The organism is Microbacterium sp. Root322 (assembly GCF_001425645.1).
Classification (GTDB): domain Bacteria; phylum Actinomycetota; class Actinomycetes; order Actinomycetales; family Microbacteriaceae; genus Microbacterium; species Microbacterium maritypicum.
In genome coordinates, this window is record NZ_LMCS01000002.1 from 786018 (window position 1) to 897688 (window position 111671).

Genomic DNA, 111671 nt, shown 5'->3' on the forward strand with positions numbered 1-111671 from the left:
GCCCCTGGCAGCGACTGGCCGCGTTTCCAGGAGCACTGAGACACCCGACGCCCCGGCCGCACCGGGCGGCGGGGGCGGGCGGCGTCAGGCCTCCGGCTCGCCGGAGAGGATGCCGCGCAGCCAATCGCGCGCCTCGACGAACACGTCGTCCGAGTAGCGGTCCGGGTACTGCACGATCTGCCGGTCCGCGCGCGGATACGAGCCGAGGAAGACGACACGCGGGCTGAAGCGGCGGATGCCGAGCAGCGCGTCGGCCATGCGTTCGTGCTCGATGTGGCCGTCGGCGTCGATCACGAACCGATAGCGGCCGAGTTCGTCACCGATGGGCCGCGACTCGATGAGCGACAGGTTGATGCCGCGGGTGGAGAACTGCTCGAGCATCTCGAGGAGCGAACCCGGGTGGTCGTGCGGGAGCTCGACGATCAGGGAGGTCTTGTCGGCGCCGGTCGGCTCGGGCGAGCGGGTCGTGCGGGTGACCAGGACGAAGCGGGTCACGGCCTGCGCGTTGTCGCCGATGCCCTCTGCCAGGACGTCGACGTCGTAGTGATTCACGATGCCGGGGGCGGCGATCGCGGCTTGCGCTGCCAGCGTGCCGTCGAGGACGCCGATCGCGGACGCGACGTTGCTCGATGCGGGCACGTGCGAGTGCGACGGCAGGTTCGCGCCGAGCCAGCCATGGCACTGGGCGTAGGCCACCGGATGCGCCGCGATCACCTCGACCTGATCGAGGGTCGTCCCCCGAGGGGCCACCAGCACGAAGTTCACCCGCACCAGGTACTCGCCGATGATGCGGAGCCCTGGGAGCGTCGCGAGAGCATCCTGCGTGGTGGAGACACCGCCCTCGATCGAGTTCTCGATCGCGATCATCGCGGCGTCGCTGCGGCCCTCGAGCACGTCGGCGAGAGCCTCACCCACGTTGTGCACGGGGCGCCAGTCCTGGCCGCGGGCCTCGGCCACCTGGTCGAGCGCCGCCTCCGTGAAGGTTCCGGCAGGGCCGAGATAGCTGTAGGTGCGGCGTTCAGTCACGGGTTTCACCTTAGCCCTCGGCGGGCCGACCGCTCTTCCTGGTGACTTCTCGGATGCGATCGGGCCGATCAGGGGGCAGACTGAGGGGATGACCAGCCGTGCCGGCCTCCCTGCGGAGGAAAGTGACCTGATCGACGTCGATGAACTGATCGCCGCCTACTACGACCGCACACCGAACCCCGAGGTCGCGGCCGAACGGGTCGTCTTCGGCACCAGCGGCCATCGCGGATCCTCGCTGTCGAACAGCTTCAACGAGAACCACATCCTCGCCACGACGCAGGCGATCGTGGACTACCGCGATGCGCAGGGCATCACCGGTCCGCTCTTCCTCGGCCGCGACACCCACGCGCTGTCGCTTCCCGCCGAGCGCAGTGCGATCGAGGTGCTGCTCGCGAACGGCATCGACGTGCGCGTCGACTCCCGCGACTCGTGGGTGCCCACGCCGGCGCTCAGCCACGCGATCCTCACGTACAACCGCGGCAAGGCGGCCGACGACCCCAGCCGCGCAGACGGGATCGTCGTCACCCCCTCGCACAACCCCCCGCGCGACGGCGGCTTCAAGTACAACCCGCCGCACGGCGGACCCGCCGACACCGACGCCACGGGCTGGATCGCCGACCGCGCGAACGCCCTCATCGCCGCCAGCCTCGAGGGTGTGAAGCTGGAGCGCTTCGCCGACATCGACTGGGATTCCCTCACCGGCTACGACTTCCGCGACGCCTACGTGCGCGACCTGCCGTCGATCATCGACATCGACGCCATCCGCTCTGCCGGTGTCAGCATCGGCGCCGACCCGCTCGGTGGAGCCTCCGTCGAGTACTGGGCGCTGATCGCGGAGATGCACGACCTCGACCTCACGGTCGTGAACCCCGAGGTCGACCCGACCTGGCGCTTCATGACCCTGGACTGGGACGAGAAGATCCGGATGGATCCGTCGTCGCCTTCCGCGATGGCCTCGCTGGTGGCGAAGAAGGGCTCCTACGACGTCCTCACCGGCAACGACGCCGACGCCGACCGGCACGGCATCGTGACCCCTGACGCGGGGCTGATGAACCCGAACCACTATCTCGCCGTCGCCATCGACTACCTCTTCTCGCACCGCGAGGGCTGGCCGCGCGACGCCGCGATCGGCAAGACGCTGGTGTCGTCGATGATCATCGACCGCGTGGCCGAATCGCTCGGCCGGCGCCTGCTGGAGGTGCCGGTCGGATTCAAGTGGTTCGTTCCCGGACTCCTCGACGGGTCGGTCGCGTTCGGCGGCGAGGAGTCGGCCGGCGCCTCGTTCCTCCGCAAGGACGGCTCGGTCTGGTCGACCGACAAGGACGGCATCCTGCTGTGCCTGCTGGCCGCCGAGATCATCGCCGTCACCGGCAAGACCCCGTCGGAGCGGTATCGCGAGCTGGAGACCGCTTTCGGCGCCTCGGCCTATCAGCGCGTCGACGCTCCGGCCACGCCGGAGCAGAAGGCCACCCTCGGCAAGCTCGCCCCCGAAGCCGTGACGGCAACCACGCTCGCCGGTGAGGACATCACCGCGAAGCTCTCGCATGCGCCCGGCAACGGCGCGGCGATCGGCGGGCTCAAGGTGCAGACCGAGCACGCCTGGTTCGCCGCCCGCCCGTCGGGTACCGAAGACGTCTACAAGCTCTACGCCGAGAGCCTGCGCGGCCCCGACCACCTCGCCGAGGTGCAGGCGGAGGCACGTGCCGTGGTGTCGGCCGCGCTGGGCGGCTGACCCCTCCCGCGCAGCGAGCGACGACCCCGGCCGCGCGTGGCCGGGGTCTCCGGCAGGAGCGGGATCAGACCACGGTGCGCGCCAAGGCGGCTCCCGCTTCGCGCAGCCAGCGCCCCGGTTCGGCGAGCGCCGCCTCCGATGAGCCGGCGAGCGCGGTGAGGGAGGCGCACGCGGCGAACGGTGCGGTGTCGGCGTCGTCGGTGATGCGCCCGGCGGCGAGCATCGCACGGGCACCCGCCGCTGCGGCGAGCCCGGCGAGGAACGAGGGCGCCTTGCCGTCGCCCGACTGTCCGTCGTACGACCCCTCCCCCGTGATGACGACATCGGCGTCGGCGATCGCGCCGGCGAGGTCGATGAGCGCGGCCACCTCTGCGGCGCCGGGAGCGAGCACGCCACCCCACGCCGCGAACGCAGCTCCCGTGCCTCCTGCCGCTCCGTGGCCCTGACCGGCAGGGTCGATGCGCAACAGGTCGGCGAGGCGACGCAGGCCGTCGTCGACGAGAGCGATGTCATCGGCCGCGCGCAACCCCTTCTGGGGGCCGAACACCGCGGCAGCACCGCGCGGACCGGTGAGCGGATTGGTGACGTCGGTGAGAACGCGCACCTCGGGGGCCGCGCGCAAGGCGCTCAGATCGACGGCGGCGATGTCGTCGAGACCGCGCGCGCCCCGTGCGACAGGTGCACCCGCGGCGTCGAGGAAGCGGGCGCCGAGCGCGGTGAGCATCCCCGCGCCTCCATCGGTGGACGCACTGGAGCCGATGCCGACGACGAGTCGCGAGACACCGTGGTCGAGGGCGGCGGCCAGGGCTTGCCCGAGTCCGGTGGTGTCGGCGTCCCACGGGCACAGCTCGTGCAGCAGCTCGATGCCGGAGGTCGAACCCAGATCGACCACGGCCGTGCCCGCCGGGGCGTTCTCCGTCGGGGGCAGCAGCAGCCAGCAGGTGTCGACCCTCTGCCCCGCCGGACCGTCGACCGTGAGCGGCATCCGCACGGCGCCGGGCACGGCCGCTTCGAACGCGGCCATGGTGCCCTCTCCGCCGTCCGCCATCGGCCGATGCACGAACTCGGCGGTCGGATCGACCGATGCCCAGCCGTCGGCGAGGGCGGCCGCGGCATCGACTGCCGTGATGGTGCCCTTGAAGCTGTCGGGGGCCAGCACGACCCTGGTCACCGCACGCTCTCCGCGGTGCTGGCACGCTCGAGGAGATCGGTCGGGATGACGGCGGCGCCCTCTGCCTCCGGCATACCCTCGATCGCATCGACCAGCGCAGAGACCGCGCGCTGCGCGAGCGCGGTGAAGTCCTGACGGATCGTGGTCAGCGGTGGCCGGTAGTTCGCGGCCTCCGGCACATCGTCGAAGCCGATCACGCTGACATCCTCCGGGACCCGGCGACCCGACTCGGAGACAGCCCGCAGAAGGCCGAGCGCCATCTGGTCGTTGGCGCAGAAGACGGCAGTGGCCGAGGCCAGTTCTCGACCAGCCGCGTACCCGGAGTCGGCGCTCCAGTCGCCGCGGACGACGGCGGGCGGATGGATGCCGGCAGCGGTGAGGGTCTCGCGCCACCCTCGCTCGCGCTCGACGGCGGCGAAGGAGTCGGCAGGACCGGCGAGGTGGTGCACGGTGGTGTGCCCGAGGCCGAGGAGTCGACGCGTGGCGGCGGCGGCCCCGCCCGCGTGGTCGCTGTGCACCGAGGTGAACCCGGCGCCGGTCGGTGCGTCGACGACCACGAGCCGCAGTCCCGTGGGGCGCTGAGCGGCGGAGACCAGGGCCGATGCCTCGTTCAGCACGATCGCGCCGTCGACCTCCTGCTCCGCGAGTCGATCGAAGGCCTCGGCGACCCCGTGAGCGGCGGTCACGAGGGTGAGCGCGTAGCCGCGTTCGGCCGCCGCTTCGGCCGTCGCCTGCAACATCCGCGAGTTACCGACGGTCGCCAGGGTGGTGACCACGAGTCCGATCGTCTGCGAGCGGCCGGTGCGCAGGGCTCGGGCTGCGCGGTGCGGACGATAGCCGAGTGCGGTCATCGCCTGCTCAACGCGAGCGCGGGTGTCGGGGTCGACGCGCGAGCTGCCATTGACGACGCGCGAGACGGTCTGCCCCGAGACGCCCGCGCGGGCGGCGACCATGGCCATCGACACGCGACCGGACGCCGGACGCCTCCGGCGGGAGACAGATTCCTCGACACGGTCGCGTCCGCTCTCGCCCACCCGCATCCTCCGTCTCGACACTCCGGCAGACCGCTGGTGCGCGACTCCGGCATGTTGACGTTATCACGGCTCTGTGCGTACCATGTTTACGTGAACACGCCCGAACTTCCTGAGTTGCGCACCGACACCCTCGGCGCCGGCGTCGTCCGACGCGCCACCACCCTCGCCGATGGCCGCGACCTCATCTACTACGACGACCCCGGCACCGCGCTCGGACCCGATCGAGCCATCGACGCCCGTGTTCTCGACCCCCGCCCTGACACCGCGACGATGCGCCTCGACGTGCTCACCGGCGACTGGATCACCGTCGCCGCGAACCGGCAGAACCGCGTGATGATGCCCGGCGCCGACGCCGACCCGCTCGCGCCGCAGACTCCGGGCAATCCGTCGGAAGTGCCCTCGCGCTACGACGTCGCGGTGTTCGAGAACCGCTCGCCCGCGTTCGGGCCCGCCCTCGCGGAAGCAGTGGGCACCGCACCCGTGGCATCCAACGCGCCCCGCGGACTGGACGATCTCGCAGCCCTCGGCCTCGGCCGCACACGCACCTCGGTCGGACGTTGCGAGGTCGTCTGCTTCAGCCCCGAGCACGCGGGATCCTTCGGCACGCAGTCCGTCACCCGCGCCCGCACCGTCATCGAGGCCTGGGCCGACCGCACGGCGGCGCTGTCGACGCTGCCCGGCATCGAGCAGATCTTCCCGTTCGAGAACCGTGGTGAGGCGATCGGCGTCACCCTGCCCCACCCGCACGGTCAGATCTACGCGTACCCGTACGTCACTCCGCGCACGACCCGCGTGCTGGAGTCGATCGATCGCACGGCCCCCGACCTGTTCCAGCACATCCTCGAGTCCGAGCAGGCGTCCGAGCGCGTGGTGTTCCGCGGCGAGCACTGGACCGCCTTCGTGCCGTTCGCCGCGCGCTGGCCGCTCGAGGTGCACCTGATGCCGCACCGCCACGTGCCCGACCTCGCCGAGACCACGCAGGCGGAGCGCGACGAGCTCGCCCCGCTGTACCTGCGGCTGCTGCGCGGTGTCGACGCGCTCTACGACTCCCCGACCCCCTACATCGCGGCCTGGCACCAGGCGCCCGTGCACGTCGGTCGCGACACCGTGCGCCTGCACCTGCAGCTGACGAGCCCCCGCCGCGCCGCCGACAAGCTGAAGTTCCTCGCCGGCTCCGAGGCCGCGATGTGGGCGTGGGCAGCCGAGGTGCCGCCCGAGGTCGGAGCCGCGCGACTTCGCGAGGCGATCGAACGCGCCTCGCACGACCAGACCGACCCCGGAGCATCCGCATGACCGCCGCCCACGACGCCCGCACCCTCTTCACCCGGCTCACCGGCCGCGAACCCGATGGGCTCTGGTCGGCACCGGGACGCGTGAACCTCATCGGCGAGCACACCGACTACAACGACGGGTTCGTCCTGCCGTTCGCCATCCCGCAGCGCACGGTCGCCGCGGTCGGCCGGCGCGACGACGACCGCGGTCGCGTCCTGGTCGGCTCCACCTTCGCGGACGAGCCGGTCGAGGTCGCCCTCGACGAACTCGACCGCCTGTTCCCCACCGCACCCGGCTCGCATCCGGCCGTCCCGGAATGGGCCGCCTATCCGCTCGGGGTCGCCTGGGCATTGCGTCAGGCCGCGGTGGAGGCCGGCCCGTTCAGCGGACTCGACATCGCGATCGCCTCCGACGTGCCGGTGGGAGCGGGGCTCTCGTCGTCCGCCGCGATCGAAGGGGCAACGGCTTCCGCTCTGAACGAGCTGTGGGGCACCGGGCTCGACGGCACGACCCTCGCCCGCATCGGACGACGTGCCGAGAACGAGGCCGTCGGCGCTCCCACCGGGATCATGGACCAGATGGCGTCGATGCTCGGCCGCCCCGACACTGCGATCTTCCTCGACTGCCGGTCGCTGGAGACCCAGCTCGTACCTCTCGCCGTCGCCGAAGCCGGACTCGCCATCCTCGTGATCGACACACGGGTCAAGCACGCGCACTCCACGGGCGGCTACCGCGAACGCCGGGCCTCGTGCGAGCTCGGTGCGTCGATCATGGGGGTGTCCGCGCTGCGCGACGTGTCGATCGACGACCTGCCGCGCGCCCAGGAGCTGATGGACGACGTCACCTTCCGGCGCGTACGCCACATCGTCACCGAGAACCAGCGCGTGCTCGACACGGTGCGGGTGCTGCGCGAGCAGGGTGTGCGCGCGATCGGCGATCTCCTGCTCGCCTCGCACGCCTCGATGCGCGACGACTTCGAGATCTCGACCCCCGAACTCGACACCGCGGTCGACACCGCGCTGGCGGCCGGCGCCCTGGGCGCACGGATGACGGGCGGCGGATTCGGCGGAGCCGCGATCGCACTGATCGAGCAGGATGCCGTCGAGGCGGTCGCGGATGCCGTGAACGCGGCCTTCGCGGCCTCCCGATTCGCGGCCCCCCTGCTGTTCACGGTGACCCCGTCTGCCGGGCCCCGCCGCGACGCCTGACAGAATGACCCATCGAGCCGCGACGACGTCGTGGCGGGAGAGGAGACGCAATGTCCTGGATCGTCACCGGCGGCGCCGGATACATCGGCGCCCACGTGGTGCGCGCCCTCGCCGACGCGGGGCTCACCCCGGTCGTGCTGGATGACCTGTCCAGCGGCGTCGCATCGTTCGTGCCCGAGGGGGTGGCGTTCGTACAGGGCAGCATCCTGGACCGCGAACTCGTCGAGAAGACGCTGCGCGATCACGACGCCGCAGGAGTGATCCACGTCGCCGGATTCAAGTACGCCGGCGTCTCGGTGCAGCGCCCCCTGCACACCTATGCGCAGAACGTCGAGGGCACGCGCGTGGTCCTGGAGGCCATGGAGGCCGCTGGCGTCTCGAACATCGTCTTCTCGTCGTCCGCCGCGGTGTTCGGGACCCCCGACGTCGCGCTCGTCGTCGAGGACACCCCCAAGAAGCCGGCGAGCCCCTACGGCGAATCGAAGCTGATCGGCGAGTGGCTGCTACGCGACCAGGGCATCGCCACGGCCGACTCCGAGCGGCCGCTGCGTCACACGTCGCTGCGGTACTTCAATGTGGTGGGCTCCGCCGACCCGACGGTCTACGACGTCAGCCCGCACAACCTCTTCCCGATCGTGTTCGAGGCGCTGCTCGCGGGCACGACCCCCAAGATCTTCGGCGACGACTATGCCACCGAAGACGGGACGAACGTGCGCGACTACGTGCACGTCGGCGACATCGCGACGGCCCACGTCGCCGCAGCCCAGCGCCTCTCCGACGGACGTCCGATCGAAGCCGCCTACAACCTCGGCTCCGGCGATGGACTCAGCGTGAAGCAGATCATGGACGCCGTCGCCCGCGTCACCGGCATCGACTTCACCCCCGAGATCGGACCGCGGCGGCCGGGCGACCCCGACCGCATCGTGGCGACGGGCGAACTCGCAGCGCGCGACCTCGACTGGACCATGCGGTACTCGGTCGACGAGATGGTGCGCACGGGGTGGGAGGCGCGCCAGGCTGCTCGTCCGTAGCGGTCAGAGGTCGCGGGACCTGATCGGATAGAGCCAGAAGCAGAACCAGGCGAGCGCGGTGAACCCGAGCGGGATCACCGCGAGCATCAGCCGGATGCCGCCGTCGACGCTCTCGGGCTGCGCGTCGCCGAGACCGGCGTCGAAGCCGGATGCCGTCAGCACCACCGCGGCGACGATCGCCTGCAGCACGACCGAGCCGCGCACCACGAAGCCGTTCACTCCGAAGTAGGCGCCTTCCCGACGATGACCTGTGCGCGCGGCATCCTCGTCGATGATCTGCGCGAGCACGACCTCGAGCAGCTGCAGCAGGCCGCCGACGCCCACGCCGACCGCCACACCGACCAGAACCGCACCGGGCACGTCTGCCGCCACGAGGTAGCCGAGCATGGCCGCGCCGAACACCGCGACGCTCCACAGCAGCGCGGTGCGAGGAGAGGTGCGGCGAACGACCGCGCTCCACAACACGATCGAGGGGATCGCGGTGACGAAGATCACCCCGAGCAGCAGGCTGCCCTCTCCCTCCGGTGCACGCAGGGAGTACCTGACGTAGAAGGGGACCGCCGCCAGGATCACGGCGATCGAGGTCTGCACGAACAGCGACCCGAGCACGTAGGGGACGAACGCGCGGTTGCGGAAGGTGTACCTCAGCTGGTCGCCCCAGCGCATGGCCTCCGATGCCGCCTCCGGAACCCGCCGCTCGATCATCCCCCCGAAGAACGACCACACGAGCAGCACCAGGCAGACGGCGCCGAGCACCAGGGCCATGCCCGGCCAGCCGAGCGCGCTGTACAGCGCCGGCGCACCGGCTGTTCCGAGGACCATGCCGAGGATCGCGAAGATCTGACGTGGCACGTTGCCGCGGGCGCGCTCCTCGGTGGTGCGGAAGATCTCGGGGAACAGGGCGGAGATGTTCAGCACCACGACCACGAAGGCCACGTCGTATACGGCGACGACGACGAGGAACCAGATGATGAGGCCGCTCACGGGGAGCTCTGGCGGCATCCACACCAGCGCGAACGCGACGACGAGCGGCACGATGCCCACGCCGATCCAGGGGATGCGCCGGCCCCACGGTGTGCGCAGCCGGTCGGAGACCGTGCCCACGACGGGGTTCAGCACCGCGTTCAGGATGCCGTGGGCGATCATCGCGACCGCCACCCACCCGGCGGGGACGGCGAGGTGAGAGACGTAGAAGTAGACGACGAAGGCCGAGAACGTCTGCGCCATGAGCTGCGTCGGGAAGCCGGAGGCTCCGAACGCGATCGTCTGCGCTCTGGTCGGCGCCGCGTCCAGACGTCGGTCGCGCACCCGCTCGCTCAGCGACGTCACCGGGCGTCTCCCCTTTGCAGGTCGCGCAGGTCGCGCCAGCCGATGCGCACGAGCGCCTCGTCCTCGATCGCCTGCAGCACGGCCGGATCGCCCAGCAGTCGCAGCTCGTAGCCGCGCTTCGCCGCACTGAAGTCGACAGCCGCGCGGAGCTCGTCGTCGTCGACCATCGGATGCAGGTAGATCTCGGTGACTCCGGCCGGCACCGCTCGCAGCAGCGCGATGAAGCCGTCGCGCATCTGCTCGTACGTCTCCTCATCCGGTGTGCCCTCGCGCAGGAGCTCGAACGGGTGCGACCACAGCCGATCGATGATCTCGACGCCGGCTGCATCGGCGGCTGCCGCCGCAGCGTCGAGCTGGGCCTGCAGCGCGGAATCCTCGCCGACCCCGTCCATGCTGCGCGGCAGCCGGAACGGGAGACCGTGTCGTGCGGCGAGCTCGAACACCGGGCGGAGGAAGCCTCGGCCGGTCACGAGCCCGTAGACCGAACCCATGTGATTGTCGAGGTGCGTCACGTCGACGCCGGCGTCGAGCGCGGTCTGCAACTGGGCGGCGAGTTCGGCGGCGACATCGTCATCGGTGGCGTTCTGCTCGACGGACAGGACGTCGGTCGGGAAGAAGCCCGCGGCGTCGACGAGGCTCGTAGCGGTACCTGTCAGCGGGCGCCACCGGTAGCGGGCCCATTCGCTGGTGAGAACGAGGTGCACGCCGACGTCGAGGTCGGTGCGGGAGGCCGCGAAAGCGAGTGCTGCCGGGGACCACGAGCACGGGACCATCACGGTCGTCGAGTCGATGCGTCCGGCTGTGAGCAGGTCGATGATGGCGGTGTTGGCCGCATGGCACATGCCGAAATCATCCGCATTGAGGATGATCGCCCGCGCACCGGGCGCGAGACCGAGTCGATCGGCGAGGTCGGAAGGTGCGGTCATCGAGGATCCTGTCGGGTGATTCGAGCGGCGGTGCTCGGAATGGTGGTGTGCAACGGGTGGTGTTCATCGGCCACCCGGGGAGGCGGGCGTGAGGATGCGGGCGAAGAGTTCGCCTCGGAGCGCAACGGCCGCTTCGTTGACGGCGCCGACCAGCGGAGCCTCCGGACCGAAGGAGGAGACGAGGAACCGCAGGGGGAGCTGCGCCTCGTACTCGCCGGCGATCCGCACGATCGCGGCGACGAGTGCCGGATGAGCTGCTTCGCCGCTGAGGATGAAGGCTTCCGGATCGAGCACCAGCCCCACGCTGCCGGCCACGAGAACGATGCGTCGAGCGATCTCGGACACGATCCGTACCGCCGCAGCGTCTCCGCGGACGGCCGCCTCCAGATGATCGGCGAAAGATGCCCCGGGATCGCGGCCGGCGCCGAGGGCCAGGTCGCCCACGACCGCGTCGCCCACGAGGGGCGCACCGATCGGGATGGGCGTCTGCGGCAGGTACATGACTTCGCCGGCGACGCCGGAGAAGCCGCGGTGCAGCGCGCCGTCGATCACGATGCCGGCCCCGAGCCCGTCGTCGAGGAGCAGCAGCGCGAAGCTGGCGAGGACCGCTCCTTCTCCAGCGGTGAGCTCGGCGAGGGCTGCGAGATTCACATCGTTCTCGATGCGCACAGGACAGTCGAGGGCGGTCGACAGCGCCGCACGGAATGCGCCGCCGTCGGGGCCGAGGTCGTCGCGGATGCCGCCGTCGGCCGTGACGATGCCGGGCACTCCGACAACCGCCAGGTGAACGGCGCCCTTCGCCGCTTTCACCGTGCGGCGACACCGCTCGACGAGGGAGACGATGTGGGTCACGCGATCTTCGGCCTCGGTGAACGGGGCGTGCTCCTCCGCCCGCACGGTTCCGCCGGCGTCGACGAGCACGACGTGGGCGGCATGGTGATCGACGTGCACGGCGACGGCGAATCCGAGGCGCGGATGCAGGGCGACCCGTCCGGCGGCGGGGCCTCTCGTGTCCCGGTCGAGGCCTGCCGACGCGACGGCTCCGGCGTTCTCGAGCATCCGCAGCACCTGCGTGACCGCGGTGCGTGACAGACCAGTGGCGGACATCAGCTCCGAACGGGTCTGCGGCCCGCTGCGAGCGAGCGCCTCCAGGATCGCGCGGCCGTTGAGCGTGCGCAGCAGGCCCTGCGGTCCCGCGAGTGGTCTGGACATCTGTTCCCTGGGTTGCCTGTCTGGTTTTCGTGTACCGCGCCAGGTGTCGTTCCGACGCGATGCCGACACGGAGCCGGGCGCAACGCCCGCCAGCATGCCACATCGTGTCGCACTAGTCGACACGTCGCGCCGAGCCTGCATGTCTCGGTTCACGTCCTGAGCAGTGCCGAGCGGCGGGCAGCCGGCCTGTTGCGAGCCTTGCTCACCGGCTGGGGCACGCGCCATCGTCGGGTGGGATCCCACCACGCGGGGCCGCGGACGTGAGGGGTGCCGTGTCGCATGCGGATCTCCCATCCGGAGGCGTCGAGGGTACGGTGATGGTGCCAGCAGAGGGCGACGCCGTTATCGGTGTGGGTGGGCCCGCCGCGCGAGTGCTCCTGGACATGGTGGATCTCGCACCACGTCGCGGGGACGTGGCAGCCGGGAATCAGGCATTCGTGGTCACGGAGAGTGATCGCCCGGCGTTGATGGGCGCTGAAGATCCGGTCGGAGGTGTCGATTCCGATGATGCGCCCTGCCGGGTCGAACAGCACCCGCTGCACTCCACCCGCGCAGGCGGTGTGTGCGGCGGTACGCACGGATACGGGGACGTCGATACCGTCGACGTGCGCCCACCCGCGCCCGGCGATGTAGTCGTCGGCGGTGACGGTCACGACCAGAGTCGGTGCGGCGCCACCGAGACGGGGCATCTCATCGTGCCGCGCAGCGATCCCCAGCACCGCGGCGAGGGTGTCGTGCTGCTTCTGTGCGCGGGACCGGGTGTCGACCATCCGGGCGGGATCGTCGGAGGGAAGGGCATCGTCGGAAGGAAGGACATCGTCGCCTGTTCCCCCCACCGCCCCGGTGGAGGCGGCCTCGTCATGGTCGACCAGGACGGACGGCTGGAAGACGACGACCCCGGGCGCGGATGGCCCGTCGACTCTCGGGTTCAGATAGGCGTCGAAGATGCGCTGCAGCTGTCCCGCGACCTCGGGCAGCAGCCCGCCCCGGATCGGGATCACCCCGTCTTTCGCCCGGCCCAGGATGATCCCCCGGGCGCGCATCGCGATGTCGTCTGCCGGCTCCGCGCCGTCGGGGTCGAGGTACTGCACGATCACCTGCGCCAGGATCCGGAGGTCTTCCGGCGTCGCCGGTGGTGCCTCTTCGCCGTCGACAGCCGCATCCGCGTCGGCGCGGCGGCCGTCGTCCGCCCCCTGGGCAGCGACCGCGCATCCGCGGGCATACGCCGCAAGCTCCGCATCTGCGAGCAGCCGGTCAGCTGTACCGACCCGGACCGCAGCGTGTTCCACCGGTCCTGTCGCTGCCAGCAGCCCGGCCACCCCCACCGCCCCGTCGAGCATCGCCGCCCGCATCGCCGGCCACCGCGCCGGCAAGCGAACCCCCGACGACAGCTCCACCTCGCGACGCACGGCCTTCGCCGCCTTCACCACTCGACCAGCGCCAGCGGCATCCGTCCGCAGCACCCTCTGCAGCAGCTCGCCCATCGTCCGACACCCGAATCGACCGCAGAATGCCACCTCACCCGACCCGGCCGGGCGCGCATCGACAGACGCGACCGTCTCCACGACCAGCGCCTCCACGCGCCGCTGCACCTCCCCCGCCACACGCAAGAGCTGCATCTTCGCGTCATCCGGCAACCCCGCCACCACGTCGGAACGCAGCAGCGCGTCCAGATCAGCGGCCGTCTGACCGAGCATCTCCACCGGGGTTGTCATACGCGCAAGTCAACGCGGAGCCACCGACATTCGCTACCGAATAAAGCCAGTTCAGAGCGGTATTCCGGAACACACACGAGGCCCGCGACTCCTCCACAACCGAGGCGAATTCCCGCCTTTCCACACGTGCAGCAGATCGTGCCCCACGGCTCGCCCGGACCCCGGGCTCCCGGCGCAGAATCGGTGCATCGTCCTCCGCAACGCACAGGCACCGAGGTCGATCGAAGCCCGAGCACCCCTCCGCGACGTGTGATCTCGATCCATGCGCTCTCGATTTGACGCTCTCGACTTCGCGAATTAGATTACAGATCGGTAACGGTGGCATCCGGGGGGATCGCCCGCCGCGCACACCTGCCTCCCGGAAGGACCCCGTCACGAACTCCCTGCCACCCGAGCGCGATCACGACGCCTCGGAAGCCCCCGCACAAGTCCCTGACTCGACGCGACCGCTCTTGCGGCGCGACCTGAGGCGCTCCGCCACCGCAGATTCACGGAGTTCCCGCCGGGCGAATGCAGCTCCTGCTGCTTCTGCGCCCGAAGCAGCCACTCCGGGTGATGCCTCCTCCGCCCGCGACACCCCTTCCGCGGCTGACCCCACCCCGGGAGCGGAGGCAGCCCCGGCAACCGCAACCGAAGCGGCCCCCGCACGCGAGGTAGCCCCCACACCCGAGGCAACCCCCACACCCGAGGCAACCCCCACACCCGAGGCAACCCCCACACCCGAGGCAACCCCCACACCCGAGGCAGCACCCACGCGCGAGGCAGCACTGCCCACCCCCGCCCCCGAGGCGGCCCTCACCCCCGAGGCAGCCCCCACCTCCTCCGCAGCGCCCACCTCCTCCTCCGACGCCCCTCCGGCCACCCCACAGGCACCCCGCTCCTGGGATCCTCGTCTGCGCCCGCGACACCTGGCTGCGCCGACGGCGCCGACTTCTCGAGCTCTGGTGCGCCGGGAGAAGCGCCGGTGGGCGAGGGCTAAGGCACTTGGTGCCACACTGGCGATCGGCGTGCTGATCTCCGGCGCGGCTCTTCCCGCACTCAACCCCGTCGGCGGCCAGGCCGCCAACGCCAGCGCCAGCGTCTCCACCGCAGCCGAAGGAACCGCGCAGTCGTACACAGCGAAGGCGGGAATCCGGGCCCAGATCGATCCCCGGGGGAACTTCTCCGCGACGACGCCCGAGGAGATCAAGGAGACCCGCTCCCGCGCCGCTGCCGCCGCCGTCGCCGCCGGCATGCCTCTCTCCAGCGCGATGGACATCCCCCTCGCCGGACGCATCGTGATGCCGATGGCCGACGGGACCTACTCGTTCACCGATGGCTTCGGCGCCTCGCGGCCGGGCCGATCCCACCTCGGCCAGGACTTCGCCGCCCCCATCGGCACCCCCATCAACGCAGCGATGAAGGGCTGCGTCTCGCGGTCCACCGAGAGCTACCAGGGTTACGGCGTCACGATCCAGATCGAGAGCATCGTCGACGGGCAGGCCGTGAGCACCGTCTACTCGCACATGACCTACGGCAGTCGCGCGGTCGAGGTCGGAGACTGCGTCGAGGAGGGCCAGTACATCGGCGACGTCGGCTCGACAGGGTACGTGTTCGGTTCGTGCCTGCACTTCGAGGTCCACATCAACACGGTGGCGGTCGACCCGCTTCCGTGGCTCAAGAAGAACGTGAGCTGACCGGCACCGCACGACCCCACGCCGCCTCTGCGATCACCGTAGGGTGGCGGGATGAGTGCACTGGTGATCCGCGATGCACGCGCCGAAGACGCCGAAGACATCGCCGGCGTGCACGTGCGTTCGTGGCAGGCCGCCTATCGAGGACTCATCGACCAGTCCGTACTCGACGGTCTCTCCGTCGATGAGAGAGCCGCGGGCTGGCGGCGCATACTCGCCGAGCCGCTGCCGACGAGCCTGGGAACCCTCGTCGCCGTGCGCGACAACCGCCTCATCGGCTGGGCGTCACTCGGCTCGGGCCGCGACCCCGACGGCCTCGCCGACGGAGAGGTGTACGGCATCTACGCCGACCCTTCCGCCTGGTCCACCGGCGCGGGTCATGCCCTGCTCGTGGCCGCCGAGCAGCGGATCACCGAGGCCGGTCACGACCGCGCCTACCTGTGGGTGCTCGACGGCAACGAGCGCGCCGACGCCTTCTACGCCCGCCACGGCTGGCTCGAAGACGGCGCGATCAAGATCGAGGAGCGTCCTCAGCTCACCCTGCGCGAGCACCGCCGCGTGAAGACACTCCCCGCGTGAAGACACTCCCCACGTGAAGACGCTCCCCGCGTGAAGATCCTGAGCACCTGAGGGCACGCCGCCAGCCGCCGCCTCAGTCGAGTGCGCTCATCACGTGCTTGATGCGGGTGTAGTCGTCGAAACCGTACTGCGACAGATCCTTGCCGTAGCCGGAGTGCTTGAATCCGCCGTGCGGCATGTCCGACACGAACGGGATGTGGGTGTTGATCCACACGCAGCCGAAATCGAGATCACGCGAGAAGCGCATCGCCCTGGCATGATCGGTCGTCCACACCGACGCGGCGAGCGCGTAGGGCACGTCGTTGGCCATCTCCAGGGCCTCGGCGTCCTCGGAGAACGCCTGCACCGTGAGCACCGGTCCGAAGATCTCTCCCTGCACGACCTCGTCGTCCTGTCGCACGCCCGACACGATCGTGGGCTCCCAGAAGTAGCCGCGGTCGCCCTGGCGGCGTCCGCCGGTCTCGATCGTCGCGTGCGCGGGCAGGCGATCGATGAAGCCCTGCACCTGCGCGAGCTGTGCCGCACTGCTCAGCGGGCCGTACAGCACCCCCTCCTCGCGCGGGCCGCCGGTGCGGGCGTGGGTCTTCGCCCTGGCGACCAGCGCGGCGATCAGCTCATCGTGCCGCGAGGCGTGCACCAGCACCCGGGTGGCAGCGGTGCAGTCCTGTCCGCCGTTGAAGAACGCGCCGGTGATGATGCCCTCGACGGCCTTGTCGATCGACGCATCGGCGAACACGATCGCCGGAGCCTTGCCGCCGAGCTCGAGGTGCACGCGCTTGACGTCGTCGGCCGCCGAACGCGCGACCGCCATGCCCGCACGCACCGAACCGGTGATCGCGACCATCTGCGGCGTGGGGTGCTCCACGAGCGCGACACCCGTGTCCCTGTCTCCGAGCACGACGTTGAGCGTGCCGGCCGGCGTGTGCAGCGCGACGATCTCGGCGAGCAGCAGGGTGGTGAGCGGCGTCGACTCCGCGGGCTTCAGCACGACCGTGTTGCCGGCGGCGAGTGCGGGAGCGATCTTCCACACCGCCATGTTCAGCGGGTAGTTCCACGGCGTGACCTGGCCGATCACGCCGACGGGTTCGCGCCGCACGAAGGAGGTGTGACCGGCGAGGTACTCCCCCGCGGCCCTGCCCTCGAGGCTTCGCGCCGCACCCGCGAAGAAGCGCAGCTGATCGACGGACTGCATGATCTCGTCCGCGACGAGGCTGGCCCGCGGCTTGCCGGTGTCCTGCGACTCGAGGTCGGCGAACTCCTCCGCTCGCGCCTCCATCTCGTCGGCGATGCGGAACAGCGCCAGCTGCCGTTCGCCGGGCGTGGTGTCGCGCCAGATCGGGAAGGCGGCGGATGCGGCTGCGTAGGCGGCATCCACGTCGCTGCCGTCCGATACCGGGAGCTCCCCGTAGGTCTCTTCGGTGACAGGATCGACGAGCGGCATGCGGTCGGCGCCGCTCGCGGGCACGTAGCGGCCGCCGATGAAGTTCTGCAGCGGCGCGGAGTTCTTCAGGAGGTGACTGGACATGGGGTCATCGTATCGACATCCATACGGAATCTGAAGATCTGATCAGACGAAACAACTGAATCGGTTGCAGAATGCAGAACCGGCTGACAATATCGACACATGAGCACGAAGCCGTCCCAGCCTGCCCTTGATGACATCTCGAAGCGCATCGTCGAACTGCTGCAGGAAGACGGCCGCCGCCCCTACGCCGAGATCGCGCGCGAGGTCGGGCTGAGCGAAGCAGCGGCTCGCCAGCGCGTGCAGCGGATGACCGAGGCCGGCATCATCCAGATCGTCGCCGTCACCGACCCCATGCAGCTCGGCTTCCACCGCATGTCGATGATCGGCATCCGCGTCTCGGGCGACCCTCGCGAGATCGCCGAGGAGCTCACCACGATCCCCGAGCTGGCGTATGTGGTCGTCACGCTCGGCACCTTCGACATCCTCGTCGAGGCCGTGTGCGAGAACGACGAGCACCTGATCGATCTCATCGCGACCCGCATCCGCACCATCCCGGGCATCACCCACACCGAGAGCATGCTCTACGCAGGCCTCTACAAAGACCTCTACAACTGGGGCACGCGCTGAGGCGCGCCCCGCACACAACGGAGAGAACAATGGGCACCACCGTCTTCGAACGCCAGCCGCCGTCGCCGTCCGTCATCGACGCCTCGCTCCGCGACACCGACCTGCGGGTGTTCTGGCTCGACGACGTGGATCGGCCGACGCACCCCCGCCTCAACGGCACGGTCCGCGCCGACCTCGCGATCGTCGGCGGCGGGTACGCCGGCCTGTGGACGGCGGTGCGCGCGAAGGAGCGCGACCCCGAGCGTCGTGTCGTGCTGCTCGAGGCCTCGCGCATCGCGTGGGCCGCGTCCGGACGCAACGGCGGCTTCTGCGAGTCGAGCCTCACCCACGGCCACGAGAACGGTGTGAATCGCTGGCCGGAGGAGATCGACCGGCTCGAAGAGCTGGGCCACGCGAACCTCGACGGCATCGGCGAGACGATCCAGCGCTACGGCATGGATGCGGAGTTCGAGCGCACGGGGCAGCTGGCCGTCGCCGTCGAGCCGCACCAGGTCGAGTGGTTCCGCGATGAGCCGGGCTTCCTCGACCGAGAAGCCGTGCAGGCCGAGGTGCACTCCGACACCTTCCTGGCCGGAGACTGGGACCGCGACGGCTGCGCGATGGTGCACCCCGCCAAGCTCGGCGTGGAGCTGGCCCGCGTCGCCGCCGACCTGGGGGTGGAGATCTACGAGCACAGCCTGGTGCGCGGGATCGAGGGCGACGGATCGGGACCGATCACCCTGGTCACCCCGAACGGCCGGGTGGTCGCCGATGCCGTGGCCCTCGGCACGAACGTCTTCCCCTCGCTCCTCAAGCGCAACCGCCTGATGACCGTGCCCGTGTACGACTACGTGCTGATGACCGAGCCGCTCACCACCGCGCAGCTGGCATCGATCGGCTGGTCGAACCGGCAGGGACTCGCCGACAGCGCGAACCAGTTCCACTACTACCGGCTCACGGGCGACAACCGCATCCTGTTCGGCGGCTACGACGCGGTCTACCACTTCGGCGGCAAGGTGCGGCCGGAGTACGAGGACCGCATCGAGAGCCACCGCCGGCTCGCCTCGCACTTCTTCACCACCTTCCCGCAGCTGGAGGGTCTGCGCTTCACCCACCGCTGGGCCGGGGCGATCGACTCGTCGAGCCGCTTCTGCGCCTTCTTCGGCACCGCCCGCAAGGGCCGCGTCGCCTACGCGACCGGATTCACCGGGCTCGGCGTCGGCGCCGCGCGCTTCGCGGCCGACGTCATGCTCGACAAGCTTGCCGGCGAGGAGACCGAGCGCACCCAGTTGCGGATGGTGCGCGAGAAGCCCATCCCCTTCCCTCCCGAACCCGCCGCCTCGATCGGAGTCAACCTCGTGCGCGCAGCCATGAACCAGGCCGACCACAACGAGGGCAGGCGCAACCTGTTCCTCAAGACGCTCGACGCCGTGGGCATGGGGTTCGACTCGTGAACGGTCTCGCCGCAGGGGCGGGAGTGGATGCGGCGGCTCTGCCCCTCGATCACGGACCTCTCCCCGCGGACGATGTGCTCGCCGGGTCGCCGACGGCCGCCGTGCACGAGCTGGCGGCGCTCGGCGGGACCGAGATCGGCATCTGGGAGATGACACCGGGTACCGCGACCGACATCGAGGCCGACGAGGTGTTCGTCGTGCTGTCCGGCCGCGCCACGATCGCGTTCGCCTCATCCGGCCTCCCCGACCTCGAGGTCGGCCCCGGCTCGGTGGTGCGCCTCGCCGAGGGCATGCGCACGACTTGGACCGTCACCGAGACGCTCCGCAAGATCTACGTGGCCTGACGCCGCCGCCCCGCGCTCGAATCGCGCGAATGGCCCCATCCCGAGAGGAGACGGGGCCGTTCGCGCGATTCGAACAGCCCTCAGGTGATCGGAACCGGCACCGAGTCGATCAGCAGTCGCGTGTACTCGTGCTGCGGGTCGCCCAGCAGCTGCTCGGTCGGACCGGCCTCGACGATCTCGCCTCGACGCATCACGATCGTCTCGGCGCACACCTTGCGCACGACCGCGAGGTCGTGGCTGATGAACAGCAGGGTGAGACCCTGCTCCCGACGGATCCCGGCGACGAGGTCGAGCACCTGCGCCTGCACCGAGACGTCGAGCGCACTGGTCGCCTCGTCCATCACGAGCAGCTCCGGCTCCACGGCGAGTGCGCGGGCGATCGCGACGCGCTGACGCTGACCGCCCGACAGCGTGCGGGGTCGGGCGGCGAGATGCTCCTCTCCCAACCCGACTGCTGTGATCAGCTCGAGCGCCCTGGCAGCGGCATCGGCCCCGGTCCGCCCGGTGTGCAGCTTCAGCACGTCTTCGATCGCTCTCCCCGCAGGGATCCGCGGGTCCAGCGACAGATACGGATCCTGGAACACCATCTGCACGCTCTTCGCGCGCTCGAGACGCTCCGCACGCGACCGCGGGATGCCCGACATCGAGCGTCCGCCGATGCGGATCTCCCCGGCGTCAGGCTCCTCGAGCCCGACGATCATCCGCGCGAGCGTCGACTTGCCCGACCCCGACTCGCCCACCACGGCCAGCGATCCGCCACGGGCGATCACGAGATCGGCATCGGCGACGGCCGCGACCGGATCCTTCCCTCGGCGCCGATACGTCTTGCCGACTCCGGCCACCACGAGCTGCGGTTCGGAACCGGATGCCGCGGTCGGCGGCGTGATCGACCCCGAGATGCGCGGAGTCGCGGCGACTAGACGACGCGTGTATTCGGCGGCAGGCGCCGTGAGCACCTCTCGCGCCGTGCCCTCCTCGACGATCGCGCCGTCTTTCATCACCACGAGGCGATCACACAGGGAGCCGGCGAGGTTCAGGTCGTGCGTGATGAACAGCATCCCCATCCCGCTCTGCGCGCACAGGTCCCGCAGCACCTGCACGATCTCGGCCTGGGTCGTGACGTCGAGCGCGGTGGTCGGCTCGTCGCACACCAGCAGGCTCGGCGACGCGCTCAACGCTCCGGCGATCATGACGCGCTGCAGCATGCCGCCTGACAGCTCGTACGGATGCTGCGACAGATGGTCGGCGGGCGCCGGCAGACGCACGGCCGTGAGCAGCTCGACGGCCCGTGCGTGCGCGGCATCCTTCGACCACCCCTCGCACAGTCGCAGCGCCTCCGAGACGTGGTCGCCGATCGTGCGCATGGGGTTGATGCCGGCCCGCGGATCCTGGAACACCATCGCCGCCTCGTGTCGACGGATCTCCTGCCGACCGGCCGCACCCGCGAGCGGGGACCGCCCGTTCACCTCAACGGTGCCGCCCGTGATCGCCCGGTCGGGCAGCAGCCCGAGCACCGAACGCGCCGTGAGCGATTTGCCGGAGCCGGACTCGCCGACCAGCCCGACGGTCTCGCCCGGCGCGACCTGCAGCGAGATGCCGTGCAGGAGACGGGTGCCGTTCGGGAGGTCGAGCGTGAGGTCCTGGATGTCGAGAAGAGTGCTCATGCGGGGATCCCTCCGCCGATCCGATCGGAGAGTTCCTCACCGATGATGTTCACGCACACGACGACGATCACGACGGCGACGGCGGGTGCGATCGCCGGCAGGAACTGCCCTGCCGCCACCCCCGACTGCGCCTCGTTGATCATCGCGCCCCAGTCGGCGGTCGGCGCCTGCACGCCGAGGCCGAGGAACGACAGCCCCGCGAGCTCGGCGAGCACGTAGCCGAAGTTCAGAGTGGACTGGGCTCCGACGATCGGCGTGACATTCGGCAGCACGCGGCGCAGGGCGATCCACGATCCTCCGAAGCCCTGCACCCGATAGGCCGAGACATACGGACGGGTGCGCTCCGCGGCGACCAGCGAGCGGGTGAGCCGAGCGACGAAGGGGGCGTAGGCGATGCTCATCGCGATGATCGGTGCGACCAGCCCCTTGCCGAACAGGGCGACCGCCATGATCGCGATCAGCAGCGAGGGGAATGCGAACAGCACGTCGAAGACCCGGCTGAGTGCGGCGTCGATCCACCCACCCCGCCATCCGGCCCAGAGCCCCAAGAGGATGCCGATGACCGTGGAGAAGACGACCACGAGGAGCGGGCCGATGAGCGCCGTGCGCCCGCCGTAGATCAACCGGCTGAGCAGGTCGCGCCCGAGCGAGTCGGTGCCGAGCCAGTGCGCGGCCGAGGGCGGAGCAAGGAAGGCGGTGAAGTCCACCGCATCAGGGTCGCAGGGTGCGATTAAGGGCGCGAAGACCGCGGCCAGCACGACAGCCCCGAGCACGACGACGCTGGCGAGGTACAGGAATCGCGGACGCTTCCGGCGGGGCGCACGCAGCACCCGCATCGCGAGAGTGGGGGTCGAGGAGGTCATCGGGCACCAGCTCCGGCAGCGGATCGCGGGTCGATCCAGGGTTCGAGGATGTCGACGATGGCGTTCATCACGACGAACGCGATCACGACGAGGAGGACGATGGCCTGCACGACCGGGAAGTCGAGCCGGTCGACGGACTGCACGAGAAGCGAGCCGATGCCTGACAGCCCGAACGCGGCCTCGACGATCGAGCTCGCCACGATGAGCCCTGCCACGAGCACGCCGCTCACGGTCAGGATCGGACCCAGGGCGTTGCGCAGCACATGCCGGCGCACGACCACCGGGCGTCGTACGCCGCGGCTCGTCGACACCTCGACATGCTCGCGGCCCAGTTGATCGACCATGGCCGAGCGGGTCACCTTGCCGACCAGGACGATGAACACCAGCGCGAGCGCAATCGAGGGCAACGTCAGGTGATAGACCATGTCGAAGAAGCCCTCGCCGGCCCCGAATGAGGGGAACCAGCCCAGCTGCACCGAGAACAGCGCGATGAGGACGATCGCTCCGACGAACGACGGGATCGCGCCGAGCACCGTGAGTCCGATCAGCACGAACCGGTCGAGGGCCTTCCCTCGGTTCAGCGCGGCGACGGCACCGAGCACGACGCCGGCCACGAGCACGATCGCCCCCGACATCGTCACGAGCATCAGCGTCACGGGAAGCCGGTCGCCGATCACCTCCGTGACGTCCTGCCGATACTGCAGCGAACGGCCGAGGTCGCCGTGCAGCAGGCCGAGGACCCACCGGAAGTACTGCTCCCACGGTGGGAGGTCGAGCCCGTACTGGGCGGTGACCTGCGCCACCGCCTCCGGGCTGGGCTTGCGCCCGCGGAGCAGGAAGCTCACGGGATCTCCCGGCACCAGGAAGCGCGAGAAGAAGACGAGCAGCGACGCCAGGAACAGCGTCAGCAGCAGGCCGCCGAGCTTTCCGGCGACGCGACGTGCGGCTGTCATCGGGTGGTCTCCTCCGGGGTCGAGGTTCCGGCGATGCCGGGGGTGACGGGTGCGGCGGCCGCTACGGGGCGGCCGCCGCAGCCGCTCAGCGGGCGCCGATCGTGGCGGCCCAGGGGTAGTACATGAAAGCGATCGATGGCTGCACGCCCGTGATGCGCTCGCCCATGAAGAGCGAGATCGGCGCCTGGTACAGCGGCAGCCACGGCAGCTCCTCGTTGGCGATCTGCTGCGCCTTCGCGGTCAGCTCGCCGCGCGCCGCCGGGTCGTCGATCGTGACGGCCTCCTGCAGGATCGCGTCGAACTCGGGGTTCGACCAGCCGCCGTAGTTGCTGAAGTCGCCGGTGCGCAGCACCGAGTACATCTCGAGCGCATCCGGGCTGGAGAGGTACCAGCTCGTGTAGAACAGGTCGACGCCTTCGCGGGCGCTCGGGTCGGAGAAGAGCGCGGTGTAGGCGTTCGGGGTGACGGTCTCGACCTTCACCTTCAGACCGATCGACTGCGCCGCGGCGACGGTCGCCTGCGAGATGACGGCGAAGTCGTTGCTGATGGGCGCGGTGACGTAGGTGAGCTCCGCGCCCTCGGCACCGGCCTCGGCGATGAGCTTCTTCGCCTCCTCCACGTTCTGGTCGTAGGAGGCGATGTCGTCGAACGCCGCCGTGCGAGCCGCATCCGAGGCGTCCTGCCAGACCGACTCGGTGGTCATCACATCGGTCGTCGCGCCCACCCCGCGATACGCGGCCTGGAGGATCCCGTCGCGGTCCATCGCGAGCAGCAGCGCCTTGCGCACGCGGACGTCGCCGAGCGGGCCCTCGAGGTTGCTCACGACGACGTTGCCGACCGCCGTGTTCATGCCGAACAGCACGTCACCCTTGCCCGCGGACTGCAGGGTGGGCACGGCCTCCATCGGCACCATCCACGACCCGTCGACGCTGCCCGACTTCAGGGCGTTGATCCGCGCGGTCGGGTCGGTCATGAAGACGAGCTTCACCTCGCCCGAGCGGGCCTTGAGATCGGCGTCCCAGTAGTCGTCGTAGCGGGTCATCGTGATCGACTCCCCCGAGTCCCACGAGGTCAGCTGGAACGGGCCGGTGCAGTTCACGCCACCGGTCGAGTTGCCGTAGTCGGCGCCCTTCTCGGCGAGCGTCGCCGCCGACTCGATGACGCCGGCCGACCCGCCCATGCCGAGGTTGAACTGCGAGTCGGGCCCGGTCATCGTGACCGTCACCTGACGGTCGCCGGTCTGCTCGATGGACTTCACGTTCTGATAGACCGAGAACCAGAACGAACCCTCGGCGGGATCCAGGTGTCGGCTCATCGACGCGACCACATCGGCGGCAGTGAGCGGCGTTCCGTCGTGGAAAGTGACGCCCTCGCGGATCGTGTAGACCCAGGTGTCGGGCGTCGGGTGCTCGAACGACTCGGCAAGTCCCGGGCTGAGCGAGTAGTCGGGGTTCAACCGCAGCAGCGATTCGCAGACGTTCGCGAGCACGGAGTTGTCGGCGTAATCGAAGGCGTACGCGTAGTCGAGAGAGTACGGCTCGGCGTAGCTCGCGAAGGTGAACGAGTCGATGTCGCCGCTGGGTGCGGCCGTGGTCTCGGTCAGCTTCCAGTCGATCGGTTCGTCGGACCCGGCGTCGGTCGAGCCGGCGGGGCCGCAGCCGGCGAGCGCGGTGATGGCGAGCAGGCCGGCGAGAGCTGCCGCGCTGCCACGGACGAGGGGGCGGGAGAGGAGCGTGCGGTTCATCAGGACTCCTTGCGGTGGGTGTCGGGTACAGCAGGGTCGGATGCGGAGGCGTCGTACACGAGGCGCCCTTCGATCCATGTCGACGCGACCCGTGCCGTGTGGAGCTCGGCGGACGGGATGCCGAACGGGTTCGGCTCGATCACGACGAGGTTGGCGAGGTAGCCCTCCTGGATGCTGCCGGTGTCGTCGTCGCGCCGGTTCACGTATGCGGTGCCTGAGGTGTACGCGGCGAATGCGGTTTCGAGGTCGAGTCGCTGCTGCTCACCACCGAGGGGCGGTTGCGCGGAACCCGGGTAGGTGCGGTTCACCGCGACGTGGATGGCGGCGAGGGGATCGGCCGTGGAGACCGGCCAGTCGCTGCCCGCTGCCAGGCGCACGTTCTCGCGCACGAAGTCGCCGAACGGATACTGCCGGTCGACCTGTCCATCCTGCAGGAACGGCAGCGTGAGCTCGTCGAGCTGATCCTCGTGCGTGGCCCACAGCGCCTGGATGTTGGCGACGGCGTCGAGCGGCGCGAAGCGCGCGACGTCATCCGCTGCGACGATCTGCAGGTGCGCGAGGTGGTGCCGGCCATCGGTGTCGCCGTTGGCGTCGCGAGCGATCTGCAGGGCGTCGAGCGCCTCACGCACGGCGCGGTCTCCGAGCGCATGCATGTGCACCTGCTGACCGGCTTCGTCGAGCGCCGTCACGTATTCGCGCAGCTTCTCCGGCTCGATGAAGCTGAGGCCGTGGTTGCAGGTGTCGTGCCCCGTCTCGTCACGGTACGGCGTGAGCATCGCGGCGGTCTGATTCTCGGCCACGCCGTCGACCATGATCTTGGTGGTCCCGAGATCGATTCGACGATCGGGGTACTCGGCGGCGGCGCGGGCACGGCGGTCCGCCATCCGCGCGACCTGGTCGATCCCCCCGTCGCGCGCCCACCACTGCGCACCGACGACGTGCACCAGCAGGCGCCCTTCGGCTGCGGCGCGCTCGTAGGCGGGGAGCGGGTCGGCGATGCCGCCGGAGTTCGCTGCGACCATCGCGTCCTGCCATCCCGTGACGCCGAGGGCGATGAGCTCATCCTGTGCACGCAGGAGTCCCTGATACGCGAGGTCGTCGGAGGTGGCGGGGCGCACGGTGGCGAACAGCTCGCCCGCTCCCTCGTGGAAGGTCCCTGCCGGGAAGCCGTCGGCCTCCCGCACGATCCGGCCGTCTTCCGGGTCGGGCGTCTCGGCCGTGAGCCCGGCCCGCTCGATCGCCGCGGTGCTCGCCCAGGTGCTGTGGTGGTCGCGGCTCTGCAGCAGCACAGGCCGACCGCCCGCCGCCTCGTCGAGCAGGCCGCGGGGCGGGTTGCCACCGGGGAAGTGATCCATCCCCCACCCACCGCCGAGGATCCACTCCTCGTCGGGGTTCGCCTCGGCGTAGGCGCGGATGAGGGATGCCGTCTGCTCGGCGTTCTCGGCCTCGGTGAGGTTGCACTGCAGCAGTTCGATGCCGCCGCCAACGGGGTGGATGTGCGCATCCTGGAAACCAGGGCTGAGCAGCGCGCCCGCGAGGTCGACCCAGGTCGCATCCCCCGCCGCACGCGCCGAAGCATCTGCGTCGGGGAGGACGGCGGCGATCCGCCTGCCGCGGACGATCACGGCGTGACCGGTCAGCGGGGTGCCGGTGCCGGTGAAGACCGCACCGCCATGGAAGACGAACTCGGATGACATCGTTCTGCCTCTCTGCAGCATCGAAGGGGGAACTGCGATCACGCTAGCTCCCGACAACACCGGTGTCAACAGTGTTGACCACACTCGGGACTCGACCTAGATTGAAGACGTCGCGTCACGCTCGGAATCCGATCGGACTGCGATGATGGACGAGACGGAAGGAGGCGGCGATGAGCGCGGTCACGAAGAAGGACCAGCCGCCCAAGCGCGCCCGACTGGATCGAGACCTCATCGTCGAGGCCGGCCTCGAACTCTCCGGCGCACCTGGCGTCACGACGATCTCGGTACGCGACCTCGGCTCCAGGCTCGGTGCCGACCCCACCGCGATCTACCGCCACTTCCAGAGCAAAGACGCCCTGATGGGTGCGCTCCTGGATGAGCTCAACGGCCGCGCAGCGGCATCAGTGCAGACGCCGCTGGAGCGGTGGGACGAGCGCCTGCGCGAACTGTCGCTTGCGACACTCGACCTGTTCACCCGGCACCCGGCGATCGGCGCAGAGGCGATGACGCTCACGACACACGGACCCGGCGAACTCGCCGCCATCGAGCTGATGCTCGACGCGTTCCAGCGCTGCGGACTCGACGGCGAGGAACTGGTGCGGCACTACGCCCTGCTGGCCGCGCACGTGCTCTCGCTCGCCGCCGGCATCGCTCGGGCACGGGCCGAGAACACGAGCGATGACGATGGCGATTCCTGGCTCGACACTCCGCTGCTCGCCGACCCGCGCAGGTTCCCGCTCATCGCGCAGCACTCCCTGCTGCTCTCGGAGCTGCAGGACCGGGACCTCTTCCTGAGCGGGGTCGACCTCATCATCGACTCCGCCAGACGCACCGCCGCCGCCTGAACACGCTGACCTCTTGCGCTCCACATAGTTTTGTGACAAAACTATGTTCACCGCTCACGGCGAGCGGAGAGCAGGAGAGATCGATGAGGATCATCATCGTCGGCGCAGGCATCGGCGGACTCGCCACCGCGATCAGCCTGCACGAGGCGGGGTTGCGCGACGTGACCGTGTTCGAACGCAGCAGCACCATCCGCGGGCTCGGCGTCGGCATCAACCTCCTCCCCCACGCGATGCGCGAGCTCACCGAACTCGGTGTCGCCGACTCGATCGCCGCCGAGGGCGTCACTCCCACGACACTCAGCTACTTCACCCGCCGCGGCGAGGAGATCTGGAGCGAGCCGCGCGGACTCGCCGCCGGCTACCACTGGCCGCAGCTCTCCGTGCACCGGGGCCGTCTCCAGCTCGCCCTGCGCCACCTCGCCGAGGCCCGTCTGGCCGAGCCGATCCGCCTCGGCCACCGCCTGATCGCCGCGGCATCGAACGCCGACGGCACCGAGACCGCGCGCTTCGCGACCGACGACGGCGAGGTCGAAGAGACCGCAGACGTGATCATCGGCGCCGATGGCATCCACTCCGCACTGCGAGCCCTGAGCTACCCCGACGAGGGCGCACCGCCCTGGAGCGGTCTCACGCTGTGGCGCGGCATCACCCGCATTCCCGCGTTCCTCGACGGCCGCACCATGATCATGGCCGGCGACGGCGAGCAGAAGTTCGTCGCCTACCCCCTGAGCGAGAAGGATGCCGCGGGCGACATGCTCGTGAACTTCATCGCCGAGCGCCGCGTCGGCGGCACCGGCGATGCGGACTGGAACCGCGCCGTCGACCCGGCGCCGATCGCCGAGCTGTTCCGCGAGTGGAGCTTCGACTGGCTCGACATCCCCGCTGCGATCGCGCGTGCCGAAGAGATCCTCGAGTATCCGATGGTCGACCGCGATCCCCTCCCGCAGTGGACCCACGGGCGCACCACCCTGCTCGGCGACGCCGCGCACGCGATGTACCCGAACGGGTCGAACGGCGGCTCACAGGCGATCCTCGACGCTCGCACGCTGGCGTTCCACCTTGCCGCCTCCGACGACTCCGCCGCCGGCATCGAGGAGGCGCTCGCCCGCTATGAAGACGCTCGTCGCCCCGCGATGACCGCGCTGCTAGCCGGCACCAGGGCCACCGGGCCCGAGCGGGTGATGCAGCTCGCCCGCGAGCGCGCACCCCAGGGCTTCGACGACATCGAGCAGGTGATCTCCCTCGCCGAGCGTCGACAGATCGCGACCGACTACAAGGTCGCGGCCGGATTCCTGCCCGAGCTGCTCAACGACCGGCCGTCGCTCACCCCGCCCTCTGCTGGCTCGTCGACTCCGACGCAGGCGCGCCGATGACCGGGCTGGACGCCGCCAGACTCGCCGCCGTCATCTCTCCGCTGCGTCGCGCACTGCTGGCCGCGACGCGCGCGGAAGCCGGTCTCCCCGAGCTCTCGGAAGCGCAGATCGATGTCCTCCGCACCCTTCCGACGGGTGCGAGCCGAGGTCCGGCGGAGATCGCCGCGCAGCTGCGCCTGAGCCGACCGACGGTGAGCAACCTGCTCAGCTCGATGGAAGCGGATGGCCTGATCGAGCGTGGCCCCGATCCTTCCGACGGACGTCGAGTCGTGGTGCGCGCCTCCGACCGGGCGCTGGACCTGTTCGACCGCTTCGATGCCGTGAACTCCGCCCTCGTCGCACGGGTGGGCCGCGAACTCGACGACGCGGATCGCGCTGCGCTCGACGCCGCACTCCCCGCACTCGAACGCCTCTGCGCCGCGCTCACCGGGCCGGATGCCACCACTTCGTCGAACCGTCAGGACACCCCGTGAACACCCTGCATGACCTGCTGCCCGCCCCGACGCTCGAGGCCGCCTTCGACGTCTCCGTCGACCTCGGGGTGCTGGAGGACCACGGCGCCACCAGTGCCGGGCACCGCCGCGTGGTCCCGATCCTCGGCGGCCGAATCACCGGCACCGTCGAGGCCGAGATCCTTCCCGGCGGCGCCGACTGGCAGCTCGTCCGCCCCGACGGCACGATCGAGATCGACGGCCGCTACTCGGCGCGCACCGCATCGGGCGCGCTCCTGCTGCTGCATGCGAAAGGCCTGCGCACGGGATCGCCCGAGGTGCTCGAAAGGCTGGGCCGTGGCGAGGACGTCGATCCCCGCTCCTACTGCTTCCGCACGACAGTGCAGGTGGAGACCGCTGCACCTGCACTGTCGGATCTCCAGCGCAGCCTCTTCATCGCGGTCGCGCAGCGCCAGGCCCACGCGGTGCACTACCGCGCCCATCGCGTGGGCTGACGCCGGATGCGAAGAACGCCGGGAGCCCCTGAGAGCTCCCGGCGTTCTCGATATCGTGCCGGGACCTCAGCCCGCGGCATCCACCTTCCGCAGGAACCGGATCCGACGCTCCTGATCGCGCCGCAGCCACGGCAGGAACGCCCACCACAGCAGTACCGCCACCGGCCGGGTGGTGTCCCCGACCGCCACGGCCGTGGTCACGGCGACGTTCTCAGCAGCGGCCGCACCGAGGCGTAAGCGTCGGCGACGTCGCGCGTCGGCACGTCGTAGACCCGGGCGACGCCCTTCGCCCCCTGATGGCGCGGCCACCCGGGATCGCCTCCGGTGATGAAGGCGACAGCGGCGCCGTGCACCTCGTCGGCCAGCTCCTGGGGCGGATGCGGTCCGGCGAGCGGCTCCATGGCCGGACCGTCGAGGCAGTCGAAGAAGAACGGCACATCGAGGCAGTGCTCGGCGAAGCCGAAGTGGCCCGACGGCCAGGAGAACCGGTACAGCCAGGTGGGGACATCGCCACGGTCGGCGACGATCTTCAGCAGCGCCGAGCGGAACATCCGGTCCGTCAACAGCCGACCGGCCACCCTGGCGTTGCCGAGCCCGGTGATGTCGGAGTTGGCGGCGAGGTACTCCCGTCGCACGCTCTTCGGCAGCCCGAGCCTGTTCAGCAGGAGCGACCTCGGCACCCAGCGCAGCTTCTTCTCGGAACCTGCGAACACCATCGTGAACTCGTCGTCGGTCGCACCGAGCACGAGCGGCTTGTCGGCCCCGACCCCCGCGGCGAGGGACTCCCGTGTGAGTCGTGCCAGCAGGTCGCCGTCGACGGCGGGCCCGAGCGGCAGGCCGTCTTCAACGACGCTGCCGAGCGAAGCCGGTCCGAGCGCGGTCGCCTTCTTCTGCAGCTCGAGGATGCGCTCCTCGCTCAGGGACGAGAAGCCCGCGACGGTCGGCTCGACGCCCGCCGCTGCGGCGAGTCCACGCCCGAATGCCTCGGCGCGGGCGGGGGCCACGTCGGCGAGCGCACCGGAGATCGCGTACACGCCGTGGAACAGGTGCTGCGCCTTCTCCATCCCGAGCAGGGTCAGCACAGCGCCTCCACCGGCGGACTGTCCGGCGATCGTCACCCGCGACGGATCCCCGCCGAAGTCCGCGATGTTCTGCTGCACCCATTCGAGGGCGAGCAGCCAGTCGCGCACACCGCGATTGGACGGTGCGTCCTCGATCCAGCCGAAGCCGTCGAAGCCCAGGCGGTACGACAGCGACACCGTCACGACACCGTCGCGATTGAAGTTGCGTCCGTCGTACCAGGAACTCGCCGGTGAGCCCGCGAAGTACCCGCCGCCGTGGATCCACACCAGCACCGGGAGACCGGTCCCCTGCTCGGCACGGGTCGGGTCCGGGGTGAAGACGTTCACGTTGAGCGTGGAGTCGCCCTCGATGCTCGGCTCGGGGATGAGCGTCACACCGGGGTCCCCGCGCTGTGCGGTGGCGGCGAACTCGAGCGCGTCGCGCACGCCCTCCCACGGCGCCTTCGGCACAGGCGCCTGGAAGCGCAGCTCTCCGATCGGTGCCTCGGCGAACGGGATGCCGAGGAAGCCGGCCGAGCGCGGATTGCCGCGCCCTCCCGTGGTCGCACGCCAGCGGCCGCGCACCCGTCCTGCGCTCGTGCTCACCTCGACATAGTCGGCGGTCGTCTCGAAGTCGGTATCGGTCATGACAGCATTCTCCCGGTCGTTCCTGGTCATCAGCGCACTCCCCTGATCGGCGCGGTCGCGACCGCGGCGAGGATCACGAACACGATCGCGAAGACGAAGAGCATCGCGTAGCCGCCGAGGGACGTGATGATGACTCCGCCGATCGCGGGGCTCAGCGCCTGCGGCACGTTGGTCGCGACGTTGAGGATTCCGAGGTCCTTGCCCGCCGAGGCTCCTTCGTCCGGCAGCACCTCGGTCATGAGCGCGGCATCCACCGACATGTACAGACCGAAGCCGATGCCGTTGATGACGCTCATCAGGATCATGCCGGTCATGTTCGGCTGCAGCAGCGGCATGGCGAATCCCGCGACCATGACGACGGATGCGGCGTAGATGAACACCTTGCGACGACCGACCCTGTCGCTCCACCAGCCGGAGAGGGCGATCGCGATCAGAGTCGGGACGAAGGCGACGAGGGTGAGGGTGACGACCGCGCCCTGGGCGTCCGCGAGCGGGAGGCCGATGTAGTCCGTGAGCATGTACAGCTGGTAGGCGCTGACGACGAAGTAGCCGAGGATGAGCAGGAACCGCGCGGCGAACGCCCAGGCGAAGTCGGGGTGACGGCGCGGATCGATCCAGAAGCCGGCGAAGAACGCACCCCAGCGGAACGCGTCGACCGCGGCCTGCTTCGACGACCAGTCGCGGTTCACGAGCGCGAACAGCAGCGCCGCCACGATCACGGCGCCGCCGAACACCGCATAGCCGATGCCGATCTGCGCGGCGAAGGCGCCGGCGAGCATGATGCCGACCGTCATGCCGACCTGTGTGCCGAGTCCGATCATCGCGCTCGCCCCACCGCGTTTCGCGCGGGGGAACCTATCGGCAGTGATGGCGGTGAGAGGTGCCTGGAAGAAGTTCAGCGCGACCTGGATGATCACCCAGAACACCGTGATCCAGAGGATGTCGGTGAGCGAACCCATGCCGAACAGGAAGATGCCGCCGATGATCGCACCGAGCACCATCCACGGCACGCGGCGGCCGAAACGCGAGCGTGTACGGTCGCTCAGCGCCCCGACGATCGGCTGGGCGAACAGCGTGAATACGAAGGAGATCGTGGTGACGACGGCGAGGTTCGCGACCTTGTTCGCCTCGTCGATCATCAGCACCTGGCTCGGCAGGAGGATCGCGATGAGCCCGCCGTACGTCGCGAAGAGGGTGAGCGAGGCGATCAACAGGCTGGGCAGCAGGCGCCGATTCGCGGGCGGACTCGCCGCCGGTTCCCCCGCTTGAGGCGGAGCCGAGCGGATCGTGCCGGTGGGGGCGAGTTCGGCGGCGGGGTCGAGCGGTGACACGGACATGTCGGCTCCTCATCGAGCGGAATGTTGAGCGAAATCAGGTTAATACCAAATGCTATTCGGTATTCATCCGACATGCTGGCAGATCGCAGGTCATCCCCGCAAGCCATTCACGAACGTTGTTTGGTTTTTGTGATCTCGTCGCGCCGGTTACCCTGGAGCCATGGCAACACGAGGGGCGTATGCGAAGGGCGTCGCCAAGCGCGAGAAGATCCTCGAAGCCGCTCTCGCCGTCGTCGCCGAGCACGGATACCGCAAGGCCTCTGTGCGGGAGATCGCGGATGCCGCCGGCCTCAGCCCCGCGGGGCTGTTGCACTACTTCGGCAGCAAGGAAGAGCTCTTCGTCGCGATCCTCCGCGCCAGAGACGACCGCGACGAGCAGGAGTACGCGGGCGAAGACGCCTCCAGCGCCTTCCTCGCGGTCATGCGCCACAACACCTCCGTCCCCGGACTCGTGCAGCTCTACGCGCAGCTGGCCGCCGAGGCGGGAGACCCCTCGCACCCCGCTCACGCCTACTTCCGCGAGCGCACCGAGCGGGTCGAGGCCCTCACCCGCGCCCAGGTCGCCGAGGATCAGAAGGCCGGCCGGATGCGCGACGACCTCGACCCCGCCTGGGTGGTGCGCACTCTGCACGCCCTGGCCGATGGGCTCCAGGCCGCGTGGATGCTCGATCCGTCCCTCGACATGGCCGCCGAGATCGAGCAGTTCCTCGTGCTGCTGCGTCCGTCCTGACGACCCGCGTCAGTCGAGCGTCGTCGCCTCGGCGTGCGGCATCCGCGCCCTCATGATCCGCACCGCCTCGGGGTTGTCGTCCACGAGCACGGCGTCCCGGCCCAGCGCCGAGGCCACCGCTCCCGTCGTGCCGCTCCCGGCGAACAGATCGAGCACACGGTCTCCGGGACGACTCGATGCCGTCACGATGCGGCGGAGGATCCCCTCCGGCTTCTGCGTGGGATAGCCGGTCTTCTCCCGCCCCGTCGTCGGCACGATCGTGTGCCACCACACGTCGGTGGGCAGCTTGCCGCGCGCGGCCTTCTCAGGGGTGACCAGTCCCGGCGCCATGTAGGGCTCGCGGTCGACCTCGTCGGAGTTGAAGACGTACTCGCGCGGATTCTTGACGTAGACCAGGATCGTGTCGTGCTTGGTGGGCCAGCGACTGCGCGACTTGGCGCCGTAGTCGTACGCCCAGATCAGCTCGTTGAGGAAGCAGTCCCGCCCGAACACCGCGTCGAGCATGACCTTCGCGTAGTGCGCCTCCCGATAGTCGAGGTGCAGATAGAGGGTGCCGTCGTCGGCGAGCAGCCGCCACGCCTCCTCGAGCCGGGGCATGAGGAAGGCGCCGTAGTCGTCGAAGCGGTCGTCATAGGCGCGCAGCATCCCGCGCACCCGCTCGTACGCGTGGCCGTGGAATCCGTGCCGCACCTCGGTCTCGGGCTCGGTCATCCCCTGTGCAGAAGTCCTCGGATCCGAGCCGGCCGCCCCCGCGCGGTCGCCGGGTTCCGAAGTCGGGTCGACGCCCGGCACGGACTCTCGAGGAGCTGTGGACGTCCGCCGCGCGGTGACCACCTGCCGCTCCTGCGTGCGACCGGTGTTGAAGGGCGGGTCGAGGTACACGAGCGTGAACGATCCGGAGGGCAGGGTCGCGGCCACGGCGAGGTTGTCGCCCTCGACGATCGTGACCGCACCGCGCACGACGGGATCGGGCACGACGGGATCAGGCACGACCGGCTCGGGCACGACTGGATCGATCGCGGGCGCCGCGTGCGGCGCGGCGTCCGGCGGGTCCGCCGCGGCGGAGAGGTCGGGATCCGGCGCCGTCACGGCACCCGATGCAGCCACGCCTCGGTGGCGAACTTCGACTCGACGAGGGCTTCGGCATCGGCGTACTCGTCGGCCGAGATCGATCCGGTCTCGGCGTCGGTCAGCGAGCGGAACGTGTCCTTGAAACGCTCGATGATCTCGGCGCGCTCGAGCCCGGTCTGACTGCGCAGCGGATCGACGCGCTTCGCGGCGGAGGTCGTGCCCTTGTCGCTGAGCTTCTCGCGACCGATGCGGAGGACCTCGGTCATCACCTGTCCGTCGATGTCGTACGACAGGGTCGCGTGGTGCAGCACTCCCCCGTTGGCGAGGCGCTTCTGGGCAGCACCGCCGATCTTGCCGGTCGGACTCGCGATGTCGTTGAGCGGCTGGTACACCGCGTCGATGCCGAGCGAGCGCAGCGCCTGCAGCACCCAGTCGTCGAGGAACGCGTAGGAGTCGGCGAAGGTCATGCCGGCGACGAGCGATGCGGGCACGTACAGCGAGTACGTGATGATCTGTCCGGCCGCCATCAGCATCGCCCCTCCGCCGGAGATGCGGCGGACGACGTCGAACCCGTGCGTCGCCGCACCCTCGGGGTCGACCTCGTTGCGGTACGACTGGAAGGATCCGATCACGACGGCCGACTCGTTCCACTCCCAGATGCGCAGGGTGGGTCGACGGCGGCCCTCGCCCACCCGAGAGGTGAGAACCTCGTCGAGGGCGAGGTTCATGCGCGGCGAGACGGCCTCATCGTGCACGATCTCCCAGTCGAAGTCACGCCAGCCCGGAGCGGTCACGAGCGCACGGCGCACCGCGGTGCCAACAGCCTCCGGGCTGAAGCCGAGCAGCTGGGCGCCGTCGGGAAGAGCGCCGCGGACGGCGTTCGCGATCACCGTCGCGTCCGACTCGACCGGCAGTCCGTTCACGGCGGCGTTGATGTCGTCCAGCGCCGAGTCGGGCTCGAGAAAGAAGTCGCCGGCGAGGCGGAAGCGGGCGATCCGATCGTCCTCGATCTCGAGGTCGACGACGACGAGCTTTCCACCTGGGACCTTGTATTCACCGTGCACGGTTCCAGCTTAAGGCGCGTAGCCCCGGTTCCGGCGGGTCAGCCTCCGAGCACCACCACACGCTCCCCGGCGCGGATGGGCGTCGAGTACCGGTTGCCGACGGGCGGGAGCGGGCACACGAACTGGTCCGAGAACGCGCACGGGGGCAGGTAGGCGCGGTTGAAGTCGATCACGGCCGTGCCGTCGGCGGCGGGTTCGTCGACCGGGAGGAACCGGAAGCGGTACGTCTCGAGCCCGTTCGTGCCGTCGGCGAAGACCGCGCCCAGCGCTCCCTGAGCGCTCCGGGTCACGGTCAGCGTCTGCGGGGCCCCTGCCAGCTCGAACCGCAGTCGACCGGCGACGGGCGTCTCCCGCGCATCCCCGTCGACCGACGTGATCACGATCTGCTCGCCGGGCGTCTCCTCGAACACGGCCGGCAGCCGCCAGCGCTCGTCGGGGGCGTAGGCGTCGATCGCCGTGAACCACTCGCGCTGCGGACGGGCCGGATTCAGCACCCGCAGGGCGAGCGCGCCGTGGCGCTCGAACACGCGCAGCTCGCGGCGTCCGAGGCGGATGCTCTCGCCTCCGCGCAGCACGACGGTGGATCCCGCCTGACCGAGCTCGCTGCCGCGGATGCCCCCGTCACCGGTGAGCGCCCAGAGCCCGGGGATGCCGTCGACGGCCGCCGCCTCGGTGATGAGCCAGTTCGTCGACTCCAATGCCGACGGACCGTACTCCGAGCCCGCGTAGCGCTCGCGTGACGCGTGCCAGTCCTGCCAGTCCTTCACGAAGCTCATCGGAGCGGTCCCTCCCGTGCGAGGGCACCGCAGAACGGGGCACTCCTCGCTCATGCGCGGAATATTGCCCCGAATCTACGGGGGCTCCGCGCCGGTCGAGGCAGCAGCGTCACACGCCTTCACCGCGCGTAACGCCGCGTCACACCGGCCTCATCCGGGAACACCTCACGCCCGCACCCACGGTCCCCGCCGAGACCCACCGTCACAAGCGGTCGCCACCGTGGGTATGGGCGAGGAGCATGGGTCTCGGCGATGAAGCCGCGAATCTCAGCGCGCGGGGATGTGCGTGTCGAGCCAGGCGAGCACGTCGGCACGCACCTCTTCCTGCTGCAGCTCCGCGAAGATCTCGTGACGCGCATCCGGGTACACGAGCGTCGTGACGTCGGTGAGGCCGGAACGGTTGCGGTACTCGTCGGCGAGCTTGTGCACGCTGCGGGGTCCGCCCACCGGGTCGTCCCGACCCACGAGCAGCAGCATCGGGATGTCGTATCCGAGGTCCTTGGCCGGGCGGCCGTAGAGCTTCGCGGCCTCGATCGGGCCGAAGAGCTTGAGCAGCGGCACGTCGGTGGTCAGCGGATCCTCGTCGAACGCGGCCCACACGGCAGGATCGCGGCTGAGCCACTCGAGACCCGTGGCCCCCTCGCCTGCCCAGCGCGCGTTGAGCGGCGCGGCGTTCAGCGAACCGGGCATCCGCAGTGCAGATCCGGAGAGGATCACGGCGTCCCAGGCTTCCGGGTGATCGTTGACGAGCATCTGCGCGAGGAACGAGCCCCAGGAATGCCCGAGCAGCACGAGCGGGAGATCGGGGTTCTCCTCGCGGATGATGCCGGTCAGCTGCCAGACCGCCTCTTCGGCCGCGCGCAGTCCGCCCTTGCCCAGGCGTCCGAGCTTCTCGGGTCCGCCGTGCTGACGGATGCCGGTGCGTCCGTGCCCGCGGTGGTCGTCGGCGTAGACGTGGAAGCCGGCGCCGGTGAGCGCGGCGATCAGCGCTCCATATCTCCCGGCATGCTCGCCGACGCCGTGCAGCAGCTGCACCACTCCCCGGGGCGTCCCGTGCGCAGGATGGACGTCATAGACGATGTCGACGCCATAGGCGTCGGTGAACTCGCGGGTATCCATCACGGTGCGAGCCTACTCACCCTGCGAGGGGGCGGCTACCGCGCGAGGGCGTCCCGGATCGCGAAGGCGATGTCGCGGTCGGTGACCTCGTAGCCGCCGACCCCGTCGGAGGCCGACCCCATGCGCACGCCCCCGTCCTCGGTCACAGCGCGCTTCGCGGAGAAGTGGATGGCGTCGACGCCCGCCGCCGCCAGCACCGGAGCACTGGTCACGTCGACGCCGCTGCCGGCCATGATCTCGATCTCGCCCTCGGCGGCGGCGACCAGAGCGCGCAGCGTCTCGATGCCGTCGATCGCGGCGGATGCCCCGCCCGAGGTGAGCACGCGGCGAAGGCCGAGCTCGCGGGCGCTCTGCAGCGTCGCGACAGGATCGGCTGTCACGTCGATGGCGCGGTGCAGGGTGACAGGCGCGCCCCCGGCGGCGTCGCGCAGACGGGCCATCGCGAAGAGGTCGAGGCGCCCGTCCGCGTCGAGGGCTCCGATGACGACACCTGCGGCACCGGCGGCGACCGCGCGGCGGACGTCGCGTTCGGAGACGACGAGCTCGTCCTCGGTGTAGTGGAAACCGCCCGCGCGGGGCCGGATCAGCACGTGCACCTCGGGGCCGTCGGCACCTGCCGCCTCGACGGCGAGCTCGAGGGTCGCGGGAGACGGGGTCAGCCCGCCGAGGGCGAGGGCCGTGGCGAGCTCGACGCGGTCGGCGCCGACTTCTGCGGCGATCCGCACTCCAGCGGGGTCCTGCACGGCGATTTCGAGAGCGAGCGTTCGGGTCACCCCTCCATTGTGCCCGCTGCCGAGACGGCATCCGAAAAATTAGATAGGCTATCTAAGTAATGTCTGCGTCTGATGAATCACTCCACCTCACCGCCACAGACCTTCGCATGGCCACGTTCCGGCTGGCCCGCCGCCTCCGCTGCGCCCGCGCCGCCGACTCGATGAGCGACGCGCAGCTGGCGGTGCTCGCCGACCTGCGCATGAACGGTCGCCGCACGGTCTCCACCCTCGCCGAGCGCGAGCGCGTCACGGCCCCCTCGATGACCAGCACGATCAACGGCCTCGAGGAGCAGGGCTACGTGGTGCGCACGCCCGATGAAGACGACCGCCGCCGTGTGCAGGTCGACATCACCGTGGCAGGCACCGAGATCGTCGCCGAGACCATCCGTCGACGCGACGAGCTGCTCGCCGACATGCTGCGCGAGGTCGAATACACCGAGGCCGAGCTCACCACGCTGCGCGAAGCCAGCGCGCTGATGAGGCGGGTGGTCGAACGATGAGCGCCATGTTCCGCTCCTTCGCGAACATCAACTACCGGATCTGGTTCGCGGGCGCCCTGATCTCCAACGTCGGGGGATGGATGCAGGCCACCGCTCAGGATTGGGTGGTGCTCACCGAGCTGACCGACAACGACGCCACCGCGATGGGCGTGACGATGGCCCTGCAGTTCGGGCCTCCGCTCGTGCTCGTGAGTCTGACCGGGTGGGTGGCCGACCGCTTCGACCGACGGCACATCCTGTTCGCCACCCAGTCGGCACTGCTCGCCTTGGCCATCGCCGTCGGCGTACTGCTGCTGAACGACCTCATGACGCTGCCGATGATGTTCGGCTTCGCCCTCGGGTTCGGCATCGTGAACGCGTTCGACGCCCCGGCCCGGCAGGCGTTCGTCTCCGACATGGTCTCCACCGGCGACACCTCCAACGCGGTGGCCCTCAACTCGGCATCGTTCAACCTCGCCCGCATGGTGGGGCCTGCCGTCGGCGGCCTGCTGATCGTGGCGATCGGCTCGGGCTGGGTCTTCATCGTGAACGCGGCGACCTTCCTGGCGATGCTGCTCGCACTGATGCTGATGCGCCGGAGCCTGCTCGCTCCGCGTCTGAAGAACCGCAACCGCGGCGGACTCGCGGCCGGATTCCGCTACGTGTGGGGGCGCAGCGACCTGCGCGTGGTGTTCGTCACGGTGTTCCTGATCGGCGCGTTCGGCATGAACTTCCCGATCTTCGCCTCCACCATGGCTCTCGAGTTCGGCGCCGGGGCCGACGGGTACGGCGTACTCAGCTCGGTCCTCGCGATCGGCTCGCTGATCGGAGCCCTGCTCGCCGCCCGACGCGATCGAGCCCGCGTGCGCGTGGTGATCCTCGCCGCTGGCGGGTTCGGCATCGCCGCTTTCGTCTCGTCGGCCATGCCCACATACGCGTCCTACGCCGTCACCCTCACCTTCACCGGGTTCATGATCGTGACCCTCCTCACCACCGCCAACGGCTACGTGCAGATCACCACCGATCCCGCTCTGCGCGGACGTGTGCTCGCCCTGTACATGGCGGTCATCATGGGTTCGACACCCGTCGGGGCGCCGATCGCCGGATGGGTCGCCGACACCTTCGGACCGCGCGCCGCGATCATGCTCGGCGGCACCGCGGGATTCGTCGCGTGTGCGATCGGCGTGATCTGGGTGGCGACATCTGGCCGCCTCCGGCGCGATGAGAATCGCCGCTTCCTGCTCACGCTCGACGAGACCCGCCCCCTCCGCGTGATCGAGGTCGACCCGATCGAGTTCAGCGACGAGGCGGCTGTGACCACACCGATCCGCAGCGCCAAGAAGAGCGAGCGCGAGAACTGACCCGCGTCAGGGCGTTTGTCAACGCCCTCTCCGAGACGAACGCCTCGACGTACCGTCGATGCATGGACGAGAACACGGAACGCACCCCCCACCCGCAGGATCCGGCCGAGGGCGCGCGCCGCGTCGGAGGAGCCGACGAGGACTCCGGTCAGGGCGACGGCACCGGCGGCGCGATCCAGGGAGACAGCGCGCGCGGAGAGTCGACCGGCGGCGCCATCCAGGGCGACGCAGGCCAGGGACACCGCGCGGCGCTCGGCGGCGACGAGACCACCGAGGATCAGCTCGACGCCGACAACGAAGCAGAAGAAGACACCCTCAAGACGCTCGACCCGGACTCGCCGCCGGCCTGAGCACGCACGAGGGCAGCGCCACCGCCAGCCGTCGCCATCCCCAGGCCACGGCCCTCCCCTGCGGTGGCGTTGCCCGTGCCCGCGTACGCGGAGGCGGGATGCGCCTGATCAGGCGCCCAGCACGAGCTTGAGCTGCTCCACCGCCCAGTCGAGTTCGGTCGCGCGGATCACGAGCGGCGGTGCGATGCGGATGGTCTGTCCGTGCGTGTCCTTCACGAGCACGCCGCGTTCGAGGAGCTTCTCGGCGATCTCGCGACCCGTGCCCTTGGCGGGATCGATGTCGACACCGGCCCAGAGCCCGGCGATGCGCACGGCGGTGACTCCGTGGCCGATCAGCGGCTGCAGCGCCTGCTCGAGATGGGCGCCGAGTGCACGCGCCCGCTCCTGGAACTCGCCCGTCTGCAGCATCTCGACCACGCGCAGGCCCACGGCCGCAGCCAGCGGGTTGCCGCCGAAGGTAGAGCCGTGCTCGCCCGGACGGATGACGCCGAGCACATCGGCGTCGCCGACCACGGCCGAGACCGGGAGGATGCCGCCGCCGAGCGCCTTGCCGAGCAGGTAGAGATCGGGCACGACGCCCTCGCGGTCACAGGCGAACGTCTCGCCCACGCGCCCGAGTCCGGCCTGGATCTCGTCGGCGATGAACAGCACGTTCTTCTCGTCGCAGATCTCGCGGATGCGGCGCAGGTATCCCTCCGGCGGGATCACGACGCCGGCTTCGCCCTGGATCGGCTCGACCAGCACGGCCGCCGTCTCGTCGGTGATGGCCGCGGCGATGGCCTCCGCGTCTGCGTACGGCACGACGTCGAAGCCCGGCGTGTAGGGGCCGAAGTCGTCGCGGGCCGTCTCGTCGTCGCTGAAGCTGACGATCGTGGTCGTGCGGCCGTGGAAGTTACCGGCAGCCACGATGATGCGCGCCTTGCCCTCGGGGATGCCCTTGACCCGGTAGCCCCATGCGCGGGCGACCTTGATGCCGGTCTCGACGGCCTCGGCCCCCGTGTTCATCGGCAGCACGAGGTCTTTGCCGGCAAGCTCGGCGAGCGCCGCGGCGAACGGTTCGAGCCGGTCGCTCTGGAACGCACGGCTGACGAGCGTCACCCGACCGAGCTGCTCGGTGAGCGCCGCGACGAGGGCCGGGTGCCGGTGGCCGAAGTTCACGGCCGAATACGCCGCGAGCAGGTCGAGGTAGCGCTTGCCCTCGACGTCGGTCACCCATGCCCCCTCCGCGCGGGCGATGTTCACCGGCAGCGGGTGGTAGTTGTGTGCGACGTGCGGCTCGGCGCCTGCCCCGGTGGTCTCGTCGAGCGCGGTCACTTCGCACCCCGCAGTTCGAGCGTGCAGCACTTGATGCCGCCGCCGCCGAGCAGCAGCTCGGACAGGTCGACCGTGATGGGGTTGTATCCGCGCTCGCGCAGCTGCTTCTCGAAGCCCTTCGCACGCGGCGAGATGACCACGTTGTAGCCGTCGCTCGCCGAGTTCAGGCCGAACACCGAACCGTCTTCGTCCGACACCAGGATCGCGTCGGGGAAGCGCTCCTCGAGGATGGCGCGGCTCGCGTCGTCGAAGGCACCGGGGAGGTAGGCGATGTTCGCGCGCTCCGGGCCGCCGTTCTCCGTGCCCTGCACCGGGTCGAGCACGGCGATCGCGGTGTCGAGGTGGTAGAAGCGCGGGTCGACCAGGTTGAGCGAGACGACCTCGCGACCGAAGACCTCGCCGACCTCGCGGTGGCTGTCGCCCGTGGAGCGGAAACCGGTGCCGGCCAGGATCACGTCGCCGACGAGCAGGAAGTCTCCCTCGCCCTCGTTGACCTCCTTCGGCATCACGGTGTCGTACCCCGCGGCGCGGAACCACTCGGCGAAGGCCGGCGACTCGCCCTGGCGCTCGACGAAGCGGAACTCGGGCACGTAGGCGCGGCCGTCGATGAGGAAACCGCCGTTGGCCGTGTAGACCATGTCGGGGTACCCGGCGAGCGGCTCGATGAGCTCGACCTCGTGGCCCAGCTCGATGTAGAGGTCGTAGAGCTTCTGCCACTGGGCCACCGCGTTGGCGGTGTCGGTGGGCTTCGTCGGCTCCATCCACGGGTTGATGGAGTAGTTGACGGTGAAGTGCTCCGGCTTGCACATGAGATAGCGGCGGTGGTGCGCGGTGCGGGCGGGGGCGGTGGAGACGGCGGCTTCAGGCGTCGACATGGGTGCTCTCCTCGGAGGACGGGCGCGGCGGACGCTGTCCAGGGGCCCGGCGGTCCTTCGACCCTTCACTCGTTCAGAGCGGGCTTCGGGGAAGATGCGACTCGGGCACGCCGAGGTCCATTGTGTCACCCGCCCCCTGTACGCCGCCAGAGCGCCGTGCGGTGCCACCCCCATCCGGGCGGGATCAGGAGCCGGTGACCACGACCTTGCCGACGGTGTGACCGGCCTCCAGCCGCGCGAGGGCGGTGGATGCTTCGCCGAAGGGGTACTCGCGCTCGATCACCGGCACCACGCGACCTTCGGCGACGAGCTCGAGGAGCTTCGCCAGCACCTCGGCGCGGGGCGACGCGGCGAGCGGTCGGATGCTCCGCGAGCCGATAGACAGGAACACGGCGCGCAGCATCCGCGGCAGAGGACCGAGCACGTGTCCGCCGTCGCCCGTGACCAGCACGACGTTGCCGCCGGGAACCACCAGGCGCTTCAGCTCTCGAAGCGGGATGCCTCCGGCGATGTCGATGATCACGTCGAATCGCCCGTCCGGTAGCGCGCTCAGCGGCGACACCCGGTGATCGAACGTGCGCACGGCGCCCAGCTGCTCGACCAGGGGAGCGTTTCGGTCACGGCAGCTCGCCCAGACCTCAGCGCCACGAAGGGCCGCGAGCTGCACCGCGAACGTGCCGACGCCTCCGGAGGCGCCGATGATCAGGACCCGCGGCGTGGCACCGCCGGAACGACCGCCCTCCGAGATGCCCAACCCGGCGAGATCCAGCGCCTGCCACGCGGTTCCTCCCGCGACGGGGAGGCATGCGGCGGCCTCCGGCTCGACGCCGGTGGGGATCGGCACGAGTCGCGACGCGGGTACGGTCACGTACTCTCCGAGCCCGCCACCGCCGACCAGCTCGCCGACGACCTCCTCGCCGATCTCGGCGCCGACGACGTCGGGACCGACGGCGACCACGGTGCCGGCGACCTCGATACCGCGCACGGGGTACTTGGGACGGGTCATGCCGAACACCGGCCGCACCAGCAGAGGATCCCCGAGCAGGAGGCGCACATCGCCCGCGTTCAGGGCCGTGGCGCGCACCCGCAGCAGCACCTCCCCACGGCCGGGCACGGGCACCGGGATGCGCTCGAGGGCGACGCCGTCGGCCGAACCGTAGGTCTCTCGGCTCCACGCCTTCATCGATCGGTTCATGATGCTGCTCCTGAGGTGTCGGGGTATTCGAAGATGTCGTCGAGGCCGACGCCGAAGGCGCGGGCGATCTGGAATGCGAGTTCGAGCGTCGGCGAGTACTTCTGCTGTTCGATCGCGATGAGCGTCTGGCGCGTCACGCCGACCGTGCGCGCGAGCTCGGCCTGGGTGAGTCCGGCCTGTTCGCGATGCATGCGGATGGTGTTCGAGACGCGGGTGGGCTTGACCATCAGACGAGGCCCCGCCGGTAGGCGATCACCCGGGCGATGCAGCCGATGAAGGCCGACACCGCGAAGCCCGCGAACATCGTGTTCGCGATCCAGAAGACATCGGCGCCGACCGCGCACAGCGCGATGACGCCGAGTCCGGCGATCACCACGAAGCCCTGTTCCACACGGCCGCCCATCCGGCTGATGTCGCGGTCGCGGATGTCGGAGCGACCGACGCCGTCGGGGTCTTTGATCCCGGCGATGAGCCCCCAGCCGATGCTGACCACGATCGTGGCGACGATGCCCCCACCGATCACCCACAGCATGAGCGGGAACCAATCGACGTCGGTGAGCGGGCCTCCCCCGGCGTTCTGGAGCACCAGCACGACGTACGCGACCATCACGATGGGGCTGACGATCAGCCCGGCCCAGGCGTTGCGTTCTTCAAAGACCATGACGACTCCGATGTAAAAGATTGTTGACACGCTCAGCGTACGTCGACGCCGGAGGTGTGTCAAGAATTCTTTACACGAAGATCAGATCACGTCGCTGCTCCACGGGTCGAGGTTGCCGTAGCGGTGCGCGGTGATCGAGATCGACTGCTCGTGCACGAACGGCAGCAGCTCGATGCGCGCGGCGGCCGTCACCTCGCCGTCGTACACCGCGAGATCGGGATCACCGGCCGAGGCGGTGGCGAGCTTCGCGCGAAGAGCGGCGACCCCGTCGCGGCCGCCGACCAGCCGCACCCGATCGCTCGCCGGCAGCGCGACGCCGTCGGAGGCATCATCCTGCCGCAGCATACGCTGCAGCCACTCGTCGTCGCTCTCCAGGAACACCGGGGCATCGAGGTCGCCGAGGGCTCGACGCACGTCGGCGGGCACCCCCACCGGTGTCGAGATGACGAACTTCGCACCCGAGCGCACTCCGGCGATCACGACGCGCAGCAGGTCCTGCAGAGCCGCATCGTCGGTCGCGCGAACCTCGACGGGCACCGGCCGGTAGCGGAAGAGGTTTCGCTCCACGCCCAGACGCGAGACGTCGCGCACCTGCCCGAACTCCCGATCCCAGGCGAGCGCATCCGACAGTGCGGAGCGCCGGAGCCACTCGAACGACTCGTAGGCGAGCGACGACTGGGCCGATTCGATCAGGGCCGTGATGCGGGAGTCGAGCCCCCGCAGATGCAGGGTGCTGGAGGCCGGTCCGCCCGGCTGCGAACGCCACGACCCCAGGCCGATGAGGTAGTTCGGGCCACCGGCCTTGGCACCGGGACCGACCGAGGAACGTTTCCACCCGCCGAACGGCTGGCGCTGCACGATCGCCCCGGTGATGCCCCGGTTCACATAGAGGTTGCCGGCCTGCACCCGTCCGAGCCAGTACGACAGCTCCTCCGGGTCCTGGGTGTGCAGACCTGCGGTGAGCCCGTAGGCGACGGCGTTCTGCATCTCCACGGCGCGCGCGAACGTCGGCGCGTGCATCACCCCCAGCACCGGCCCGAAGAACTCCTCGGTGTGAAAGCGCGACCCCGGCTGCACACCGACACGGATGCCGGGCCGCCACAGCCGTCCGCTGCCGTCGTCTCCCGGTGCGAGCGCGGGCTCGATCAGCCACTGCTCATCGCCTTCGAGCTCGCTCAGCGCCCAGGCGAGCTTGCCGTGAGGCCGCTCGATCACAGGGCCCACCTCGGCCAACGGATCGGTCGGCTGCCCGACGTGCAGCGAGCGCACGGCGTCGGCCAGCTGGCGGGCGAACCGAGCCGAGCGTCCGACCGGACCCACGAGGATCGCCAGCGACGCCGCCGAGCACTTCTGCCCGGCATGCCCGAAGGCGCTCTTGACGAGGTCGGCGACGGCGAGGTCGAGATCCGCCGACGGGGTGATGATCATGGCGTTCTTGCCGCTGGTCTCGGCGAGCAGCGGCAGGTCGGGCCGCCAGGAACGAAACAGCGCGGCCGTGTCCCACGCTCCGGTGAGGATCACGCGATCGACGGCGTCGTTCGTGATGAGCGCGCGCCCGAGCTCGCCCTCCTCGATGTCGACGAGTGCGAGGAGGTCGCGCGGCACCCCCGCCTGCCACAGGGTCTCGGCGATCACGGCAGCGCAGCGGCGGGCCTGCGGCGCGGGCTTGAAGACGACGCCGGAACCTGCGGCGAGCGCGGCGAGCACGCCACCGGCGGGGATCGCGAGGGGGAAGTTCCAGGGCGGTGCGACGACGGTGACCGCCGCCGGGACGAACACGGCTCCGGCGATCGCGTCGAGCTCGCGCGCCTTGGCCGCGTAGTAGCGGGCGAAGTCGACCGCTTCGCTCACCTCGACGTCGGCTTCGGCGAAGATCTTGCCCGTCTCGGAGGCCGCGACCTCGATGAGATCCCCCCGGCGCGATTCGAGCGCGGCCGCAGCGCGCAGCAGCACCTCGGCGCGTTCGGCGGCGGGCCGCGCGCCCCAAGACGGGGCCGCGCGATGCACGCCCTGCACGATCCGTTCGAGATCCTCCGCATCCGAGACCCGCGCGACCGCGATCGTGGCGGCGCCGAGGTCGGATGCGGGGATGCGCTCGCGCACCTCACGCGCCCACTCGCGGTTCGCAGGGAGGGCGGGGTCGCTGTCGGCGGTGTTCGAGAAGCCCGGCGCTCCGCCGGCATCCTGATCCAGCTCACGGGCGGAGTACACGGCGGTCTCGAGGAACGCCTCCCGTCCTCCGTCGTCGGAGCCGCGCGAGATGCCGAGCACCGCCTTGGTGAGGTCGGTCTCGGGCACCGGGGCTGCGGGGGCCGTCCGCACGGACTCGTGCACGGGCGCGCTGCGGTCTTGCGTGCGACGCGGCCCGATACGCAGCGTGGGGTCGCCCGCTCTGTCGAGCGCATCGAGGAAGCGGTCCTGCTCCCGCACGAACAGCGATTCGTCCTCGCCGAGGCGGAACGCGGCGGAGAGGAAGTTCTCCGACGAGGCGTTCTCCTCGAGCCGGCGCACCAGGTAGCTGATGGCCACGTCGAACTCGGCGGGCTCCACGACCGGCACGTACAGCAGCACCGGGCCGACCTCGCGCGAGACGGCCTGCACCTGCCCCTGTGCCATGCCGAGGAGCATCTCGAACTCGACGGCCTCGCGCACACCCCGTTCCCCCGCCAGCAGCCACGCGTAGGCGATGCCGAAGAGGTTGTGCCCCGCGACGCCGAGCTTCACGGCCGCGGCGCGCTCGGGCTGCAGCGCCCAGTCCAGGCAGCGCAGGTAGTTGGCGTCGGTGTCGAGCTTGGTGTCGTAGGTCGCGGGCGTCCAGCCGTGCATGCGTGCCTCGACGTGCTCCATCGCGAGGTTGGCGCCCTTGACGAGTCGCACCTTGATGCGGGCGCCGCCGTGCGCGACACGGTCCTGCGCCCAGGCGGTGAGCTCCTGCAGGGCGGGTAGGGCGTCGGGCAGGTAGGCCTGCAGCACGATCCCGGCCTCGAGCCCGGTCAGGCGCGGGTCTTCGAGGATGCGCGTGAAGACCGCGATCGTGAGGTCGAGGTCGCGGTACTCCTCCATGTCGAGGTTGATGAAGGTACCGTCGGCCGCCGCGGTGACGTACAGCGGCAGGAGGCGAGCGACCACCTCGTCGACGACCTCGTCGAACGCCCACATCGAGAGGTGGCTGATGATCGCCGAGACCTTGACCGAGACGTAGTCCACATCCGGGCGCTGGATGAGCGCGTGGATGCCGTCGAGCCGCCGCCGCGCCTCCGTCTCGCCGAGCACGGCCTCACCGAGCAGGTTGAGGTTGAGACGGGAGCCGTTCGCCCTGATCCGCTCGATCGCCGCTCCGAGTTTCGCTGGGCGCGCGTCGACGACGAGGTGGCCGACCATGTCGCGCAGCACCCGGCGGGCGATCGGCACCACGGGCGAAGGCAGGATCTGCGCGACACCGCCGCCGAGACGCACCACCGAGCGCAGGTACCAGGGCAGGAATTCAGGCACGATCGGGGCGATCCGGTGCAGCTGCGAGGCCGCGGCGGTGAGGCTCTCCGGGCGCATGACGCCGTCGACGAAGCCGAGCGTGAACGGCAGACCGTTGACGTCCTGCAGCACCCCGGCGAGACGGGCGGCGGCAGGGTCGGGTTCGATCGCCGCGGCCTCGATCGCCCACCGACGAGCGAGCTCGACGGCACGGTCTGCGAGGGGTGCGGATGCCACGGCATCCGACAGGGAGTCAGCCATGGATTTCAGCCTAGGTCCGTGCTCTGGTTTGCACGGTATACAGGCCCGTCCCGGGCTGGCTACCCCGTCGCTTCTTTCAGCCCCAGACGCTCGGAGCCTTCACCCGCACGGGAGGGAGGGCGGATGCCGCTGCCCAGTCGTGAACCCACGCATCGATCTCCGGCACGCCTTCGGGCTTGCCCACGGCGGCGAACAGCTCTTCGTTGCTGACGGTGCCGCCGGTACGGCGCAGCATGCGCGAGCGCACGATCACCCGCGCGTAGATCTCTCCGTCGACGACGGCCCTGTGCTCGAGGAACACCGCCTTGTCGTCGTGGCCGATGAAGCGCGACTGCACGTCGAAGCGCTGCCACAGCTGCAGCGACTTGCGGAACGTCACGGTCTCGCTGGACACGACCGCGTACCAGCCGTGCTCCTTCATCGCGTCGAACAGCCCGGTTCGTATCAGCAGATCCCAGCGTCCGAGGTCGAAGAGCGACAGGTAGCGCCCGTTGTTCATGTGGCGCAGGATATCGATGTCGGTCGGCAGCGTGGTCAGGCGGATGCTGCTGACCGCCGACGCATCGAGGGTCTTCCCCCGTCGCACGCGGCGGCGAGCGCCGAGGATTACCAGGAGGGTCCGCCAGATCACGTTCACGAGGATCGATCGTAGCCAGGAGCGCACGATCGGCGAACATCGTTGTGCGAACCCTCCATGCCCGCGCATCGGGTGTCATCGAACATCCACTCGATTTCCTCTTCGTGGACGCCGCGCGTAGAGTCACGAACATGAGCGCCGAAGCCCAGCCTGAAGTCATCGTCCGTCCGGTCCGTGATGTGGATGCGGAAGCCCTCGGTCGCGTGCACGCGCAGTGCTGGCACGAGACCTACGACCACCTGATCAGCAAGGCGGCGCTGGAGAAGGTCTCGCCCCGCCGCATGGCCGAGCTGTGGACGCACTGGGCCTCGCAGGGCCCCGAGTTCACGATGAACGCCGCGCTCGTCGACGGCGAGATCGTCGGCTTCGTCGGCTCCGGTCCGGCCCGCGACAAGGACGCTCCCGCGTTCCGCGAGCTCTACTTCATCTACCTGCTCGATGCGTGGCACTCCACCGGCATCGGCCAGAAGCTGTTCGACGCGGCCGTCGAGAAGGACGAACCGCTGTATCTGTGGGTCGCCGAGGACAACCCCCGCGCGCACCGGTTCTACGCGCGCAACGGCTTCCGCCTCGACGGCGCATCGCACACCGAGCCGTTCCTGGGCGAGACGCTGACCGAGGTCCGCTTCGTCCGCCCCTGATCGATCACACGCGCGAGAGCGGGCCGTCTCCCCAAGGAGGCGGCCCGCTCTCGCTGTCTGCGCTGGTGCTCGGGCGACGGCAGGTCAGAGGCGCTCGATGATCGTCACGTTCGCGACACCGCCGCCCTCGCACATCGCCTGCAGGCCGTAGCGTCCGCCGGTGCGCTCGAGTTCGTTCAGCATGGTCGTGAGCAGCCTCGTGCCGGTTGCACCGATCGGGTGGCCGAGCGCGATGCCGCCGCCGTTGACGTTGACCTTCTCGTAGGGGGCGTCGAGCTCGCGCATCCAGGCGAGGACCACGGGAGCGAAAGCCTCGTTCACCTCGAACAGGTCGATGTCGCCGATGCCGAGCCCCGCACGCTCCAGAGCGTGCCTGGTCGCCGGGATGGGCGCCGTGAGCATGAGCACGGGGCTGGCGCCGCGGACCGTCATCTGATGGATGCGTGCGCGTGGGGTGAGTCCGTGTTCGCGCACGGCCCGTGCGCTCGCGATGAGCACGGCGCTGGAGGCATCGCTGATCTGCGATGACACGGCGGCCGTGATCCGTCCGCCTTCCCTGAGCGGCGCGAGCTGTGCCATCCGCTCCAGGGTCGTGTCCCGGCGCACGCCTTCGTCGTGGTCGAGACCGTTCAGCGGGGCGATCTCGTTCGAGAAGCGACCTTCGTCCTGCGCGACGGCCGCACGGCGGTGGCTCTCCAGGGCGAACTGCTCCATATCCTCGCGGGAGATGTCCCACTTCTCGGCGATCAGCTCCGCACCGGCGAACTGCGAGATCTCCTGGTCGCCGTACCTCTCGCGCCACCCCGGCGACTCCGCATACGGGGTGGTGAATCCGTAGGCCTCCCCCACGATGGCCGCAGCGAGCAGGGGCACCTGCGACATGTTCTGCAGACCGCCCGCGATCACGAGGTCGTTCACGCCGCTCATCACGGCCTGCGCCGCGAAGTGCACGGCCTGCTGGCTCGATCCGCACTGGCGGTCGATCGTGACACCGGGCACGTGCTCGGGGAATCCGGCGACCAGGGCGGCGGTGCGCGCCACGTTCCCCGCCTGTCCGCCGATCGCGTCGATCGCCCCCAGCACCACGTCGTCGATCGCCCCGGGGTCGATCCCGACCCGATCGACCAGCGCGCGGAGGCTGTGCGCACCGAGATCAGCCGGATGGATGCCGGAGAGCGATCCGCCGCGCCGTCCGACCGGGGAGCGGACCGCATCGATGATGTACGCCTCGGCCATGATCTTCCTTCCGTCGTCGAGAATGATCCTTCACCGTGTGGGTGCAGTCGCGGCATCCGACGGGAGGAGCAGGTGGAATCGCTCGCACACCACTGGCATGTCCGGCTCGTATCCGCGGGGGTTCTCGGAGTGCAGTCGCCAGAAGCGCTCGTGCACCTCACGCCAGTGCGCGAGCGTGCGGTCGCCCTCTCCCTCGGCGAAAGCGTGCTCTTCGTCGACCTCGTCGAACGGCACGACCTCGACCGCGACGGTCTCGATCACGGCTCGCGGCACGTCGGCACCGTCGAGGAGTATGCTCAGCTCGCCCACGCGCGGCAGCGGCTCCCCGGCCTGTTCGTAGTCCCACAGCGCGGAGGCGGTACCCACCTTCACTCCGCTGATCACCAGCGCCAGAAGCTCGTCGGCCTGCTGCGGTGTGGCACCGAAACCCCACGCCTCCGGCTGTGCTTCGGGCAGGCGGGGATCAGCCGCCCTCGCCCGTCGCCAGAAGATCTCGATGTCGATGCTGTCACTCACTCCCTCAGGCTAGCTCCGGCTCAGCGTCCGGAGACCTTCCCGAACGCCTTCGCGATGGGGGCGAGCACGAGCGGGCGGGCGGCCACCCACGCGATCGCGATCACCACGAGCGAGAGGACGAACACCCAGAATCCGGTCCAGGTGACCGCATCTTGCGCCGCGAACATGTGGTTCAGGTTGCGCAGGAATCCGGTCAGCATCACGAGCGCGACGTGGGCGATGATGAACGCCACGAAGTAGAGCATGATCGGGAAGTGCAGCGCCCGCGCCCACTCGACCGGGTACGCCTTCGACAGCTTCTCGGCCTTCTTGGGCCACAGCCCCGACATGCGGAACCCGGTGATCGCCGCGAGCGGTGCGGCGATGAACACGGTCGCGAAGTAGGCGAGCTGCTGCAGGCTGTTGTAGTTGTTCCAGCCGTTCTCGTGCGGCCAGTCGAACGAGACGTACTGCAGTGCCGCCGACAGCGCGTTCGGGAACACCTCCCAGCTCGTCGGCACGATGCGCACCCAGTGCCCGGTGACGAACAGAAGGACCACGAAGATCACGCCGTTCACGAGCCACAGGATGTCGAGCGACTGGTGGAACCAGAGGTTGAGGCTGATCTTCCCCTTGGGGTTGCCCCGGGGCGTCCAGAACACGGTCGGCCGCTTCTCGGTGCGCACCTGCAGGCCCGAGCGGATGATCAGCACCATCAGGAACATGTTGAAGAAGTGCTGCCAGCCGATCCAGGGCGAGAACCCGGGCTCGACCGCGATCGCGGGTTCGTACTCGCCAGGGAAGGCTGCGAGGAAGTCCTGCATGAACGGGAAGCTCAGGAGCGTCCGCACGAAGGCGATCGCCGCTCCTGCGAGCACTCCGAGCGCGGCGGCGCCGAACAGCACGCCGATCGCCTGCGTCCAGGTCGGACGACGGCGGACGGTTGCCGGCGCCGGTGCGGCAAGGATGTGACGCGGTGCGCGCCCGTTCCACACCGTGCGGGTCCAGGGCAGAGGCGTCGAGACGTCGGCGATGGCCGGAGCAGAGCCGGCGACGGCCACGGCGGTCGCGGCCGCTGCGGGCGTTTCCACGGCTGGCGCTTCCACGGCAGGCGTTTCCACGGCGGCTGTTTCCACGGCGGCAGCGGGCGTGCTCTCGGAGGCGACGGTCTCGAGAAGAGCGGATCCTGCGGCTGTCCGCACGATCGGAACAATGTCCGCGGGCGGCCAGGGGTCGCCACCGACCACTCGGGGCAGGCCACGACGGACACCGCCGGGCGCGGCGTGCTGCGCCTCGGGTTCGGCGACGGCGGACGAGGGGGTGGTCGATGCGGCGGCCGCCTCCGGCGCGGTCGCCATCGCCGTCGACACGGGAGATGCTGCCTCTGCGGCCGGTTCCGCCGTCGTCGTGTGCGGAGCGGGGGCCGCGGCAGCGAGGGCGGCGGGGGTCTGCGACGGCGGCCAGGGCTCGCCGCCCGAGACCCGCGGCAGACCGCGACGGATGCGCAGTGCTCCGGAGGTCGCCGGAGAAGCGGCTTCCGTGGGCGGCGCAGGAGCGACCGCCCGTGCCGGATCCACCGCACCGGTCGTCACCCCGCTGTCGACGGCGGCGACCGCAGCCGGCGTCACCGCGTGCGCCACCGTCTCCGGGGCCGCACCGGCCTCCGGTTCCGCTGCGGCCGCGTCGACGGCCACCGCATCGGCGGGAGGCCAGGGCTCTCCACCCGGCACGCGCGGCAGACCGCGTCGCAGCATCCGCGTCGCCATGGCTACTTCTTCCGCGCCTCGAGGGCGGCGATCACCTGCGGGACCACGGCGAACACGTCGCCGACGATGCCGAAGTCCGCGACGTCGAAGATCGGCGCCTCGGGGTCCTTGTTGATCGCGACGATGTTCTTCGACGTCTGCATGCCCGCGCGGTGCTGGATCGCTCCGGAGATGCCGAGCGCGACATACAGCTGCGGCGACACCGACACCCCGGTCTGACCGACCTGGTGCGATTGAGGGATGTACCCGGCGTCGACGGCTGCCCTGGAGGCGCCGACGGCCGCGCCGAGTGCGTCGGCGAGCTCCTCGACGAGCACGAACTTCTCCTTGGACGCGAGGCCCCGACCGCCGGAGACGACGCGCGTCGCTCCGCGCAGCTCGGGACGGGAAGAGGCGACCTCGACCGCCTCGACCGGACCTGCCGTCGCCGCGACGGCGCCGGACGGCGTGACATCGAGCACCTCGACCGAGTGCGACGGCACGGCCTCGGCACGCGCATCCACCGCACCCTGACGCACCGTGATCACGGGGGTGCCGAAGGTGGGGGCCGAATCGACGAGGTACGCCCCGCCGTAGACCGAGTGATGCGCGAGCACTCCCTCGTCGTCGCGTGAGACCCCGACGGCGTCGACCGACAGCGCGCTCTTCGTGCGCACCGCGAAGCGTCCGGCCACATCGCGACCGGAGATCGAGTTCGAGATCAGTACGGCGTCGGGGCGCACCTGCGCGGCGGCGGCCTGCAGGGCGTCCACGATCGGCACGGTGAGCGCTGCGGGGTCGCCGTCGGCGGTCAGCACGACGGATGCTCCTGCCGCGGCAGCCTGGTCCACCGCGGCGGGGCTCCCGCCGACGATCAGAGCCACGGGCGAGCCGATCGTGGAAGCAGCGCCGAGGAGCGCCGCCGTGCTGCTCGCGACGTAGCCGGAAGGATCGACGTCGATGAGGACGAGGATCGGGTTCTCGGAGGAAGTCATCTCACACCAGCCTGTTCTGCACGAGGTAGTCGACGAGCTTGTCGGCCGCGTCGCCCTCATCGGTGATCTTCACGCCGGCAGCCCGCGGGGGCTTCTCCGACACGGTCGTCATGATGGTCCGCGGGGCGGCGGACGGATCTGCCGACACATCGAGGTCGGCGAGCGAGAGCACTTCGAGCGGCTTCTTCTTCGCCGCCATGATCCCCTTGAAGTTGGGGAATCGGGCGTCGGGGAGCGCCTCGGTGATCGAGATCACGGCGGGCAGCGGCGCTGAGACCGGCTGGCTGCCGGCGTCCGCGCCTCGGACTCCCGAGACGCCGTCTGCGGTGATCTCCACCGCGGAAAGGGCGGTGACCTGCGCGAACCCGAGATGCTCGGCGATCATCGCGGGGATCACACCACCGGAGCCGTCGGTAGACAGGTTGCCGGTGATCACGAGGTCGGGGGCGCCGCGGCGGATCGCCGCGGCCAGCACCTCGGCGGTGAGGCCGAGGTCGGCACCGGCGAGCTGCTCGTCGGCGATGTGCACGGCGGAGCCGGCACCGATCGCGAGCGCCCGGCGAAGGGAGGCCGTCGAGCCCTCCGGAGCCATCGAGACGGCCACCACCTCGGTGCCGTCGTTCTTGTCGGCGTAGCTGAGGGCGACTTCGAGAGCGCGCTCGGTGATCTCGTCGAGGACCACATCCCCCGCCGCGCGATCGGCGAGTCCGGTCTCGAGATTCAGCTTGCGATCGCCATAGGTGTCCGGCACCTCTTTGACCAGGACGAAGATCTTCATCGATTGCTCCTCACGACTGCTGCAATTCTAGACCGCGATACTGAGTTCCAGCTCACATGCGACTGAGACTCAGCCGCTGCAGCGACGGATGCGTCGCGCGCCGTCGCCGCACCCCACCCTCCCGCCACTACCGTAGAGAAATGGCCCGACCCCGTCCGCTCCCCATCGATCCGCTCGCCGAGGCGAAGCGGCAGTGGCTCGCGCACGGATGGACGGATGCCGCCGACGGCATGGCTCTGGTCACCTCCGTCATGCGCGCCCAGCAACTGCTGCTCGCCCGCGTCGATGCGACCCTCAAGCCCTTCGCTCTGAGCTTCGCCCGCTACGAGGTGCTGCGCCTGCTGGCCTTCAGCCGCGCGGGGAGCCTTCCGCTTTCGAGCGTGGTCGCCCGACTGCAGGTGCACCCGACCACGGTCACGAGCACGGCGGAGCGGCTGGTGCGCGACGGCCTGATCGCGCGTGAACCGCACCCGCACGACGGACGCGCCGCGCTCCTGGTCCTGACCGAGTCCGGCCGGGAACTGGTCGAGCGCGCCACCCAGGCCCTCAACGCCGATGTCTTCGCCCAGCCCGGTCTGAGCCGCGACGACGCGGCCGAACTCGTCGCGATCGTGGCCAGGCTGCGCAAGGACGCGGGCGACTTCGCCGATCCGCGTCCGCAGCCCGAAGCCCTCTGACATGGCCCGGTTCGCACTCGAGACGGTCATCGGTGCGGCCCCCGCCGAGGTGTTCGCCGCGTCGCTCGACCCTGCACTGCACGTGAAGAGTATGGCCCGATTCGGCGAGACGATGATCGAGGCACCGGCCGGCGGCGTCTTCACCGAGGGCACGACCGCGACCTGGCGGGCACGCCACTTCGGCGTCCGGTTCCGGCTGCGCTCGATCGTGTTCGACATCGATCCCCCGAACGGATTCTCGGACCGGCAGATCTCGGGCCCGTTCGCCGCGTTCCTGCACGAGCACCGGTTCGAGGAGCACCCGTCCGGCACGCTCATGCACGACACGGTGACCTTCCGCTCGCCGTTCGGCCCGCTCGGCCGGCTCGTCGACGCGCTGTTCATGCGGGAGTACATGCGCCGCCTCATCACGGAGCGCAACGCGATTCTCACCGCCGAACTCGAGGGCCCCGGGCGTACTCTTTCGGCATGAGCGAACTGCGCCTGCACACCGTCCTCACCGGCCGTGGCCCCGCTGCGGCGATCCTCCTCACGGATGAGCAGGTCGCCTCCCTCGGCGCCGGCAAGGCCTTCCCCGTTGCGGTCACCATCGGCGGACGCACCGCCCGCCTGCGCCTGGCGCGGATGGGCAGCGAGAACATGATCGGCTTCAGCAAAGCCGTGCGTGCCGACCTGGGGCTCGAGATCGGCCAGGAGGTCGACGCCGTGATCCGGGTGGATTCGGCCGAGCGCACGGTCGAGGTACCGCCGGGACTCGCCGCGGCCCTCGATGCCGACCCTGCTGTGCGCGCGGCCTTCGACGCCCTGTCGTACACCGTGCGCAAGGAGCACGCGCGCAGCGTGGCCGAGGCCAAGCAGGAAGCGACGCGCGAGCGCCGGATCGCGAAGATCGTCGACGCGCTCCGTGGCTGAGGTGGTGCACGACTCCGCAGGAATTCTCGTCGGGCACGGCGCTGAGAGCCGCTTCCGGCGAGGCGCACTCTGTTCCGAGGAGTTGTTCACGACGCGCTAGCGGTTCTGGAAGTCGGGCGACCGCTTCTGGCGGAAGGCCGACATGCCCTCCTTCTGATCCGCGGTGTCGAACAGGGCGGCGAAGGCCTGCTTCTCGTGCGCGAGTCCCTCGGCCAGGGGCGTCTCCATGGCCGCATCCAGCGCGGCCTTCGCGGCATAGACCGACGGCAGCGACTTCGACGCGATCGTGTCAGCCAGCTTCGTCGCCTCGGCGAGGAGGTCGGATGCCGCGACGACGCGGGAGACGAGGCCGGAGCGCTCGGCCTCCTCCGCTCCCATGAATCGGCCGGAGAGCACCAGCTCCGCCGCCTTGTAGTAGCCGACCGCGCGGATCAGTCGCTGGGTTCCGCCCATGCCGGGGATGACGCCGAGGTTGATCTCGGGCTGTCCGAACTTCGCGTTGTCGGCGGCCAGGATGATGTCGCACATCATCGCCAGCTCGCATCCGCCGCCGAGGGCGAAGCCGGAGACCGCGGCGATCACGGGCGTGCGCACCGCGGCGAACTCGTGCCAGACCCCGAAATGATCGGTCTCGAGCATCTGCGCCGCGGACATGCCCTCCATCTCCTTGATGTCGGCGCCGGCGGCGAAGGCCTTCTCGGATCCGGTCACCACGATCGCGCCGACGCCCTCGTCCGCGTCGAAGGCCACGGCCGCGGCGGTGACCTCTTCCGCGAGCCGGCTGTTCAACGCGTTCAGCGCCTCCGGACGGTTCAGGGTGATCCACCCGACTCGTCCGCGCTGCTCGACCAGGATCGTCTCGTACTCGGTCATGTCACCCTCTCCGTCGAAATACCGATCATCACACGCGGTCGTCGCGGATGTCGGTGATGATCCCGGAGAAATCGCGCCCCGCGCCGTCGCCGGCCGCGAACGCGGCATAGATCTCCTGCGCGAGACGGCCCATCCTGGCATCCGTCGACGTCTGCTCGATCGCCTGCAGCGCGAGGCCGAGATCCTTCGCCATCAACGCCCCCGCGAAACCCGGCTGATAGTCGCGGTTGGCAGGACTCGTGGGCACAGGGCCGGGCACGGGGCAGTTGGTCGTGATCGACCAGCACTGGCCCGAGGCCTGCGAGACGACGTCGAACAGCGCCTGATGCTCGAGCCCGAGCCGCTCCCCCAGCACGAACGCCTCGGCCACCGCGATCTGCGAGACCGCGAGCACCATGTTGTTGCAGACCTTCGCCGCCTGGCCGAGGCCGGGACCCCCGCAGTGCACGATGCGCTTTCCCATGACCTCGAGCAGCGGGAGGGCGGCTGCGAAGTCGTCGTCCGACCCGCCGACCATGAAGGCGAGGGTGCCGTTCTCCGCGCCGACCACGCCTCCCGACACCGGAGCGTCGACGTTGCGATGCCCGGCGGCGAGCGCGAGAGCGTGCGCGGCCCGCGCCTCATCGACGGCGATGGTCGATGACTCGATGAAGAGCGTGCCGGGGCGGGCGGCCGCGAGCAGTTCGGTGCGATAGGCCTCGATCACGTGCTTTCCGGCGGGGAACATGGTGATGACGACATCCGCGTCGGCCACGGCATCCGCGCCGCTCGCCGCCACCGGGATGCCGGCCGTCCGCGCCGCCTCGATGGCCGCGGGAACCAGATCGAAGCCGTGAACCTCGTGTCCCGCGGCGAGGAGGTTCTTCGCCATCGGCAGTCCCATGTGCCCGAGGCCGAGGAACGCGACGACCACCGGGGAGGACGGCGCCGTCATGATCCGCTCCGCATCTGCTCTCCGCCGCTGCGCTGGAGGGAGGCGGAACCCGCCGGTCGCAGCATCTCACGTCCGACGATCAGTCGCATGATCTCGTTCGTCCCTTCCAGGATCTGGTGCACGCGCAGGTCGCGGACGACCTTCTCGATCCCGTAATCCTGCAGGTAGCCGTAGCCGCCGTGCAGCTGCAGAGCCCGGTTGGCGACGTCGAAGCCGGCGTCGGTCGCGAAGCGCTTCGCCATGGCGCAGCGCATCGTCGCGTCGGGTGCGTGCTCGTCGACCGCCTGCGCGCCGTCGCGCACCATGAGTCGCGCCGCGTGCAGATCGGTGCGCATGTCGGCGATCGCGAACAGGATGGACTGCTTCTCGGCGAGCGGCTCACCGAACGCCATCCGCTCGTGCACGTACTTCACGGCCTGATCGAGTGCCCACTGGGCGCCCCCGAGCGAGCAGGCGGCGATGTTGAGGCGTCCGCCGTTGAGCGCGGACATCGCGATCGCGAACCCGCGACCCTCGTCGCCGAGCATGGAGGAGGCGGGAACCCGCACACCGTCGAGGATCACCTGGCGGGTGGGCTGCGCGTGCCAGCCCATCTTCTTCTCCGGGGCGCCGAAGCTCAACGCCTCGGAGTCGCCGGGGACGAGGAAGGCGCTGATGCCGCGCGCGCCCGGCTCCCCCGTGCGCGCCATGACGACGTAGACGGCAGCCTCGCCCGCTCCGGAGATGAACTGCTTCACTCCGGTGAGAACGTAGTCGTCGCCGTCGCGGACGGCGCTGGTCGCGATGTTCGCGGCATCCGATCCTGCACCCGGCTCGGTGAGGCAGTAGCCGCCGAACTCCGACATGGCCGTCAGCATCGGCAGCCAGTGCGCGCGCTGGGCGTCGTCGCCGTAGGTGTCGATCATCCAGACGACCATGTTGTGGATGGAGATGTAGGCCGCGACCGCGGGGTCGCCCTTCGCGAGCTCCTCGAAGATCGCGACGGTGTCGAGACGGCTGAGGCCGCTGCCGCCGAACTCCTCGTCGACGTAGATGCCGCCGAGCCCGAGCTCGCCGGCACGGTTGAGCGACTCCCGCGGGAACAGGTGCTTCTCGTCGCGCTCGGCGGCGTAGGGTGCGAGTTCGGTCTCGGCGAACTCGCGGACGGCGCCGATGATCGCCTCGCGCTCCTCGGCGGTGGTGGTGACGGTGGTCATGGTCATCGTGGTTTCCTTGTGGAGGTTTCCGGGGCTAGTGCATGGTCGGGATGACGAAGCTGGCACCATCGCGGATGCCTGCTGCGGGCCAGCGGCTCGTCACCGTCTTGGTCTTCGTGTAGAACCGGAAGGCGTCGGTTCCGTGCTGATTGAGGTCACCGAATCCGCTGCGCTTCCAGCCGCCGAACGTGTAGTACGCGATCGGGACCGGGATCGGCACGTTCACACCGACCATCCCCACCTCGACGCGGGCGGCGAAGTCGCGGGCCGCGTCGCCGTCGCGCGTGAAGATGGCGACGCCGTTGCCGTACTCGTGCTCCGAGGCCATCCGCAGCGCCTCCTCGTAGTCGGCGGCGCGGGCGATGACCAGCACGGGGCCGAAGATCTCCTCGCGGTAGATCGCCATGTCGGTGGTGACGTGGTCGAACAGGGTCGGTCCGAGGTAGAAGCCCTCCTCGTGCCCTTCCACGGTGAAGCCGCGACCGTCGGCGAGGAGTGTCGCCCCCTCGTCGATGCCCTGCTGGATGTAGCCCTCGACCCGCTCGACGGCCGCCCGTGTGACCAGCGGGCCGTAGTCGACGTCGGCCGCGAGAGAGGGGCCGACCCGCAGCTGGGCGACGCGTTCGGTGAGCTTGGCGGCCAGCGCGTCGGCCGTCTCCTGTCCCACCGGGACAGCGACCGAGATGGCCATGCAGCGCTCGCCCGCCGAACCGTACCCCGAGCCGATCAGCGCGTCGACGGCCTGATCGAGGTCGGCGTCGGGCATCACGATCATGTGGTTCTTCGCGCCGCCGAAGCACTGCGCGCGCTTGCCGTTCGCCGCGGCCGTCGCATAGATGTACTCGGCGATCGGGGTCGATCCGACGAAGCCCACGGCGCGGATGCGCTCGTCGGTGAGCAGCGTGTCGACCGCCTCCTTGTCGCCGTGCACGACGTTGAGGACACCTGCGGGGAGACCCGCTTCGAGGAAGAGCTCGGCGATGCGCACCGGCACCGAGGGGTCGCGCTCACTGGGCTTGAGCACCACCGCGTTGCCGGCGGCGAGCGCGGGGCCGGCCTTCCACAGCGGGATCATGGCGGGGAAGTTGAACGGGGTGATCGCGGCGACGACCCCGAGCGGCTGCCGCATCGAGTAGACGTCGATGCCCGTTCCCGCGCCGGTGGAGTACTCGCCCTTGAGCAGGTGCGGAGCGCCGGCTGCGAACTCGATGACCTCGAGGCCGCGCTGGATGTCGCCCTTCGCATCGTCGACCGTCTTGCCGTGCTCGCTCGCGAGCAGCTCGGCCAGTGACGTCATCTCCCGCTGCACCAGGTCGAGGAACCGCAACAGCACGCGAGCGCGCTTCTGCGGGTTGGTCGCGGCCCACGCGACCTGCGCCTCTTCTGCGTTCGCGATCGCGCGGCGCACCTCGTCGGCCGAGGCGAGCGGCACGCGCGCCTGCACGGCACCGGTGCTCGGATCGAACACGTCGGCGAACCGACCGGAGTCGGGAGTGAGAAGCGATCCGCCCACGAAGTGCGGGATAGTACGAGTCATTGTGTGACATCCCTCCGTGCCGTCGTTGGCACATTGGGGAGTTTACTCGGAGGGCCGGACATTTACTAGGACATCCTTGTATTCCGCGCGCACGGCCGCGTCTGCGTCGATCGCGGTTGTTCCCGCCGTGTTCACCGCCGCGTCATCTCGCCCGGGTACAACTGCAGGTGCGCGGACAGAGACTCAGACCGGATCGGGTGTCACGTCTACCGCGCACACGGTGAGCGCTCTCGCTCCCGTCGCGGCTCCACGCCGCGAGACCCCCGCCGAATCGGGTCGGCGGGGGTCCTCCTCGTGGAGGCGGGAGCGGCCGGGAGCACGCCGCATCCGAATTAGAATCGACGGTGCGCCGCCACCCTTGGCGCATCCGCTTCGACGCCCCGACCCCGGGCGCCCGTTCCCCCGAGGACCCCACCATGTCCGAACCCCTCACCGTGTCCATTCGCCGCGAAGTCGACCCCGAGCGCATCGTCGAGGCGACCGCCTGGGTGCAGACGGGGGTGAACCTCGCGACGAAGTACCCGGGCTTCCTCGGCTCCGGCTGGGTGCGCGCCGGCGAGGACTCGCAGGTGTGGCACATGCTCTACCGGTTCGCGAGCGAGGACTCGCTCACCGCCTGGGAGCAGTCGGCAGAGCGGGCCTGGTGGCTGTCGATGGGCCAGGGCTTCGTGCGCAGCGAGCGCTCCAAGCGCCGCACCGGGATCGAGGGCTGGTTCGACGAGCCGACCACCGGCACGATCACGCTGCCGTCCGCCGACGGCACGACCGAGACGGTCACCGTCGCCCCCGCTCCCCCGCGGTGGAAGCAGGCGACCTCGATCTGGTTGGGCTTCTTCCCCGTGAACCTCGCGTTCACCTACGCGATGAGCCCCGTGCCGGGGTGGAACGAACTGCCGATCTGGGCGCGGGTACTGACCACCACCCTCGTGCTCACGCCGATCATGGCGTACTGGGTGCTGCCGTTCGTGACCCGGTCCCTGCGGAGCTGGCTCACCCGCTGACCGCGACGCTCAGACGGCGACGTGCCGCTCGTCCGGTCCGTCGTAGTACGACAGCGGACGGATCAGCGCGTTCGATCCGGCCTGCTCGATCACGTGCGCGGTCCACCCCGTCACCCGCGCCGCCACGAACAGCGGTGTGAAGGTCAGGGTGTCGAAGCCGATCAGGTTGTAGGCCGGGCCCGAGGGGTAGTCGAGGTTCGGGTAGATGCCCTTGCGCGCCACGAACTCCGACTCGAGAGCGTCGTACAGAGCGGCGACGTCGGCGCGGTCGTAATGCTCCACGAGGGTGTCGAGCGCGGCCTTCATGGTCGGCACACGCGAGTCGCCCTTCTTGTAGACGCGGTGCCCGAAGCCCATGATCTTGCGCTTCTCGGCGAGTGCTTTGTCGAGCCACGGCACGACGTTGTCGGCCGTGCCGATGTCGTCGAAGATGTGCAGCACGGCCTCGTTGGCGCCACCGTGCAGCGGACCCTTGAGCGCGCCGATCGCGCCGACGACCGCCGAATAGATGTCGCTCAGGGTCGAGGTGATCACACGCGCGGTGAACGTGGAGGCGTTGAAGGAGTGCTCGGCGTAGAGGATCATCGAGCGGTTGAAGGCATCCACCACGACGTCATCCGCCTCTTCGCCGAACGTCATCCAGAGGAAGTTCGCGGAGTAGTCGAGGTCGGAGCGTGCAGCGATGATCTCCTGGCCGCGACGACGACGCTGACCGTAGGCGACGATCGCAGGAAGCGCGGCGAACAGGCGGATGCTGCGCTCGAGGTTCTGCTCGGGGCTGCCGCCCGCGTCGAGCACCGAGCCGCCGGCGCCGGGGTCGGAGGCGCCGATCAGGCTGACCGCGGTACGCACCTCGTCCATCGGGTGCGCATCCAGCGGGACCAGGTCGATCGCGGTCTTGACGTTGTCGGCCAGCGCCCGGTGCTTGCGCTCCTCGAGCCGGAAGGCTGCGAGCTCCTCCGGAGTGGGCAGCTCGCCGTTCCACAGCAGGTAGGCGACGGCCTCGAACGGCTGCGTGTCCGCCAGCTCCTGCACGGGGTAGCCGCGGTACAGCAGGCTGTTCGTCTCGGGGTTGACCTTCGAGATCGCGGTCGTGTCGACGACGACGCCCGCGAGGCCCTTCTTGATGTCCGGCTCGGTCATGGTCACTCCTTCGTGATGGTGAAGTTGAAGACGCCAGAGTCGAAGTGGTTGTACGACTCGTAGTCGATCAGGTCGTAGAGATCGGCGCGGTGCTGCATCTCGCTGAGCGTGGAGGTCAGGTGCCCCTCTTCGTTCAGAGTATCCAGTGCGCGGCCTGCGGCCCCCATCGAGATGCGCAGCAGCGACACGGGCCAGATCACCAGGTTCACACCCGCGTCACGCAGCTGGTCGACCGAGAACAGCTCGCTCTTGCCGAACTCCGTCATGTTCGCCAGGATCGGCACGTCGAGCGCCGCGGCCATGGCCTCGAACTCGGCGAGAGTGCGCATGGCCTCGGGGAACACCGCGTCGGCACCGGCGTCGACCAGCGCCTTGGCACGGTCGATCGCGGCGTCGAGACCCTCGACCGCGCGGATGTCGGTGCGCGCCATGATGAGGAAGTTCTCGTCGCGACGAGCGTCGGCTGCGGCACGGATGCGCTTGATCGCGGTGTTCTCGTCGACCACGGCCTTGCCGTCGAGGTGGCCGCAGCGCTTCGGATTGACCTGATCCTCGATGTGCGTGCCGGCGAGGCCCGCGTCTTCGAGCTCCTGGATCGTGCGGGCGACGTTCATCGGCTCGCCGAAGCCGGTGTCGGCGTCGACGATCGCGGGGAGGTCGGTCATACGGGCGATCTGCTTCGCCCGTCCGGCCACCTCGGTGAGCGTCGTGAGGCCGATGTCGGGCAGGCCCAGGTCAGCCGAGAGCACGGCGCCGGAGATGTAGACGCCGTCGAAGCCCTTCTGCTCGATCAGGCGCGCGCTCAGCGGGTTGAACGCACCGGGGAAGCGCAGCAGCTCCCCGCTCGCGAGACGCTCGCGGAACAGTCGGCGCTTCTCGGCGGGCGTGACGGTGGAGTACAGCATCAGAACAGTCCCGCAGGAGCAGGAGCAGCCTCGAGCAGGCCGGGCTTCGCGACGATCGAGAGCTCGCCGACCTCGGCAGCCGTCAGCTCGGGCAGGCGCTGCACGAGGGCGAGGAACCGCTCGATCTCGGCGGGCTCGAGCACGGGCTCCGCCAGCAGACGGAACTTCGCGATGTAGTTCTCTCGGGCGAACGGACGAGCCCCCAGCGGGTGCGCATCGGCCACGGCGATCTCGTCGACCACGGTCGAGCCGTCGGCGAGGCGGATCTCCACACGACCGCCGAACGCCTTCTCGGCCGGGTCCTCGGAGTGGTAGCGGCGGGTCCACTCGGCGTCCTCCGCGGTGGTGATCTTGTGCCACAGCGCGACCGTGTCGGCACGGCCCGCGCGCTCGGGGGCGTAGGAGTCGACGTGGTGCCACCCGCCGTCCTGCAGGGCCACCGCGAAGATGTACGGCACCGAGTGGTCGAGCGTCTCTCGCGACGCGGTCGGGTCGTACTTCTGCGGGTCGTTCGCGCCCGAGCCGATCACGTTGTGGGTGTGGTGGCTGGTGTGGATCACGATCTGATCGATGTTCGCCGGGTCGCGCAGTGCCGGGTTCTCGATCCCGAGCTTGCGGGCGAGGTCGATCAGCGCCTGCGCCTGGTACTCGGCCGAGTGCTCCTTCGTGTACGAGTCGAGGATCGCGCGCTTGGGCTCACCGGCGGCGGGCAGCGGCACGTCGTACGACGCGTCCTTGCCGTCGAGCATCCAGGCGATCACGCCGTCTTCGCCTTCATAGATGGGGGCGGGGCTGGTCTGTCCGCGCATCGCCCGGTCGACGGCTTCGACGGCCATCTTGCCGGCGAAGGCCGGAGCGTGCGCCTTCCAGGTCGAGATCTCGCCCTTGCGGCTCTGGCGCGTGGCGGTCGTGGTGTGAAGGCCCTGCCCGACGGCCTGGTAGATGGTCTCGACGTCGAGGCCGAGCAGGGTGCCGATGCCGGCGGCGGCGGACGGGCCGAGGTGGGCGACGTGGTCGATCTTGTGCTTGTGCAGGCAGATCGCGCGCACCAGGTCCATCTGGATCTCGTAGCCGGTGGCGATGCCGCGCACGAGCGCCCGCCCGTCCTTGCCGGTGTGCTGCGCGACCGCGAGGATCGGCGGGATGTTGTCGCCGGGGTGCGAGTACTCCGCGGCGAGGAACGTGTCGTGGTAGTCGAGCTCGCGCACGGCCACGCCGTTCGCCCAGGCGGCCCACTCGGGGCTGGTGCGGTGCTCGAGCGCCGCACCGAACAGGTTCGCACCGACGCCGCCGGTCGAGACGGGGTGGCTGAACGCCTGGGCCCTGGCCGCGTTGATGGGCGCACGGGTGAGGGAAGCCGCAGCCACCGAAGCGTTGTCGATGATGCGGTTGATGATCATGTCGACGACGTCCTGCTCGACCTCGACCTGGTCGGCGGCCACCTCGGCGATCTTCCAGGCGAGCTGGTCTTCCCTGGCGAGGTTCTCGTCGCTGCGGTGCACACGGACGTGGTGGGTGACGGTCATTTCTTATCCTTCACTGTTGCGGGATTCGAGGGAATCGAGGATGCCGGTGAGCGCGTTGTGCAGGTGCACGTGCGTGGCGTGGGCGGCGAGGTCGCCGTCGCGGGCGGCGAGCGCCTCGGCGATGGTGCGGTGCTCGGCGGCGGAGGCGGCGAGCCGGGCGGGCTTGTCGCGAGCCATCCGGCGCACACGCACGAGGTGGGTGCGCACGGTGCGCAGCGCCGAGGCGATGTAGTCGTTCGCCACGGCCGCGTCGAGGGCGACGTCGAAGCGGGCGATCAGCGCGTAGTAGGCGTCACGGCCTTCGACGGCGTCGAGGTCGACGTGCGCGAATTCGTCGGCGAGTGCGGCGAACAGGGCGGCGTCTCCCCTGGTGGCGGCGAGGCGGGCTGAGCTCTCCTCGAGCGCGCGGCGGATCTCGAAGAGGGAGCGGATGTCGTCGGCATCCAGATCGGCGACCACGGTGACCCGCGGCGACTGCTGCACGACGAGCCCATCCGCGATGAGTCGACGCAGCGCTTCACGCATCGGGGTGCGGCTCACACCCAGGCGCTCGGCCTGTTCGACCTCGCCGAGCACGAAACCGGCCGGGAGCGTGCCCGACTGGATGTCATCGAGCAGAGCCGCGTACGCGCGATCACTCGCGGAGGTGCGTTCCACAGCGAGGGTCATGCCCTCAGTGTATACATAAACCGAGGTTGAAGGGTCAGAGTTCTTTCTGAGCGGGCTTCTCGTATACATTCTTCGCAGGAAGCGCCGGCGCCCCCGCGGGCATCGGCTCGACGAATTCCGCCGCGACGGGCTCACCCAGCTTCACGACCACGACGCCCACGAGCACGAGCACGCCGCCAAGCGCCTGCAGCAGGTCGGGCAGCTGCCCGAGAAGCAGCCAGCCGAACAGCAGGGCCGCCACCACCTCGGCGAGTGCGACGAAGGAGGCGAGCCGCGAACCCAGCATCCGCGTCGAGGCGATGCCGAGCAGGTAGGCGAGCGCGGTCGCCACGACCCCCATCGCCAGCACCGGCACGAACCAGGGCACGCTGCCGAACCGGTACGCGATGTCGTCGGTGGTCCACGCGATCGGCAGCACGCCGATCGCACCGGCCACGGTGAGCCCGACCGCGCCGAGAAGCAGACCGCTCCCGGCGAGGGCGATGGGCGGCAGCCCGGTGTCGACCTTGGCCGAGAGCACGAAGTAGGTCGCCGCGCCCACCATCGCCCCGAGTGCCCACAGGATGCCGGCCACGTTCACGTCGGCCCCCGTGAGGATGTCGAGCATGAGCACGAGCCCGACGAAGGCGATGGCCGCGCCGAGGATGCTGCGGCGGGTCGGCCGTTCACCCCTTCGCAGCCACAGCCACAGCAGCACCGCGACCGGGGCGGTGTACTCGATGAGCAGAGCCAGACCCACGTCCATGACGGCCACGGCCTGGAAGTAGAAGAGCTGGGTCGCGGCGACAGCCAGCAGTCCGTAGGCGAGGATCATGCCGGCGTTGCACCGCAGCAGCACCCACCGCCCTCGGAGGGACAGGATCGTCGGGATCAGCAGCACGAGAGCGGCCACCCAGATGCGGGCGGTCACGGCAGCCCCAGGCGTCCATCCGGCATCGATGAGCCCTCGCGCCCACCCGCCCGACATGCCGAAGGCGAAGGCCGCGGCGAGCGCGAGCGGCAGTCCGAGACGCACGTCTCGTGCGGAGGAGACCACCGTGTCACTTCTCACCTTGCTCATGATCGATGACGCTACTCGCGCGCGCTGTAAGATGTCAACATGATCTTCACCGATGACACGGAGGAGGCGCTGCTTTCCGCCGTCTGGCTCGCGAACTCCGCCGAACAGCCGGACACGCTGAACGACCTCGACGATGAAGACGCCTTCCTCCGCGAGTTCCCCTACACCGGGCGCCTCGACCGCGATGAGGTCGAGGTCGCCTCGCTGCGCGATCTGCGTCCGCGCCTGCGCGCCATGCTGCTGGCACCGCGTGACGAGATGGCCGCGCACGTCAACGACGCGCTCGCGGAATCCCGGCTCACCCCGGCGCTGCGTCGCCATGACGGCTTGGACTGGCACCTCCACGCCGTCGCCGATGAGCAGCCCTTCGCCGAGCGCATTCTGATCGAGACCGCGATGGCCTTGATCGACGTCATCCGCGCCGACGAGGGCTCGCGCCTCTCCGTGTGCGACGACGACACCTGCCAGTCGATCGCGCTCGACCTCTCGCGCAACCGCTCGAAGCGCTACTGCTCCACGACGTGCGCGAACCGCAACGCCGTCGCCGCATACCGCGCGAGGCGCACCGCCGAGTGACCCGGCACTGACGCCGGCGGCCCCTCCGCGCTCCGGTCGCACTTCCTGCCGGATTCTTCACGATCGGGCGGCATCAACGGCGACCGGAGCGGCAGCAGGCATGCGCCCCTGGACGCCACCTGTCATAACAGGTACAGTGAACCTGTTATTACAGGTTGCGCAGCGCCGCAGCATCCGTTACGAGGAGCACCGATGCCCGAGTTCCACACCCCGCCGATCTCTCCGATGGCGATCGCCTTCGACGCCGAGAAGCTGACGCTCTCGCCCGAGGGGCCGACCCTCACCCGGCGGATGTCCGACCTCGAGGGGCTCTTCCTCGACGCCGAGGCCTGGGCCGAAGCATCCGCCGGCGAGAACCCCGTCGTCTACACGGTCGTGAGCTCCCCCGTGCCCGAGGCCGACCGCGAGCTGCCGCAGTCGATCACCACGATCATGCCCGGCGACACCGGCGGCGAGCTCTGGATGACCAAGGGGCACCAGCACCCGAACCACCAGGGCGAGATCTACCTGGCGTTGCAGGGCCGCGGCGGCCTGCTCATGTTCGACGGCGAGCGCACCGAATGGCTCGACATGCTCCCCGGCACCATCGGCTACATCCCGCCGGGCTGGGCGCACCGCTCGGTCAACACCGGCGACGAGCCCTACGCCTTCCTCGCGGTGTATCCGGGAGGAGCAGGGCACGACTACGGCTGGGTGCTGGAGCACGGAATGGGCTCGCGTGCCTATCGCGCAGCCTCCGGCGTCGACCTGCGTCCCTACGCGGAATAGGCTCCGGCCATGATCATCGCGCACGACCTGGGCACGACCGGGAACAAGGCCTCGCTGCATCATGACGACGGCCGTCTCGTCGCCTCGGTCACCGTCCCCTACCCCGCGCACTTCGCCGCGGGCGGGGTCGCCGAGCAGAACCCTGCGGACTGGTGGAACGCGGTCGTCGCCGCCACGCGCGACCTGATCGCGCGCACCGGCACGGCCGCGACCGACATCGCCGGACTCGTGGTCAGCGGCCAGATGATGGGGGCCGTGCTGCTCGATGCCGACGGCGAACCCGCCCGTCCGGCGATCATCTGGGCCGACACCAGGGCCGGCGCCCAGCAACGCGAGCTCGAGGCCGCGATCGGCGCCGAGCGCGCCTACGGCATCCTGGGCCACCGCCTCAACCCCACCTACTCGATCGAGAAGATCATGTGGGTGCGCGACAACGAGCCCGACACCTGGACGCGCGTGCGTCGGGTGTGCGTCGCGAAGGACTTCATCGTGCTGCGTCTGACCGGGCGCCTCGCGACCGACCGCTCCGATGCATCCGGCACCAACGCCTACGACCAGGCGCGCGGCACCTGGTCCGACGAGGTGCTGCAGGCCGCGCGCCTCGACCCCGCACTGTTCCCCGAGATCCTGGAATCCACGCAGATCGCTGGCACACTGACCGATGCCGCCGCCGCCGCGCTCGGACTCCACACGGGAGTGCGCGTGGTGATGGGTGGCGGCGACGGACCGCTCGCCGCCGTCGGCTCGGGTGTCGTCGCCCCGGAAGACGGCGCATACGTGTGCCTGGGCACCTCGTCGTGGATCTCGTTCGCGGCCGACGCCCCGCTGCATGACCCCGCGATGCGCACGTTCACGTTCGACAACGTCGTGCCCGGCTCGTTCGTGCCCACCGCCACCATGCAGGCCGGCGGTGCCTCCGTGCAGTGGATCGCCGAGGCGCTCTCCCCCGACCCCGCGCACCCCGAGACCTCGCGGCTCACGGCCGAGGCATCCGCCGACGTCGACACCGACGACCTCTACTTCCTCCCCTACCTGCTCGGGGAACGCTCCCCGATGTGGGACCCGGATGCCCGGGGCGCGTTCATCGGGCTGGCCCGCCACCACGGCAGGGCACACCTCGTGCGGGCCGTGCTGGAGGGCACGGCGTTCAACCTGCTCAGCTGCATCCAGGCGTTCCGTGAATCAGGCGCCGTGATCGACCGCATCGATGCCGTCGGCGGCGGAGCCCAGAGCGACGTGTACCTCTCGGTGCTCGCCGATGTGTGGGGAGTGCCGGTGCGCCGACGCACGATCGTGGAAGAGGCGAACAGCCTCGGTGCCGCGGTCACCGCCGCGGTCGGGCTCGGACTCACCGACTTCTCTGCCGCCCGCGCCCTGAGCGAGGTCACCGCCGAGTTCACCCCGGATGCCGGGCGCCACGCCGTCTACGCCGAGCGGCACGCCCGCTTCGTCGACGCCTACACGGCCCTCGCGCCGTGGTTCGCCGGACGGCCGCGCTGATGGGCGTCATCCTCGTCACCAGCCGCTCGTTCTCGGACGGCGACCTGGATCTGGCGGAACGCGCCGCTCAGGCGGGACACCGCATCCTCCGCGGTCCGGCGCACCACGACCTCGACGAGTTGCGGTCGCTGCTGCACGGCGCCGACGCGTGGATCGCCGGCACCGGCGCGATCACCGAGGAGCATCTCGCCGCGGCTCCGAAGCTCAAGGTCGTCGCCCGGTACGGCGTCGGCACCGAGTCGGTCGACCTGGCAGCGGCGCGAGACCGCGGCATCCCGGTGACCAACACTCCGGGCGCCAACGCCGATGCGGTGGCCGACCACGCGGTCGGGCTCATGCTCGCCGCCCTCCGCTTCGTCCCCGACGGCGACCGCCGCGTGCGCGCCGGCGACTGGAGCGTGCGTCGCGGGCGGGAACTCGGGGCCGCCACGGTCGGGATCGTGGGCTTCGGACGGATCGGCCAGGGGGTCGCCGCGCGACTGCGCGGCTTCGGGCCGCGCGTGCTCGCCGCCGACCCGTTCCTGCCCGACGATGTGGTGCGCTCTCGCGGTGCGGAACCCGTCGCGCTCGACGACCTGTTCCGCCGAGCCGACGTCATCACCCTGCACGCGCCCGGGGGTCAGCGACTGGTCGACGCCGAGCGTCTGGCCGACATGCGACCGGGAACCGTGCTGGTCAACACCGCCCGCGGCGATCTGATCGACGAAGCCTCCGTGGCACGGGCGCTGCACGACGGCATCCTCGCCGGCTACGCGGCCGACACCCTCGACGGCGACACAGCCGCACATGACAGTCCGCTGCTCGCGCCCGAACTCGCCGATCGCGTGATCGTCACCCCGCACCTGGGCGCGCAGACCACGCAGGCCGTCGACAACATGGGCTCCCTCTCGCTCGCCGACGTGATCGCCGTGCTGTCGGGTGCCGAGCCCGCCCATCCCGTGCCCAACGCCTCCATCCCCGTCCCCGTCCCCGAGGAGACCCGATGACCATCGACGCCGTCCGCACAGAGGCCGCGACACCGGCCACGGCATCCGCCGACTACATGGGGTTCGTCGGGGTGACCACCGCGTCATCGTCGATCATGAAGGTCTTCCCGCTCTGGGCCGACATCCTGGGCCTGCCGACCCGCACCCTGCTCGGCCACGACCTGCCGATGGATGCCGAGCCCGCGCAGTACCGCGCCATGGTCGAGCAGATCCGCGATGACCCGCATCACCGCGGGGCGCTCGTGACCACGCACAAGATGAACGTGTACGCCGCCGCCTCCGACCTGTTCGACGAGCTCGACCCGTTCGCGGTGTCGTGCTCCGAGATCTCCAGCATCTCCAAACGGGGCCCGGTCCTGTCGGGGCGGGCGAAGGACCCGATCACGGTCGACCTCGCCCTGAACGACTTCCTTCCCGCCGACCACTTCGCCCGCACCGGGGCCGCGGTCGTGATCCTCGGCGCCGGAGGTTCGGGCACCGCCCTGAGCTGGGCGCTGGCCGAACGCGAAGACGCCCCGGCGAAGATCACGGTGACGGCCCGCACGCAGGACAAGCTCGACCACCTGCGCGATGTGCACCGCCAGCACGGCACCAGGGAGGGGCTGATCGAGTACGTGGTGACCGCTTCGGCCGAAGATGCCGACGCGCTGGTGGCCGCCGCCCCCGCAGGATCGGTGATCGCCAACGCGACGGGGCTCGGCAAGGACCGGCCCGGCTCTCCTCTGACCGACGCCGTGGTGTTCCCCGAGGGCGCGTACGCGTGGGAGTTCAACTACCGCGGCACGCTCGAGTTCCTCCACCAGGCCGAGGCGCAAGCGTTCGCACGCGGGCTGCACGTGGTCGACGGCTGGCGCTACTTCATCCACGGCTGGTCGCAGGTCGTGGCCGATGTGTTCGATCTCGACCTGACGCCCGAGATCGTCGAACGGCTCGCCGAGGCCGCGGAGTCGGTGCGCTGATGTCCGCCCTCGTCCGCACGGTGCTCGGCGACATCGACCCGGCGCTGCTCGGGCGGGTGGACTATCACGAGCACCTGTTCCAGGTGTCGCCACTGCTTCCGGGCGACGAGCTCGACGACGAGAAGGCCTCGGGCGAAGAAGCAGCCCTGCTGCAGGCGAGCGGGTTCGAGGCGATGGTGGATGCCACACCGTTCGGCCTCGCCCGCGACCCCGCAGCACTGGCCCGGATCAGTGCGACGACCGGACTGCACATCGTCGCGACGACCGGCCGACACCGCGAGGCCCACTACGGCGCGGATCATCCGATGCAGGTGTGGACCGCCGAGCGTCTGGCCGCCCTCTTCATCGCCGACATCACGCGCGGGATGCCCGCCGACGACGGGGAGATCTTCGAGACGCCCGAGGTGTCCCTCGCTGCCGCGCCCGATGGCGGACCCGTGCGCGCAGGTCTGCTCAAGGGCGGCGCCGACTACTGGCGCATCAGTGCGTTCGAGCGCACCACCCTGATCGCCGTGGCCGAGGCGCACCGCGCGACGGGCGCTGCGGTCATGGTGCATCTGGAGTTCGGCACCGCGGCCCATGAGGTGCTCGACCTGCTCGACGCCGAGGGGGTGCCCGCCGCGCGGGTCGTGCTCGCGCACGCCGACCGCGACCCCGACCCCGGGCTGCACGTGTCGCTCGCCGAACGCGGAACCCACCTCGGCTACGACGGCTTCGCGCGTCCGCGCACCCGCTCCGACGCCGAGCTGCTCGCCCTGACGGTCGCGGTGGTGGAGCGCGGGGCCGGCGACCGGATCGTGCTCGGCGGCGACGTCGCCCGGCGCACGCGGTACATCGCCTACGGCGGCATGCCCGGACTCGCCTACCTCGGCGACCGCTACCTCCCGCGCCTCCGCGCGGCCGTCGGCGACGACGCCGTGCACCGGATGCTCGTGACCACCCCGGCCCGCCTGCTGACCCTCGCGCCGTGATCTTCTCCCCCTGCGCACGAGCATGACCATGAGCATCCGACTCCACGCCCGACATCCCCGAGGAGACACCGTGTCCGAGCCGACCATCCTGCACGCCACCTTCACCGCCCAGCCCGGAGCGGGCGACCGTGTGGCGGCCCTGCTGCGCGATTTCGCCGAGGTCGTGCGCGCCGAGGAGGGCAACGTCGTCTTCGATGCGACCCGGCTCGTCGACGACCCCGACCGCTTCTTCGTCTACGAGGTCTATCGCGACGAAGCGGCCTTCCAGGCGCACATCGCCGCCCCCGCCGGAGTGCCCTTCAACGCGGCGCTGCAGGCGCTCATCGTCGAACCGTCGTCGCAGCTCACCTTCCTCCGCCGCCTCTGAGGCCGTCACGCCGTGACGCGGCGGCGAGCGGGATCCCGGCCTCTCCGCCCTGCTCACCTGTCGGGAGAATGCACGCATGTCGGAGGAATCGCCGGCATCCGCTCCTGCATCCGTGAGTCCTCCCGACATCCGGCACATGCACCCGCACCGGGCACACGCACCCGCATCCGGCATACGCACCCGGCACGCCCACACCCCGGACACGCGCACACCCCGGACATGAAGAAGCCCCCCACCCGAAGGTGAGGGGCTTCTTCGACGATGCGGTGTCACTCGTAGAGCACGCCCGCGATCTTCGGGTCTTCGATGTTGGTCTTGTCGTACCAGTACGAGCCGGTGTCGTAGAACTTCTCGACCGACTTGCCGTTCGCGGCGTCGTACGCGGCCTGCACGACCTGTGCGCCGATGCCGATCGGGTCCTGCGTGATCGCGCCGGCCATGGTGCCGTCCTTGATGGCGTTGATCTGCGCGGCGCCGGAGTCGAAGCCGACGATCGTGATCTTGCCCTTCTCGAGGCCCAGCTCGTTCACGGCGTTCACGACACCGATGGCGGAGCCTTCGTTGGTGCCGTAGATGCCCTTGAGGTCGGGGTGGGCCGCGATCAGGGTCTTGGCGATGTCGGCCGACTTGAGGTGGTCGCCGTCACCGTACTGGATGTCGACGATCTCGATGTCGGGGTAGTCCGCCTCGATCTTGTCGACGAAGCCGTCGCGACGCTCGACGCCGGTGGAGTTGATCTGCGAGTGGCCGACGATCGCGACCTGGCCCTCGCCGCCGATCAGTTCGGCCATGTGCTCGGCGGCGAGCGCACCGGCGACCTTGCTGTCGGTGGCCGACAGGCTGAGCCCGACGTCGCCGTTGCAGGGGGCGTCGAAGTAGACGACGGGAATGTCCTTCGCCTTGGCCTGCTCGAGCGGGGCGACGCACGCCTCGGGGTCGAGGGCGGCGTAGGCGATGGCACTCGGGTTCTTGTCGATCGCTGCGGTCAGCATCTCCAGCTGCGCGGCGATCTCGGTCTCGGCGGCAGGACCCTCGAACGTGATCTTCACGCCGAGCTCCTTCGCCTTGTCCTCGGCGCCCTTCTTCACGGCCTGCCAGAACTGGTGCTGGAACCCCTTCGAGACCATGGCGATGTACATCTCGCCGTCGCTGCTGCCCCCGCTGCTCGAGCCTTCCTCGATCACGTCGCCACCACCGGCACAGCCGGCGAACACCAGTGCGGATGCGGCCATGAGGGCCACGAGTGCGGTCTTCTTCCCGAATTTCATGAAAACTCCATTGTTTGGGTACGACTCGGTTTGTTCTGTGTGGATGCCGGACGAGCCGGCGCTGTGGACATTCCAGGTGCCTGTGCGGATGTCTCCGCGGAAGCCGGCCGTGGCCGGAGGACGACGACGGGCACGGGTTTCGTCGCCGTCCAGGTCTCAGGTGCGCTGTCGGTTGCGGAGCGAGTCGAGGAAGACCGCGAGCAGCACGACGACGCCGACGACGATGTTCTGCCATTCGGGCTGGATCGACATGATGCGCAGACCGTTCACGAGAACGCTCATGATGAGGGCGCCGATCACGGTGCCGAGGATCGAGCCGCGTCCGCCCAGCAGCGAGGTTCCGCCGATGATGACCGCGGCGATCGCCTGCAGCTCGTACCCGGTGCCGATCTGCGGCTGCGCCGAGTCGAGGCGGGAGGCGATGACGATGCCCGCGACGCCGGTGAACGCCCCGGCGAACATGTAGATCAGGATCGTCCAGCGACGGGTGTTGACGCCCGAGAGGCGCGTGGCCTCTTCGTTCGAGCCGATCGCGAAGGTGTACCGGCCGAGCAGCGTCTTCGACAGCACGAGGTACGCGATGATCGCGAGCACGGCGGTGACGAGAACGGCGTTCGGGATGCCGGGGATGATCACGCCGAGGGCGATCTTCTTGAAGTCGGGGGCCGACGTCGAGAAGTAGATCGGCGCGACGCCCGAGATCACGAGGGCGAGGCCACCGGCGATCATCATCATCGCCAGGGTCGCGATGAACGGCGGGAGCCGGAGGAACGTGATGTTCACACCGTTGATCAGGCCCATCAGCACACCGGTGAGGATGCCGCCGATGACACCGACCCAGACCGGGAGCCCCATGTTCGTCACGAACACACCCGTCATCACGGCGCACAGCGCCATGCCGGTGCCGATCGACAGGTCGATGCCGCCGGTGATGATGACGAAGGTGGTGCCGAGGGCGAGGATACCGATGACGGCGGTCGACAGCAGCACCGTGGCGATGTTGCTGAAGGTGAAGAAGTTGGGGCTGGCGATCGAGAAGAAGATGATCAGCACGATGAGCGTGCCGAACGCCAGCGACTGCTGGAACTGCCGCTTCAGGAACGCGCCGACGTCTCTCTTGTCGGTGTTCTCGTTCACGGCGGTCTGGATGATCGTCGTCGTCGACGATCCGGGCTGCTGCGGAGCGCTCATCAGTCTTCCTCCCCGTGGGCTGCGAGTTGCATGATCTTCTCCTGGCTTGCTTCCTCGTTGCGGAGCGTCCCGGTGATGCGGCCGTTGGCGAAGACCGCGATGCGGTTCGCCACACGGAGGATCTCCGGGAGCTCGGATGAGATGACGATGATGGACTTGCCTGCATCAGCAAGCTGCTGCATGAGGCGGTAGATCTCCTCCTTCGCGCCGACGTCGATCCCTCGGGTCGGCTCGTCGAAGATGAGGATGTCGCAGTCGCGCATCAGCCAGCGGGCGATGACGACCTTCTGCTGGTTCCCTCCGGAGAGGAGCTTGACGACCTGGTTGACCGAGGGGGTCTTCACGCGCAGCTGCTGCACGTACTCCTTGGTACGGTTCTTCGCCTTGCTGTCGCCCATCCAGCCGATCGCGTTGGCGTAGGAGCCGAGCGAGGCGAGCACGGTGTTGAACGTCACGTCCTGCTCTAGCATGAGGCCGAGGAGCTTGCGGTCCTCCGAGAGGTATCCGACGCCGTGCTGCACGGCGTCGGCTGGCTGGGCGATCCGCACCGTGCGACCGTCGATCGCGATCGTGCCGCTGTCGCGGTGATCGGCGCCGATCACGGCACGCGCGGTCTCGGTGCGCCCGGCGCCCATGAGCCCTGCGAAGCCGAGGATCTCGCCCTTGTGCAGCTGGAACGAGACGTCTTTCAGGAGGTTCTTGGTCGACAGACCCTGCACCTCGAGGACAACGGGATCGTTCGCGTGCTCTCGGGCCTGCGGACGGGTCCCCTCGTCGATCACACGTCCGACCATCATCTCGATGATGGTCGGGATGGTGATCTCGGACCTGTCGAGTGATCCGATGTATGTGCCGTCACGGAGGACGGTCACCCGGTCGGCCAGACGGCGCAGCTCGTCCATGCGGTGCGAGATGTAGACGATCCCGGTGCCGCGCGCCTTGAGCTGCTCGATCAGCACGAAGAGCGTCTCGACCTCGGTGTCGGTGAGGGCGGAGGTCGGCTCGTCCATGATGAGCACCTTGGCGTTGAACGACAGCGCCTTGGCGATCTCGACCATCTGCTGCTCGGCCACCGTGAGCTCGCCGACGAGCTGCCGGGGGTTCAGGTGGATGTCCAGGCGCTGCAGCAGTTCCGCGGTCTGCGCGTTCAGCTTGCGCTCCGACAGGAACGGCCCGGTGGTGGGCTCTCGCCCCACGTAGATGTTCTGCGCCACGGTCAGATCGGGCATCAGGTTGAGCTCCTGATGGATGATCGTGATGCCGAGCTCCTGCGCCTGGAGGGGGCTGGTGAGCTCCACCTCCTGACCCTCGAACGTGATCGTGCCCTCGTCCTTGGTGTAGATCCCGGAGAGGATCTTCATCAGCGTCGACTTTCCCGCGCCGTTCTCGCCCACGAGCACGAGCACCTCGCCGGCGTGCACCTCGAGGTGCACGTCCTTCAGCGCCTGCACGCCGGGGAATCCCTTGCTGATCCCCTCGACCCGGAGGATGGGTCCACTCATGCGCTCACCTGCTTCCTTGAAGGTTCTGCTTCGATGTCGGCGGATCATTCCGCCACAAACATCGGATCAATTCTGCGTCCTGCGCCACGGCCAGCGCAAGTTGTATCTAAATGTATCTAAGGTCGGAGGGATTGGGAAGACCTGTAATGACATCTTGATCTTCCGCTCTCCTTCCCCCGTGATTCCGCTCAGTGGAGGCGGATCGAATCGACCGCGACGAGCTTGTCGCGGATGTACGCGTTGGCGTGCGCGCCGAGCTCGTCGTTGTCGTTCCAGAGGTTCCGCCAGATGCCGAGCATGCGACTCAGGTCAGGCGCGACGACCGCCGACGAGAACGACTCGAACACGATGGGGCCGCCGTAACCAATGCGACCGAGCGCCTTGAAGAAGGTGTCGAAGTCGACCGTTCCGGTGCCGAGGTAGCCGCGGTGGCTCTCCCCGATGTGCACATAGCGCAGCGCCGGTGCCGCATCGAGGACGGGCGTGAACATATCCGACTCCTCGATGTTCATGTGATACGTGTCGATGTGGATCCCGAGATTCGGGCGATCCACCTCGGTGATGTAGGCGAGGGCCTGTCGTGCGGTGTTGAGCACGTTCGTCTCGTAGCGGTTCACGACCTCGAGCGAGACCGACACCCCGCGCGCGGCCGCATGGTCGGCGACCCGGGCGATCGCGGCCTTGCTGCTCGCGAGACCCTCAGGGGTCACGGGCTCCATGTACTTCTTCATGGCGCTGTAGATCACCCCGCAGAAATGCTCTCCACCGAGGTCGGCGAGCACGTCGACGGCCTTGACAAGGAGCGCTTCGCCCGCCGCCGCGATCGCCGGATCGGCGCTGGTGACATCGGTCGCCTCGGAGAGTCCGAGCGAAGCACTGACGGCGAGGTCGTACTCCTCCAGCGCATCCTTCGCGACGGAGACGTCGAACGTGAACGGATCCATGAGCGGGAACTCGATGAGGTCGAAACCCGCCTCCCTGGTCTTGTGCACCGCCAGACGGATGCCCTCGGCATCGAAGTTCCCCGTCCAGACGAGCCCGTGGCAGCCGATGTTCATGAGACCTCTCGCAGCGGGTGTGCGGCACCGTCGCCGTCCCGGAGTTGGCACGTTGCAACTCCGGCGTGCGAGTCACGCTACGTCGGTCGACCGACCCCTGTCAAGAACTTTCTTGGCACGTTGCAAGTCCTCCGATATCCTGATGCCGCCGACGCCGTCAGGAACCCCGATCGACGCGGCCCGACCAAGGAGTCCCATGCCCGCGAGCGTCAAGGACGTCGCCGCCCTCGCCGGAGTCTCCTCCTCCACCGTCTCGAACTACCTCAACCACCCGCACGTGCTCGGAGCCGCGAGCCGCGAACGGGTGCGGTCGGCGATCGAGCAGCTGGGCTTCGTGCCCAACGAGTCGGCTCGGCAGCTGCGTGCGGGATCGAGCAAGGCGCTCGCCCTCATCCTGCTCGACGCCTGGCTGCCCTACTTCCACGACCTCTCGCGCGGGGTCGAAGACGTCGCCCGCGAGGGCGGCTGGTCGCTGTTCTTCAGCAACAGCAACCGCGACGACGCACAGGAGCGGCGCAACCTCGACATGTTCGAGGCGCACCGGGTGCAGGGCATCGTCATCTACCCGCTCGGTGACGTGGTGCCGCGCCTGGAAGCCCTGGCAGATCGCGGCATCCGCTCGGTCGTGGTGGGCCCGATCCCCGACTCCTCGAAGGTCGCATCCGTGCTGTTCGACGACCGAGACGGCGGGCGACTCGCAGGAGAGCATCTCGTGACACTCGGCCGACGGCGCATCCTGTTCCTCGGCAATCCGGCGGTGAGCCAATCGAACCACCGTCTGGAAGGGCTCAGGGAAGCGGTCTCAGGGACCTCCGCGACCGTGACGACGATCGAGGTGCCGCACCTGGTCACGGAAGACGGGCTCCACGCCGGCGAGCAGATCATCGCGATGCCCCCGGCCGAGCGCCCCGACGCCGTGTTCGCGGCGAACGACATGGTGGCGGTCGGCGTGCTCACGCAGCTGCTGCGCCACGGCATCCGGGTGCCGGAGGAGATCGCGCTCGTCGGCTTCGACGACGTCGCCCAGGCGCACCAGAGCGTCGTTCCGCTCACGAGCGTGCGGCAGCCCGGCTACGAGATCGGCCGCGCCGCGGGAGCAGCGCTCCTGCAGCAGCTCGCCGACCCCAGCGCACCGCCGCCCGCGACGACCCCGTTCCCCGCCGAGCTCATCGTGCGGGAGTCGACCGTCGGCCGCTGAGGCGCTGAGGCGCTCGGTCTCGGCCCGCCGCCGTGGACAACTTCCTGCCGCAGGCGGCGGGGGATTCAGGCCGTCGGGATGAGCCCCTCCATCGACAGGTTCTCCCACAGCGCCGCCGGGATCTCGAGCGCGGCGTACTCCGCGTTCTGCTGCAGCTGCGCCGGCCGGCTGCCGCCCACCACCACGGAGCGCACGACGTCGGACTGCAGGGGGAACTGGATGGCCGCAGCGGGCAGCGGCACACCGTGATCGGCGCACACGGCGGCGATGCGCACGAGCCTGTCCCACAGCTCGTCGGGGAGCTGTCCGTACTCGTAGCGTCCGTCGCGGCGCGGCTCACTCGATGCGAGCAGCCCCGAGTTGAAGACGGACGCCGCCACGATCCCGGTCGCGGTCTCACGGCAGGCGGGCAGCACGTCGACGGCGGCGGGCTGCTCGAGCAGCGTGTACCGGCCGGCCACCATGATCAGGTCGAGGTCGGCGGCACGCACGGCTGCGGCGAGAGCATCCGACACCATCGAGCCGATGCCGATCGCGGTGACCTCGCCGTCGGCACGCAGCTGCTCCATCGCGGGCAGGGCTTCGGCGAGCGCGAGGTCGAGGTCGTGCCGCTCGGGGTCGTGCAGGTAGAGCAGATCGATGCGTTCGATGCCGAGCCTCTCGCGAGACTCGTCGACGCTCGCGCGAATGCCCGCCTCCGAGAAGTCCCACACGCGCTGCAGGTCGTCCGGCACGTGGAAGTCGTTCGCGGTGTCGAGGCCGCCGGAGTGGTCGGGGTTCGGCCGCAGCAGGCGCCCGGCCTTGGTCGAGAGCACGTACTGGTCGCGCGGCTTGGTCTGCAGGAACGCCCCGAGCCTGCGCTCCGACAGGCCCAGACCGTAGTGCGGCGCGGTGTCGTAGAAGCGGATGCCGCTCTCCCACGCGGCATCCAGCACGGCCCACGCCTCGTCGTCGCTGAGCGGACGGAACAGGTTGCCCACGTTCGCGGCGCCGTACCCGAGGGCGGGAACCTCCAGGCGGTCGCGCACTCCCCCGCGATCAGGCACCGACATGTGCACCCGTCCAGGTGTAGGTCGCGATGCTGTCGGCCTTCATCTCCATGCCCGTTCCCGGCGCGGTCGGCGCCATGTACGAGCCGCCCTGGATGTCGGTAGGCACGACGAAGTGCTCGTGCAGGTGGTCGACGAACTCGATCATGCGGCCCTCGCGGGTGCCGGTGACCGCGACGAAGTCGAACATAGACAGGTGCTGCACGGCCTCGCACAGGCCGACACCACCGGCGTGCGGGCACACGGGCACGCCGAACTTGGCGGCGAGCAGCAGGTTCGCGATGTTCTCGTTCACCCCGGCCACGCGCACGGCGTCGATCTGCATGACCGAGATGGCGTCGGCCTGCAGCAGCTGCTTGAAGATGACACGGTTCTGCGCGTGCTCACCCGTCGCGACGCGGATGGGCGCGACGCCCCTGGCGATCTCGGCGTGGCCGAGTACGTCGTCGGGGCTCGTGGGCTCCTCGATCCAGGCGGGATGGAACTCGGCGAGCGCGTTCACCCACTCGATCGCCTCCGACACCTCCCAGCGCTGGTTGGCGTCGATCGCGATGGGGAAGTCGGGTCCGCACACCTCGCGCGCCTTGCGGAAGCGGCGGATGTCGTCGTCGAGGTCGGCGCCGACCTTGAGCTTGATCTGGGTGAAGCCGTCGGCCATGGCCTCGCGGGCGAGGCGTTCGAGCTTCTCGTCGGAGTAGCCGAGCCAGCCGGGGCTCGTGGTGTAGCCGGGGTATCCGGTGGCCAGCAGCTGCTGCTCGCGCTCAGCTCGTCCGGGCTCGGCCGCGCGCAGGATCTCGAGGGCGTCTTCGGGGGTGAGGGCGTTGGTGAGGTAGCGGAAGTCGACCAGGTCGACGAGCTCCTCCGGCGTCATGCGGGCGAGCAGCTGCCAGAGCGGAAGCCCTGCGCGCTTGGCCTTGATGTCCCACAGCGCGTTGATGACCGCGCCGATGGCCATGTGCATGACCCCCTTCTCGGGGCCGAGCCAGCGCAGCTGCGAGTCGCCGATGATGTCACGGAACGTGCCGCCCATGTCGTCGAGCAGCGGCTCGATCTCGCGCCCGACGAGGTGCCCGGCGAGCGCGTCGATCGCCGCGACCTGCACGTCGTTGCCTCGGCCGATCGTGAAGACGAACGCGTGCCCCTCGATGTCGTCGTCGGCGTCGGTGCGCACGATGACGTACGCGGCCGAGTAGTCGGGGTCGGGGTTCATCGCGTCCGACCCGTCCAGGCTCAGGGACGTGGGGAAGCGGATGTCGGTGGTGTCGAGGGCGACGATACGGCTCACGGGATTCCTCTCCATGCACGGGTGATTTCTTCCGTGCGGATCTCTTGGAGTGTAAACATCCGATGTCTATACTGTCAACGAGACCGGCCGCCTCATCGCGGCCTCCCGACCGATCAGGAGAAACATGAAGTTCGCGCGGCTCGGCACCCCCGGGAATGAGATCCCCGTCCTCGTGGAGGGCGACCGATACCTCGACCTCCGCTCCGTAACATCCGACGTGAACGGCGATTTCCTCGAGAGCGACTTCGTCGCCCGGGTCACGGCCGCGCGTGAAGGCGGAGAGCTCCCCGAGCTCGCGGACGCCGCGTCGATGCGCATCGGCGCCCCGATCGCCCGCCCGAGCGCCGTGATCTGCATCGGCATGAACTACGCGGCCCACGCGGCCGAGTCCGGCTCGGAGCCGCCGACCATTCCGATCCTCTTCCTCAAGACCCCGAACACGGTCGTCGGCCCGAACGACACAGTCACGATCCCGCGGGGCAGCGAGAAGACCGACTGGGAGGTCGAGCTCGGCATCGTCATCGGCACCCGCACCGCCTACCTCGACAGCCCCGAGGAGTCGCTCGCGCACGTCGCCGGCTTCGTCGCCGCGAACGACGTCTCCGAGCGCGACTTCCAGATGACGGTCTCCGGCGGCCAGTGGTCCAAGGGGAAGATCGCGCCCGGCTTCAACCCGACCGGCCCCTGGCTCGTCACCCCCGACGAGGTCGACCACCATGCGCTCGGACTTCGCAGCTTCGTGAACGGCGAGCCGCGGCAGGACTCGAACACGAGCGACATGATCTTCACGGTCGAGCACATCGTGCACCACCTGTCGCAGTACGTGACGCTCGAGCCGGGCGACCTGATCCTCACCGGCACCCCGCAGGGCGTCGCCCTCTCGGGCAAGTACCCGTACCTCGCCGCGGGCGACGTGGTCGAGATCGAGATCGACGGCCTCGGCCGTCAGCGACAGGAGTTCGTGGCATGGGAGGCCCAGAAGTGAGCGCACTGCAGGGACTGGTGGCGATCGTCACCGGCGGAGCATCCGGAATCGGCGCGGCGATCGCGCAGCGCCTGCACGCCGACGGCGCGACCATCGCGGTGCTCGACCGTGACACCGCAGCGGCCGACCCCGCCTTCGCCGCCTTCACTGCAGACGTCTCCGACCGCGCGAGCGTCGACGCGGCGGTGGCCGCCGTGGCCGAGAGGTTCGGGCGCATCGACATCGTCGTCAACAACGCCGGCATCGGCGCGCAGGGCGACATCGCCGCGAACGACGACGACGAGTGGGCGCGAGTGCTCTCCGTCAACGTCACCGGCATCGCCCGTGTCACCTCGGCAGCTCTCCCGTGGCTGCGGAAGTCCCCGTCGGCGGCGGTGTGCAACACGGCATCCATCGCATCGACCACCGGACTGCCGCAGCGCGCGCTCTACAGCGCGTCGAAGGGTGCCGTCTCCGCCCTCACCCGCGCGATGGCCGCCGACCACCTGCGCGAGGGGATCCGTGTGAACGCGGTCAACCCGGGCACGGCCGACACTCCGTGGGTGGGACGCCTGCTCGACTCGGCCACCGACCCCGCCGCCGAGCGTGCGGCCCTCGAGGCACGCCAGCCCCACGGGCGACTGGTCAGCCCCGACGAGGTCGCCGCGGCTGTCGCCTACCTCGTGAGCCCCGCTGCAGGCTCGACCACCGGAACCTTCATCGAGGTCGACGGCGGCATGGCCCAGCTGCGCCTGCGCGCGGAGTAGCCCCCGCTGCCTCCTCCCGGTCGCAGTTGACGCCGCATCCGACGTGCGGGGATGGCAGCAACTGCGACCGGAACGCCGGTCAGACGGCGCTCAGCCGCGGTGGCCGCGGAGCCAGCTCCGGAGGCCGGAGCGCGGAGCCCCCTCCGTCGGCAGCTGCCGCGGCCGATCGGTGCGGTAGAACTGCTCGGCGTTGCGCCACAGGAGCGCATCGAGGTCGTGCCCACGCGATTGCGCCCAGGCGATCACGGTGTCGGCCCAGCGCGATCGCGCCGTCGCCTGGTAGGTGGCGGACCCGTCCTCCGGCGCATGCGGGTCGCCGTCCTCGGCCGGACCGATCACGGAGACGGGCCAGTCGCTCCCCCACATCAGCCGCTCGACGCCGAAGGCATCCGCCGCCACGTCGAGGAACGGCTCGAGCTGCTCGGCGCTCCAGTCGCCGCCCGCCTCTCCCGGCAGCCCCGAGAGCTTGCAGAAGGCGTTCGCATGCCGCGCCAACTCGGTGAGGTCGCGCGCCCACTCCGCGGACGGCGCAAGCGGGGACGCCGCCGTGCCGACGGCGGGCTTTCCGAGGTGATCGAGCACGAGCCGCAGCTCGGGGATCGCTCCGGCGAGGCGGGCGATGTCGGGCAGCTGGTTCTCGCGCACGCAGACGTCGAAGCTCAGGTCACGAGCGGCGACCTCCCTGGCACCGGTCACGAACGCCGCCGAGACCGCGAGTCCGTCCGGCTCACCCTGCAGGTTGTGCCGCACGCCCACGACGAGGGGTTCGGCCAGGAGTCCCTCCAGGTGCGCGACCGTGTCGGTCCCCATGTCGAGGCGGACGCCCGCGACGATCCCGACGATGCCGAGCGCGGGGGCGAGGCCTGCGACCCAGTCCACCTCGGCGAGGAAGTCGTCTTCGACGGTCTCGGCCTGCACGAAGACCGACTTCTCCGGTTCGGCCAGAGCCAGGCGGGCATGCTCGAGCTCGAGGTCGGCGAAACGATAGGCCATCGGCCCTTCGAGCCAGGTGTACGTCAGAACCTCCGGATCCCAGAGGTGCAGATGTGAATCGAGAACGCGCATGGCTCCATCCTGCCGGAGACATCCGATCAATCGCTAGGATGACGCCATGGCAGTCACCGACGAGGCGATCGAGAAGATCAAGGCGATGATCGTGGCGGGCGAGCTCTCCCCCGGTGATCGGCTTCCCCCCGAGAAGGAGCTGTCCGAACGACTCGGCCTGTCCCGCAGCTCGATGCGCGAAGCGGTCAAGGCGCTGGAGGTCATCCGGGTCCTCGACGTGCGTCGCGGCGACGGCACCTACGTGACGAGCCTCGAGCCGCATCTGCTGCTGGAGGCGATCTCGTTCGTGGTCGACATGCACGACGACGATTCGATGCTCGAGATCTTCGCAGTGCGGCGCATGCTGGAGTCGCAGGCAACAGGGCTCGCGGCGACGCTCGGGACAGATGAGCAGATCGCCGAGCTGCAGGATGAGGTCGACTCCATCGATGCGGCGGTCACGATCGAATCCCTGGTCGACCACGACATCCGTTTCCACCGCGAGATCGTCGCGATGTCCGGCAACGCCTACCTCGCGAGCCTGATCGAGCATCTGAGCAGCCAGACCGTCCGCGCCCGCGTCTGGCGCGGCCTCACCGAGGGCGGCGCTGTCGAGCGCACCCTGTCGGAGCACCGGGCCATCGCCGACGCGATCGCCCAGCATGACTCCGCCCTCGCGACCTCTCTGGCCACGGCGCACATCGCGGGCGTCGAGCGCTGGCTGCGTCAGGCCGCAGCGAGCTGACGCCCGCGGGAGCAGCCGCTCACGCCCCCAGGCGCACCATGGCGGCGTCGAACTCGGCCGCCGAGCTGTCGCTCACCTCATGGAAGAGCAGCCGGTCCAGCACATCGGGAGCCGCGGTGAAGTAGGGGATCCCCGCCAGTCGCAGGCCCGTGATGTCATCCGGCGAGCGCAGGGATGCGGCGAGCACGTTCGACACACTCCCCGCGCACACCTCCTGCATGCGGGCGATCGTCGCGTCGCCGTCGAGCCCGGCATCGCGCATGCGTCCGAGGTACGGGGCGATGTACTGCGCGCCGATCGACGCGCACGCCAGGGCCTGCGCGACCGAGTACACGGCGGTGACCAGCACGGTCGCCCCCTCGCGCACGAGCGCGGCTGCGGCGGCGAAACCCTCAGCCGTCGCCGGCACCTTCACGGCCACCCGGTCACCCAGCGCGCGGATGCCCTCGGCGTTGCGGAGGAACGAGGCGGTGTCGCCACCCCAGGTCTGGAAGAAGATCTCGCGCGCCCCCTCCGACTCCCAGCGGGCGTAGAGATCAGGGATCTCGGCGGCGGTGCGGCCACCGCGTTCGAGGATGGTCGGGTTCGTGGTGACGCCGTGCACCACCCCCGCGGCGAGCAGCGGGGAGACACGGTCGACATCGGCGCTGTCGACGTACAGACGTGGCGCGATCGGGGTCATCGGGGTCTCCTCGCGGACAACCTGTCGTTACAGGTGCGGATTCGGCTAATGTAATGACAGCCATCGCGGTCTGTCAAAGCGACGGCCATGCCTGCCGTCGAGGAAGATCAGGAGCGAGATGACCCCCGCACACCCCGAGGACCGCACCGGCGTCGTCATCGTCGGCAGCGTCACGGCCGATGTGACCACCTTCTCCGGGCGCCTGCCGGCCAGAGGCGAGACGATCCTCGGCGACGAGTTCACCCTCATGCTGGGGGGCAAGGGCGCGAATCAGGCCGTCGCCGCCGGTCGCTCCGGTGCACGCACGAGCTTCGTCGGCTGCGTGGGAGACGACCTCTTCCACGACCTGGTCGTCCACGGGCTCACGGCAGCGGGCGTCGACCTCACGCACTTGCGCACGGTTCCCGGCCCGACCGGCATCGCTCACATCCGGGTCGACTCCTCGGCGCAGAACGACATCGTGATGGTGCCGCTCGCCAACGCCGCCCTCAGCGCCGCGCAGATCGACGAGGCGCTCGCAGCTCTCGCCCCCACGACCTCGGTGCTGCTCACCCAGCTCGAGACGCCGTCGGCACTCACGGCGCACATCACCGCGCGCGGACGCGAGCACGGGATGACGGTCATCCTCGACCCGGCGCCGGCCGCCGAGCTCGATGCGGAGATCTGGCGGAGCATCGACATCGTCACCCCCAACGAGACCGAGGCGACGCTGATCAGCGGCATCGAGGTGACGGATGCTGCATCGGCCGAACGCGCCGGACGCTGGTTCCTCGCCCAGGGCGTCGGCGCCGCCGTGATCACCCTCGCGGGCCAGGGGTCGTGCGTCGTCACGGCCGAGGGCGCATCCGTGATCCCTCCGTTCCCGGTCGAGGCCGTCGACACGACCGCGGCGGGCGACGCCTACGCCGGATACCTCGGTGCAGCGCTCGCGAACGGCAGCACCCTGGCGGATGCCGTGCGCCTTGCCACCGCGGCCGGCGCGCTCACCGTCACCAAGCAGGGGGCGTCGCCGAGCCTTCCCCACCGCGCCGAGGTCGATGCGTTCCTGACGGAGCGCGCGGCCGCACCCGTCGCGAACTGAACTCGCGAACCGAACTCGCGAACCGAACCTGCGGAGCACCGAGGAGCCACATGCGCAAGACAGCCACCACGATCAATCCCGCGCTCTCCCGCGTGATCAGCGAGACCGGCCACACCGACCTGCTCGTCGTCACCGACGCGGGCCTGCCGATCCCCCCGGGCTCCGAGCGCATCGACCTTGCTTATCGCCCAGGGGCTCCGGCCTTCCTCGACGTGCTCGACACCGTGCTCGCCGAGCTGGTCGTGGAGGGAGCGACGGTCTCGGCAGAGGTCGCCGAGAAGAGCCCGGAGGTGCTGGCCGCGCTGCGGGAGCGGTTCGCCGGGATGGGATTCGAGATCGAACTCCTCCCGCACGTCGAGTTCAAGAAGCTCAGCCACGGCGCCCGCGCATTCGTGCGGTCGGGGGAGTTCACCCCCTACGCGAACGTGATCCTGCACGCGGGGGTGGCGTACTGATGGCCCTCGTCGACGACGCGATCGACCGGCACTCCGCCGCGCCGATGTACGACCAGCTGCGCCAGCTGATCATCGACGGCATCGCGCGCGACGGGTTGCAGCCCGGCGACCCGCTGCCCGGTGAGCATCGGCTGTGCGAGCGCTACGGCATCTCGCGCACCGTCGTGCGCCAGGCGCTCGCCCAGCTCGAACACGAGGGACTCGTCGAGCGGGTGAAGGGCAAGGGCACCTTCGTCTCCCGTCCCCGCACGAGCGAGAGCCTGGTGCACACGCTGGTCGGTCTGTACGACGATGTCGAGCGCCGCGGCGGCCATGTGCACAGCGACGTGCTGCGGCACGAGCAGACGACGGCGGATGAAGAGGTCGCCCTGGCGCTGGAGGTGCCCGTGGGGTCGCCCGTCGTGGTGCTGGAGCGTCTGCGCCATGTCGACGGCGAGCCGTGGTCGCTGTCGACGACGTGGATGCCGGAGGCCGTCGGCCGTGTGACGCTCGGCGCCGACCTGACCGAGGGCTCTCTGTACCGACTGCTCGCCGACAACGGCATCGTCGCGACGCACGGCGTGCGCTCAGCCGAGGCGACCGTGGCCACGCACGAGCAGGCACAGCACCTGGGAGTGAGCGCCGGCTCGGCCCTGCTGCGTCTGCGCAGCATCAGCCGCAGCTCCGACGGCACGCCGATCGAGTACTTCATCGCGTATCACCGCGGCGACCGCTCGCGCTTCGAGTTCCAACTGCAGCAGGAGCAGTCGCAGGCCTCGCTGCTGCACGTCGATGGCGAAGGCGGGGCGTCCCGTGCCGGGACGGTCGGCTGAGCGGCCGGTAATGTCGAGGGCATGAGCGACTGGACCAGCACCGCGATCGCCCTGCTGGAAGCCGATGCCAACCGCAGCGCCGACACCCACCTGCACCTGTTCCCGCTGCCCTCCGAGTGGGGCATCGACCTCTACCTGAAGGACGAGTCCGTGCACCCCACGGGCTCCCTCAAGCATCGCCTCGCGCGCTCGCTGATCCTCTACGGCCTGGTCAACGGACGCATCCGCGAAGACACCACACTGGTGGAGTCGTCGAGCGGATCGACCGCCGTCTCCGAGGCGTACTTCGCCCGCATGCTGGGGCTGCCGTTCATCACGGTCGTTCCCCGTTCGACCGTGCAGGAGAAGATCGACCTCATCGAGTTCTACGGCGGCACCTGCCACTTCGTCGACCGGGCAGAGGACATGTCGCCCGAGGCGCAGCGCCTCGCCTCCGACTGCACCGGCCACTACCTCGACCAGTTCACGTTCGCCGAGCGCGCGACCGACTGGCGCGGCAACAACAACATCGCCGAGAGCGTGTTCAGCCAGCTCTCCCAGGAACGGCATCCGATCCCCTCCTGGATCGTCACGGGCGCCGGCACCGGTGGGACGAGCGCGACGTTCGGCCGGTACGTGAAGTACCGCCGGCATGACACCAAGGTCGCGGTCGTCGACCCCGAGGGCTCGGCCTTCTACGACGGATGGGCCGGCACCGTGGACCCGCCGGCCGGGCGTCCGAGCCGCATCGAGGGCATCGGCCGCCCCCGGGTCGAGGCGTCGTTCGTGCCCACCGTGATCGACGAGATGATCCAGGTTCCGGATGCCGGCTCGATCGCCGCGATCCGCCTGCTGCGCGAACGCACCCTGCACTGGGCCGGGGGCTCGACGGGCACGAACCTCTACGGCGCGTTCCAGCTCATCGCCCGCATGCGGGCCGCGGGAGAGACCGGCAGCGTCGTGACCCTGATCTGCGACAGCGGCGTCCGCTACGCCGGCACCTACTACTCCGACGAGTGGGTCGCGGCCCAAGGCTGGGACCTCGCCCCGCACCGGGCACGACTCGACGGGTTCCTGGAGTCCGGCGTCTGGGTGGAGTGAGGGCTGCGGGCTACGCTGGCCGCATGACTACTCTGATCCTCACCGTCGCGGGTGCAGACCGTCCTGGCCTCGTGGCCGCCGTCGCCGATGTCGTGGATGCGCACGGCGGCAACTGGGAGAACAGCTCGCTGGCCGAGCTCGCCGGCACGTTCGCGGGCGTCATCGAGGTCTCCGTGCCGACCGAGCAGGCGGCGGAGCTCGAGAGCGCTCTGCGCGGCCTCCAGGGCCAGGGGCTCCTCACGCTCGCCGTGCTCACCGGCACCCCGGATGCCGCCGCAGACGACGATCAGCTGCTCGAGATCCAGGTGCTCGGCAACGACCGTCCCGGCATCGTGCGCGAAGTCTCCGGCGTGCTGAGCGCGCATGCCCTGAGCATCGAGGAGCTCGCCACCGAGACCAGGGATGCCGCGATGGCCGGAGGGCGTCTGTTCGAGGCGTCGGTCACCGCGAAGGTTCCGGCCTCCGTCGACCTCGACGCCCTGCGTGCCGACCTCGAGCGCATCGCCGCCGAGATCCAGGTCGACATCACCCTCGGCTGAGCATTCCGCCAGAACGCGCGTCAGTCCTCGAGGCCGGAGTACCTCCGCACCCAGTACTCCGTGTACGACACGTGCGCCGAGGCCGCAGCACTCGCGGCGACAGGGTCGGCGGCGGCGAGTCCGCGCAGGATCGCACGGTGGCCGGCATCCGAGTGCACCTTCAGCTCGGCGGCGTCCTCGGGGTCGGAGATCCGATAGGCCCTCGAACGCGAACGCAGCACGTCGATCAGACTGGTCAGCGCCTCGTTCCCCGCAACGCCGGAGATCGCCATGTGGAATTCGTGGTCGAGCCGCGACTGCGCCTCGAAGTCGGTGGTCGCCTCGATCTCGTCGAGCACACGGTCCAGCGACGCCACCGTGTCCTCGTCGATGCGGGCTGCGGCGAGCGCGGCGGCATGCGGTTCGAGCACGCGGCGCAGCTCGGTCAGCTCCAGCACTCCGGCCATCGGCAGCAGTCCGACGGTGAGTGACAGGCTGCCGATCAGATCGGCGGCACGCAGCTCGCTGACGTAGCTGCCGGAGCCGTGACGGGTGTCGAGCACACCGAGAGCGGCCAGCATCCGGATCGCTTCGCGCAGGGATCCCCGGGAGACGCCGAGACGTTCGCAGAGCTCGCCTTCGCTCGGCAGCCGGTCGCCGGGTCGCAGCGCGCCGTCGGCGATCAGCGCCCGCAGCCCGTGCAGCGCCGTGTCGAGTGCGCTCATCGTCATCCTCTCTGACACTCCCCCGCCCCTCGTGAAGTCTGTCGGAACTCCCCTTCGCAGGGAACTCGTATGACAACTATGTTTCATCTTCTCCTTTTCGTGGCAGTTTTCCACGGCATGTGGCAAAGTTGTGCAACAACTCGCCCGACTCATCGATGAGGACTGATGCCCGCACCGCTGTTCCCCGCACCGCTCACGCTGAACTCCGGCATGCGAGCGCGCGACGCCTGGCCCCTCGACCGGGAAGTGATCCACCTCAACCACGGATCCTTCGGCGCGGTCCCATCCGTCGTCGTCGAGCATCAGGACGCCCTGCGCCGCCGCGCCGATCTCAGCCCCGTCGAGTGGTTCCCGCGCATCGCCGAACGCGTGCAGGAGGCTCGCGAGCGCACCGCCCCGTTCGTGGGCGCGCGTGCGGAGGACAGCGCCTTCGTGCCGAACGCCTCCGCGGCGGCGACCGTGGTCTACAACGCGCTGCAGCTCGAGACCGGTGACGAGATCCTCGTGACCGACCAGGGGTACGGGGCCATCACGATGGGAGCCGAGCGCCTCGCCCGCCGGTTCGGTGCGACGGTCCGCACCGTCGCCCTGCCCCTGCTCGCCTCCGACGACGAGATCGTGCAGCTCTTCACCGATGCGCTCACGCCCCGCACCCGCCTGATCGTCGTCGACCAGATCACCTCCCCCACCGCGCGGCTGCTGCCCACGCGGCGCATCGCCGACGCCGCGGCCCAGCGCGGCGTGCGCACACTCGTCGACGGCGCCCATGCCCCCGGCCTCATCCCCGACGCGGCAGCGGTCGCGGGAGGCGACTGGTGGTTCGGCAACCTGCACAAGTGGCCCTGCGCCCCGCGCGGCTCTGCCCTGCTCGTCACGACCGCTCCCGACCGCGACGAGCTCTGGCCGCTCATCGACTCGTGGGCCGCTCGCGAGCCGTATCCCACCCGCTTCGACACCCAGGGCACGATCGACGCCACGACCTACCTGGCGACCCCGACCGCGATCGACTTCATCGAGAGCGAGTTCGGCTGGGCGGCCGCGCGCACGGCGATGGCGGAGATCGCGGATGCCGGTGCCGCGGTGATCGCCGAAGCCCTGCGCCCCTACGGCGACGAGGACCCGCTCACCCCGCTCCCCTCGCCCGTGCCGTCGATGCGACTCGTGCGCCTTCCGCTCGGGCTCGGCGCGACCCGCGAAGAGGCCGACGCCCTGCGCATGGACCTGCTCGACGAGGTGGGCGTCGAGACGGCCTTCACCAGCTTCCGCGGCGTCGGCTACTTCCGACTCTCCGCCCACCTCTACAACGAGGCCGCCGACTACGAGGCCTTCGTCGAGCGCTGCGTCCCGCAGATCCTCAGCCGTGCCGGCATTCGCCGCGCCGATTCCCTCATCCTTCCCTGACCGCGTCCATCCCCCCGCCCGACCGCAACATCCACCCCCACCCCACCGAGAGGCACATCGTGAAGAACAAGATCTTGACGACCGCAGCGGGATTCGGCACCGTCGCCGTCCTCGCTCTCACCGGCTGTTCCGCAAGCTCCGGCCCGTCCGCCGACGGCGCCGTCACCCTGCAGATGGTCGAGAGCCTGACCAACCCCGCTCGCACCGAGCTCCTACGCGGACTGCTCGACGACTTCGAGAAAGCGAACCCGAAGATCACGGTCAACCTGGTCTCCCCTCCCACCGAGCAGGCCGACGCGAAGATCCAGCAGATGCTGCAGTCCGGCAAGGGCGTCGACGTCCTCGAAGTCCGCGACATCACGGTCGGACCGTTCGCGAACAACGGCTGGCTGTACGACCTGGGCCCCGACCTCGAGAAGTGGGACGGCTGGGATGCTCTGACCGACAACGCGCAGTCCGCCTCGGTCGCCGCCGACGGCAAGAGCTACTTCGTGCCCTACGGCTTCTACGGCCTGTCGCTGTTCTACCGCACCGACCTCGTGAAGGACGCCGGCTTCGACGGTCCGCCGCACAGCTGGAAGGACCTGCTCGAGCAGGCGAGCGCGATCCAGGACCCGTCGAACAACATCTACGGCTATGCCTTCCGCGGCGGCCAGAACGCCAACAGCAACGTGGTCGCGGCCATCGAGGCGTACACGATCGACGGACTCGACGTCGACGACGCGTTCCTGATGGAGGACGGCTCGACGATCTTCGCCGCCCCCGAGGCACAGGATGCCGTCGACGACTACTTCGACCTCTTCAAGAAGGCCTCCCCGCCCTCCGCCGTCTCGTGGGGCTACCCCGAGATGGTCGCCGGCTTCACGAACGGCACCACCGCCTTCCTGCTGCAGGACCCCGAGGTCATCGCGACCGTGCAGGACTCCTCGCTGACCGAAGACCAGTGGGACACCGCTCCGCTGCTCGTCGGCCCGTCGGGCAAGGCCGCGCAGCCGCTCGCCGTCGCCGGCTGGGGTGTGGCCGAGAACAGCGAGAACAAGGAGGCGGCCGTCAAGCTGGTCGAGTTCCTCTCTTCGGCCGAGCCCGCCACCGAGTTCGCGCAGGCCAACAGCCTGGTGCCGATCATCACGGCCGCAGCCGACGACGACTTCTACTCGTCGGGCCCGTGGACCAGCTACGTCACCATGACGGAAGACCCGGAGACGTACGTCAACGTGCGTCAGCCGCGCGGGGTCAGCTGGTGGACCGAGTGGATCCAGAAGTCCGACCAGGACGTGCAGAACGTGCTGCTGGGCAACATGTCGACCAGCGACCTGCTGGCGTCGTGGGATGCGTTCTGGACCGAGAAGTACGCCGCGGAAAAGGGCTGACCTGTGGCCCGCACCGCTCAGAAGGGAGGCTCCGTCGGCACTGCTTCGCAGCAGCCAGCCGTCGGGGCCTCCCCGGCATCGCGCCGGCGCCCGTTCCGCGGCCGCCAGGCATGGACGCTGCTGGCCTTCCTCGCGCCGGCGATCGTCTTCGTCTGCTGGTTCACCTACTGGCCGATGCTGCAGGGCGCGCGCATGGCCTTCCACGACTGGAACCTGTGGGATCTCACGTCGACGCCGTTCGTGGGCTTCGACAACTTCCTCGCCGTGTTCCGCGATCCGGCGTTCCCGACCGTCGCGGGAAACTCCGTGCTGTGGGTCGTCGGCTCGCTCGTTCCGCAGCTCGTGATCGGGTTCCTGATCGCGCTCGCCCTGCGCAAGAGGTTCCGCTTCCGCGGGCTCTACCAGGCGCTCGTGTTCTTCCCGTGGGCGGTGTCGGGCTTCCTCATCGGCATGCTCTTCCGCTGGATGTTCAACGCCGAGTTCGGCGTGGTCAACGACCTGCTCATGAAGGCCGGGCTGATCGACGCGCCGCTGCCCTGGCTGGCCGACCCGAAGCTCGCGATGTTCGCGGTGATCGTCGCGAACGTCTGGTACGGGGTGACGTTCTTCGCGATCATGATCCTCGCGGCCCTGCAGTCGGTCCCCGACGAGATGCTGGAGGCGGCGAGCCTCGACGGCGCCGGCAAGTTCCGTCAGCTGTTCTCGATCATCATCCCGTACATCTCGATGACGCTGCTGCTGACGATCCTGCTGCGCGTGATCTGGATCTTCAACTTCCCGGACATCATCTACGCGATGACCAACGGCGGACCCGCCAACCAGACGCACATCATCACGACCTGGATGATCAACTACACCCAACAGGGCAACTACGGCTTCGCGAGCGCGATCGGCCTCATCGTGATGGCGGTCCTGTTCGTGTTCTGCGCGTTCTACCTGATGGCGATGCGGAGAGTGCAGCGATGACCATGACAGACGCCTCGCGGACGGGCTCCTCGATCACCGAGACCCGCCGCATCACCGTGCCCGACCCGGCATCCGCACCGCGCCCGAAGCCGCGCGTCACGATCGGCGGCATCGTCCGTGTCGTGGGCCTGGGGCTCTGGCTCGTGATCACGCTGTTCCCGCTGTACTGGATCGCGCTGACGTCGATCAAGTCGCCGGGCACGATCAACCGTTTCCCGATCGAGTACTGGCCGAGCGAGCCGTCGCTCGAGAACTACATCAGCCTGTTCCAGAAGAGCTCGTTCGGGGTCTTCCTCGGCAACTCCGCCCTGGTCGCGGTCGTCGGCGGTGCCGTGGCCACCCTCATCGCCCTGTTGAGCGCCTACGTGCTGGCCCGGTTCGAGTTCCGCGGCAAGGGCGCGATCCTGATCGCGTTCCTGCTGACCCAGATGATCCCGGCGTTCATCGCGCTCGGGCCCCTCTACTCGATGATGACCGACCTCGGCCTGGTCGACACCAAGCCGGGGCTCATCCTCGTGTACATCGCGATCTGCATCCCGTTCTCGACCGTCATGCTGCGGGGCTTCTTCGAGAACGTGCCGGATGCGCTCGAAGAGGCGGCGATGATCGACGGATGCTCACGCCTGGGCGCTCTGTTCCGCGTGCTCGTCCCGGTGATGACCCCCGGCATCATCGCGGCGTTCATCTTCAACTTCGTCAACTGCTGGAACGAGCTGTTCCTCTCGGTCGTGCTGATGAACACCGACGCGAACCGCACCGTGCCCTCGGCGCTGAACGGCTTCATCTCCACCTTCAACATCGACTGGGGCTCGATGAGTGCCGCCGCGGTGTTGACGATCCTGCCGACCATGGCGATGTTCGCTCTCGCGAGCCGCTGGATCGTGCAGGGCCTGACCGCCGGCGCCGTCAAGGAGTAAGACGAGCGCCGAGACCCACGCCCAACGTCGAGACCCACCCCCGCATACGTCAGCGGGGGTGGGTCTCGACGCTACCGATGGGTCTCGGCGTCAGATCAGGGCACTCAGACCAGGCGCGTCTTCGGGGAGGTCGAGTACGTCGCCTCCGCGTCGCGGTTGACCGTGTCGCCCAGGGCCTCGTCGATCGCGGTCATGGTGTCGGCGTCGAGCTTCACACCAGAGGCCTTGACGGTCTCGGCGAGCTGCTCCGGACGCGAGGCTCCGACAAGGGCCGCTGCCACGTTCGGGTTCTGCAGCACCCACGCGATCGCGAGCTGCGGCATCGACAGGCCCGCCTGCTCGGCGATCGGCTTGAGGCGCTGGACGGCGGTGAGGATGTCGTCCTGCAGGAAGCTCTTGATGAAGTCGGCGCCGCTGTGGGGGTCGGTCGCACGCGAGCCCTCTGGCACCGGCTGACCAGGGAGGTACTTGCCGCTGAGCACGCCCTGCGCCATCGGCGACCAGACGATCTGCGAGATGCCGAGCTCTTCGGATGCCGGCACGACCTTGCCCTCGATGACACGCCACAGCATCGAGTACTGGGGCTGGTTCGAGATGAGCTGGATGCCGAGCTGCTTGGCGAGAGCATGCCCCTCGCGCAGCTGCTCCGCGGTCCACTCCGAGACGCCGATGTAGAGCGCCTTGCCCTGGCGGACGACGTCGGCGAAGGCCTGGAACGTCTCCTCGAGCGGGGTCTCGTAGTCGAAGCGGTGCGCCTGGTACAGGTCGACGTAGTCGGTGCCGAGGCGCGTGAGCGAGCCGTTGATCGACTCGAAGATGTGCTTGCGGCTCAGGCCGGTGTCGTTCGGTCCCTTGGGGCCGGTCGGGAAGTAGACCTTCGTGAAGATCTCCAGCCCCTCGCGGCGCTGACCCTCCAGCGCCTTGCCGAGCACGACCTCCGCGGCCGTGTTGGCGTAGGTGTCGGCGGTGTCGAAGGTGGTGATGCCGGCGTCGAGGGCGGCATGCACGGTCTTCACGGCGGCGTCGTCGCCGACCTGTGAGGCGTGGGTGACCCAGTTGCCGTAGGTGATCTCCGAGACCTTGAGACCGCTGTTGCCGAGATAGCGATAGTTGACCATGGATCAACGCTACTGGCTGCCCACTATGGCCGGGCCGGATGCGAGGGAAGAGGTCAGGCGGTCGCAGGAGCGGAGCGTGCCCGGAGCACGGCGACCACCCCGCCGAGCACCAGCAGGGCTGCCGCGGAGGCGCTGGTGATATAGAACGCTCGCACTCCGGGGAGGTAGATGCCCGCCGAGATCATGAAGGTATCGGCCAGCGCCATGCCAGGACCGAACGAGGCGATGAAGAAGCCCGGCGCTCCGAGCATGAGCAGACTCAGGAAACCGGCAGCCGCGATCATCGGAACGGCCCTCGACGTCATCACGATCACAGCGAGGGCGAGGGCGAGCACGACTCCCACCCCGAGAATCATGATGGTCGTCGGCGCGTTGAGCGACTCACCCGCTCCGCTCAGCTCAGCGCGGATCTGGTCGAGGGTGAGCCCGGGAGCGGACGCGAGAGGCGTCCACACCAGGATCTGCACCGCGGCGAGCGCGGCATAGATCGTGACGGCGAGCACGCCGACGATCGAGATCCACAGCGTCTGCATCCGCATGGTCCGACGCTGCATCCGAGTCATGCGGGTCAGCCTAAGAGGACATCCCGAGAGTCTCCCGATACTCGCGCCAGGCCGCTCCGAGTCGGCGGATCCCCTCTGCCAGCACGTCGTCGGGGGCGGTGAACGGGATGCGGATGTGGTCGTCCGGCGACGCGGATACCGCGAACGCCGCGCTCCCCGCGACCGAGACGCCGTGCGTTGCGGCCGTCCTGGCGAGCGCCGCCGCCGACCCCGCGGGCAACCGCACCCACAGCGAGAGCCCGCCACGGGGCGGTTCGACCGTCCAGTCGGGCAGGTGCTCGGCCATGAGCGCCTGGAGCAGTCTCAGCCGTTCCTGGTGGATGCGGCTGTTCGCCCGGCGCAGGTCGTCGGCGCGGGCGATCAGGTCGAGCGCGAGCAGCTGGGCCGGCACGCTGGTGGACTGGTCGGCGAGCTGGCGCGCACCGCGCAGCCGTCGCACGAGCACGGGGTCGGCGCGCAACCAGCCGATCCGCAGCCCCGCCCACACCCACTTCGACACCGACTCGACCACGATGACGGGGGCATCCGCGCGCTCGGCCGCGAGCGTGGGCGGTACGACCCCGTCGAAGGAGATGCCCGCGAGCACGCGGTCTTCGATGACGGGAACGCCGTACTGCGCGGCGAGCTCGGCCACCCGGTGCCTCGCGGGGGCAGGCAGGCGCGACCCGGTGGGATTCTGGTGATGCGGGTTCAGCGCGACGAGCACGGGGCGCAGTCGGGCGAGCGCCTGCTCCAGCGCGTCGACGTCGAGACCGTCGTCCCCCATCGGGACGCCGTGCACCGTGCCACCGCGCAGTCCGACCGAGTCGGTGACTCCCGGCCAGGTGATCTCCTCGGCGAGCACGATGTCGCCGGGCCCGACGAGCGCATTCACCACGAGGCTGATGGCCTGCTGCGCGCCGTGGGTGACGAGGATCTGCTCCGGTGTGGTCGGGGTCCCTTCCGCGGTGCACATGTCGGCGATGAGGGCGCGCAGGGCAGGCAGGCCCGCAGGGTCGGTCTCGGGCAGCAGAGCGAGGTCGAGCCGCGGCTTGTGATCGCGGATGAGCTGCACCCCGAGGTCGGAGATCTGCGGCACGGTGCGCAGGAGATCGATCGCGTTCGGCAGTGCGGAGAACAGGGCTTCTCCTCGCCCCGGTCGCTGGGCGGGCACGGCGGTTGCGGCTGTCCCGGCGATGCGGGTGCCGCTCCCCTGCCGCCGGTCGACGAGACCGCGCTCGGCGAGGTCGGCGTACGCGGCGACGACCGTGCCGCGCGACACGGACCCTGCCGCTGCCAGTGCACGCTCCGCGGGCAGCCGGTCCCCCGGGCGCAGCTCACCACTCGCGATCAGCCCCTCGACGCCCCGCGAGAGCCGGGCGGCGAGAGTGCCGTCTCCCTGTGTCCAGCGGCCGAGCCGTGCCGAAAGCGCCTCCGACGACACATCACCTGCCTGCACGAGAGATGCCGCTCGTCCCGCAGCAATGGCCGATACCTGATCCATTGGCCCGCCATTGGCCCTGTCTTTCACGCTCATGAGAACCGATTCTGGACCAATGAACACGCATTTCGCCAGCAGTCCTTCAGAGCCTGGACCAATCAACCCCGATTGGACCATCGCACAGCTCCTGGAGTGGCTCAGCGATGATGTCCGCCAGCACGATGTCACGCTTCAGCATCCGCTCGCCCGCATCGAGGCACTGCTGACCGGAGCGCGCTGGGCACGCACCCCGTCCACCGTTGCGTTGATCCGCTCGATCGCCGCCGCTGTCCGCGACGACCCGGCGCGGGGAAGCATCCGGATCAGCGAGCTCTCCCCGCAGCAGGCGCCACGGATGCCGGAGCGCATTCCTCAACTCGCCTGACCGGAGCCTCGCGGAGCCTCGCGCAGCCTCGCCGCACCGCGGTGCCCGGCTCAGCCGATCGTCGGACGAACCAGCTGCTCCTGCTCCTCGAGCGTCTGCGCCTGCGCGCGCTTCTCCGCCCGTTCCCGCTCCTGCGCCTCGGCCGCCTCTCGGCGTTCCGCACGCGTCTGCGGCTCACCGGAGCCCGCCTCGGCCTGTACCTCCTGGGACTGGTCCGTCACGATCTTGGCGCGGTCACGGAACCCCTCGGCCGTCACCCGGTCGAGTGCGACCTGCTTGCGGATCGCCGCGGCCTTCTCGTAGAGGCTCGGGTCACCGTAGCTCGTGAGCACCTTCACGAGCACCGGCAGCAGCTCGATCATGAAGAACAGCGCGGCGATCAGGATGTGCGCCCACAGGATAGAGGGCTCCTTCTCGCTCAGCCGGTTGAGTCCGCTGATCTGGCTGAGCAGCCCGACGGCCCCGGCGTTGCCCTGCGCCACGGCGTCGGCCCGCGCGTTGTACGCGGCGAGTGCCTGGTCGTAGGAGTCGCGGGCGGTCGGCAGCTGCGACTTCGCCTGCTCGCGGTTCTGCGCCTCCGACGACGAGGTGTTCTCCTTCGCGGCGGTTCCCGCAGCGGCGAGCTCCTCGTTCGCGGTGCGCAGCTGCGCGGCGAGCGCGTCGTAGGTCTGCTGGGCCTCGGCGAGCTGCGCCTTGGCGGCATCCGAGCTGGCGCCCTGGCCGTTGACGCCGGTGCAGCCGGGAACGGTGCCGGCACCCTCACCCGTCAGTTCGCACTGGTACAGCACACGAGCCTGGTCGATCACGGCCTGCTGAGCGGTCATCTTCGCGGTCACGTCATCGACCGTCGCCTGGGCCGCAGACTCCGTGGCCGACGACGCGTCCGTCCCCGCGACGATGCCGGTCGCCGCCTGGTTCTCGAGCTCGGCGACCTTGGCGGATGCCGCGTCGAGCGCGATCTTCTCCGGGCCCGATTCGAGAGCCTCCTGGTCGGATTGCGACTGCGTGATGTTGGTGGAGGCGACCTCGCGGGCGATGTCGTTGTGGAAGATCTGCAGCACGAGCGGCTCGGCGACGACGAAGCCGATGATCGCGGCCATGATCACACGCGGGATCGCGAGGCCGATGAGGCGCCAGACGTTCCTCGTCGAGCTCATGGTCGAGGTGAGGAAGCGGTCGAGGTTGAAGATGATGAGCGCCCACACGAGCGCCAGCGGCACGGCCAGCCAGATGGCCGCCTGCACACCGGTGGTGAGGGCGAAGAGCATCGAGATCGCCGAGACGAGCGCGGTGCCGGCGAGCACGAAGAACATCTGCACGAAGCGCGGCGTCTCGCCGGGGACGCGGTCGAGGATCTCGCCTTCCGCTCCTCCGAGGATCGCGAGGGTCCGCGCGCGCGAACCGGGAGTGCGCGGTGCGCGCGTCTTGCGGGGCCGGCGCGCGCGCGGCTCGCGCGGGGGCTTCACCAGGGCGGGCTCTTCTGAGACGAGGGCGTCGGCGATCGGGGTCGCCTCCGACGGCGCGGATGCGGACGCCTCACGGGTGGCGTCGTCCGTGCCGGTGGGCTCGAACTCGCGCAGGAAGTCGAGGTCATCCGTGACGGCGTCGGGTTCGCTGTCGAGGATGATCCGACCCTGCGAGTCGTAGCGACCCGGTCGATGGGCGGAATAGGGCATCCGAACAATCTACGAAAGGTCGCCTGTGCATCGCGTGGAAGAGTGCTTTGAGCGACTCACAGCTTGGGCGGCGGAACCGGGCGGATCAGGTTGCCGGCAGAAGCCGATCGAGGGCGGCGGCATAGGCGGAGAGCCCGTCGTCGAGCGTGAAGTGCCCGGCGGCGGCCAGCGTTCCGAGCCCGTGGATCAGACCCCACAGCGCGACGACATCGGTCGGTCGGTCCAGGCCCGCGGCGGCTGCACTCTCGGCGAGCACGGCCTCGAGCCCGTCGATCAGGGGCGCCATCGTCGGGGTGGGCGCCCCGGGCACGCAGACGGTCGGGTCGTAGACCGCATCGAACGCGTGCGGATGCTCGACCGCGAAACGGATGTACGCGGATCCCCCCTCGGTGAGCGCGGCCCGCGGGGTGCGGGCGTTCTCGGCGGCGGCGCGGACCCGGTCGAGGAGGTCGGCCATGCTGCGCTCGGCGATCGCCTTCAGCAGTCCGAGCCGGTCCGAGAAGTGGTGATAGGGGGCGTTGTGGCTGACGTTCGCGGCCCGAGCGACCTCGCGCAGGCTGATCTCCGCCGCGGGCATGCGCTCCAGCAGCTGCATCGCGGCGTCTTCCAGCGCACGGGCGAGATCGCCGTGGTGGTAGCCGTCCTTCGAACTTGACATGAGCAACATCCTCTCCTATCTTGACAGTGTCCACCAGCTTGACACTGTCCAGATAGGAATCCGACATGCCCGCTCTCGTGATCGACGGTCATCCCGATGCCCGCTCCCTGACCGCCGCGCTCGCGCAGCGCTACGCCGCAGCCCACGGCGACGCACGCGTGCTCGCCCTCCGCGACCTCGACTTCGACCCGAACCTGCGCTTCGGCTACCGCGAGCGCATGACGCTCGAGCCCGACCTCGTCGAGGCGAAGCGCGCACTGCAGAGCGCCGACACGGTCGTCATCGCGACGCCGCTGTGGTGGGGGTCGGTCCCCGCCCTGCTGAAGGGCTTCTTCGACCGCGCCCTGCTGCCGCAGCAGGAGTACCGGTACACGAAGCTCGGTCTCGTCGAGGGCCTGCTGCCGGCACGCCACGGCCGCCTGCTCCTGCTCGCGGACACACCCTGGTACTTCGTGCCGTTCACCGGATTGCCCGCGCAGACCCACGTCGCCCGGGGGACGATGCGCTTCTGCGGGATCCGCTCGGTGCGCACGCACCGCATGCTCGGTGTGAAGGACGCGAGCGATGCCACCATCACGCGGTGGCTCGACCGCGCCGAACGGCTGGGCGCCGCGGACGGACGCCGAGCGGGTGCGCCTCAGCCGATCGCGGCGGAAGCGGCCTCGTCCTCGGTCGTGGCGACGAGCTGACCGCAGGCGCCGTCGATCTCCTTGCCGCGGGTGTCGCGGAGGGTCGTGGGGATACCGGCGTCGTTGAGCCTGCGCACGAACTCGTTCTGCACCGGGATCTCCGACGAGGTCCAGATCGAGCCGGGCGTCGGGTTCAGCGGGATCGGGTTCACGTGCACCCAGCCGCGGCCACGCTGATTGAGCTTCTCGGCCAGCAGGTCGGCGCGCCAGGCGTGGTCGTTCATGTCCTTGATGAGTGCGTACTCGATCGAGACGCGGCGACCGGTCTTGGCGTAGTACTCGTAGGCGGCATCGAGGGCCTCGTCGACCTTCCACCGCGAGTTCACGGGGATGAGCTCATCGCGCAGGTGGTCATCGGGCGCGTGCAGAGACAGCGCGAACGTGACCGGGATGTTCTCGTCGGCGAGCTTCTTGATCGCGGGCACGAGGCCCACGGTCGACACCGTGATGCCGCGCGCGCTCATACCGAGGCCGTCGGGTTGCGGGGCGACCATCGAGCGCACCGCATCCATCACGCGCTTGTAGTTGGCGAGCGGCTCCCCCATGCCCATGAAGACGATGTTCGAGACACGCTCCATGCTGTGGTCATCGGCCTTCTTGCCACCGAGCCCGCCTTCGGCGATCAGACGGTTGGCGCGGACGATCTGCTCGATGATCTCGGCCGTCGACATATTGCGGGTGAGCCCCGCCTGTCCGGTCGCGCAGAACGGGCAGTTCATGCCGCAGCCGGCCTGGCTCGACACGCACAGCGTGATGCGGCCGGGGTAGCGCATGAGCACCGACTCGACCAGCGCGCCGTCGTGCAGGCGCCACAGGAACTTGATCGTGTCACCGCGGTCGGTCTCCAGGCGTCGCACCTCGGTGAGCAGAGGCGGGAGCATGCCGGCGACGAGCTGCTCCCGGGTGTCGGCCGGGAGGTCGGTCATCTGCTCGGGGTCGGACGTGTAGTGACGGAAGTAGTGCGTCGACAGCTGCTTCGCGCGGAAGCCCGGAAGCCCGAGCTCCTTGACCTTCTCGGTGCGCTCGGCCGGCGTGAGGTCGGCCAGGTGCACCGGCGGCTTGCCGCGCTTGGGGCTCGCGAACTGCAGCAGCGGACGCCCCTCGGCATCCTTCTGCTGGGTCCATCCCTCGGTCGCGGGGCGCACCTGCGCCGTGCGCGTCTCGCGGACCTTGCCCTGGGCGGGCCGACCCTGCGGGGCGGACGCGGATGCTGCGGGGCGCGTCTCGCGCGTGCGGGGAGTCTCGGTCATACCCTCCAGGGTACGCGGTGGCGGATGGGAACGCCCTGGGGCGCGGGAGGCGACCTCTCTAGACTGAGCCCATGGATGCCGTGCTGTGGATCATCGCGATCGTCGTCGGCCTGATCGTGGTCGTCGCGATCCTCGCGGTCGCACTGCGCGGCATGCGGCCGAAGCTGCCGGAGCCACAGGTGTTCACCCCGTCGCCCACGACCGCGCGCACGGCTCCGGCCTCGTCGGCGTCGGCGTCGGTCTCCGGTCTGACGCCGACCGTGATCGCCGAGATCGACCGGCTCGTCTCGGCCGGGCAGAAGATCCACGCGATCAAGCTCTACCGCGACCACTCGGGCGTCGGCCTCAAGGAGGCGAAGGACCGCATCGAGCACTGGTCGGTCAGCACCACGGCGCCGCACCTCGCAGCCGTGTCGAACGCCACGGCCACACGCTCATCGATCACCCCGACCGCCATGACCCCGTCGTCTGTGCGCGCGTCGCTGCCGCCGTCGGTCGCCACCGAGATCGACAGGATGGTCGCCGGCGACTCCGCCATCGCCGCGATCAAGACGCTGCGCCAGCACACCGGACTCGGGCTCAAGGAGTCGAAGGAACTGATCGAGGCCTGGCCGCGCACCCACGCCTCCTGACCAACTTGTCGTTACAGGCTGCGCCCGGGAGAATGGACGAGCCCGCCCGATGAAGGAGCCCCATGCCCGACCGTCTCGACCGCGCCCGCACCACCGGCATCCTCGCCGTTCTCCGCGCCCCCTCCCCTGAACTGGCGCTCGAGGCCTCCGAGGCGATCATCCGCGGCGGTGTCACGGGCATCGAGGTGACCTTCTCCACGCCCGATGCACCCGCCGTCATCCGCGAGCTCATCGCACGCCACGGCGACGCCGCCCACATCGGCGCCGGCACCGTGACCACCGCAGCGCAGGCGGAGCAGGCCGCCGAGGCGGGCGCCGAGTTCTTGGTGAGCCCCGGCACGCTGCCCCACCTCACCCGCAGCATGCTCGACACGGGTCGCGTCGTGATGACCGGAGCCATGACGCCGACCGAGGTCATGGCCGCGCTCGAGCTGGGCGTCGACGTGGTGAAGATCTTCCCGGCCTCCCTCGGCGGCCCCTCGTACCTCGGCGCCCTGCGCGGACCGTTCCCCGACGCTCCGCTGATGCCCACCGGCGGCGTGAGCCCCGACAACCTCGCCGCGTGGTTCGCCGCCGGCGCGGTAGCGGTAGGCGCCGGGGGCGACCTCGCGAACGGCGCGTCGATCAAGGCTGCCGACTGGGCCGACATCGAGCAGCGCGCTGCACGGTTCGCGGCGGCTCTCGCCGCCACGCGAGACTGATCGCCCCGCACCCGCCGACCCAGGAGGCCACTGTGATCGACGCCACCCGCGATCTGCTCGCCGCAGCGCGCGGTTATGACGCGATCGTCGCCGAGCTCGAGAGGTGATCGCGCTCGATCCGTGGGCCTGGTCGGCGCTCGCCCTGGCCGCGGTGACGATCGGCATCTCGAAGACGGCGCTTCCCGGCGGCAGCATCCTCGCGATCGCGCTGTTCGCGGCGGTCCTGCCCGCACGCACCTCCACGGCGGCGATGCTGCTGCTGCTCATGGTCGGCGACGTGTTCGCGCTCATCGCCTACCGTCGGCATGCGCATTGGCCCACGCTGCTGCGCCTCGCCCCCGCGGTCATCGCCGGCCTCCTGGTCGGATTCGCCTTCCTCGCGCTCGCCGGCGACGGCATCGTCCGCCGCGCGATCGGGGTGATCCTGCTGCTGATGATCGCGGTGACGCTGTGGCGCCGGTGGCGGCAGAGCAGGGCGGACGCCGCGGCTCCGCCGTCCGGTGGCATCGTGCTCGCCGGTACCTACGGCACGCTCGGCGGCTTCACCACCATGGTCGCGAACGCCGGGGGGCCGGTCATGTCGATGTACTTCCTGGCCACACGCACCCCGGTGCAGGTGTTCCTCGGCACGTCGGCATGGTTCTTCGCCATCATCAACGCGATCAAGGTGCCGTTCCTCGCAGGCCTGGGTCTGTTCGAGACACCCGTGCTGCTGATGGATGCCGTCCTCGCCCCGCTCGTCGTGGCCGGTGCGCTCCTGGGCCTGTGGGTCGCGCGGAAGATGAATCAGCGGGTGTTCGACCGCATCGTGATCGTCCTCACGATCGTCGGCGCCGTGTACCTGCTGTTCTAGGGAGATCCCCCGCGTCTCAGTCGAGGAAGATGTCGGGGAAGAGCGCGTCGTCGGGGGCGCCGGGGATCGCGGCGTAGCCGGAGAAATCGGTGACGCCGTCGGCTTCGAGCACGTCCTCGACGATGAGCGTCTGCCCGGTGAACGACGCCGCGGGCTTGAGCAGCACGGCGTAGGCGGCATCGGCGTAGATGTCGGGCGTGCGGCTGGCGGCCATGACCTTGTCGCCCCCGAGGAGGTTCTGCACCGCAGCGGTCGCGATCGTGGTGCGCGGCCAGAGCGTGTTGGCGGCGATCCCGTCGCGCGCGAACTCGGCGGCGAGGCCGAGCGTGACCATGGTCATGCCGAACTTGGCGAGCGTGTACCCGGTGTGCGCGCCGAGCCACTTCGGGGTGGGGTTCAAGGGCGGCGACAGCGACAGGATGTGCGGGTTCTCGGCATCCTTCAGGATCGGCACCGCCGCTCGCGAGAGCATGAACGTTCCGCGCACGTTGACATCCTGCATCAGGTCGTACTTCTTGGCGTTCAGGTCGAGCGAGCGCGAGAGGTCGATCACGCTGGCGTTGTTGATCACGATGTCGATGCCGCCGAACTCACCCTGCGTCTTCATGACCGCCTCGGTGATGTCGTCGTCGTCGCGCACGTCGCCGACGATCGGCAGGGCCTGGCCACCCGCCGCGCGGATCTGCTCGGCGGCGGTGTGGATCGTGCCCTCGAGCTTCGGATGCGGGGTGTCGGTCTTCGCGAGCATCGCGATGTTCGCACCGTCTGCGGCAGCCCGCAGCGCGATCGCGAGGCCGATGCCGCGGCTGCCGCCCGACATCAGGATGGTCTTGCCTGCAAGGGACATGGGTTCTCCTGGGTTCTCGATCGCGAAGGGAAAGGCAGCCGCGGGGTCAGCGCGGCGCCATGCGGATGGCGCCGTCGAGGCGGATGGTCTCGCCGTTGAGATAGCCGTTCTCGACGATCTGCTGCACGAGCACGGCGTATTCGTCGGGGCGACCGAGCCGCGACGGGAAGGGGACCTGCTGGCCCAGGGAGTCCTGCGCGGCCTGCGGGAGACCCATCAGCATCGGCGTCTCCATGATGCCGGGAGCGATCGTGCAGACCCGGATGCCGTAGCGGGCGAGCTCGCGCGCCACGGGGAGGGTCATGGCGTGCACGCCGCCCTTGGATGCGGAGTAGGCGGGCTGGCCGATCTGGCCGTCGAACGCGGCGACGCTCGCGGTGTTCACGATGACGCCGCGTTCCTCGTCGTGCAGCTCGTTCTTGGCGATCACGGCAGAGGCCTGCGAGATGACGTTGAACGTGCCGACGAGGTTGATGCGGATCACGCGCTCGAAGTCGGCGAGCACGGCGGGATTGCCCTCGCGGTCGAGCACCTTCGCGGGCGGAGCGATCCCTGCACAGTTCACGACGACGCGCAGCGGAGCCGCCGCCTGCGCGGCCGCGACGGCCGCCTGCACCTCATCGGCGTTCGTCACATCCGCCGCGACGAAGAGCCCGCCGAGCTCGTCTGCGATCTCGGCACCCTTCGACGAGGCGAGGTCGATGATCGTGACGTGCGCTCCCGCGGCGACCAGCCGACGCGCCGTGGCGAGTCCGAGCCCCGAGGCCCCACCGGTGATGAGTGCACCCTGTCCGCTGATCTGCATCTGATGTTCTCCTTCGAACGTCGTCGTGCGACATGCATTGATGGAACGCAGTATCAGCCTACGTGGTTCTTGGTTTCACCACGACCGGGGGAACTGCATCGAGAGCGAGCCTACGACACCGCCTGGATCGATGGCAGGATCCCGCTCATCGTGGTCGGGCAGGATGGACGGATGAGCATCCCCTCCACCTCCGTCGACGTCCCGGTGCGGGTTCGCGAGCTCTCCCGCGGCGCCGCGCTCACACCGGTCTGGCTCAATGGGATCGGGGGGCTGACCTTCCGCACCGACGACGGCCGGTACATCAAGTGGGGGCCGCTCGACGACGAGGCGAACATGCGCGACGAAGCCGAGCGCATGAGGTGGGCGCGTACCTGGATCTCGGTGCCCGAGGTACTCGAGCAGGGCCAGGATGACGCGCACGAGTGGCTCGTCACGGTCGCGATCGATGCGAGCAGTGCCGTCGACCCTCGCTGGGCCGCCGAACCGGAGACCGCGGTGCGAGCGGTCGGCGTCGGCCTTCGCGCGCTCCACGATGCACTGCCGGTGGCCGAGTGCCCCTGGGAATGGAGCACGCACCAGCGGATCGCCGACGCCGCGGAGCGCGGCACGATCGTGGCCGAAGACCTGCTCCAGGCACCGCCGATCGACCGGCCGGTGGTGTGCCACGGCGACGCCTGCATGCCCAACACGCTTCTCGACGCCGACGGACGCCCCACCGCCTTCGTCGATCTCGCCGCCCTCGGAGTCGCCGACCGCTGGGCCGACATCGCCGTGGCATCGATGAGCACGATGTGGAACTTCGGCACCGGATGGGAGGACACCCTCATCGAGGCGTACGGCGTCGACCCCGACCGCGACCGACTCGCGTACTACCGGCGGCTCTGGAACGAGACCTGACCCGGACCTCTCCGAGGCGGCCGTCGAGGCCGTCGTGCACGGTCTCCGTCCGCCCGGCGGCACCCGGATGATCGTCTCGAGGAGTAACGTCACTTCTCGTGTTGACCCTCCCCGCTCCGGCGCGTCGTCTCCCGCGTCGGCGGGGCTTCGCCCCCGCCCAGGCGATCGCCCTCGGCTTCGGGGCGGCGATCCTCGTCGGCACCGCGCTTCTGATGCTCCCGTTCTCGTCGCGCAGCGGCGTCTGGACGAACTTCGTCGATGCGCTTTTCACCTCGACCTCTGCGGTGTGCGTGACGGGACTCATCGTGGTCGACACCGCGACCTACTGGAGCCCGTTCGGCAAAGTCGTGATCCTGCTCCTGATCCAGCTCGGCGGGCTCGGCATCATGCTCTTCGCGGCCCTGATCGGCTTCGCGCTCGCTCGCAAGCTCAGCGTGCGTTCACGGATCTTCGCCGGCACCGAGACGAAGTCCACGGGTGTGGGCGACATGAAGCGCACCGCGATCGGCATCCTGATCACGACCTTGATCATCGAGGCGGCGGTCGCGACGGTCCTGTTCGTCCGCTTCTGGACCGGCTACGACTACGACGTGGGCCGAGCCGCCTGGCACGCCGTCTTCCACGCCGTGTCGTCCTTCAACAACGCGGGGTTCGCGCTGTACACCGACAGCCTGATCGGGTTCGTGTCCGACCCGTGGATCTGCATCCCGATCTGCATCGCGATCATCCTCGGCGGGCTCGGCTTCCCCGTGCTTCGACAGCTCCGGAAGGAGTTCAGGAACCCGCTGCACTGGTCGATGAACACGCGGATCGTGCTCGTCGCCACCCTCGTCCTGCTCACCCTCGGCACGGGGTTCACGGTGGTCGTGGAGTGGAACAATCCCGGCACGCTGGGACCGCTCGATCCCGCCTCCCGCATGCTGGCGGGGTTCTTCCATTCGGTGCAGGCCCGCACGGCCGGCTTCAACTCCGTGGACACCTCGCTCATGCACGATGAGACCTGGCTCGTCACAGATGTGCTGATGTTCATCGGAGGCGGACCGGCAGGCACCGCCGGCGGCATCAAGGTGACGACCTTCGCCGTCCTGTTGTTCATCATGTGGACCGAGTTCCGCGGCGGGACCGCGGTGAACGTGTTCGGCAAGCGGCTCTCGCGGTCTGTGCACAGGGAGGCCATCACCGTGGTGATCGTCGCCCTCGCCGCGGTGATGAGCGCAGTGATCGCGATACTCGCGATGACGGATCTCGACCTCGATCGCGTGCTCTTCGAAGTCGTCTCGGCGTTCGGTACCGTCGGCATGTCCACCGGCATCACGGCCGATCTGCCGGCGGCCGCGCAGCTCATCCTCGTTCTCCTGATGTTCCTCGGCCGGCTCGGACCGCTGACACTGGGTTCCGCGCTGGCCCTGCGCCAACGGCAGACGGCGTACGAGCTGCCCAAGGAACGCCCGGCGATCGGCTGACCGGTCTCCCCTGCACGATCGTTCGACGACAAGGACACCACATGACCAAGTTCCTCTCCTTCACCCCTGACGCCCGACGCATCGCCGAAGCCGATTCCGTCGCGGTGATCGGCCTCGGACGCTTCGGGACCTCCCTCGCGCTCGAACTGATGTCGTCGGGCACAGAGGTCCTCGGCATCGACGCCGACGAGGACATCGTGCAGTCCCTCAACGGCGAGCTCACGCAGGTGGTCAGAGCAGACTCGACACGGCTCGACGTGCTCCATCAGCTCGCGGTCGGAGAGTTCGATCGTGTCGTCCTCGCCATCGGCAACGACATCACCGCGTCGATCCTCACCGCGTCTCTGCTACTCCAGCTGCAGGTACCCGTGATCTGGGCCAAAGCGGTCGACGAGCAGCACGGGGCGGTCCTCGAACAGCTCGGCGTGCATCGTGTCATCTATCCGGAGAAGGACATGGGCCGACGCGTCGCCCATCTCGTGCGCGGCGCGGCCGCCGACTACCTGGAGATCGACCGCGGCTACGCGATCGTCAAGACCGTCGCACCCCGGCACCTGCAGGGCATCACCTTGCGAGAGGCCGCCGTGCGCAGCACGCACGGGATCACGGTGGCCGCGTATCGACCCGAACGAGGGGAATGGCGAAACGCCGAGGCCGACACCGTGCTGGGCGAAGGAGACACCGTGCTCGTCGTCGGTCCGACCACGAAGGTCGAGAGGTTCGCGCAGTTGCGTTGACTCAGGCCGAGGGGCCGAGGATGAAGTTCCACGCCCCGGTGAAGACGGCAGCAGCGACCGCTATGCCGGAGATGGCCGCGCCCACGGCGAGCAGCAGCCATTCGGCCGCCCCGAAGCGTGACTCTCGCGCCCAGGTGCGCCGGCCCGGCGCCCCGAAGCCCCGCGCCTCCATGGCCGTCGCCAGTTTGGCGCCGCGGCGGATGGAGAGCACGAGCAGGGCGAAGGCCATCCCCAGGAAGCGACGGATGCGGCCGCGATCGGCCACACCCCTGGCCCGACGCGCCAGCTCGAGCGCACGCCAATCGTCGAGGAAGAGGCCCACCATCCGGAGGCCCGCGAGTGCGCCGAGCACGAATCGGGCGGGCAGACGGACGATCTGGCCGAGACCGTCGGCGAGGTCGGTCGGATCGACGGTGATGAAGAGCACGACCGACGGCAGCGCGATCGCCAGCACACGCAGCATCGTCGCGAGCGCCAGCGCGAGCGATCCCTCGCTGATGCGCAGCACGAACCAGTCGACGTAGACGACGCCGCTGGTCTGACCGTAGAGCGCGATCGTGAGACCGGTGAGGGGCGCTGCGAGCCACACCGGCCAGGTGCGCACCCAGAACTCGCGCCAGCCGATCCCGGCGAACAGGAACAGCACGAACTCCAGGGCGAGGGCGACGGAGGCCGAGACCGGATCGAGAGTCAGGATCAGGGGTACCGCGATGAGCGCGCTCACCCCGAGCTTGGCCACCGGGTTGACCGTGGCGAGCGCTCCGGTGCGTGCGCGCGTCTCGAGAAGGCTCATGACGCACCCCCCAGCTCGAACCGCGCGGCGTGCAGGGCGCGCACGACCTCGAGGTCGTGCGTGATCGTGACGATCGCCGCACCCTCGTCTCGGAGCGCGGCGAGCATGGCGACGAGTTCGGCCCAGGTGCGGGCATCCTGCCCGAAGGTGGGCTCGTCGAGCACGAGCACGCGCGGTCTGGTCGCGATGGCTGCGGCCACCGTGAGCCGGCGCTTCTCACCGCCGGAGAGCGTGTACGGGTTGGCGGCGGCGAGGTGCGCCAGACGCAGACGGGTGAGCAGCTCGTCGCTGCGAGCGGTGATCTCGTCGTCGGTCATGCCGAGCGCCCGCGGCCCGACGGCCAGTTCCTCGCGCACGGTCTTCGCGAGCAGCTGATGCTCCGGCTCCTGGAACACCATGCCGATGCGGGTCAGCAGATCCCGCGAGCTCCAGCGGATCGGCGCGGACTCCGCACCGTTCGCGAGGAGCGCGGATGCCTCGACCGCGCCACTCGCCGGAGGAAGGAGCCCGGCGAGGGTCAGACCGAGCGTCGACTTGCCCGCCCCGTTGGGTCCGGTGATCGCGAGCGCCTC

General features: G+C 69.7%; 112 protein-coding genes (2 of these 112 cut by a window edge). 51 read left to right on the plus strand and 61 right to left on the minus strand.

Annotation, left to right across the window (positions count from 1 at the left end; all coding sequences use genetic code 11):
• Positions 1–39: the final stretch of a hypothetical protein gene (locus ASC55_RS08670; RefSeq protein WP_055874468.1), read on the plus strand. It extends 171 nt beyond the left edge of the window; only the last 39 of its 210 coding nucleotides appear in the window; its start codon lies beyond the left edge, outside the window; the stop codon is at positions 37–39.
• A gap of 45 nt (positions 40–84) precedes the next feature.
• On the opposite strand, the gene pheA is transcribed toward ASC55_RS08670, so the two are convergent.
• The gene (gene pheA / locus ASC55_RS08675) at positions 85–1035 is read right to left on the minus strand and encodes a prephenate dehydratase (protein ID WP_017829431.1); all 951 of its coding nucleotides are present in this window, start codon (positions 1033–1035) and stop codon (positions 85–87) included.
• A gap of 79 nt (positions 1036–1114) precedes the next feature.
• Here pheA and pgm point away from each other — a divergent pair, with 79 nt between their 5' ends.
• On the plus strand, positions 1115–2758 hold the full coding sequence (gene pgm, locus ASC55_RS08680; RefSeq protein WP_055874471.1) for a phosphoglucomutase (alpha-D-glucose-1,6-bisphosphate-dependent): 1644 nt from the start codon (positions 1115–1117) through the stop codon (positions 2756–2758).
• A 64-nt stretch (positions 2759–2822) separates the two neighbouring features.
• Here pgm and ASC55_RS08685 read toward each other — a convergent pair whose 3' ends face one another.
• The gene (locus tag ASC55_RS08685) at positions 2823–3929 is read right to left on the minus strand and encodes a glycerate kinase (RefSeq protein ID WP_055874474.1); all 1107 of its coding nucleotides are present in this window, start codon (positions 3927–3929) and stop codon (positions 2823–2825) included.
• Positions 3926–4888, minus strand: a complete 963-nt coding sequence (locus ASC55_RS08690; RefSeq protein WP_055876041.1) for a LacI family DNA-binding transcriptional regulator — start codon at positions 4886–4888, stop codon at positions 3926–3928. Before ASC55_RS08690 ends, ASC55_RS08685 begins: the two co-directional genes overlap by 4 nt.
• Before the next feature lie 165 nt (positions 4889–5053).
• Here ASC55_RS08690 and galT point away from each other — a divergent pair, with 165 nt between their 5' ends.
• From galT to galE, 3 genes are read left to right on the plus strand one after another with little or no spacing between them, the layout of a single operon-like run.
• A complete protein-coding gene (gene galT / locus ASC55_RS08695) occupies positions 5054–6256 on the plus strand; it encodes a galactose-1-phosphate uridylyltransferase (RefSeq protein WP_055874477.1) in 1203 nt (400 codons plus the stop codon).
• Entirely contained in the window at positions 6253–7443 is a 1191-nt protein-coding gene (gene galK, locus ASC55_RS08700) for a galactokinase (RefSeq protein WP_055874480.1), read from the plus strand. The genes galT and galK overlap by 4 nt, the downstream gene beginning before the upstream one ends.
• Before the next feature lie 50 nt (positions 7444–7493).
• A complete protein-coding gene (gene galE / locus ASC55_RS08705) occupies positions 7494–8474 on the plus strand; it encodes a UDP-glucose 4-epimerase GalE (RefSeq protein WP_055874484.1) in 981 nt (326 codons plus the stop codon).
• A 3-nt stretch (positions 8475–8477) separates the two neighbouring features.
• Here galE and ASC55_RS08710 read toward each other — a convergent pair whose 3' ends face one another.
• The 4 genes from ASC55_RS08710 to ASC55_RS08725 all read right to left on the minus strand — a co-directional run bounded on the left by ASC55_RS08710 (position 8478) and on the right by ASC55_RS08725 (position 13656).
• Positions 8478–9803, minus strand: a complete 1326-nt coding sequence (locus tag ASC55_RS08710; protein ID WP_055874487.1) for an MFS transporter — start codon at positions 9801–9803, stop codon at positions 8478–8480.
• Positions 9800–10729 (minus strand): polysaccharide deacetylase family protein, encoded by a 930-nt coding sequence (locus tag ASC55_RS08715; protein ID WP_055874489.1) that lies wholly within the window; start codon positions 10727–10729, stop codon positions 9800–9802. Before ASC55_RS08715 ends, ASC55_RS08710 begins: the two co-directional genes overlap by 4 nt.
• 63 nt (positions 10730–10792) lie before the next feature.
• Complete coding sequence (locus ASC55_RS08720) at positions 10793–11941, minus strand: ROK family transcriptional regulator (protein WP_055874490.1); 1149 nt, start codon at positions 11939–11941, stop codon at positions 10793–10795.
• 149 nt (positions 11942–12090) lie between these two features.
• Positions 12091–13656 carry an HNH endonuclease signature motif containing protein gene (locus tag ASC55_RS08725; RefSeq protein WP_082524277.1) on the minus strand — a complete coding sequence of 522 codons (1566 nt, stop codon included), beginning with the start codon at positions 13654–13656 and terminating at the stop codon, positions 12091–12093.
• Between the two features lie 1007 nt (positions 13657–14663).
• Between ASC55_RS08725 and ASC55_RS08730 the strand changes: the two genes are divergently transcribed.
• Entirely contained in the window at positions 14664–15332 is a 669-nt protein-coding gene (locus ASC55_RS08730; protein WP_235562460.1) for a M23 family metallopeptidase, read from the plus strand.
• A gap of 51 nt (positions 15333–15383) precedes the next feature.
• The gene (locus ASC55_RS08735) at positions 15384–15908 is read left to right on the plus strand and encodes a GNAT family N-acetyltransferase (protein ID WP_055874494.1); all 525 of its coding nucleotides are present in this window, start codon (positions 15384–15386) and stop codon (positions 15906–15908) included.
• Positions 15909–15981: 73 nt separating this feature from the next.
• Here the strand turns inward: ASC55_RS08735 and ASC55_RS08740 are convergent, their stop codons facing one another.
• Entirely contained in the window at positions 15982–17433 is a 1452-nt protein-coding gene (locus tag ASC55_RS08740) for a gamma-aminobutyraldehyde dehydrogenase (protein WP_055866007.1), read from the minus strand.
• Between the two features lie 99 nt (positions 17434–17532).
• Here ASC55_RS08740 and ASC55_RS08745 point away from each other — a divergent pair, with 99 nt between their 5' ends.
• Genes ASC55_RS08745 through ASC55_RS08755 form a run of 3 tightly spaced genes read left to right on the plus strand, consistent with a single transcriptional unit; the run spans position 17533 to position 19777 of the window.
• Positions 17533–18000 carry an Lrp/AsnC family transcriptional regulator gene (locus tag ASC55_RS08745; RefSeq protein ID WP_017829446.1) on the plus strand — a complete coding sequence of 156 codons (468 nt, stop codon included), beginning with the start codon at positions 17533–17535 and terminating at the stop codon, positions 17998–18000.
• A 29-nt stretch (positions 18001–18029) separates the two neighbouring features.
• Entirely contained in the window at positions 18030–19433 is a 1404-nt protein-coding gene (locus ASC55_RS08750; RefSeq protein WP_055874497.1) for an NAD(P)/FAD-dependent oxidoreductase, read from the plus strand.
• Complete coding sequence (locus tag ASC55_RS08755; RefSeq protein WP_055874500.1) at positions 19430–19777, plus strand: cupin domain-containing protein; 348 nt, start codon at positions 19430–19432, stop codon at positions 19775–19777. Before ASC55_RS08750 ends, ASC55_RS08755 begins: the two co-directional genes overlap by 4 nt.
• Positions 19778–19857: 80 nt before the next feature.
• Here the strand turns inward: ASC55_RS08755 and ASC55_RS08760 are convergent, their stop codons facing one another.
• The 5 genes from ASC55_RS08760 to ASC55_RS08780 form a co-directional block, all read right to left on the minus strand.
• Positions 19858–21441: an ABC transporter ATP-binding protein gene (locus ASC55_RS08760; protein WP_055874503.1), complete on the minus strand. Its 1584-nt coding sequence runs from the start codon at positions 21439–21441 to the stop codon at positions 19858–19860.
• Positions 21438–22304, minus strand: a complete 867-nt coding sequence (locus ASC55_RS08765; protein WP_055874506.1) for an ABC transporter permease — start codon at positions 22302–22304, stop codon at positions 21438–21440. The genes ASC55_RS08760 and ASC55_RS08765 overlap by 4 nt, the downstream gene beginning before the upstream one ends.
• Positions 22301–23257 carry an ABC transporter permease gene (locus ASC55_RS08770; protein ID WP_055866018.1) on the minus strand — a complete coding sequence of 319 codons (957 nt, stop codon included), beginning with the start codon at positions 23255–23257 and terminating at the stop codon, positions 22301–22303. The genes ASC55_RS08765 and ASC55_RS08770 overlap by 4 nt, the downstream gene beginning before the upstream one ends.
• 85 nt (positions 23258–23342) lie before the next feature.
• Positions 23343–25001, minus strand: coding sequence for an ABC transporter substrate-binding protein (locus ASC55_RS08775; protein WP_055874509.1), 1659 nt, complete (start codon positions 24999–25001; stop codon positions 23343–23345).
• Positions 25001–26698 carry an amidohydrolase gene (locus tag ASC55_RS08780; protein ID WP_055866022.1) on the minus strand — a complete coding sequence of 566 codons (1698 nt, stop codon included), beginning with the start codon at positions 26696–26698 and terminating at the stop codon, positions 25001–25003. Before ASC55_RS08780 ends, ASC55_RS08775 begins: the two co-directional genes overlap by 1 nt.
• 170 nt (positions 26699–26868) lie before the next feature.
• On the opposite strand from ASC55_RS08780, the gene ASC55_RS08785 reads away from it, so the two are divergent.
• The 4 genes from ASC55_RS08785 (at position 26869) to ASC55_RS08800 (ending at position 29862) form a co-directional block, all read left to right on the plus strand.
• Positions 26869–27543 carry a TetR/AcrR family transcriptional regulator gene (locus ASC55_RS08785; protein ID WP_055866024.1) on the plus strand — a complete coding sequence of 225 codons (675 nt, stop codon included), beginning with the start codon at positions 26869–26871 and terminating at the stop codon, positions 27541–27543.
• A gap of 83 nt (positions 27544–27626) precedes the next feature.
• Positions 27627–28916 (plus strand): flavin-dependent oxidoreductase, encoded by a 1290-nt coding sequence (locus ASC55_RS08790; protein ID WP_055874512.1) that lies wholly within the window; start codon positions 27627–27629, stop codon positions 28914–28916.
• The gene (locus ASC55_RS08795; RefSeq protein ID WP_055866028.1) at positions 28913–29389 is read left to right on the plus strand and encodes a MarR family winged helix-turn-helix transcriptional regulator; all 477 of its coding nucleotides are present in this window, start codon (positions 28913–28915) and stop codon (positions 29387–29389) included. Before ASC55_RS08790 ends, ASC55_RS08795 begins: the two co-directional genes overlap by 4 nt.
• Positions 29386–29862 carry a DUF3237 domain-containing protein gene (locus ASC55_RS08800; protein ID WP_235563170.1) on the plus strand — a complete coding sequence of 159 codons (477 nt, stop codon included), beginning with the start codon at positions 29386–29388 and terminating at the stop codon, positions 29860–29862. The genes ASC55_RS08795 and ASC55_RS08800 overlap by 4 nt, the downstream gene beginning before the upstream one ends.
• Positions 29863–29928: 66 nt before the next feature.
• Here ASC55_RS08800 and ASC55_RS17775 read toward each other — a convergent pair whose 3' ends face one another.
• Genes ASC55_RS17775 through ASC55_RS08810 form a run of 3 tightly spaced genes read right to left on the minus strand, consistent with a single transcriptional unit; the run spans position 29929 to position 32908 of the window.
• Positions 29929–30063: a hypothetical protein gene (locus ASC55_RS17775; RefSeq protein ID WP_268775990.1), complete on the minus strand. Its 135-nt coding sequence runs from the start codon at positions 30061–30063 to the stop codon at positions 29929–29931.
• A complete protein-coding gene (locus tag ASC55_RS08805) occupies positions 30060–31571 on the minus strand; it encodes a carboxylesterase/lipase family protein (protein ID WP_055876047.1) in 1512 nt (503 codons plus the stop codon). Before ASC55_RS08805 ends, ASC55_RS17775 begins: the two co-directional genes overlap by 4 nt.
• A gap of 29 nt (positions 31572–31600) precedes the next feature.
• Positions 31601–32908, minus strand: a complete 1308-nt coding sequence (locus tag ASC55_RS08810; protein WP_055874517.1) for an MFS transporter — start codon at positions 32906–32908, stop codon at positions 31601–31603.
• Between the two features lie 160 nt (positions 32909–33068).
• Between ASC55_RS08810 and ASC55_RS08815 the strand changes: the two genes are divergently transcribed.
• Positions 33069–33638: a TetR/AcrR family transcriptional regulator gene (locus tag ASC55_RS08815; RefSeq protein WP_055874521.1), complete on the plus strand. Its 570-nt coding sequence runs from the start codon at positions 33069–33071 to the stop codon at positions 33636–33638.
• A 9-nt stretch (positions 33639–33647) separates the two neighbouring features.
• Here the strand turns inward: ASC55_RS08815 and ASC55_RS08820 are convergent, their stop codons facing one another.
• The 5 genes from ASC55_RS08820 to ASC55_RS08840 form a co-directional block, all read right to left on the minus strand.
• A complete protein-coding gene (locus ASC55_RS08820) occupies positions 33648–34745 on the minus strand; it encodes a DNA-methyltransferase (protein ID WP_442922347.1) in 1098 nt (365 codons plus the stop codon).
• Complete coding sequence (locus tag ASC55_RS08825) at positions 34724–35773, minus strand: lipoate--protein ligase family protein (protein WP_055866034.1); 1050 nt, start codon at positions 35771–35773, stop codon at positions 34724–34726. Before ASC55_RS08825 ends, ASC55_RS08820 begins: the two co-directional genes overlap by 22 nt.
• Positions 35774–35811: 38 nt before the next feature.
• Positions 35812–36549 carry a DUF1684 domain-containing protein gene (locus ASC55_RS08830; RefSeq protein WP_055874523.1) on the minus strand — a complete coding sequence of 246 codons (738 nt, stop codon included), beginning with the start codon at positions 36547–36549 and terminating at the stop codon, positions 35812–35814.
• A gap of 267 nt (positions 36550–36816) precedes the next feature.
• Positions 36817–37668 (minus strand): alpha/beta fold hydrolase, encoded by an 852-nt coding sequence (locus ASC55_RS08835; protein ID WP_055874526.1) that lies wholly within the window; start codon positions 37666–37668, stop codon positions 36817–36819.
• Between the two features lie 35 nt (positions 37669–37703).
• Positions 37704–38441, minus strand: coding sequence for a copper homeostasis protein CutC (locus ASC55_RS08840; protein WP_055874529.1), 738 nt, complete (start codon positions 38439–38441; stop codon positions 37704–37706).
• Between the two features lie 59 nt (positions 38442–38500).
• Here ASC55_RS08840 and ASC55_RS08845 point away from each other — a divergent pair, with 59 nt between their 5' ends.
• The 3 genes from ASC55_RS08845 (at position 38501) to ASC55_RS08855 (ending at position 40631) form a co-directional block, all read left to right on the plus strand.
• Complete coding sequence (locus ASC55_RS08845) at positions 38501–38941, plus strand: MarR family winged helix-turn-helix transcriptional regulator (protein ID WP_055874532.1); 441 nt, start codon at positions 38501–38503, stop codon at positions 38939–38941.
• Between the two features lie 5 nt (positions 38942–38946).
• Positions 38947–40281 carry an MFS transporter gene (locus ASC55_RS08850; protein ID WP_082524278.1) on the plus strand — a complete coding sequence of 445 codons (1335 nt, stop codon included), beginning with the start codon at positions 38947–38949 and terminating at the stop codon, positions 40279–40281.
• A gap of 62 nt (positions 40282–40343) precedes the next feature.
• A complete protein-coding gene (locus tag ASC55_RS08855) occupies positions 40344–40631 on the plus strand; it encodes a hypothetical protein (protein ID WP_055874534.1) in 288 nt (95 codons plus the stop codon).
• A 108-nt stretch (positions 40632–40739) separates the two neighbouring features.
• Here the strand turns inward: ASC55_RS08855 and rocD are convergent, their stop codons facing one another.
• The 7 genes from rocD to ASC55_RS08890 all read right to left on the minus strand — a co-directional run bounded on the left by rocD (position 40740) and on the right by ASC55_RS08890 (position 49045).
• The gene (gene rocD / locus ASC55_RS08860) at positions 40740–41945 is read right to left on the minus strand and encodes an ornithine--oxo-acid transaminase (RefSeq protein WP_055874537.1); all 1206 of its coding nucleotides are present in this window, start codon (positions 41943–41945) and stop codon (positions 40740–40742) included.
• Positions 41942–42820, minus strand: a complete 879-nt coding sequence (ddaH, locus tag ASC55_RS08865; protein WP_055874540.1) for a dimethylargininase — start codon at positions 42818–42820, stop codon at positions 41942–41944. The genes rocD and ddaH overlap by 4 nt, the downstream gene beginning before the upstream one ends.
• Before the next feature lie 184 nt (positions 42821–43004).
• A complete protein-coding gene (locus ASC55_RS08870) occupies positions 43005–44015 on the minus strand; it encodes an NAD(P)-dependent alcohol dehydrogenase (RefSeq protein WP_055874543.1) in 1011 nt (336 codons plus the stop codon).
• Positions 44012–44242, minus strand: a complete 231-nt coding sequence (locus tag ASC55_RS08875; RefSeq protein WP_055866058.1) for a helix-turn-helix transcriptional regulator — start codon at positions 44240–44242, stop codon at positions 44012–44014. Before ASC55_RS08875 ends, ASC55_RS08870 begins: the two co-directional genes overlap by 4 nt.
• Positions 44242–44676, minus strand: coding sequence for a hypothetical protein (locus tag ASC55_RS08880; protein ID WP_055874546.1), 435 nt, complete (start codon positions 44674–44676; stop codon positions 44242–44244). Before ASC55_RS08880 ends, ASC55_RS08875 begins: the two co-directional genes overlap by 1 nt.
• An 81-nt stretch (positions 44677–44757) precedes the next feature.
• Positions 44758–48408 carry a proline dehydrogenase family protein gene (locus ASC55_RS08885; protein WP_055874549.1) on the minus strand — a complete coding sequence of 1217 codons (3651 nt, stop codon included), beginning with the start codon at positions 48406–48408 and terminating at the stop codon, positions 44758–44760.
• A 76-nt stretch (positions 48409–48484) separates the two neighbouring features.
• The gene (locus ASC55_RS08890; RefSeq protein WP_031205706.1) at positions 48485–49045 is read right to left on the minus strand and encodes an acyl-CoA thioesterase; all 561 of its coding nucleotides are present in this window, start codon (positions 49043–49045) and stop codon (positions 48485–48487) included.
• Positions 49046–49176: 131 nt separating this feature from the next.
• On the opposite strand from ASC55_RS08890, the gene ASC55_RS08895 reads away from it, so the two are divergent.
• Positions 49177–49686, plus strand: coding sequence for a GNAT family N-acetyltransferase (locus ASC55_RS08895; RefSeq protein ID WP_031205707.1), 510 nt, complete (start codon positions 49177–49179; stop codon positions 49684–49686).
• 84 nt (positions 49687–49770) lie between these two features.
• On the opposite strand, the gene ASC55_RS08900 is transcribed toward ASC55_RS08895, so the two are convergent.
• Genes ASC55_RS08900 through ASC55_RS08920 form a run of 5 tightly spaced genes read right to left on the minus strand, consistent with a single transcriptional unit; the run spans position 49771 to position 54935 of the window.
• Positions 49771–50922, minus strand: a complete 1152-nt coding sequence (locus tag ASC55_RS08900; RefSeq protein WP_055874551.1) for an acetyl-CoA C-acetyltransferase — start codon at positions 50920–50922, stop codon at positions 49771–49773.
• A gap of 30 nt (positions 50923–50952) precedes the next feature.
• On the minus strand, positions 50953–51438 hold the full coding sequence (locus ASC55_RS08905) for an ASCH domain-containing protein (RefSeq protein WP_055874553.1): 486 nt from the start codon (positions 51436–51438) through the stop codon (positions 50953–50955).
• Positions 51439–51458: 20 nt separating this feature from the next.
• Complete coding sequence (locus tag ASC55_RS08910; protein WP_055874555.1) at positions 51459–53183, minus strand: cytochrome b/b6 domain-containing protein; 1725 nt, start codon at positions 53181–53183, stop codon at positions 51459–51461.
• Between the two features lie 2 nt (positions 53184–53185).
• Positions 53186–54157, minus strand: coding sequence for an electron transfer flavoprotein subunit alpha/FixB family protein (locus ASC55_RS08915; RefSeq protein ID WP_055866071.1), 972 nt, complete (start codon positions 54155–54157; stop codon positions 53186–53188).
• Between the two features lies 1 nt (position 54158).
• Positions 54159–54935 carry an electron transfer flavoprotein subunit beta/FixA family protein gene (locus tag ASC55_RS08920; RefSeq protein WP_017829470.1) on the minus strand — a complete coding sequence of 259 codons (777 nt, stop codon included), beginning with the start codon at positions 54933–54935 and terminating at the stop codon, positions 54159–54161.
• 140 nt (positions 54936–55075) lie between these two features.
• Between ASC55_RS08920 and ASC55_RS08925 the strand changes: the two genes are divergently transcribed.
• From ASC55_RS08925 to ASC55_RS08935, 3 genes are read left to right on the plus strand one after another with little or no spacing between them, the layout of a single operon-like run.
• Positions 55076–55612, plus strand: coding sequence for a MarR family winged helix-turn-helix transcriptional regulator (locus tag ASC55_RS08925; protein WP_017829471.1), 537 nt, complete (start codon positions 55076–55078; stop codon positions 55610–55612).
• 1 nt (position 55613) lies between these two features.
• Positions 55614–56084, plus strand: coding sequence for an SRPBCC family protein (locus ASC55_RS08930; protein WP_055874557.1), 471 nt, complete (start codon positions 55614–55616; stop codon positions 56082–56084).
• Positions 56081–56524, plus strand: coding sequence for a YdeI/OmpD-associated family protein (locus ASC55_RS08935; protein ID WP_055874558.1), 444 nt, complete (start codon positions 56081–56083; stop codon positions 56522–56524). The genes ASC55_RS08930 and ASC55_RS08935 overlap by 4 nt, the downstream gene beginning before the upstream one ends.
• A gap of 96 nt (positions 56525–56620) precedes the next feature.
• Here ASC55_RS08935 and ASC55_RS08940 read toward each other — a convergent pair whose 3' ends face one another.
• The 4 genes from ASC55_RS08940 to ASC55_RS08955 are packed head-to-tail and all read right to left on the minus strand — an operon-like array spanning position 56621 to position 61064.
• Positions 56621–57397 (minus strand): enoyl-CoA hydratase-related protein, encoded by a 777-nt coding sequence (locus ASC55_RS08940; protein WP_055874561.1) that lies wholly within the window; start codon positions 57395–57397, stop codon positions 56621–56623.
• A gap of 28 nt (positions 57398–57425) precedes the next feature.
• Positions 57426–58331: a 3-hydroxyisobutyrate dehydrogenase gene (mmsB, locus tag ASC55_RS08945; RefSeq protein WP_017829475.1), complete on the minus strand. Its 906-nt coding sequence runs from the start codon at positions 58329–58331 to the stop codon at positions 57426–57428.
• Positions 58328–59533 (minus strand): acyl-CoA dehydrogenase family protein, encoded by a 1206-nt coding sequence (locus tag ASC55_RS08950; protein WP_055874563.1) that lies wholly within the window; start codon positions 59531–59533, stop codon positions 58328–58330. The genes mmsB and ASC55_RS08950 overlap by 4 nt, the downstream gene beginning before the upstream one ends.
• Before the next feature lie 28 nt (positions 59534–59561).
• On the minus strand, positions 59562–61064 hold the full coding sequence (locus ASC55_RS08955; RefSeq protein WP_055874566.1) for a CoA-acylating methylmalonate-semialdehyde dehydrogenase: 1503 nt from the start codon (positions 61062–61064) through the stop codon (positions 59562–59564).
• A 416-nt stretch (positions 61065–61480) separates the two neighbouring features.
• On the opposite strand from ASC55_RS08955, the gene ASC55_RS08960 reads away from it, so the two are divergent.
• On the plus strand, positions 61481–62065 hold the full coding sequence (locus ASC55_RS08960) for an antibiotic biosynthesis monooxygenase (RefSeq protein WP_055874571.1): 585 nt from the start codon (positions 61481–61483) through the stop codon (positions 62063–62065).
• A gap of 9 nt (positions 62066–62074) precedes the next feature.
• Here the strand turns inward: ASC55_RS08960 and ASC55_RS08965 are convergent, their stop codons facing one another.
• Genes ASC55_RS08965 through ASC55_RS08985 form a run of 5 tightly spaced genes read right to left on the minus strand, consistent with a single transcriptional unit; the run spans position 62075 to position 67368 of the window.
• On the minus strand, positions 62075–63208 hold the full coding sequence (locus ASC55_RS08965) for a bifunctional 2-methylcitrate synthase/citrate synthase (RefSeq protein ID WP_055874573.1): 1134 nt from the start codon (positions 63206–63208) through the stop codon (positions 62075–62077).
• Between the two features lie 2 nt (positions 63209–63210).
• Complete coding sequence (prpB, locus tag ASC55_RS08970) at positions 63211–64113, minus strand: methylisocitrate lyase (RefSeq protein ID WP_055874577.1); 903 nt, start codon at positions 64111–64113, stop codon at positions 63211–63213.
• Positions 64113–65639: an MmgE/PrpD family protein gene (locus ASC55_RS08975; protein WP_055874580.1), complete on the minus strand. Its 1527-nt coding sequence runs from the start codon at positions 65637–65639 to the stop codon at positions 64113–64115. The genes prpB and ASC55_RS08975 overlap by 1 nt, the downstream gene beginning before the upstream one ends.
• Positions 65640–65642: 3 nt before the next feature.
• The gene (locus ASC55_RS08980) at positions 65643–66308 is read right to left on the minus strand and encodes a GntR family transcriptional regulator (protein WP_055866094.1); all 666 of its coding nucleotides are present in this window, start codon (positions 66306–66308) and stop codon (positions 65643–65645) included.
• Positions 66309–66342: 34 nt separating this feature from the next.
• Positions 66343–67368: an EamA family transporter gene (locus ASC55_RS08985; RefSeq protein WP_055874582.1), complete on the minus strand. Its 1026-nt coding sequence runs from the start codon at positions 67366–67368 to the stop codon at positions 66343–66345.
• 39 nt (positions 67369–67407) lie between these two features.
• Between ASC55_RS08985 and ASC55_RS08990 the strand changes: the two genes are divergently transcribed.
• The 7 genes from ASC55_RS08990 (at position 67408) to ASC55_RS09020 (ending at position 73495) form a co-directional block, all read left to right on the plus strand.
• On the plus strand, positions 67408–67944 hold the full coding sequence (locus ASC55_RS08990; RefSeq protein WP_055874586.1) for a CGNR zinc finger domain-containing protein: 537 nt from the start codon (positions 67408–67410) through the stop codon (positions 67942–67944).
• 192 nt (positions 67945–68136) lie between these two features.
• Positions 68137–68712 (plus strand): glucose-6-phosphate isomerase family protein, encoded by a 576-nt coding sequence (locus ASC55_RS08995; protein ID WP_017829485.1) that lies wholly within the window; start codon positions 68137–68139, stop codon positions 68710–68712.
• Positions 68713–68721: 9 nt separating this feature from the next.
• The gene (gene xylB / locus ASC55_RS09000) at positions 68722–70212 is read left to right on the plus strand and encodes a xylulokinase (protein ID WP_055874590.1); all 1491 of its coding nucleotides are present in this window, start codon (positions 68722–68724) and stop codon (positions 70210–70212) included.
• Positions 70188–71198 carry a phosphoglycerate dehydrogenase gene (locus tag ASC55_RS09005; protein WP_082524280.1) on the plus strand — a complete coding sequence of 337 codons (1011 nt, stop codon included), beginning with the start codon at positions 70188–70190 and terminating at the stop codon, positions 71196–71198. Before xylB ends, ASC55_RS09005 begins: the two co-directional genes overlap by 25 nt.
• The gene (locus ASC55_RS09010) at positions 71195–72157 is read left to right on the plus strand and encodes a shikimate dehydrogenase family protein (RefSeq protein WP_082524281.1); all 963 of its coding nucleotides are present in this window, start codon (positions 71195–71197) and stop codon (positions 72155–72157) included. The genes ASC55_RS09005 and ASC55_RS09010 overlap by 4 nt, the downstream gene beginning before the upstream one ends.
• Positions 72157–73128, plus strand: a complete 972-nt coding sequence (locus ASC55_RS09015; protein ID WP_055874593.1) for a phosphotriesterase family protein — start codon at positions 72157–72159, stop codon at positions 73126–73128. The genes ASC55_RS09010 and ASC55_RS09015 overlap by 1 nt, the downstream gene beginning before the upstream one ends.
• 70 nt (positions 73129–73198) lie before the next feature.
• On the plus strand, positions 73199–73495 hold the full coding sequence (locus ASC55_RS09020; protein WP_235563180.1) for a putative quinol monooxygenase: 297 nt from the start codon (positions 73199–73201) through the stop codon (positions 73493–73495).
• Between the two features lie 269 nt (positions 73496–73764).
• Here ASC55_RS09020 and ASC55_RS09025 read toward each other — a convergent pair whose 3' ends face one another.
• From ASC55_RS09025 to ASC55_RS09040, 4 genes are all read right to left on the minus strand, one after another.
• On the minus strand, positions 73765–74763 hold the full coding sequence (locus tag ASC55_RS09025) for an ABC transporter substrate-binding protein (RefSeq protein WP_055866105.1): 999 nt from the start codon (positions 74761–74763) through the stop codon (positions 73765–73767).
• A gap of 156 nt (positions 74764–74919) precedes the next feature.
• A complete protein-coding gene (locus ASC55_RS09030) occupies positions 74920–75954 on the minus strand; it encodes an ABC transporter permease (protein ID WP_017829492.1) in 1035 nt (344 codons plus the stop codon).
• Positions 75954–77456, minus strand: coding sequence for a sugar ABC transporter ATP-binding protein (locus ASC55_RS09035; protein WP_017829493.1), 1503 nt, complete (start codon positions 77454–77456; stop codon positions 75954–75956). The genes ASC55_RS09030 and ASC55_RS09035 overlap by 1 nt, the downstream gene beginning before the upstream one ends.
• A 188-nt stretch (positions 77457–77644) precedes the next feature.
• Positions 77645–78514 carry a sugar phosphate isomerase/epimerase family protein gene (locus tag ASC55_RS09040; RefSeq protein ID WP_055874596.1) on the minus strand — a complete coding sequence of 290 codons (870 nt, stop codon included), beginning with the start codon at positions 78512–78514 and terminating at the stop codon, positions 77645–77647.
• A gap of 196 nt (positions 78515–78710) precedes the next feature.
• Between ASC55_RS09040 and ASC55_RS09045 the strand changes: the two genes are divergently transcribed.
• Entirely contained in the window at positions 78711–79712 is a 1002-nt protein-coding gene (locus tag ASC55_RS09045) for a LacI family DNA-binding transcriptional regulator (RefSeq protein ID WP_055874599.1), read from the plus strand.
• Positions 79713–79777: 65 nt separating this feature from the next.
• On the opposite strand, the gene ASC55_RS09050 is transcribed toward ASC55_RS09045, so the two are convergent.
• Positions 79778–80764, minus strand: a complete 987-nt coding sequence (locus ASC55_RS09050) for an aldo/keto reductase (RefSeq protein WP_055874602.1) — start codon at positions 80762–80764, stop codon at positions 79778–79780.
• Entirely contained in the window at positions 80751–82046 is a 1296-nt protein-coding gene (locus ASC55_RS09055; protein ID WP_017829497.1) for an L-fuconate dehydratase, read from the minus strand. The genes ASC55_RS09050 and ASC55_RS09055 overlap by 14 nt, the downstream gene beginning before the upstream one ends.
• A 124-nt stretch (positions 82047–82170) precedes the next feature.
• Between ASC55_RS09055 and ASC55_RS09060 the strand changes: the two genes are divergently transcribed.
• Both ASC55_RS09060 and ASC55_RS09065 read left to right on the plus strand, forming a co-directional pair.
• On the plus strand, positions 82171–83031 hold the full coding sequence (locus ASC55_RS09060; protein ID WP_017829498.1) for a fumarylacetoacetate hydrolase family protein: 861 nt from the start codon (positions 82171–82173) through the stop codon (positions 83029–83031).
• Complete coding sequence (locus tag ASC55_RS09065; protein WP_055874605.1) at positions 83013–83777, plus strand: SDR family NAD(P)-dependent oxidoreductase; 765 nt, start codon at positions 83013–83015, stop codon at positions 83775–83777. Before ASC55_RS09060 ends, ASC55_RS09065 begins: the two co-directional genes overlap by 19 nt.
• 90 nt (positions 83778–83867) lie before the next feature.
• Here the strand turns inward: ASC55_RS09065 and ASC55_RS09070 are convergent, their stop codons facing one another.
• Complete coding sequence (locus ASC55_RS09070) at positions 83868–84842, minus strand: amidohydrolase family protein (RefSeq protein WP_055874608.1); 975 nt, start codon at positions 84840–84842, stop codon at positions 83868–83870.
• 46 nt (positions 84843–84888) lie between these two features.
• Between ASC55_RS09070 and ASC55_RS09075 the strand changes: the two genes are divergently transcribed.
• Positions 84889–85566 (plus strand): FadR/GntR family transcriptional regulator, encoded by a 678-nt coding sequence (locus ASC55_RS09075; RefSeq protein WP_017829501.1) that lies wholly within the window; start codon positions 84889–84891, stop codon positions 85564–85566.
• A 19-nt stretch (positions 85567–85585) separates the two neighbouring features.
• Here the strand turns inward: ASC55_RS09075 and ASC55_RS09080 are convergent, their stop codons facing one another.
• A complete protein-coding gene (locus ASC55_RS09080) occupies positions 85586–86248 on the minus strand; it encodes a transaldolase family protein (protein ID WP_055874611.1) in 663 nt (220 codons plus the stop codon).
• A gap of 118 nt (positions 86249–86366) precedes the next feature.
• On the opposite strand from ASC55_RS09080, the gene ASC55_RS09085 reads away from it, so the two are divergent.
• Genes ASC55_RS09085 through ASC55_RS09105 form a run of 5 tightly spaced genes read left to right on the plus strand, consistent with a single transcriptional unit; the run spans position 86367 to position 90215 of the window.
• The gene (locus ASC55_RS09085; protein ID WP_055874614.1) at positions 86367–87329 is read left to right on the plus strand and encodes a ribokinase; all 963 of its coding nucleotides are present in this window, start codon (positions 86367–86369) and stop codon (positions 87327–87329) included.
• A 50-nt stretch (positions 87330–87379) separates the two neighbouring features.
• The gene (rbsD, locus tag ASC55_RS09090; protein WP_055874617.1) at positions 87380–87784 is read left to right on the plus strand and encodes a D-ribose pyranase; all 405 of its coding nucleotides are present in this window, start codon (positions 87380–87382) and stop codon (positions 87782–87784) included.
• The gene (locus ASC55_RS09095) at positions 87784–88596 is read left to right on the plus strand and encodes a GntR family transcriptional regulator (RefSeq protein WP_055874620.1); all 813 of its coding nucleotides are present in this window, start codon (positions 87784–87786) and stop codon (positions 88594–88596) included. The genes rbsD and ASC55_RS09095 overlap by 1 nt, the downstream gene beginning before the upstream one ends.
• Before the next feature lie 21 nt (positions 88597–88617).
• A complete protein-coding gene (locus ASC55_RS09100) occupies positions 88618–89676 on the plus strand; it encodes a PLP-dependent cysteine synthase family protein (protein WP_055866126.1) in 1059 nt (352 codons plus the stop codon).
• Positions 89677–89699: 23 nt separating this feature from the next.
• Positions 89700–90215, plus strand: coding sequence for a glycine cleavage system protein R (locus ASC55_RS09105; RefSeq protein WP_017829507.1), 516 nt, complete (start codon positions 89700–89702; stop codon positions 90213–90215).
• 20 nt (positions 90216–90235) lie between these two features.
• Here the strand turns inward: ASC55_RS09105 and ASC55_RS09110 are convergent, their stop codons facing one another.
• A complete protein-coding gene (locus tag ASC55_RS09110) occupies positions 90236–90919 on the minus strand; it encodes a FadR/GntR family transcriptional regulator (RefSeq protein ID WP_055876061.1) in 684 nt (227 codons plus the stop codon).
• 165 nt (positions 90920–91084) lie between these two features.
• Between ASC55_RS09110 and ASC55_RS09115 the strand changes: the two genes are divergently transcribed.
• From ASC55_RS09115 to ASC55_RS09130, 4 genes are read left to right on the plus strand one after another with little or no spacing between them, the layout of a single operon-like run.
• Positions 91085–92320: an aminotransferase class V-fold PLP-dependent enzyme gene (locus ASC55_RS09115; protein ID WP_055874624.1), complete on the plus strand. Its 1236-nt coding sequence runs from the start codon at positions 91085–91087 to the stop codon at positions 92318–92320.
• 59 nt (positions 92321–92379) lie between these two features.
• Positions 92380–93690, plus strand: a complete 1311-nt coding sequence (locus ASC55_RS09120) for an ABC transporter substrate-binding protein (RefSeq protein WP_017829510.1) — start codon at positions 92380–92382, stop codon at positions 93688–93690.
• Positions 93691–93693: 3 nt separating this feature from the next.
• Positions 93694–94656, plus strand: coding sequence for a carbohydrate ABC transporter permease (locus ASC55_RS09125; RefSeq protein ID WP_055874626.1), 963 nt, complete (start codon positions 93694–93696; stop codon positions 94654–94656).
• Entirely contained in the window at positions 94653–95573 is a 921-nt protein-coding gene (locus ASC55_RS09130; protein ID WP_017829512.1) for a carbohydrate ABC transporter permease, read from the plus strand. Before ASC55_RS09125 ends, ASC55_RS09130 begins: the two co-directional genes overlap by 4 nt.
• Positions 95574–95677: 104 nt before the next feature.
• Here ASC55_RS09130 and ASC55_RS09135 read toward each other — a convergent pair whose 3' ends face one another.
• The 3 genes from ASC55_RS09135 to yczR are packed head-to-tail and all read right to left on the minus strand — an operon-like array spanning position 95678 to position 98737.
• Positions 95678–96691 carry an aldo/keto reductase family protein gene (locus ASC55_RS09135; RefSeq protein WP_017829513.1) on the minus strand — a complete coding sequence of 338 codons (1014 nt, stop codon included), beginning with the start codon at positions 96689–96691 and terminating at the stop codon, positions 95678–95680.
• 53 nt (positions 96692–96744) lie between these two features.
• Positions 96745–97254 carry a hypothetical protein gene (locus ASC55_RS09140; RefSeq protein WP_055874629.1) on the minus strand — a complete coding sequence of 170 codons (510 nt, stop codon included), beginning with the start codon at positions 97252–97254 and terminating at the stop codon, positions 96745–96747.
• A gap of 10 nt (positions 97255–97264) precedes the next feature.
• On the minus strand, positions 97265–98737 hold the full coding sequence (gene yczR, locus ASC55_RS09145) for an aminotransferase-like domain-containing protein (protein WP_235563196.1): 1473 nt from the start codon (positions 98735–98737) through the stop codon (positions 97265–97267).
• A 52-nt stretch (positions 98738–98789) separates the two neighbouring features.
• Here yczR and ASC55_RS09150 point away from each other — a divergent pair, with 52 nt between their 5' ends.
• Positions 98790–99098: a hypothetical protein gene (locus ASC55_RS09150; RefSeq protein WP_055874635.1), complete on the plus strand. Its 309-nt coding sequence runs from the start codon at positions 98790–98792 to the stop codon at positions 99096–99098.
• A 50-nt stretch (positions 99099–99148) separates the two neighbouring features.
• Here the strand turns inward: ASC55_RS09150 and ASC55_RS09155 are convergent, their stop codons facing one another.
• Positions 99149–100774, minus strand: a complete 1626-nt coding sequence (locus ASC55_RS09155; RefSeq protein ID WP_055874638.1) for a DUF4407 domain-containing protein — start codon at positions 100772–100774, stop codon at positions 99149–99151.
• Between the two features lie 85 nt (positions 100775–100859).
• Positions 100860–101432, minus strand: a complete 573-nt coding sequence (locus tag ASC55_RS09160; RefSeq protein ID WP_055876064.1) for a TetR/AcrR family transcriptional regulator — start codon at positions 101430–101432, stop codon at positions 100860–100862.
• 65 nt (positions 101433–101497) lie between these two features.
• Here ASC55_RS09160 and ASC55_RS09165 point away from each other — a divergent pair, with 65 nt between their 5' ends.
• A complete protein-coding gene (locus tag ASC55_RS09165) occupies positions 101498–102121 on the plus strand; it encodes an NAD(P)H-dependent oxidoreductase (protein ID WP_055874640.1) in 624 nt (207 codons plus the stop codon).
• Here the strand turns inward: ASC55_RS09165 and rlmN are convergent.
• The gene (gene rlmN, locus ASC55_RS09170) at positions 102070–103371 is read right to left on the minus strand and encodes a 23S rRNA (adenine(2503)-C(2))-methyltransferase RlmN (RefSeq protein WP_174799585.1); all 1302 of its coding nucleotides are present in this window, start codon (positions 103369–103371) and stop codon (positions 102070–102072) included. The two genes, ASC55_RS09165 and rlmN, sit on opposite strands and share 52 nt — an antisense overlap.
• Before the next feature lie 71 nt (positions 103372–103442).
• Between rlmN and ASC55_RS09175 the strand changes: the two genes are divergently transcribed.
• The 3 genes from ASC55_RS09175 (at position 103443) to ASC55_RS09185 (ending at position 105557) form a co-directional block, all read left to right on the plus strand.
• Positions 103443–104003, plus strand: coding sequence for a ribosomal protein L7/L12 (locus tag ASC55_RS09175; protein WP_055874643.1), 561 nt, complete (start codon positions 103443–103445; stop codon positions 104001–104003).
• Between the two features lie 62 nt (positions 104004–104065).
• On the plus strand, positions 104066–104704 hold the full coding sequence (locus ASC55_RS09180) for a bifunctional 4-hydroxy-2-oxoglutarate aldolase/2-dehydro-3-deoxy-phosphogluconate aldolase (protein WP_055866152.1): 639 nt from the start codon (positions 104066–104068) through the stop codon (positions 104702–104704).
• A gap of 103 nt (positions 104705–104807) precedes the next feature.
• Positions 104808–105557, plus strand: coding sequence for a sulfite exporter TauE/SafE family protein (locus ASC55_RS09185; RefSeq protein WP_055866155.1), 750 nt, complete (start codon positions 104808–104810; stop codon positions 105555–105557).
• 16 nt (positions 105558–105573) lie between these two features.
• On the opposite strand, the gene ASC55_RS09190 is transcribed toward ASC55_RS09185, so the two are convergent.
• Complete coding sequence (locus tag ASC55_RS09190; protein ID WP_055874646.1) at positions 105574–106404, minus strand: SDR family oxidoreductase; 831 nt, start codon at positions 106402–106404, stop codon at positions 105574–105576.
• Positions 106405–106450: 46 nt separating this feature from the next.
• Entirely contained in the window at positions 106451–107209 is a 759-nt protein-coding gene (locus ASC55_RS09195; protein WP_055874651.1) for an SDR family NAD(P)-dependent oxidoreductase, read from the minus strand.
• A gap of 171 nt (positions 107210–107380) precedes the next feature.
• Here ASC55_RS09195 and ASC55_RS09200 point away from each other — a divergent pair, with 171 nt between their 5' ends.
• The 3 genes from ASC55_RS09200 to ASC55_RS09210 all read left to right on the plus strand — a co-directional run bounded on the left by ASC55_RS09200 (position 107381) and on the right by ASC55_RS09210 (position 110306).
• Complete coding sequence (locus ASC55_RS09200; RefSeq protein WP_055874654.1) at positions 107381–108106, plus strand: aminoglycoside 3'-phosphotransferase; 726 nt, start codon at positions 107381–107383, stop codon at positions 108104–108106.
• A 98-nt stretch (positions 108107–108204) separates the two neighbouring features.
• A complete protein-coding gene (locus tag ASC55_RS09205; RefSeq protein ID WP_055866162.1) occupies positions 108205–109569 on the plus strand; it encodes a TrkH family potassium uptake protein in 1365 nt (454 codons plus the stop codon).
• Positions 109570–109610: 41 nt separating this feature from the next.
• A complete protein-coding gene (locus tag ASC55_RS09210; protein ID WP_017829528.1) occupies positions 109611–110306 on the plus strand; it encodes a potassium channel family protein in 696 nt (231 codons plus the stop codon).
• 1 nt (position 110307) lies between these two features.
• On the opposite strand, the gene ASC55_RS09215 is transcribed toward ASC55_RS09210, so the two are convergent.
• Together ASC55_RS09215 and ASC55_RS09220 are read right to left on the minus strand one after the other, a co-directional pair.
• Positions 110308–111099: an energy-coupling factor transporter transmembrane component T family protein gene (locus tag ASC55_RS09215; RefSeq protein ID WP_055874657.1), complete on the minus strand. Its 792-nt coding sequence runs from the start codon at positions 111097–111099 to the stop codon at positions 110308–110310.
• Positions 111096–111671 carry the final stretch of an ABC transporter ATP-binding protein gene (locus ASC55_RS09220; protein ID WP_200935162.1) on the minus strand. 882 nt of this gene lie beyond the right edge of the window, so 576 of the gene's 1458 nt are visible here — the last part of the coding sequence; the start codon falls outside the window, past its right edge — the gene reads right to left on this strand; it ends in the stop codon at positions 111096–111098. The genes ASC55_RS09215 and ASC55_RS09220 overlap by 4 nt, the downstream gene beginning before the upstream one ends.

Bases quoted from the DNA above. Each gene is read 5' to 3' on its own strand.
- ASC55_RS08830 (WP_055874523.1), bottom strand. From the start codon at position 36,549: ATGAGCTTCGTGAAGGACTGGCAGGACTGGCACGCGTCACGCGAGCGC.
- ASC55_RS08765 (WP_055874506.1), bottom strand. From the start codon at position 22,304: ATGACCTCCTCGACCCCCACTCTCGCGATGCGGGTGCTGCGTGCGCCC.
- ASC55_RS09045 (WP_055874599.1), top strand. From the start codon at position 78,711: ATGCCCGCGAGCGTCAAGGACGTCGCCGCCCTCGCCGGAGTCTCCTCC.
- ASC55_RS09110 (WP_055876061.1), bottom strand. From the start codon at position 90,919: ATGAGCGCACTCGACACGGCGCTGCACGGGCTGCGGGCGCTGATCGCC.
- ASC55_RS08760 (WP_055874503.1), bottom strand. From the start codon at position 21,441: ATGAGCACTCTTCTCGACATCCAGGACCTCACGCTCGACCTCCCGAAC.
- ASC55_RS08795 (WP_055866028.1), top strand. From the start codon at position 28,913: ATGACCGGGCTGGACGCCGCCAGACTCGCCGCCGTCATCTCTCCGCTG.
- ASC55_RS08985 (WP_055874582.1), bottom strand. From the start codon at position 67,368: ATGAGCAAGGTGAGAAGTGACACGGTGGTCTCCTCCGCACGAGACGTG.
- ASC55_RS08875 (WP_055866058.1), bottom strand. From the start codon at position 44,242: ATGGTCAAGCCCACCCGCGTCTCGAACACCATCCGCATGCATCGCGAA.
- ASC55_RS09215 (WP_055874657.1), bottom strand. From the start codon at position 111,099: ATGAGCCTTCTCGAGACGCGCGCACGCACCGGAGCGCTCGCCACGGTC.
- galK (WP_055874480.1), top strand. From the start codon at position 6,253: ATGACCGCCGCCCACGACGCCCGCACCCTCTTCACCCGGCTCACCGGC.
- ASC55_RS08780 (WP_055866022.1), bottom strand. From the start codon at position 26,698: ATGTCATCCGAGTTCGTCTTCCATGGCGGTGCGGTCTTCACCGGCACC.
- ASC55_RS09135 (WP_017829513.1), bottom strand. From the start codon at position 96,691: ATGGTCAACTATCGCTATCTCGGCAACAGCGGTCTCAAGGTCTCGGAG.
- rbsD (WP_055874617.1), top strand. From the start codon at position 87,380: ATGCGCAAGACAGCCACCACGATCAATCCCGCGCTCTCCCGCGTGATC.
- mmsB (WP_017829475.1), bottom strand. From the start codon at position 58,331: ATGACGGCGCCGTCCTCCCCGGTGGTCGTCGCGTTCCTCGGCCTCGGG.
- yczR (WP_235563196.1), bottom strand. From the start codon at position 98,737: ATGGATCAGGTATCGGCCATTGCTGCGGGACGAGCGGCATCTCTCGTG.
- ASC55_RS08850 (WP_082524278.1), top strand. From the start codon at position 38,947: ATGTTCCGCTCCTTCGCGAACATCAACTACCGGATCTGGTTCGCGGGC.
- ASC55_RS09105 (WP_017829507.1), top strand. From the start codon at position 89,700: ATGACTACTCTGATCCTCACCGTCGCGGGTGCAGACCGTCCTGGCCTC.
- galE (WP_055874484.1), top strand. From the start codon at position 7,494: ATGTCCTGGATCGTCACCGGCGGCGCCGGATACATCGGCGCCCACGTG.
- ASC55_RS09025 (WP_055866105.1), bottom strand. From the start codon at position 74,763: ATGAAATTCGGGAAGAAGACCGCACTCGTGGCCCTCATGGCCGCATCC.
- ASC55_RS09075 (WP_017829501.1), top strand. From the start codon at position 84,889: ATGGCAGTCACCGACGAGGCGATCGAGAAGATCAAGGCGATGATCGTG.
- ASC55_RS08960 (WP_055874571.1), top strand. From the start codon at position 61,481: ATGTCCGAACCCCTCACCGTGTCCATTCGCCGCGAAGTCGACCCCGAG.
- ASC55_RS08720 (WP_055874490.1), bottom strand. From the start codon at position 11,941: ATGTCCAGACCACTCGCGGGACCGCAGGGCCTGCTGCGCACGCTCAAC.
- ASC55_RS09190 (WP_055874646.1), bottom strand. From the start codon at position 106,404: ATGTCCCTTGCAGGCAAGACCATCCTGATGTCGGGCGGCAGCCGCGGC.
- ASC55_RS09160 (WP_055876064.1), bottom strand. From the start codon at position 101,432: ATGTCAAGTTCGAAGGACGGCTACCACCACGGCGATCTCGCCCGTGCG.
- ASC55_RS08910 (WP_055874555.1), bottom strand. From the start codon at position 53,183: ATGGCGACGCGGATGCTGCGACGCGGTCTGCCGCGCGTGCCGGGTGGA.
- ASC55_RS09150 (WP_055874635.1), top strand. From the start codon at position 98,790: ATGAACACGCATTTCGCCAGCAGTCCTTCAGAGCCTGGACCAATCAAC.
- ASC55_RS08880 (WP_055874546.1), bottom strand. From the start codon at position 44,676: ATGGTCTTTGAAGAACGCAACGCCTGGGCCGGGCTGATCGTCAGCCCC.
- ASC55_RS09015 (WP_055874593.1), top strand. From the start codon at position 72,157: ATGTCCGCCCTCGTCCGCACGGTGCTCGGCGACATCGACCCGGCGCTG.
- ASC55_RS08805 (WP_055876047.1), bottom strand. From the start codon at position 31,571: ATGACCGATACCGACTTCGAGACGACCGCCGACTATGTCGAGGTGAGC.
- ASC55_RS08920 (WP_017829470.1), bottom strand. From the start codon at position 54,935: ATGAAGATCTTCGTCCTGGTCAAAGAGGTGCCGGACACCTATGGCGAT.
- rlmN (WP_174799585.1), bottom strand. From the start codon at position 103,371: ATGACCGAGACTCCCCGCACGCGCGAGACGCGCCCCGCAGCATCCGCG.
- ASC55_RS09030 (WP_017829492.1), bottom strand. From the start codon at position 75,954: ATGAGCGCTCCGCAGCAGCCCGGATCGTCGACGACGACGATCATCCAG.
- ASC55_RS08930 (WP_055874557.1), top strand. From the start codon at position 55,614: ATGGCCCGGTTCGCACTCGAGACGGTCATCGGTGCGGCCCCCGCCGAG.
- ASC55_RS08785 (WP_055866024.1), top strand. From the start codon at position 26,869: ATGAGCGCGGTCACGAAGAAGGACCAGCCGCCCAAGCGCGCCCGACTG.
- ASC55_RS08900 (WP_055874551.1), bottom strand. From the start codon at position 50,922: ATGGCCGAGGCGTACATCATCGATGCGGTCCGCTCCCCGGTCGGACGG.
- ASC55_RS09065 (WP_055874605.1), top strand. From the start codon at position 83,013: ATGGGAGGCCCAGAAGTGAGCGCACTGCAGGGACTGGTGGCGATCGTC.
- ASC55_RS08885 (WP_055874549.1), bottom strand. From the start codon at position 48,408: ATGGCTGACTCCCTGTCGGATGCCGTGGCATCCGCACCCCTCGCAGAC.
- ASC55_RS08740 (WP_055866007.1), bottom strand. From the start codon at position 17,433: ATGTCCAGTCACCTCCTGAAGAACTCCGCGCCGCTGCAGAACTTCATC.
- ASC55_RS09060 (WP_017829498.1), top strand. From the start codon at position 82,171: ATGAAGTTCGCGCGGCTCGGCACCCCCGGGAATGAGATCCCCGTCCTC.
- ASC55_RS08980 (WP_055866094.1), bottom strand. From the start codon at position 66,308: ATGACCCTCGCTGTGGAACGCACCTCCGCGAGTGATCGCGCGTACGCG.
- ASC55_RS08750 (WP_055874497.1), top strand. From the start codon at position 18,030: ATGGGCACCACCGTCTTCGAACGCCAGCCGCCGTCGCCGTCCGTCATC.
- ASC55_RS09080 (WP_055874611.1), bottom strand. From the start codon at position 86,248: ATGACCCCGATCGCGCCACGTCTGTACGTCGACAGCGCCGATGTCGAC.
- ASC55_RS09180 (WP_055866152.1), top strand. From the start codon at position 104,066: ATGCCCGACCGTCTCGACCGCGCCCGCACCACCGGCATCCTCGCCGTT.
- ASC55_RS09140 (WP_055874629.1), bottom strand. From the start codon at position 97,254: ATGACTCGGATGCAGCGTCGGACCATGCGGATGCAGACGCTGTGGATC.
- ASC55_RS08975 (WP_055874580.1), bottom strand. From the start codon at position 65,639: ATGACCGTCACCCACCACGTCCGTGTGCACCGCAGCGACGAGAACCTC.
- ASC55_RS08745 (WP_017829446.1), top strand. From the start codon at position 17,533: ATGAGCACGAAGCCGTCCCAGCCTGCCCTTGATGACATCTCGAAGCGC.
- ASC55_RS08940 (WP_055874561.1), bottom strand. From the start codon at position 57,397: ATGACCGAGTACGAGACGATCCTGGTCGAGCAGCGCGGACGAGTCGGG.
- ASC55_RS09085 (WP_055874614.1), top strand. From the start codon at position 86,367: ATGACCCCCGCACACCCCGAGGACCGCACCGGCGTCGTCATCGTCGGC.
- ASC55_RS08845 (WP_055874532.1), top strand. From the start codon at position 38,501: ATGTCTGCGTCTGATGAATCACTCCACCTCACCGCCACAGACCTTCGC.
- ASC55_RS09050 (WP_055874602.1), bottom strand. From the start codon at position 80,764: ATGTCGGTGCCTGATCGCGGGGGAGTGCGCGACCGCCTGGAGGTTCCC.
- xylB (WP_055874590.1), top strand. From the start codon at position 68,722: ATGATCATCGCGCACGACCTGGGCACGACCGGGAACAAGGCCTCGCTG.
- ASC55_RS08870 (WP_055874543.1), bottom strand. From the start codon at position 44,015: ATGAACCGATCGATGAAGGCGTGGAGCCGAGAGACCTACGGTTCGGCC.
- ASC55_RS08935 (WP_055874558.1), top strand. From the start codon at position 56,081: ATGAGCGAACTGCGCCTGCACACCGTCCTCACCGGCCGTGGCCCCGCT.
- ASC55_RS09070 (WP_055874608.1), bottom strand. From the start codon at position 84,842: ATGCGCGTTCTCGATTCACATCTGCACCTCTGGGATCCGGAGGTTCTG.
- ASC55_RS08895 (WP_031205707.1), top strand. From the start codon at position 49,177: ATGAGCGCCGAAGCCCAGCCTGAAGTCATCGTCCGTCCGGTCCGTGAT.
- ASC55_RS08770 (WP_055866018.1), bottom strand. From the start codon at position 23,257: ATGACAGCCGCACGTCGCGTCGCCGGAAAGCTCGGCGGCCTGCTGCTG.
- ASC55_RS08810 (WP_055874517.1), bottom strand. From the start codon at position 32,908: ATGTCCGTGTCACCGCTCGACCCCGCCGCCGAACTCGCCCCCACCGGC.
- ASC55_RS09130 (WP_017829512.1), top strand. From the start codon at position 94,653: ATGACCATGACAGACGCCTCGCGGACGGGCTCCTCGATCACCGAGACC.
- ASC55_RS08790 (WP_055874512.1), top strand. From the start codon at position 27,627: ATGAGGATCATCATCGTCGGCGCAGGCATCGGCGGACTCGCCACCGCG.
- ASC55_RS08855 (WP_055874534.1), top strand. From the start codon at position 40,344: ATGGACGAGAACACGGAACGCACCCCCCACCCGCAGGATCCGGCCGAG.
- ASC55_RS08995 (WP_017829485.1), top strand. From the start codon at position 68,137: ATGCCCGAGTTCCACACCCCGCCGATCTCTCCGATGGCGATCGCCTTC.
- ASC55_RS08990 (WP_055874586.1), top strand. From the start codon at position 67,408: ATGATCTTCACCGATGACACGGAGGAGGCGCTGCTTTCCGCCGTCTGG.
- ASC55_RS08965 (WP_055874573.1), bottom strand. From the start codon at position 63,208: ATGACCGAGCCGGACATCAAGAAGGGCCTCGCGGGCGTCGTCGTCGAC.
- ASC55_RS08715 (WP_055874489.1), bottom strand. From the start codon at position 10,729: ATGACCGCACCTTCCGACCTCGCCGATCGACTCGGTCTCGCGCCCGGT.
- ASC55_RS08725 (WP_082524277.1), bottom strand. From the start codon at position 13,656: ATGACAACCCCGGTGGAGATGCTCGGTCAGACGGCCGCTGATCTGGAC.
- ASC55_RS09010 (WP_082524281.1), top strand. From the start codon at position 71,195: ATGACCATCGACGCCGTCCGCACAGAGGCCGCGACACCGGCCACGGCA.
- ASC55_RS09115 (WP_055874624.1), top strand. From the start codon at position 91,085: ATGCCCGCACCGCTGTTCCCCGCACCGCTCACGCTGAACTCCGGCATG.
- ASC55_RS08835 (WP_055874526.1), bottom strand. From the start codon at position 37,668: ATGGATACCCGCGAGTTCACCGACGCCTATGGCGTCGACATCGTCTAT.
- ASC55_RS08950 (WP_055874563.1), bottom strand. From the start codon at position 59,533: ATGACCATGACCACCGTCACCACCACCGCCGAGGAGCGCGAGGCGATC.
- ASC55_RS08815 (WP_055874521.1), top strand. From the start codon at position 33,069: ATGGCAACACGAGGGGCGTATGCGAAGGGCGTCGCCAAGCGCGAGAAG.
- prpB (WP_055874577.1), bottom strand. From the start codon at position 64,113: ATGCTGTACTCCACCGTCACGCCCGCCGAGAAGCGCCGACTGTTCCGC.
- ASC55_RS08690 (WP_055876041.1), bottom strand. From the start codon at position 4,888: ATGGCCATGGTCGCCGCCCGCGCGGGCGTCTCGGGGCAGACCGTCTCG.
- ddaH (WP_055874540.1), bottom strand. From the start codon at position 42,820: ATGTCGACGCCTGAAGCCGCCGTCTCCACCGCCCCCGCCCGCACCGCG.
- ASC55_RS08735 (WP_055874494.1), top strand. From the start codon at position 15,384: ATGAGTGCACTGGTGATCCGCGATGCACGCGCCGAAGACGCCGAAGAC.
- ASC55_RS08915 (WP_055866071.1), bottom strand. From the start codon at position 54,157: ATGACTTCCTCCGAGAACCCGATCCTCGTCCTCATCGACGTCGATCCT.
- ASC55_RS09200 (WP_055874654.1), top strand. From the start codon at position 107,381: ATGAGCATCCCCTCCACCTCCGTCGACGTCCCGGTGCGGGTTCGCGAG.
- ASC55_RS08955 (WP_055874566.1), bottom strand. From the start codon at position 61,064: ATGACTCGTACTATCCCGCACTTCGTGGGCGGATCGCTTCTCACTCCC.
- ASC55_RS08925 (WP_017829471.1), top strand. From the start codon at position 55,076: ATGGCCCGACCCCGTCCGCTCCCCATCGATCCGCTCGCCGAGGCGAAG.
- ASC55_RS09155 (WP_055874638.1), bottom strand. From the start codon at position 100,774: ATGCCCTATTCCGCCCATCGACCGGGTCGCTACGACTCGCAGGGTCGG.
- ASC55_RS09175 (WP_055874643.1), top strand. From the start codon at position 103,443: ATGGATGCCGTGCTGTGGATCATCGCGATCGTCGTCGGCCTGATCGTG.
- ASC55_RS09040 (WP_055874596.1), bottom strand. From the start codon at position 78,514: ATGAACATCGGCTGCCACGGGCTCGTCTGGACGGGGAACTTCGATGCC.
- pgm (WP_055874471.1), top strand. From the start codon at position 1,115: ATGACCAGCCGTGCCGGCCTCCCTGCGGAGGAAAGTGACCTGATCGAC.
- ASC55_RS09035 (WP_017829493.1), bottom strand. From the start codon at position 77,456: ATGAGTGGACCCATCCTCCGGGTCGAGGGGATCAGCAAGGGATTCCCC.
- ASC55_RS09095 (WP_055874620.1), top strand. From the start codon at position 87,784: ATGGCCCTCGTCGACGACGCGATCGACCGGCACTCCGCCGCGCCGATG.
- ASC55_RS09165 (WP_055874640.1), top strand. From the start codon at position 101,498: ATGCCCGCTCTCGTGATCGACGGTCATCCCGATGCCCGCTCCCTGACC.
- ASC55_RS09100 (WP_055866126.1), top strand. From the start codon at position 88,618: ATGAGCGACTGGACCAGCACCGCGATCGCCCTGCTGGAAGCCGATGCC.
- ASC55_RS09195 (WP_055874651.1), bottom strand. From the start codon at position 107,209: ATGCAGATCAGCGGACAGGGTGCACTCATCACCGGTGGGGCCTCGGGG.
- ASC55_RS09210 (WP_017829528.1), top strand. From the start codon at position 109,611: ATGACCAAGTTCCTCTCCTTCACCCCTGACGCCCGACGCATCGCCGAA.
- ASC55_RS08775 (WP_055874509.1), bottom strand. From the start codon at position 25,001: ATGAACCGCACGCTCCTCTCCCGCCCCCTCGTCCGTGGCAGCGCGGCA.